Below are 115343 nucleotides of genomic sequence, written 5' to 3'. Positions count from 1 at the left end.
GTTCACAGACGTGATCGTAGCCCCGCAACACTCACGCACCATGCCAAACAGTGGTGATGTTGCAGAACTCCCTGATTCCGTGCCCGGACAGCTCACGCCCGTACCCGGACCGCTTCACACCGCCGAACGGGAACGCCGGATGGGACGCCGTCATGCCGTTGAAGAACACCCCACCGGCCTCCAGATCCCGTACGAACCGGTCGACCTCGTCCTCGTCCCGCGTCCACACGTTCGAACTCAGCCCGAACGGCGAATCGTTCGCGATCAGCACGGCCTCGTCCAGGTCGGCCGCCCGGTAGAGCGTGGCGACCGGCCCGAACGCCTCCTCGCGGTGGATCCGCATCTCGCGGGTGATGCCGGCGAGGATCGTCGGCGCGTAGTACCAGCCCGGCCCGTCCGGCCGTTCGCCACCGCACAGCACCTGCGCACCGTCGCGCACCGCGTCGTCGACCAGTTCCTCCAGATCACGCCGCCCCTGCTCGCTGGAGAGCGGCCCGACCTCCGTGTCGTCGGCCATGGGGTCGCCGACCTTCAGCGCCTTCATGCCCTCGGCGAACCGCTCGGCGAAGGCGTCGTAGACGTCCGTGTGCACGATGAACCGCTTCGCGGCGATGCAGGACTGCCCGGTGTTCTGCACCCGTGCGGTCACCGCGACCTTCGCGGCCCGGTCGATGTCGGCGGAGGGCATGACGACGAACGGGTCGCTGCCGCCCAGCTCCAGCACCGTCTTCTTGATCATCTCCCCGGCGGTGGAAGCGACCGCGCGGCCCGCGGGCTCGCTGCCGGTGAGGGTGGCGGCCTTGACCCGCTCGTCGCGCAGGATCTCGTCGACCGCGGCGGAGCCGATCAGCAGGGTCTGGAAGGTGCCCTCGGTGAAGCCCGCCCGGTGGAAGAGGTCCTCCAGGTAGAGGGCGGTCTGCGGGACGTTCGAGGCGTGCTTGAGCAGGCCCACGTTGCCCGCCATCAGCGCGGGAGCGGCGAACCGGACCACCTGCCACAGCGGGAAGTTCCACGGCATCACCGCAAGCACCGGCCCGAGCGGGCGGTAGCGCACCCGGACGCGTGAGGCTCCGGAGTCCTTCACGTCGGCATCGGCCGGCTCCTCGTCGGCGAGCAGTTCCTCGGCGTGGTCGGCGTACCAGCGCATCGCCTTGGCGCACTTCGCCGCCTCGGCCCGGGCCTGCTGGACCGGCTTGCCCATCTCGGTGGTCATCACGCGGGCGATGTCCTGCTGGTCCTCTTCGAGAAGGTCGGCGGCCCGGTGCAGCAGCCGGGCGCGCTCGTCGAAGGTCGTCGTCCGGTACGTGCGGAACGTGGCCTGCGCGAGCTGGAGCCGGCGCTCGATCTCCTGCTCGTCCATGGCCTCGTACGTCTTGAGCGTCTCGCCGTTCGCCGGGTTCACCGTTGCGATGGGCATGGCTGACCTCCCTCGGAGCGGGCTGTGTATCGACCTTCCCGCGCGGCGGAGGGGACCGCAACGCGGGAGCGTCTCCTCAGGCCGAGTGCTCCGCGAGCCGGTCGAGAAACGCCGCCTGGGCCTTGACGATCACCGCGCGGGCCCGGTCGAGGCCGAACCACGCCACCCGGTCCAGTTCGGGGAACTCCTGGAGCTCGCCGGAGCGCGGGGGCCACTCCATCCGGAACGTGCCGGGCACGATAGCCGCCGGGTCGAGATCCGCCCGGACCGCCCAGGCCGTGACGATCTTGCCGTTGGTCTGCCGGACCTCGCCGAGGTCGATTGCCTCGCCGTCGGGCGGGGGCAGCCCCAGCTCCTCCCGGAACTCTCGCCGGGCGGCCTCCCAGGCGGGCTCGTCCGGCTCGTACTCGCCCTTGGGGACGGTCCACGCTCCGGTGTCGCGCCGGGCGAAGAACGGTCCGCCCATGTGTCCTAGCAGGACTTCGAGGCCGTCGTCCGTGGTGCGGAAGAGCAGCAGACCCGCACTGCGCTTCACGGCTTCACCTCCGGATGGGCGGCCAGCAGCGTCTCGACCGTGTCGGCGTCCTCCGGGCGCTTGTCCTCCCGGTAGCGGACCACCCGGGCGAAGCGGAGGGTCACGCCGGCCGGGTAGCGGGTGGAGCGCTGCAGCCCGTCGTAGGCGATCTCGACGACGAGTTCCGGGCGGACGGTCACCACGAAGTCGTCGGAATCGACGGCGAGCTGCTGGAGGCGTTCGGTCTGCCAGGTGAGCATCGCGTCGGTCATGCCCTTGAACGTCTTGCCGAGCATGGCGAGACCGCCGTCGGCGGTGCGGGCGCCCAGGTGGAGGTTGGAGAGCTTGCCGGTTCGGCGGCCGTGGCCCCACTCGGCGGCCAGGACGACCAGGTCGAGGGTGTGGACGGGCTTGATCTTCAGCCAGGAGGCGCCGCGCCGCCCCGCGCTGTAGGAGGCGTCGAGCGCCTTGGCGACGACGCCCTCGTGGCCGCGCTTCAGGGTCCCGGCGAGGAACTCCTCCGCCGCGGGCGTGTCGTCCGGTCCGGACACCAGCGTGCGCCGCACCCGCATCGGCTCGGGCACCAGGCGGGCCAGCTCGGCGTGCCGCTCGGCGAAGGGCAGGTCGAGCAGGTCGTGGCCGTCGACGGACAGCGCGTCGAAGAAGACGGGGGAGACGGGCACCGCGCGGGCAGCCGTAGCCACGTCCGTGCGGGAGCCCACACGGCCGGCGGTCTCCTGGAACGAGCGGGGGCGCCCGCCCTCGTCGAAGGAGATCACCTCGCCGTCCAGGATGAACCGCCCGCCCCGCAACTCCAGAGCGGCGGCCGTCACTTCGGGCAGACGGTCGGTGATGTCGTCGAGGGTGCGGGTGTAGAGCCGCACGGTGTCGCCGTCGCGGTGCACCTGGACCCGGATGCCGTCCAGCTTCTCCTCCACCGCGCAGGCGCCCAGCTTGCCGACCGCCTCGGCCACCGACGAGGCGCTGTGCGCCAGCATCGGCAGCACCGGGCGGCCCACGGTGAGACAGAAGCGGTCGAGAGCGGCGGGGCCGTCCGCGAGCAGCGCCTCGGCCACCGTCTGGAGGGAACCCGCGAGCATCACGGCCCGCCGTACGTCCGCTGAGGGCGCCCCGGTCGCCTGGGCCAGCCCCTCGACCGCCACCGCGTCCAGGGCGCCCTGCCGGACCTCGCCGGTGAGCAGGCCGAGCAGGAACCGCTGCTCGGTCTCGGTGGCCGCGCCCATCAACTCCGCCACCAGCCGCGTCCGTTCCGCCTGGGAGCCAGGGCCGGACACCCTGGCGAGCTCCGCGAGGCGGGCGTCCACGTCCCGCACGGTCAGGCGCGGCTCGGCGGCCGGATCGACCGACTGGCTCAGCACCTTCCAGCCGACGCCGATCCGGCCCTGCGGCAGCCGTCCCGCCAGATACGGGATGACGATGGGCACGTCCTCGGCCTCGGCGTCCCGGAACAGCTCCGCGAGCAGGGCCGTCTTCCGGGACCGCGCCGAGGTGGCGGCGACCTCCTGGGACACTAGGGCCAGCCGGTGCAGCAGCATGCAGCCATGGTGCACCTCAGGCGGGGCCCCTACACCTGGGCGACCGGGTCCGGCGGGCCGTGTCGTCTCGGCACGGGTCAGGCCGGCCGTGCGCCATCGGTTCCCACCGCGCTTCGCCGGCGCGGCCCGAACCGGTTGACGCGCGCGGCGTACGCGGGTTCTCCTGCTGCGATGTCCGAACTCCGCATCCGCAGGCCTGACGACGACGGCGCGCTCCGGGACTGGCGGTACGTCCACAACACGGTCATACCCACCCACCATCTGTCGACGGGCGACGTGCGCGACCGCGCGGAGCGCCATCACCTCGAAGTCGCGTACCTCGGGGACGCGCTCGTGGGCTGCAGCACCGTACGCCCACCGGCGGACGACACCGCGACGGCCACGGTGATCGCCCGCGTGCTCGGCCCCCATCGAAGGCGGGGATTCGGCGGGCAGCTCTATGAGCGAGGGCTGGACCGGGCACGGGCGTCGGGAGCCAAGGCGATCGAAACGGTGGTCCTGGCCACGAACGAGGACGGGCTGCGGTTCGCCCGCAAGCACGGCTTCGTCGAGATCGAGCGGTACGTGCTGCCGGGCGACACCGTGCCCTACGTCGATCTGCGTCTCTCCTGACCCGAGCAGGCCGGGGCGCCACGCCCCGGCCCGGTGAGCGTCGAGTGGCTACGCCGGGCTCTGCCCCCGCACTGCCGCGTCGAGGTCCGTCATCAGCAGGTCCCCGACGATCGCGGACGCCGCCCGGTACCCGCCGCTCGCCGCGTGCACGACCTGCTCGGCGAAACCGACGGCGTTGCCCGCGGCCCACACGCCGGGCACGGTGGTCAGGCCGGTCGCGTCGACCACCGGGTACGCGCCGAACGGCGTCTCGTGCAGCTCGGCGCCGAGCCGTTCCAGCAGGCCGGTCTGCGGTACGGCCCGCGGGGCGGTGAAGAGCACCGAGCGGGCGTGCGTCGTACCGTCCGCGAGCCGGATGCCGGTGAGCCGGTCGTCCTCCGTCACCAGCTCCGCGACCTCCCCGGGCACCACGTCCACCCCGGCCGCGGCGAGCCGGCGCAGATCCTCGTCGGACAGTTCCTGTTCCGCGACGGTGTGCAGGAAGAACCGCACGTCCTTCGACCACTGGGACACCATCAGCGCCTGGTGCACGCTCGCCGGGCTCGTGGCCAGCACCCCGAACGGCTGGTCGCGCACTTCCCAGCCGTGGCAGAAGGGGCAGTGCAGAACGTCCCGGCCGAACCGCTCGGCGACCCCGGGGACGGCGGCCAGATCGTCCTTCAGACCGGTGGCGACCACCAGCCGCCGGGCCCGCACGGCACGGCCGCCCGCCAGAACCACGGTGAAGTGATCGCCCTTCTCCACCTCCACCACCCGGTCCCGGGCGAGCTCCACGCCGTAGCGCGCGATCTCCTCCCGGCCGACGGCCAGGAACTCGGCGGGCGGCATGCCGTCTCGGGACAGGTAGCCCTGCATGTGCGCCGCGGGCGCGTTGCGCGGCTCTCCCGCGTCGACCACCAGCGTGCGATGCCGGGCCCGCCCCAGCACCAGCGCGGCGGACAGGCCTGCCGCGCCTCCGCCGATGACGACCACCGCGTACTTCTCGGTCATGTGACCACCTCCGCTGCCGAGCGTCGCCCCGGGCCTGCGGGATTGACAAACAAGGTTGCCGAAACTGCAATACGGCCATGACGACGGACGAGGTACTCGCGGGCGTGGGCCCCCGGCTGCGGCAGATGCGCAAGGAACGGGAGGTGACCCTGGCGGCGCTCTCCGAGACCACCGGGATCTCCGTCAGCACCCTCTCGCGGCTGGAGTCCGGCCTGCGTAAACCCAGTCTGGAACTGCTGCTGCCGATCGCGCGCGCCCACCAGGTGGCGCTGGACGAGCTGGTCGGCGCCCCGTCGGCCGGAGATCCGCGCGTGCGGTCCAAGCCGATCGTGATGGGCGGCCGCACCCACTGGCCGCTCACCCGCCAGCCCGGCGGCCTGCAGGCCTACAAGGTCCTCGAACCGAAGCGCAGGCAGGAGCCCGATCCCCGGACGCACGAGGGCTACGAGTGGCTGTACGTGCTGTCCGGGAAGCTGCGCCTGGTGCTGGGCCAGCACGACGTGGTGCTCACGGCGGGAGAGGCCGCCGAGTTCGACACGCGGGTGCCGCACTGGTTCGGGTCGACGGGGGAGGGGCCGGTGGAGTTCCTCAGCCTGTTCGGGCCGCAGGGCGAGCGGATGCATGTGCGGGCGCGGCCGAAAGGCGCATGACGTACGGGAAGTCTCCGGGCGGACTTTGCCGGGGACGGTTCCCTAGTCGGCAAGCGACCGCTTAGTATGCGAACCGACCCCGGACAGACGCAGCAGTCCCCCGTGGAGGCCCCGCATGCAGGCATGGCAAGTGCACGAGAACGGCGAACCGGGCGAGGTGATGCGGCTCCAGGACGTGGAGCCGCCCACCCCCGGTGACGGCCAGGTCCTGCTGAAGGTGCGTGCGGCCAACATCAACTTCCCGGACGCCCTGCTCTGCCGTGGCCACTACCAGGTCAGGCCGCCGCTGCCGTTCACCCCGGGCGTGGAGATCTGCGGCGAGACCCAGGACGGCCGCCGGGTGATCGTCAACCCGGCACTGCCGCACGGCGGCTTCGCCGAGTACGCCGTCGCGGACGCCGGCGCGCTGCTGCCCGCGCCGGACGCCCTGGACGACGCCGAGGCCGCGGCCCTGCACATCGGCTACCAGACCGGCTGGTTCGGTCTGCACCGCCGGGCCGGTCTGGAGGCCGGCGAGACCCTGCTCGTCCACGCTGCCGCCGGAGGGGTCGGCAGCGCGGCCGTGCAGCTCGGGAAGGCCGCCGGCGCCACCGTCATCGGTGTCGTCGGCGGCTCCGCGAAGGCGGCCGTCGCGCGCGAGCTGGGCTGTGACGTCGTGATCGACCGGCGCTCCGAGGACGTCGTCGCCGCCGTCAAGGAGGCCACCGGCGGCCGGGGCGCCGACGTGATCTACGACCCCGTCGGCGGCGAGGCCTACACCCAGTCCGCCAAGGCCGTCGCCTTCGAGGGACGCATTGTGGTCGTCGGCTTCGCCAGCGGCACGATCCCGAACCCGGGTCTGAACCACGCCCTGGTGAAGAACTACTCGATCCTCGGCCTGCACTGGGGCCTGTACAACACCAAGAATCCCAAGCTGGTCCAGCACTGCCACGAGCAGCTCACCGGCCTGGCCGCGCGGGGCGCGATCAAGCCGCTGGTGAGCGAGCGCGTGCCGCTCGGCGGCGCGGCAGGCGCCGTGCAGAAGGTGGCGGACGGTCTGACCACCGGCAGGATCGCGGTCGTCATGGAGGAGGCAGCATGACCGGCGTCGAAGAACTGCGCAGCCGCACCCGGGAGTTGCTGGCCGCACACCCGCCGGCCTCCACCGACCGCCTGGACTTCCTGCGGGCCCGCTTCGACGCCGGACTCGCCTGGGTGCACTATCCGGAGGGCCTCGGCGGACTCGGCGCTCCCCGCTCCCTCCAGGCCGTCGTGGACGCCGAACTGGAGGGAGCCGGGGCGCCCGACAACGACCCGCGGCGCATCGGCATCGGCCTAGGCATGGCCGCTCCGACGATCCTCCAGTACGGCACCGAGGAGCAGAAGCGGCGGTTCCTCAGGCCGCTGTGGACAGGTGAGGAGGTCTGGTGCCAGCTGTTCAGCGAGCCGGGCGCCGGATCCGACCTCGCCGCCCTGGGCACCCGGGCCGTGCGCGAGGACGGGAGCCCCTCCGGCTCGAGCGCGGCCGGGGGCGGAGGAGACTGGATCGTCAACGGGCAGAAGGTGTGGACGTCCAGCGCCCATGTGGCCCGCTGGGCGATCCTCATCGCCCGCACCGACCCGGACGTGCCCAAGCACCGGGGCATCACCTACTTCGTGTGCGACATGACCGACCCGGGCGTCGAGGTGCGGCCGCTGCGGCAGGTCACCGGCGAGGCCGAGTTCAACGAGGTGTTCCTCACCGGCGTCCGCATCCCCGACGCGCACCGCCTCGGCGAGGTCGGCGACGGCTGGAGGGTCGCCCAGACCACGCTCAACAACGAGCGCGTGGCCATCGGCGGCATGCGGCTGCCCCGCGAGGGCGGCATGATCGGCCCGATCTCGAAGACCTGGCGCGAGCGGCCCGAACTGCGCACCCACGACCTGCACCAGCGGCTGCTGAAGCTGTGGGTGGAGTCCGAGGTCTCCCGCCTCACCGCCGAGCGGCTGCGCCAGCAGCTCGTCGCGGGCCAGCCCGGGCCCGAGGGCGCCGGCATGAAGCTGGCCTTCGCCCGCCTCAACCAGGAGATCAGCGGCCTGGAGGTGGAACTCCTCGGCGCAGAGGGCCTGCTGTACGACGACTGGACCATGCGGCGCCCGGAGCTGGTCGACTTCACCGGCCGCGAAGCGGGCTACCGCTACCTGCGCTCCAAGGGCAACAGCATCGAGGGCGGGACCAGCGAGGTCCTGCTGAACATCGTCGCCGAGCGCGTCCTGGGCCTGCCCCCCGAGCCGCGCACCGACAAGGACGTCGCCTGGAAGGACCTCGCCCGATGAGCGACCTGTTGTACTCGGAAGAGGAAGACGCGCTGCGCGCCGCCGTCCGCGCCCTGCTCACCGACCACTGCGACGCCCCCGGCGTCATCGCCCGCACCGAGTCGGGCACCCCGCACCACCTGGCCCTGTGGAAGGCGCTCACCGACGGCATGGGCCTCGCCGGCCTGCTGGTGCCCGAGGAACTGGACGGCCAGGGCGCCACGCACCGCGAAGCCGCCGTCGTACTGGAGGAACTGGGACGCGCGGTCGCGCCCGTGCCGTACCTGACGAGCGCGGTCGTCGCCACCGAGGCCCTGCTGGCCTGCGGCACCGACGACCTCCTGCGCGACCTCGCGACCGGGACTGCGATCGGCGCCCTCGCGGTCGCCCTCGACGTCGCACCGGGTGCCGCATACCGGGTCGTCCGGCACGAGGGCGGGCTGCTGCACGGCGAACTGACCGGCATCGCGGACGCGGCCGTGGCCGACGTGCTGCTCGTGCCGGCCGACGACGGCGGGCTGTACGCCGTCGACGCCACCACCGCGACCGTCACGCCGCAGACCTCCCTGGACCTGACCCGGCCGCTCGCGACGGTCACCCTCGACGGGGTGCGGGGCCGGCTGCTGGGCGACGCAGAACCCGCCGTACGTCGAGCCCTGCGCGCCGGCGCCGGGCTGCTCGCCTCCGAGCAGTGCGGACTGGCCGAGTGGACGCTGACGGAGACCGTCCGCTACCTGAAGGAACGCAAGCAGTTCAACCGGCCCGTCGGCGGCTTCCAGGCGATCAAGCACCGGCTGGCCCAGCTGTGGCTGGAGGTCGTCAACACCCGCGCGGCCGCCCGCAACGCCGCCGACGCCCTGGCGAACGGCGACGACGCGGACGTAGCCGTCACCGTCGCCCAGGCCTACGCGGCACCCGTGGCCGTGCACGCCGCCGAGGAAGCCCTGCAACTGCACGGCGGCATCGGCATGACGTGGGAGCACCCCGTGCATCTGTACCTCAAGCGCGCCAAGGCCGACTCGATCGCCTACGGCACGCCGGGCGCCCACCGGGAGGCGCTGGCCGCACTGGCCGACCTCCAGGCCCCCTGACACCCATTCGGCCAATACCGCTGCACGGCCGGGAATCACCGGAAGGCCCGTCCCACCAGGGGCGGGCCTTTCCGCGTGCCCGGACCGGTGAAGTGAACGCGTGACGGCGGTCCGGCCAACTCCGTTACCGAGCCTGCTCCTTGAGCTGGCGGGAGCCCATACTCGCAGGGTTCCCGTACGGCATCTCCAGGGAGGCAGAGCATGGCCCTCACCACCCGTCGCACGGCCCTCACCACCCTCGGCGCAGCCCTCGCGGGCTCGATCGCCCTCCCCGCCGCCCCCGCACCGGCCGGCGAACGCCCCCACAGGCCCCGCCCGTTGTGGCACGCCCATGCCCACAACGACTACGAGCACCCGCGCCCGCTGTTCGACGCCCTCGACCACCGCTTCGGCAGCGTCGAAGCCGACATCTACCTCGTGGGCGACCAGCTCCTCGTCGCCCACGACCCGGAGGACCTCGACCCCTCCCGCACTCTGGAGTCCCTCTACCTCGACCCGCTCGCCGCCCGCGTCCGCGCCCACAGCGGCACGGTGTACCGGGGTCACCGCGGCTCACTGAATCTGCTCATCGACATCAAGACCGAGGGCTCGTCGACCTACCTCGAACTCGACCGCCACCTCAAGCGCCACCGCCACCTGTTCACGACGTACGCCCACGGCCGCGTCCGCCGCGGCCCGGTCACCGCCGTGATCTCCGGCGACCGCGCGGCCCGCGCGCCCATGGAGGCCCAGAGCGTCCGGCGCGCCTTCTACGACGGCCGCCTCGCCGACCTCGGCAGCCGCGCACCGGCCTCCCTCATCCCGCTGATCAGCGACAACTGGACGCTCAACTTCACCTGGCGGGGTGTCGGCGCCTTCCCGGCCGCCGAGCGGCAGAAGCTGCGGGACATCACCAGGACAGCCCACAAGCGGGGGCGGAAGGTGCGGTTCTGGGCGACCCCGGACCTGGCCGGCCCCGCCCGCGACGCGCTCTGGGGCGAACTGCTCGCCGCAGGCGTCGACCACCTCAACACCGACGACCTCGCCGGACTGGAGGCGTTCCTCGACGCCCGGCGGGCTGTCTAGGTGCAGGAGGACACCACACGTTCGGCGGACAGCTCAGCCGCCCGGACGAACCCTCCGCTACGCCACACTTGCGGCCGAACGCCGTGAACAGGACATGGCGGCGTGGCGGAGGAGTTGACGATGGCCATTTCCATCTCTGTGGTGCTGCTGCTCGTGATCCTTGCGGTGATCTTCCTGCGCAACGGCGGGCTGAAGGTCTCCCACGCGCTGGTCTGCCTGCTGCTCGGCTTCTACCTGGCCGGCACCAGCATCGCGCCCACCATCCACAGCGGCATCACGGCGACGGCCGAGATCGTCAGCGGCCTGCGGCCCTGACGTCACCCCGAGAACACGCCGATACCGTTCGGGACGGGGCGTTCGGCGCCGCCGCTGGGGTGGTTGCGCACGGAGACCGCGCTCGCGCCCGGCTGCCGCGCGACCAGGGTCGACGACCCGCCGCCGTCCAGGCTGAAGGCGTCCTCGGCGCCCAGCTTCCGCAGAGTGCCGGCGACTTCGGCGATCGTCAGGCCGCTGCGGTAGGCGGCGGCACCGTCCAGCGCGAGCAGCAGCACGCGCCGCCCGCCGTCGGCGATCCCCACGGCGGTACGGACGGCCGACGTCGTGTTGTCGAGCCCCGGCAGCGGCTGACCGCCGGAGAGCACCGGGTAGCCGCCGACGGCGAGCTGGTAGGCGACGCCGTCCCCGGCCGCCACGAGACCGTGATCGACCTCGACCGGTTCACCGGTGGAGAACTTGCGCAGCTGCTGGGCGCCCGCCTCCCGGCCGACCAGCACGGTGGTTCCCGCGGCGATGGGGCCGCTGCCCGGGGTGTCGGCGGCCGAGACGACCACGCCGTCGCGGACCGTCACCTCATAGGTGTCGGTGCTGCACGGAGCGGCACGGTCGGTGTCCGTGCCACACGTGGCGCGCACCCGGGAGACGCTGCCCCACTCGGAGGTGAACGCACCGACCGAACCCACCGGCAGCGCGTACTGATTGAGCCCGCCGAGAGGCAGCTGCGCCTCGGCCGTACTGACCGACCCCTTCAGCGTCAGCCGGTCCAGCCGCGCCCGCCCGTCGGTGCCGACGCCGAACACGTCCTCGGTGGTCGTGCCGGGCGGCAGCGCCGGCCCGAAACGCTGACCGTTCGGCACGGCCGCCTTGAGCGTCCGCCCGGCCGCGATCGCCGGACCCACACTCGCGCCGGTCGCCTCGACACCCGGGTGCTGCGTCTCGGTGATGTTGAAGAAGTCACCGTTGACACCGGCCACCGCGCCCTGGCTGTTCGCCATCGCCGAGACCCGCCCCCGTGCGGCCACCGCCCCCGGGTACAGCAGATCGACCCGTACCTGCGGGTTGCCCAGGTCGACCCTCAGCACGTGTGCGTGCGTCACCCCCTTGGCCGCCGTGATGTCGAACTCCTCGTACGTCACGCCCGGTGCGACCCGCACGCCCTTCTGGACGGCGCCGGCCGGAGCCGCCCCCGCCAGGGCCGCACCGGTCAGCGCGCCGAATGCAGTGAGGAACGCCAGTACCGCTCTGCCCGCACCGCGTCGCCCGCGACGACCTGCCACCGTGCCCCCTGATGCCTCGTCAACTGTCGGGACCCTCAGGGGCAGTGCACCAGACCACGGGGGCCGACAAGGCGGCTGAGCGCCCCCTACGCGGGAACGGCTGAAAAATCGCACCCCTCTGGGTGCTTCAGTTGTCGCCCGTCCCGGTGGCGTACGGCGTCCAGTGCGCGGGCGTGTGGTCGATCGGCAGACCGGGGCGCCAGGCGGTGAGGGCCTGTGCGCTGCACACGAACAGCTGCTCCGGCAGCCGGTCCAGGGCGAACCAGCGCCAGCGGCCCACGCTCTCCCCGGGCTGGTCCGACGGCTCCCCCTGCCAGCCGGTGACCAGGGCGGGCACGGTCACGCGGACGACACCGCCCGCGTCGTCCAGGAGCGTCCCGAGCAGCCGGACGTCCTCGGGCCGCGCCGCGAGGCCCGTCTCCTCGCCGAGCTCCCGTACGACCGTCTCCTGCAACGACTCGCCGGGCTCCACCGTCCCGCCCGGCAATTCCCACGTCCCGCGCCGGTGGCGGCCCAGAAGCAGCCCGCGCGGCCCGTACAGGACGGCACCCACCCCTATCGCGGCGTGCGCCGGCGGCGCCTTGTCGACGACGCGCGGCCGGGAGGAGACCCGGACGGGCCGGGTCACCCGGAAGAGCCGGTAGGAGGCCCTGTTGCCCTCCTCCGGCGTGTCGAGGACGTCGATCCCCTCCACGCGGAGCCCGTACTCGGTGAGCAGCGCAGTCCAGACCTCCGGCGCGAGCACCCACATGTGCACGGTGACCTCAGTGCCACCCGCCAGCCGCAGGATCTCGGGCCGGGCGGCGACCCGGTCCGACGGTCCGTCACCCCGGCTGTTGCTGTGCAGCACCGTGAAGCAGAGCCTGCCACCCGGCCTCAGCGCCCCGGCGAGGGCGGGCAGCAACCGGTGTGGATCGACGTACGGGACGGCGTTGACGGAGTAGACGACGTCGTACGGCTCGGCCGCCCGCAGATGCTCCACGGCGTCGCCGAGGACCAGCCGCAGCCCGGGCAGTGAGCCGTAGCGGGCCCGGGCCCGCTCGTACTGCCCGGCCGAGGCGTCGACCGCGTCCACCAGCGCGCCGTGAGCCCGGACCAGGTGAGCGGCGTGCCGTGCCGTACCGCAGCCGAGGTCCAGCACCCGCCGGCCCGTCAGTTCCCCGAGCACCTCGCTCCCCGGCCCGCCGCCCTCGAACCCCCAGTCGATGCCCGCCGCTTCGGGCAGCACCGTGCCCCGTCGCAGATGGTGCTCCCCGTACGCGTCCCAGGCCTCGGCGTTGACCGACTCCGGTTCGTGGCCCAAGGTTCAGCCTCCCGCCACGGCGTCTCGCGGAAGCACCGTGACCCGTCGGAAGTTGCACCCGGCCGGCCACGGCCCGTCGTCATCGGCGGGGGGCGCCTGGTGGGCCTTGAGGGCGATGCTCACCAGGCTCAGCAGCAGGTCGATGTCCGCCTCGCAGTCGAGGTGGATCGTCGCCCAGCCCGAGCCGGGCAGCAGGTGGATCGCGCTCGACCCGGCGAGGTCGGCATGGATGCGCTGGATGGCCCGGCGAGTGAGGTGGAGGTCCACGTCCCGTGAGGAGTGGAAGTGAACGATCTCGTCACGGACGGAACGGAGCGCCTTTCCGGTACCGCAACTCGCCGGGCCCGCCATGAGGTCGGGCCAGGCCTGCAGGCGCTCCATGGCGCGCTGGGCCAGAGTCATGCCCCCATCGTCGCCTGCTCGCCGGTCCGCAACCAGGGGTTGAGCGATTCGTAACCGGGACGTGAGGTGGATCGCAGTGCTTCCGACCTGCCGCTCAGGCGGACTTGACGAGTCTGAGGTAGCGCTTCCAGTCCCAGTGCCGGCCCGGGTCGGTGTGGTCGCTGCCCGGTACCTCGTGATGGCCGATGATGTGCCCCCGGTTCCTCGGGATGCCGTGCCTCTCGCAGATCGACGCGGTGAGCCGGGCCGACCGCTCGTACATGGCGTCGGTGAAGTACCCGGGCCTGTCCACCCAGCCTTCGTGCTCGATGCCGATGCTGCGGGTGTTGTAGTCCCAGTTGCCCGAGTGCCAGGCGATGTCGGAATCACGCACGCACTGCGCGACATGCCCGTCGGAGGAGCGCACCACGTAGTGCGCGGACACCTTCGTCCTGGGGTTCCGGAAGACGGACAGCGTGCCGGAGTAGGTCGTCTGCGCCACGTGGATGATCACGTAGTGCAGTGGGTGAGCGCGGGGGCGGTTGGACGGGGTGTAGTTCCTGCGGCTCGCCGGGTGCCACGCCGCTCCGGGGTGGTCGACGGCCTGGGGACGGGCATCGGCCCGGGTGCCGGAGAGCAGGACGGCGGGGACGGCGGTGAGGGCGGCGCCCGCGAGGATGCCTCGCCTGCTGGGAAAGGGGGTTGTCCGTTCCGTGTTCCGTTCCGCGTCCACATTCCGTTCCGCGGTCCGTTCCACATTCCGTTCCATGTTCAGTTCCATGGGTGTGTGCCTTCCGGGCTCGGCGGGAGGGTGTTTCGTGCTCGACTGCGCGGAGCGGCGGCGTTGCGGTCGCGGCCCGCGCGATCAAGTTACGACGCCTGCCGGCCGGTCAGGAGGACGCGGCACAAAACGGTGGACGGGGTCGCGACTGTGGACAACTCCCTCACCCGGGCGGGTGATTGAGAGTGGAAGGTTGGGGACGGAGGAGACCGAACCGGCCTCGGTCGGCTGTGGGCGACGGCCCGTTCAGGCCTGCCCGGCGACGGCCACCGGATCGTCCAGCACGGCCCGGACCACCGAGTGCGCGGCCCCGAGCAGCGGGCCCTCGGGCCCCAGCGGGGACACGGTCACCGGGCAGACCGGACCTGCCGTACGCCGCGCCAGCTCGTCACGCAGCGAGGGCAGCAGCCAGGGCGCCAGGCCGGACAGTTCCCCGCCCAGGACCACGCTCTCCGGGTCGAGCAGGTTGACCGCCCCGGTCAGGGCCACACCGAGCGCCGTACCCGCGTCGCGCAGGGCACGGCGCACGTTCTCGTCGCCCTGCGCGGCGCGGCCCGCGAGCAGCCCGACCCGGTCTTCGCCGGGTTCCAGGCCGGCCGCACGCAGCACGGCCTCCTCACCCGCGTACTGCTCCAGACAGCCCCGGCCGCCGCAGGCGCACTCCGGCCCGTCCGGCCGGACGGGCACGTGACCCAGCTCGCCCGCGAAACCGCGGGTTCCGCGCAGCAGCCCGCCGTCCACCACGACCGCCGCACCGATACCGATCTCCGCCGAGACGTGCAGGAAGTCGCGGGGCGTCTCCTCACCCAGCCAGAGTTCGGCGAGGGCACCGAAGTTGGCCTCGTTGTCCACCGTCAGCGGGAGGCCGGCCGGCAGCAGGGTCCCGAGGTCCGTGTCGTGCCAGCCGAGGTTCGGGGCGCGTACGACGGTACGGCCGTCGCGCGCCACCAGGCCCGGCACGGCCACGGCGAGTCCGGCCGGCCACAGGCCCTCACCCTCCGCCTCGGCGACGACCTGCCGGATCAGCTCGGTGAGTTCCGCGAGCACGGGCTGGGGGGAGCGGTCGCGGTTCGCTCCCTGCCGTATCGCCCGCGCCCGGGTCGTGCCACGCAGGTCGACGGCGCAGACCGCGAGGTGGTCGACGCCGACCTCCGCGCCGATGCCCGCCGGGCCGCGTCCGCTGACGGCGAGCGCTGAACCGGGCCGGCCCACCCGGCCGGGCCGCTCGGGCCCCAGTTCTTCGAGGAGCCCCGAGCGGATGAGCTCGTCGACGAGGGTCGAGACCGCCGCCCGGGTCAGGCCGATCCGCGAGGCGACGGCGGCCCGGGACAGTGGCCCCTGCGCGCGGACGGCGTGCAGGACACGGGCGAGGTTGCGGCGGCGCATGCCCTGCTGGGTGTCGGGCAGCGCGCGTCCCGGTCCGGAGGGGCGGGCCTCGTGCAGCGGTGCGGTCATGCCTGACGCCAGTCCTCAGTGGGTGTCCGTGGGTCGCTCCAGCAGCGGAGCCGCGTCGGAGAGTACCCCGGCGATCCTGGCCAGCGTCTCCTCGTCCCGATCGACGGAGTCGAGCACCGGCCCGGCCGCGGTGTCCCAGCGTCGGGCGACCGCCGCCGGGTCCTCCCCGGTGAGCAGCCCGGCCGCCTGCGCGGCGGCACCGAGCGCGACCAGCTCCCTGGCTTCGGGCACCTGCACGGGACGCCCCGACAGCCGCCGCACGGTCTCCTGCCAGGCGGCGCCCCGGGCCCCGCCGCCGATCAGCAGCAGTGGCTCCGAGGGGTCGGCGTCCTCGTCGAGGACCAGGTCGAGCGCGCCGAGCAGGGAGTGCACGGCACCGTCATAGGCTGCCTGGAGCAACTGCCCGGCGGTCGTGTCGTGCCGCAGGCCGTGCAGCAGGCCGGAGGCGTTGGGCAGGTTCGGGGTGCGTTCGCCGTCCAGGTAGGGCAGGAGCGTCACGGCCGTGCCGGGCTCCACGGCCTCGCGGTCCAGGCCCAGCAGCGCCGCGACACGGTCGACGGCGAGCGTGCAGTTCAGGGTGCAGGCCAGCGGCAGCCAGTCGCCGCGGGCGTCGGCGAAGCCCGCCACCGTGCCGCTCGGATCGGCGGGCCGGTGCCGCGACACGGCGTACACCGTGCCCGAGGTGCCGAGGCTCATCACCGGCACGCCCGGCCGCACACCGATGCCCAGCGCGGCGGCGGCGTTGTCGCCCGTGCCGGGCGCGACCAGGGTGCCCCGGGAGAACGGCAGGTCATGCCCGTCCCGCACCGTACCCGCCACCTCGCCGGGCCGGACCACGCGCGGCAGCAGGGCCGGGTCGAGCCCCACGTGCGCGAGGATCTCCTCGTCGTACGCTTCCGTGCCGGAGGCCCACCAGCCCGTACCGGAGACGTCGCCGCGGTCGGTCGTGCCCTGTCCGGTGAGCCGTTCGGTGAGGTAGTCGTGGGGGAGGCGCACGGCCTTCGTGGCACGCACCGCCTCCGGCTCGTGCTCGGCCAGCCACGCCCACTTCGTGACCGTGAACGAGGCTGCGGGCACACTTCCGGTGCGGTCGGCCCAGAACTTCGCGCCGCCCAGCTCCTCGGTCAGCCGGCGGGCCTGCGGAGCCGAACGCACATCGTTCCACAGCAGGGCCGGCCGCACCGGCTCGCCCCGGGCGTCCAGGGTGACGAGGCCGTGTTGCTGCCCGCCGACCGACACGGCGGCGGCCTCGTGCGCCGCGTCACCGCACTGGCGCAGGGCTTCGCAGAGCGCGTCCCACCACTGGCGTGGATCGGTCTCGCGCCCCGCCCCCGAGGAGACCGTGTGCGGCGCCTGGCCGCTCGCCACCACCCGGCCGGTGGATGCGTCGACCACCAGCGCCTTGGTGGACTGGGTGGACGAGTCCACACCGACGACGAGCGGACCCTCGGCTGCTGACATCGGGCTTCTCCCTTCTGCTCGCGGCACGTGTCTCCGTTCGGAGGCACCTTGTCTCTTCCCAGAGACGTGCTCGCATACTAATTTGTAAACCGGCATGACGAAATAGCCTCAGCGAGCAAGGAGCCGCGGCATGAGCTACCAGCCCACCCCCGAGGACAGGTTCACCTTCGGCCTGTGGACCGTCGGCTGGCAGGGACGCGATCCCTTCGGCGACGCCACGCGGCGTGCCCTCGACCCCGTCGAGACGGTGCAGCGCCTGGCCGAGCTGGGCGCCCACGGCGTGACCTTCCACGACGACGACCTGATCCCGTTCGGCTCGGGCGACACCGAGCGCGAGGCGCACATCAAGCGCTTCCGGCAGGCGCTGGACGCCACGGGCATGAAGGTCCCGATGGCCACCACCAACCTCTTCACGCACCCGGTCTTCAAGGACGGCGCGTTCACCGCCAACGACCGCGACGTGCGCCGCTACGCCCTGCGCAAGACCATCCGCAACATCGACCTCGCCGTCGAGCTCGGTGCCGAGGTGTACGTGGCGTGGGGCGGCCGTGAGGGGGCCGAGTCCGGCGCCGCCAAGGACGTCCGCGTGGCCTTGGACCGGATGAAGGAGGCCTTCGACCTACTGGGCGAGTACGTCACCTCCCAGGGCTACGACCTGCGCTTCGCCATCGAGCCCAAGCCCAACGAGCCGCGCGGCGACATCCTGCTGCCGACCGTCGGCCACGCCCTCGCGTTCATCGAGCGCCTGGAGCGGCCGGAGATGTACGGCGTCAACCCCGAGGTCGGGCACGAGCAGATGGCCGGGCTGAACTTCCCGCACGGCATCGCGCAGGCGCTGTGGGCGGGCAAGCTGTTCCACATCGACCTCAACGGTCAGTCCGGCATCAAGTACGACCAGGACCTGCGCTTCGGCGCCGGTGACCTGCGCGCCGCGTTCTGGCTGGTCGACCTGCTGGAGTCGGCCGGCTACAGCGGTCCGCGCCACTTCGACTTCAAGCCGCCGCGCACCGAGGACCTGGACGGCGTGTGGGCCTCGGCGGCCGGCTGCATGCGCAACTACCTCATCCTCAAGGAGCGCGCCGCCGCCTTCCGCGCCGACCCGGAGGTCCAGGAAGCCCTGCGCGCGGCCCGTCTCGACGAGCTGGCCCAGCCCACCGCCGCGGACGGCCTCCAGGCACTGCTCGCCGACCCGTCGGCGTTCGAGGCGTTCGACGTGGAGGCGGCTGCCGCGCGCGGCATGGCCTTCGAGCACCTGGACCAGCTGGCGATGGACCATCTGCTGGGGGCACGTGGCTGATCCACGAGCGCGTGAAGGCCCGGTGGTCGGGTTCCCTGCGCGCTTGCGGGTCCGGCGGCCGGGTCCCCACGTATGCGGGTCCGGCGGCCGGTGTCAGTCGGCCGACGGGCCCGTCATGCCGCGGAACCGTGCGATCCACGCCATGAGTCCGTATCAGCTTCCGTGCGCCCCTCCCGGTGTGAGCGGTACGCGGCGACTCTGGTCGGTATGGCCCTGCCGCCCGTACCGCCGCATCCGCCCCGGCCTCCCCGGCGCCGGAGTCCGCTGCTGATCCTGCTCGCCGTGCTCGTGGCCGTCGCAGCCGTGTCCCTGGTAGTGCTGATGGCCTCGGGCAGGGGCGACTCGCCGGACGCCGAGCCGTCCAACGGGAGCACGAGCGGCTCTCCGGAACCGTCCTTCGGTGTTCCCTCCGACCTGTCGACCGGGCTGCCGAGCCGGCTGCCGTCGGGCTTCCCGTCTCGGCTCCCGAGCGATCTGCCCAGCGATCTGCCCAGCGATCTGCCGAGCGGCTTCGAATCGCTCCTGCCGTCCCTGGACGTCGGCGAGTTGGTGCCGTGACGCCCGGGCGCCGTCGAGCCAGTGCCTGACGCCCGGGCGTCGTGCGGGTGCCCGATGCGTGGGCGTTGCTGGGCGGGTGCCCGATGCGTGGGCGTCGCTGAGCGGGTGCCCGATGCCCGGGCGCCGCTGAGCGGGTGCTCGATGCCCGGGTGTGGCTGAGCCTGCCCGCGCTGGGACGCGGCGGGGCTAGTGCCCGGACGCCTCCTGCGCGCCGAAGCCGGAGGCCACGCCGTCAGCCGGGCCCGGGGCGACGAACACCACCATGTCCGTCTCCTCACCCGGCAGGGGTTCGGGCTCCTGCCATCCGGCCCGGCGGTAGAAGGCCAGGGCGTCCGGGGCGCCGTTCCAGGTCATCAGCCAGGCCCGGCCGCCGGGTGCGCCGGAGCTGAGAGCGGACAGCAACCGCCGCCCGAGACCCGTACCGCGGGCCCGGGAGCGCACGCCCAGTTCGTCGATCTCGAAGCAGCCCACGAGGAGCTCGTTCACCCGCTCGGCACCGAGCCGCCGGGTCACCTTTCCGTAGGCGCGGTCGGTTCGGAAGGGCGCCTGGGTTGTCCAGCCCGTGGCGAAACCGTCCACGCCGCCGTCCTCCGACAGTGCCAGTACCGCCCGGAAACCCGGACGGCGCACGTCCGCCGCCAGCCGCTCACGGAACTCCACCCGGGTCTCCTCGGCGTCCCGGGGCTCCCAGGGCGGTGCCGTGAAGACCTCGGCGTACGCCTCGGTGAGCTCGTCGTCGACGGTGAGGACGTCCGGTCCGTACCACGTGAGTGTCACAGGGAGTCCCCTTCCGCGGGGGCGAGTTCCATCGACGCCGGGCCCGTCACGGAGGCCAGGGCCGTCGCCGGATCCTGGGCGGGGCCTGCCGCGGGCAGCCAGCGGCCGTGTTCCTCGCGGTAGGGCCACCAGCGGCCGTCCCGGCCGAGACGCAGCTGGACCGGCGCGCCGGCGAGCGTCCACCGGTTGCCCCGCTGCCGCAGCTCCGGCCGTTCGACGGTGTCCCAGGCCGACTCCAGGGCGGCACGCGCGCGTGCGAGGGTCTCCCCCTCCACACGCCACTCCTCGTCGAGAACGGAGAGTGCCGCCGTCCCGCCGTGACGCCAGGCGCGCACGGCCGTCGCCAGCTCCTCCCGCCCCCGCCCCGACCCGTCGGCGAGCCGGTCGTTCATCTCCCGGCCGGGGGCGCCCGCAGCCAGCCGCACGGCGTCCTGCGCCGCGGTCAACTCCTCGTGAGCGGTACCCCGGAGGGCCTCCGCGAGCAGGCGGTGGGCCCCTACGGCCGTCCGCGCGGCCAGGAACTCCAGCGCGGCCGGGTCGATGCCGGGAGCTGGGGGCGTCTCGGTGTCCAGGGACGGCGGAAGACCGGGTTCACCGGGGAGCCCGGGCAGATCCGGGAGCGGCGGCAGGATGTCACCGGTGGCGTACGCCTCGGCCGCGTCCACGCCCTCCGGCCCCGAGGAGATCGCCGCGGAGGCCCCGCTGCGCGCCTGCAGGTCCTCCAGCAGGGCGGTTTCGTCGCGTCCGCGCATCAGCAGCAGCACGAACGGGTCCTGGTCAAGCAGCCGTGCCACCTGGTAGCAGAGGGCCGCCGTGTGTCCGCAGTGGTCCCAGGCCTCGCAGTCGCACTCCGGCTCCAGGTCGCCCAGGCCCGGCAGCAGTTCGACGCCCGCGTCGGCCGCGTCCTCGACCAGGTGCGGTGGCATCTCCCGGTCCAGCAGCGCCGCCACATGACCGGCCCGTTCCGCCGTCATGTCCAGGAAGCGGTCCCACTGCTCGGGCGAGAGCTCCTCCAGCAGCACGTCGGCCCGGTGCGCCGAACCGTCGCGGTCCTGGACGACGGCTGTCAGCCGCCCCGGACGCACCGATACCGACCCGACAGCGCCCGCGCGGGCAAGCCGGCGGCCCGTTTTGAGCTGTGCCGAGTCCAGCGCCGTGCCCTCCAGGGCCTTCAGCCAGGCCTGGCCCCACCAGGTCTGCGCGAAGCCCCGCCCGTGCGCGGGTGGCAACGCGGCGAAGGTGCGTTCCAAGTCGCCATCCTGCCGAGTCATCACAGGCCCCCTCGTAGTTCGACCAGATCCGCCAGTTCCGCGTCGGTCAGTTCCGTGAGCGCAGTCTCGCCGGCGCCCAGGACCGCGTCCGCCAGTGCCCGCTTGCGCAGCAGCAGTTCGGCGATGCGGTCCTCGATCGTTCCCTCCGCGACGATCCGGTGCACCTGCACGGGCCGAGTCTGGCCGATGCGGTAGGCGCGGTCGGTCGCCTGCGCCTCGACGGCCGGGTTCCACCAGCGGTCGTAGTGCACGACATGCTCGGCCCGGGTGAGGTTCAGCCCCGTGCCCGCCGCCTTCAACGACAACAGGAACACCGGCACCTCGCCGTCCTGGAAGCGCCGCACCATGGCCTCGCGCTCGGCGACGGGAGTCCCCCCGTGCAGGAACTGCGACGGTGTGCCGCGGGCGGCGAGGTGCCGTTCGAGGAGGCGGCCCATCTGCACGTACTGCGTGAACACGAGCACGCCCGCCCGCTCGGCGAGGATCGTGCCGAGCAGCTCGTCCAGCAGCTCCAGCTTCCCGGAGCGTCCGGAGATCACCGGCCGCTCCTCCTTGAGGTACTGCGCCGGGTGGTTGCAGATCTGCTTGAGACCGGTCAGCAGCTTCACGATCAGGCCCCGCCGGGCCATGCTGCCGGCGCCGGAGATCTCCGCGAGCGCCTCACGTACCACGGCTTCGTACAGCGCCGTCTGCTCCTCGGTGAGCGACACGGCGTGATCGGTCTCCGTCTTCGGCGGCAGCTCGGGCGCGATCCCCGGGTCCGACTTGCGGCGGCGCAGCAGGAACGGCCGTACGAGCCGGGCCAGCCGGTCGGCCGCGGCCGGGTCCTGACCGCCCTCGACGGCTTCCGCGTACCGACTGCGGAAGGTGCCGAGCCGGCCCAGCAGCCCCGGGGTCGTCCAGTCGAGGATCGCCCACAGCTCCGACAGGTTGTTCTCCACCGGGGTGCCGGTGAGCGCCACGCGCGCGCGTGCGCCGATGGAACGCAGCTCCCGGGCGGTCGAGGAGTAAGGGTTCTTCACATGCTGGGCCTCGTCCGCCACGAGCATGCCCCACGGCACACCGGCGAGCCGGGGCGCGTCCAGGCGCATCGTGCCGTACGTGGTGAGCACGAACTCCCCGTCCGCCAGGTCGTTCAGACCGCGCCGCGCCCCGTGGAAGCGCCGCACGGGTGTGCCGGGCGCGAACCGTTCGATCTCCCGCTGCCAGTTGCCCATCAGGGACGTCGGGCAGACCACCAGGGTCGGTCCGGCGGACCCGGCGTCGGTTTGCCGGTGCAGGTGCAGGGCGATCAGGGTGATCGTCTTGCCGAGCCCCATGTCGTCGGCGAGACAGCAGCCCAGGCCCAGCGATGTCATACCGGCGAGCCAGTTCAGGCCTCGCCGCTGGTAGTCCCGCAGAGTGGCGTCGAGAGCGGGCGGCTGCTCCACGGGCCGCTGCGCCTCCGGGTCCGCCAGCCGCTCCCGGAGAGCCGCGAGCCACCCGGTGGGCCGCACCTCGACCCGGCGGCCGTCCACCTCCGCCCAGCCGGTCAGGGCCGCGCCCAGGGCGTCCACGGGCGTCACCTTGCGGTCCTGCCGGGAGCCGGCCTGGCGCGCCTCCTGCGGGTCGATCAGGACCCACTGGTCGCGCAGCCGTACCACCGGGCGCTTGGCCTCGGCCAGGCGGTCCAGCTCCTCACGGTCCAGCGGCCTGTCACCCAGAGCGAACGACCACGTGAAGGCGAGCAGTGCGTCGGCGGACAGGAACGACGGCATGGCCGCGAAGGCCGTACCGGATTCCGGGTCGCCGTCGGAAGGCCCCACGTCCGCGCGCGTGCTGAGCCCACGGGACAGTCCCTTCGGCCAGTGCACGTCGACCCCGGCCGCGCTCAGCGCGAGGGCGCCCGCTCCGAGCAGCTCGGTGACCTCGTCGTCGGCCAGGTCGGCCGCGTCCGGCACGGTCGCCGACAGCAGGGGGGTGAGCGGGGCCCAGGCCCGGGCCGCACGGCGCAGGGCGAGCAGTGCGTCCATCCGCGCCCGGGGACCGAAGGCCTCGCCCCCGGTGCCGGCCCAGACGTCCGCGGCGTCCGCGACGAGCGCCGGATCGCTGACGCTGTGCACCTGGAGCACGGCCCGGAACGTCACGGCCGTGCCGTCGTCCGCCGCGTCCGTCAAACCGTCCGCCTCGATCCGCAGCGACAGCCGCACGCCCGCGTCGTGGCCCGCCGCGACATCGGCGGCCCAGGCGCGCTGCTCGGGCAGCCGAACCGGCTCCGGCGACGCGTAGGCGGGGCCGCCCGTCACCAGCGGCGCGGCGGGGGAGCGGGGCAGAGTGTCGGCGACCGCGTCGAGGAAGGCGCGCACGAGTTGCTCCGGGTCGGGCAGCCGCAGCGGCCCGGCACCTGCCAGGGGCGCGGCGTGCGCCTCGGGCGGCATCGCGGCGGCGAGGCGGCGCAGGTCCTCGATGTCCTCGGCGCTCAGCGGACCCGCGCGCCAGGCGTCGTGGTCGCCTGTGGACAGTCCGGGCAGCAGCAGTCCGCGCGCCACGAGGCGCAGGGCGTGCAGGGCCGCCGCGCCCCAGAAGACGGTGGAGCGGTGGCCCGGCCCGCCGGCACGCGCGCGCGTGAGGACGGGCAGGGCTGTGCGCACCGGCACCAGGACTGCGGGCACGCTTGCTTCCCCGACCCCGCCGTCATGCGGCACGACGACGGTCAGATCCGCGACGGACGAGGAGGCCGCCACCGGAGGGGCGGCGCCGTCGGACCGCCAGAAGGCGACACTCCCGGTGCGTGCGGGGTCGCCGGGCATGAACACGGAATGGCAGAGGAGCAGTTCCGAGACGTCGGAGGAGGGTGCCGGGGGAGTCGGATGCTCGGCTATGGCTGATTCCTCAAATTTGACTAGTGGACGGAGTCGCCGAGAGTACAGCACTTCTGGCACGCATGGGTATGGCTGGGCTGTGAACTGGGTCACCATAGAGGTCTCAGGGGTGCGTCAGGGGCGCACCTCAGGGATGTCTCAGGGTCGCGGTCCGGAACCGCCGTGAACGCGGGTCCGTTTTCGAGACAGAGAGCGGCACTGGCCGCGAAGGAGGCGACAGTCATGTCGAAGAACGCCAAGATCGCCGTGGGCGGCGTGGCGGTCGGGCTCATCCTGCTGATCTGGCTGCCCTGGTGGGCATCGCTCCTGATCATCCTGGGAGTCCCGGCCGCCGCGTACCTCACGCTGGACCCATCGCAGCGGCGCAGGCTGCGCCGCGCCACCCGCAAGGAGCTCGGACGCTGAGGAGCTGACCCGGCGGGCGCCAGGCCCGCACCGCAGCGGCCCTGCCGAACCGGCTCAGCCTGGCCGAACGAGCCCAGCCCCTCCGAACCGGCTCGGCCCCTCCGAACCGGCTCAGTACGGCCGAACCGGCTCAGTACGCCCGAACCGGCTCAGTTCGGCCGTACGGCCATCTTGTCCAGTGCCTCGAGGAGACCCGGCAGTTCCGGCCCCCGGCCCACCGGCAGGACCTCGCCGGGTTCCTCGTCGAGCAGCACGAATGCGATGTCGTCGGTCCTGGCGACGAGCGACCAGCCCGGACCGTCGGCCCGCAGGGTCCGGGCGTCGCCCGGCGCGAAGGAAGACCGGACCCGGCCCAGCGGCGGCGGCGAGTCGATATAGGTGCGTACCTCCGCGAGCACGCGCCGGATGCCGCTGTGGCCTCCCTTCTGCCCGTTCTCCCCGCGTTCGTCGGAGCCGTCGGTCGCACCGCCCCCGTCGGAGGCCGTTCCCGTGGCGGCCCCCGTCGGGAACTCCGCGTCGTCGATCTGCTCCCGCCACGTCGCCCACTGCAGCGCGATCTCGTCGGCGCCCAGGCGCCGCTGGGCGGGGCCCCAGACGCTGGTGTCCGGCGGGGCCAGCGGCGGCCGGTCGTCGGCCTCCGGGTCCGGATCGTGCGGCGCGGGCACCCCGGGTGCCGCGACGGCGACCGCGAGAGGCCAGCCGGGCAGGGCCGCGACGACCGTGCGCTCGTCGGGCGACAGCTCGTACTCCATGCCGCAGTCCCAGGACGCGATAGCGACGGCCACCAGTGAGACGTCGTCGATGGCCACCGTCCACCGGGCGCCCTCACTGTCCTGGCCGAGGACCAGGCCGTACCCGTCGGCGAGGGGTGCGAGGCCGAGTGCCGCGCATGCCTCCGGGTAGTCGTCGCCCAGCACGCTCGGGAACTTCGCCGGCGTCAGCAGCACCGCCGTCAGCACATAGAGCGCATCGTCCTCGGCGGCGACGGCTTCCTCGTCCGTCCCGGCCATCCCAGCCTCCCCATCGGTTCGTCCACCGGCGCGCACCCTAGTGCGCCCGCAAGCCCCTTGTCACGGCCTCGCGTGCGCACGCGGACCTGCAGTTTTCCGGCGGACGGGGCGAATCGGCCCTGCGTGCGGCGCGCGTCACGCCGCCGGCAGCCCCAGCAAGTCGCGGGCCACGGTCTCCGGCGACTCGCCGCGTTCCCGGGCGAGCGCGATCACGGCGCGGCAGGCCAGCTCGTTCACGCCGAACGACAGAGCCTCCGGTGACACCCATCCGGCCGCCTCGTCGGCCCGCTCCTGCTCGTCCTCCGCGCAGGCCGTGACATAGGTCGCCGCGGCCTCGAAAAGATTGTGCGGACGCTTGTCCTCACCGGCCTTCGGCTCCGTGTGCAACGCATCAGCGACCCTTCCCCCGGCTTTGCGGAACCTGCCCCACATGCTGACCACCTTCCCCCTGCGCGCCTACCGTGCTTGGTCATTCATCTCCTGGCCACCAACGTAGAGTTGGAGAACCTGTGGCAGAAGGGGGACGGCAAGGTGAAGCGCTTCTCGCGGCTCGAACGGATCCGTCGGATGGACCCGTACGAGGAGGCTACCGAGATCTACCGGCTCAGTGTGGCGTACGAGTTTCCCTGGGACTTCACACGCGCCCTGGAGCTGGCCCTGTACCGCACCTACGCCGTCCCGAGCATCGGCCGGCTGCTGGCGCGCACGGCTGAGCTCACGGACCGGACGCAGAAGCGCTACGACGACACCTCGCTGCTCCTGGACGCCATCGTCGAGCACGGCTTCGGCAGCGACAAGGGCAGGACCGCGGTCCGCCGCATCAATCAGATGCACCGCAGCTACGACATCAGCGACGACGACATGCGCTACGTGCTGTGCACCTTCGTCGTGATGCCCAAGCGGTGGATCGACGCCTACGGCTGGCGCAGGATGTCACGCCACGAGACCGTCGCGAGCGCCGTCCACTACCGCACCCTGGGCCGGCACATGGGGATCAAGGACGTCCCCGAGACCTACGAGGAGTTCGAGACCTGCCTCGACACCTACGAGGCATCCCACTTCGCCTGGAACGAGGACGCCCGGCGCGTCTCGGACGCCACACTCGACCTGATCGCCTCCTGGTACCCCGGCCCGCTCGCACCCCTGCTGCGCACCACCACCCTCGCGCTCCTGGACGACTCGCTGCTGCACGCCTTTCGCTACACCCCGCCGAGTGCCGCCACGCGCGCATGGGTGCGTCGAGCGGTGCGGCTGCGGGGCCGCGCCGTCCGCCTGCTGCCGCCCCGGCGCACCCCGCACTTCGCCCGCCAGAACCGGGAGATCAAGGGCTACCCGTACGGCTACCGGATCGCCGACCTGGGCACCCGCCCGGTCCCGGGCGTCCGGGGCTGCCCCGTGCGGCACGCGGGTGCGGACACCGACGGCGGTTGACGCGGCGCCTCAGTCCTCCCGCACGGCGAGCGCCAGGAAGCGGGAGTCCTCGTCGACGTACGACGTCAGGCGCCACCCGGAACCCGCCAGCAGCGGACGGAGGTTGGGCTCGGCGCGCAGGTCGTCCGGGGTGATCGAGCGGCCGTGGCGGGCTGCGAGAGCCGCCCTGCCGATCGGGTGGAACAGCGCCAGCACACCACCCGGGCGTACCACGCGCGCCAGCTCCCGAAGGTTCTCGGCCGGGCTTTCGAGGTGCGAGATGAGACCCGCCCCGAACACGGCGTCCAGCGACCGCGAGCGCAGGGGCAGCGCGGCGACATCCGTGAGCAGCAACTGCCCGTCGCGGTCCCGGCCGGCCCGTACGGCCTCCCGCAGCATGGCGGGCGTGATGTCTGCCCCGAGGACCACGCCCGAGGCCCCCACGGCGGCTCGCAGCGGCGGCAGGGCGCGACCGGTGCCGCACCCCGCGTCGAGCACCCGGTCGCCCGCCCGCAGTCCGAGCTCGACGACCGCGCCGGCGTAGGCGGGACCGTCATCCGGAAACCGGCTGTCCCAGCCGGCGGCGCGGGCGGTGAAGAACTCCTGAACACGCGTCTGCTCGTCGCTCATGTCCTGCATGATTCCGCACCGGCACGGCTGACGCCTCAACGGCAGGGAGGACACCGCGACACGAGGCCGACGCCTCACCGGCAGGGAGGACACCGCGACACGAGGCCGACGCCTCACCGGCAGGGAGGACACCGCAGCGGTACGGATTGCGACTCAACGATACCGATGGCGTCTCACCAGGACGGATCACGTCTCACCGGCACCGATGACGTCTCACCGGCGGGCGGATTCACGTCTCACCGGTACGGATGACGCCTCACCGGCGCGGATTCACGTCTCACCGGTACGGATGACGTCTCAGCGCACACGTTCGAGCGTGACCCGATCGTTCCGGTGCATCCTTGGGTCATATTCCAACACCTTTCGAAATGCGCCCCGTTCGCGCGCCCCTGCCGGGTCTAACGTCCCGGGGCCATGGGACACCTGGACCACGCAGCCCTGGGGTGGCTGACCCCCGCACTGTCGTACGTGATGGCCTGCATAGGCGCCGCGCTCGGTCTGCGCTGCACCGTCCGAGCGCTCGCCACCACCGGGCGCTCGCGCCGCAACTGGCTCGTCACCGCCGCCTCGGCCATCGGCACGGGCATCTGGACCATGCACTTCGTGGCGATGCTCGGCTTCGGCGTCTCCGGTACCGACATCCGCTACGACGTGCCACTCACCCTGCTGAGCCTGCTCGTCGCCATGGTCGTCGTCTGCGCGGGCGTCTTCGCCGTCGGTTACGGCAGGGACCGCGGCCGGGCCCTGCTCGTCGGCGGACTCACCACCGGCCTCGGCGTCGCCAGCATGCACTACCTGGGCATGGCGGCCGTCCGGCTGCACGGCGACGTGACGTACGACCCGCTGCTCGTCGGACTGTCCGTCCTGATCGCCGTCGTCGCGGCGACGGCGGCCCTGTGGGCGGCCCTCAACATCAAGTCGCCCGTGGCGGTCACCATCGCCTCCCTGATCATGGGTGCGGCCGTCAGCAGCATGCACTACACCGGAATGTTCGCGGTGGGCGTGCGCGTCACGCCCTCCGCGGAGGTCCTGCCCGGGGCCACGGCGATGCAGTTCATCTTCCCCCTCGCCGTCGGCCTCGGCTCCTATCTCTTCCTGACCTCGGCCTTCGTCGCGCTGTCGCCGACGGCGGGAGAACGTGCGGCGTCCGCTTCGGCCCAGCGGCCGGTGCAGGGCGCCGCCCCCTAGCCGCGCAGGTGGCCACCGGCCGCGGTGACGGCCCGGGAGGTGCGGTGCGCGGATCCGCGGAGCACCCGCGGTCCGGCGAACGGCGCACCCGGCGGTCAGGAAGCCGCCGGTCGTGAGGGCCGGTGGTCAGGGCCGGTCCAGCGGCCCAGGTTGCGCGCCTGACGGCGGCTCGAACGGCTCCCCAGCCGGCCCGTTGTGAGCCTGATCTGTGCTCCGCGCCCGACGACGCTCCTGAGGCGCCCTCACACGACAGTGCGCCGCCCCGCCCAGCCGCCGGCCCGCACCCCCGATCCACTCCGAGCGAGGAGTCCATGCGAACACCCCGTAGGACCTCCACAGCCGGCGCCGAGGCGCCGCCCCCTCTCGCGCGCGGTCGCCGTGCGCATGCCGGACCACCCGCCGACGAGGACCCCGACACACCCTCGGGCGCCGCACCGGACGCGGCACCCCCGCGCGCGGAGCGCTGGCACATACGCCCCCGCACCGTCCGAGCCAAGATCGTCTGCCTGCTGATGGTGCCGGTCGTCTCCCTCCTGGCCCTGTGGGCCTACGCCACCGTCACCACCGCCCAGGACGTCTCCCGGCTACGGCAGGTCCAGCGCGTGGACGCCACGGTCCGCGCCCCCGTTTCCGCGGCCGTCGCCGCCCTCCAGGCCGAACGCGCGGCCGCCGTACGCCACGCCACCGACCCGTCCGCCGTCCGGACGGGAGAACTGGACGAACTAGCCCGGCGCACCGACCGGGCCGTCGCGAAACTGCGGCTCGGCAAGAACACCACCGTCGCCGACAGCGGGGACCTGCCCGCCGGAGTCGCCCAGCGGCTGAAGGCGTTCGTCGCCGGTGCCGAGCGACTGCCGCCACTGCGCACCGCGGTGCAGGACCGGCGCGCGGGCTGGGCCGAGACGTACGACCGCTACACCCGGACCATCTCGGCCGCCTTCGGCGTCGGCGGCGCCCTCACCGGCATCCGGGATGCCGACCTCGGCTCCGACGCGCGCGTGCTGCTCGAATTCGCCCGCGCGGGCGAGGCACTGGCACAGGAGGACGCGGTGCTGGCGAGTGCCCGCCTGGACGGCACCCTGTCCGGGGAGCGGCTCCGGCTCTTCACCGGCGCCGTCGACCTGCGCCGGACGCTCACCGAGTCGGCCGTCGCGGACCTGAGCGGCACCGAGCGCTCCGCATGGGACGCCCTCGCCGACAGCAGCGCCTACACCGGCCTGCGCGACGCCGAGACCGGGGTCCTCGCCGGCGAGCCGGGCGCCAGGGCGGTCGACGCGGCACCCGAGAGCACCTGGAACACGGCCCACGCGCGCGTGCAGAACGGCATGCGCGTCATCGAGGACGACGCGGCACGCGGGGTCGCCGAACGGGCCGACCCGTTCACCCGGGGGCTGCTCACCCCGGCCGGCGCCGCCGTGCTGCTCGGCCTCGCCGCCGTCGCCGCCTCGCTCGTCATCTCCGTACGCATCGGACGCGGCCTCGTGGTGGAACTGGTCAGTCTGCGCAACGGTGCCCTGGAGATCGCCCGGCGCAAACTCCCCGACGCCATGCGGAAACTGCGCGCGGGCGAGGAGATCGACATCCGCGCCGAGGCTCCGTCGGGAGCGCCCGCGGAGGACGAGACAGGGCAGGTCGCCGAGGCCCTCGGCACCGTGCACCGCGCCGCGCTGCGGGCCGCCGTGGAACGCGCCGAACTCGCCAGCGGCATCTCCGGCGTCTTCGTCAACCTCGCCCGGCGCAGCCAGATCCTCGTCCACCGGCAGCTGGCCCTCCTCGACAGCATGGAACGCCGCTCGGACGACCCGAACGAGCTGAGCGACCTCTTCCGTCTCGACCACCTCACCACCCGCATGCGGCGCCACGCGGAGAGCCTGATCATCCTCTCCGGAGCCGCCCCGGGCCGGGCCTGGCGCATGCCGGTCTCCCTGACGAACGTGGTCCGCGCGGCCGTCTCCGAAGTGGAGGACTACGCGCGCGTGGAGGTACGGCAACTCCCCGAGGCAGCCGTCGCCGGCGCGGCCGTCGCCGACCTCACGCACCTCCTGGCCGAGATCATCGAGAACGCCGCCCAGTTCTCCCCGCCCCACACGCGCGTGCGCGTCACCGGAGAACCCGTCGGCAACGGCTACGCCGTCGAGGTCGAGGACCGCGGCCTCGGCATGGGCAAGGAGACCCTCGCCGAAGCCAACCGCCGCATCGCCCAGTCCGAGGCGCTCGACCTGTTCGACAGTGACCGGCTCGGCCTGTTCGTGGTCAGCAGGCTCGCCGCCCGGCACGACGTCAAGGTCCACCTGAGGACCTCCCCGTACGGCGGCACCACCGCGGTCGTCCTGCTGCCCACCGCCCTGCTCCACACCGTCGCGGGGCAACCAGCTCCCGAAGTGGCGGAACCCGCGCGGCAGCCCGGGCCTCGCGCCTACGCGCGCGTGCCCGATGACATCCCCCTCCAGGACGCCGTCCCGGCCCAGGCCGACCGGCGTGCCCTCGTGGCCCCCGTACCGGCCGCCGCGGAGCCCGAGGCCCTGCTGCACCACGCGGACAGCTCGCGTCATGCGGACAATCCGCGTCACCAGGAGGCCCCGAGCCAGACCCCACCCCCAGGAGTCGCCACCTTGCGACTGCACCGCCCACCGCAGCAGCCCGAAGACTCCGACAACCTCCCGCGCCGCGTACGACAGGCCAGTCTCGCTCCCCAACTGCGCGAGGAGCGTCCCGAGGAGCAGCCGTCGACGTCCTCTCCCCGGGACGACGAGCGCACCCCCGAAGTCGTACGGGACCGCATGACGGCCTACCGCTCCGGATGGGCGCGCGGCGGCGGCAGGCAACCCGGTCGCGGTGCCACCCCCGGCCCCGTGACGGGCAGCGACAGCAGCGAAGGAGACCCCGCATGATCCAGGATCCGAGCACAGAGTCCGCCCGGCGCTCAGGTGAACTCGACTGGCTGCTGGACGATCTGGTGCTCCGCGTGAGCGACATCCGGCACGCCGTCGTGCTGTCCAACGACGGCCTCGCCGTGGGCGCATCGACCGGTCTGCGCCGTGAGGACGCCGAGCACCTCGCCGCCGTCGCCTCAGGCTTCCACAGCCTCGCCAAGGGAGCGGGGCGGCACTTCGGCGCCGGAGGGGTCCGCCAGACCATGGTGGAGATGGACGAGGGCTTCCTGTTCGTGGCCGCCGCGGGCGACGGCTCCTGCCTCGCCCTCCTCACCGCCGTCACCGCCGACATCGGCCTCGTGGCCTACGAGATGGCCCGTCTGGTCAAACGCGTCGGCGAGCACCTCGGCACCGCGCCCCGCATGGCCGCGCAGCCCCCCGCCGCAGGATGAACCGGGAGAACGGTCCGCGCCCATGACCGAGGACATGACGGGCACTCCGCGCGAGCAGGGCAGCCAGTGGTACGACAACGAGGCCGGCCCGCTCGTCCGCCCCTACGCCATGACGGGCGGACGCACCCGGCCCGGTCCCACCGGCGTTCGCTTCGACCTGATCGCCCTGGTCACTCTGGACCCGAACGCACCCGGAATGGACGACGCCCCGCTCGGCCCGGAACACCGCAACCTCCTCGACCTGTGCCGCCCGGAAACCCAGTCGGTCGCCGAACTCGCCGCCGGCGCGGACCTGCCCGTCGGCGTGGTCAGGGTCCTCCTCGGCGATCTGCTGGAACTCGGCTGCGTCACCGTCAGCCGCCCCGTACCACCGGCGCAACTGCCCGACGAACGCATCCTGCGCGAGGTGATCGAGGGCTTGAGAGCGCTGTAGCCCGGCCCACCGACCCACCCACGACCGACGGACCGCCCCCAACCCACACCCCCAGCGCCCACGCACTCACCCACGAACAGAACCCAACGAACACCACCCACGCACGCACTCACCACACCCGGCACTCCTGAGAGAAGTGATCAATGGTCTCCGAGCACTCCGACGCCCCGGGCGGCGACAGCGCCGCACTGGCGCTGAAGATTCTGGTCGCCGGCGGATTCGGCGTGGGCAAGACCACCCTGGTGGGCGCCGTCAGCGAGATCCGGCCGTTGCGCACCGAGGAACTCCTCAGCGAAGCAGGCCAGTCGGTGGACGACACCGACGGCGTGGACCACAAGACCACCACGACAGTCGCCATGGATTTCGGGCGCATCACCATCCGGTCCGGCCTGTCCCTGTACCTGTTCGGAACGCCGGGCCAGGACCGGTTCTGGTTCCTCTGGGACGAGTTGTCGCAAGGGGCGCTCGGCGCGGTCGTCCTCGCGGACACCCGCCGCCTGGAGGACTGCTTCCCCGCGGTCGACTACTTCGAGCACCGGCGCATCCCCTTCGTCGTGGCGGTCAACTGCTTCACGGGCGCCCGGCGGCACGGCGCCCCGGACGTCTCGCGCGCCCTCGACCTCGACAGGGGTACGCCCGTGGTGCTGTGCGACGCCCGCGACCGCGACTCGGGGAAGGAGGTGCTGATCCGGCTCGTCGAGTACGCCGGGCGGATGCACACCGCCCGGCTGCTCGACTCGGTCGGCTGACCGGAGACCAGGGGCTCAGCGGCGGTCAGTCGGCGACGTCCCGCTCCGCCAGCACCCTGTCGAGGGTGACACGGACGAGGAGTTCACCGGGCACGCCGTTGCGCGCACCGAACTCCTCGGCGCGCTCCTCGCCCATGTACCGGGCACCGATCAGGGTGGCCCAGTGCCGGATCTCGTCGAGGTCTTCCGAGACACTGGCACGGCCCCGCAGCACCACGAACGAGTACGGCGGCCTGTCGTCGTCCACGCACAGGGCGACCCGGCCGTCCCGGAGGATGCTGCGCCCCTTCACGCTGTCCTTGCCGGTGTTGAACACCACCTCGTCCCCGTCCAGCAGGAACCAGATCGGGGTCACGTGCGGGCTGCCGTCCGCTCGGACCGTGGACAGCTTCGCTGTGCGGGTGCCGTGGGAAACGAACTCTCGCCATTGCGCGTCGGTCATCTTCTCTGCCATGGCTCCCATCCTCCTTGCCCCGGCCGCGGTCGTGGGTAAGGCTGAGATGGAGATCCTCCGGTCAGGAGGGGAATCACACGGGGAGAAAACGGGGAGATCGGAAGATGGCGCAGAACCAGGGACTCGACTGGCTGCTGGACGACTTGACCGCACGCGTCCACGAAGTGCGGCACGCACTGGTCCTGTCCAACGACGGCCTGGTGACCGGCGCGAGCACCGGACTGCGCCGCGAGGATGCCGAGCACCTCGCGGCCGTGTCGTCCGGGCTGCACAGCCTGGCCAAGGGCTCCGGACGGCACTTCGGCGCGGGCAGCGTACGCCAGACGATGATCGAGTTCGACGACGCGGTGCTCTTCGTCACCGCAGCCGGAACGGGCAGTTGTCTGTGCGTACTCAGCGGAGCGGAGGCCGACATCGGCCAGATCGCCTACGAGATGACACTGCTGGTCAACAGGGTCGGCGAGCACCTCGACGTGGACGCACGCCAGCCCGAACCAAAACCGATCACGGACCTCTGACCTGCACCTTCGTCCTCCCCGTGGAGTTATCCACAGGCTCGCCACGAGATACGCCGAACCGGCTACGGTTTTTTCACGGCGATCGCACAGGGCGATCGCACACGGCGTGAGCCGCTGACTCCACGGGGGAGACCGACCATGTCACGCACCGGCACGACACCCGACCGCCTCACCTGCGCCCCGAGCCGGGCCGCCCGCGAACTGGACGTGAAGCGGAGCGAGTTCGACCTCGCGGTGAACCTGGGGCTCATCCGGACCGTTCCCGACGAAGGAGGCGGGGACCGACGCGTCGCCCGGGCCGAGATCGACCGGCTGCGCTCGGGAGAGGGATTTCCGGACATCCTGCGCGAGCGCGTCGCGACCGTCGGCACCACCGAGGGAGCCCGGCTCATGGACGCGGCACCCACCAGGTTCACGAGCCTGGCACGTTATGGTCTGCTCGTCCCGGTGACCTTCTACCTCAACCGCTATCGGACCGTCGTGTGGCTGTATCTGGCCGAAGAGCTACGGCAGTTCGCGGCCGAGAAGAGCAACGCCCGGCTGCTGACCGCGCACCGCACGCCCATCGAGATCCGCGAAGGCTTGAAGGCCGGAATGGACCGGCGGCCCCGCAACTGGCGGGGGCGTCACGTCGGATTCCTGACGCGGGAGGCGGAGGACGACCCCTGGGCACGCGCGGCAGCGGTCGCCTGCCTCCTCGCCCCGGCCGACGTGGCGGAGGTCATCCAGGATCCCCACGAGCGTGCCCGCCTGGCCCACTGCCGCCCACGGCTCCCGGCGCACGGCGCCCGGGGTTCAGCCACCGCCGAACTGGCGGAGAAGCTGATGACGGCGAGTGAGCCGGACGAGGTGGCCTGGTTCCGCACGGACCTGGCCCACACGATGGAGGAGGCCCGACGACGGCACCCCGTGGCGCAAGGGCTCCCGCCGACACCGCTGACCGGACCCCCTCCGCTCGCTCCGGCTCCGGCCCCGGCTCCGCTCGCTCCGGCCCCGGCTCGGATGGCGGAGCGGCCCGCACCCTCGGAGCCCGCTCCTCCCCACGGCCTGCTCAGCTGGCTCCGCCGCAGAGGCCGACGGCCGGCCGGATGACCCCCGCGCCATGGCATCACCGCTGGTCGGCCCGCTGACCGATGAGTTTCCGGATGCGCCCGGGTCTTCCCCTGAGGAGACTGTCCCCGGGAGGCGATCATGTTCGGTACGACGAAGGCGTTCAGCGGGTTCTCGGTGGACGACATCGAGGCGGCCAGGGCGTTCTACGCAGACACGCTCGGGCTCCGCGTGTCGGAGGAGAACGGGATGCTGATCCTGCACCTCGCGGGTGACCGGGACACCCTGGTCTACCCCAAACCGGACCACACCCCGGCCACCTTCACCATCCTCAACTTTCCGGTCGACGACATCGAGGCCGCGGTCGACGAGCTGGCCGGGAAAGGGGTGCGCTTCGAGCGCTACGACCACCTAAAGACGGACGACAAGGGCATCTTCCGCGGCGGCGGCCCGCTGATCGCCTGGTTCACCGACCCCGCGGGGAACGTGCTGTCCGTCCTCCAGGAAACCTGACCCACCGGCCGTGCCCGAGCTCCCCGATGTCGAGGGCTTCCGACAGGTGCTCGAGTCCTGCGCGAAGGGACGCGTCATCCGGCGCGTCGATGTGCGGGACGCGGGTGTCCTGCACGGGGTCGACGCCCGGCGACTGCGGGACGCGCTGGAAGGGAGGCGGTTCGGCGCTCCGCAGCGACACGGCAAGTGGCTGCTGGCCCGCACCGGCGGCCCCACCCTCGTACTGCACTTCGGCATGACGGGGCGGCTGGTGTGCGGGCAGGCCGATGACACCGTCGAGCCGCACGACCGCGTTCTGTTCACCCTGGGCGGCACTCGGCAGCTGCGCTTTCGTGACCAGCGCAAGCTGCAGGGACTCTGGCTGGCCCACGACGAGTCCGACGTGGAGCGGCTGCTGCGGCGGCAGGGGCCCGACGCCTTGGCGGTGGGCCGTGAGGAGTTCGAGGAGGTGCTGTCGTCGCGCCGCGGGCATCTGAAGACGGTCCTCACCGACCAGTCCGTCCTCGCTGGCCTCGGCAATCTGCTCGCCGACGAGATCCTGTGGCGGGCCCGGCTTCGCCCCGACCGGGGGGCGCGTGACCTGACGCCGGAGGACCGACGTCGTCTGTTCAGTGAGATGCGGCGCACCCTGCGCTCCTCCGTCACCGCCGGGTGCGTACCCCCGCGTGCCACCTGGCTCACCGGTCACCGGGACGACCGGGACCCGGGGTGCCCGCGGTGCGGCACCGGCCTGCGCAGATCCCGTATGGCCGGCCGGGGCACGGTCTGGTGCCCCCGGTGTCAGCCGGACGGGTGACGGGTCGAACTGTTCGGACCGGCCGGACGACCAGGCCACCCGCCGGCCCACCCGTCGGCCCACCCCGCCGGGCCTTCCGGTGGCCCGGACGGCCCGGTCGCAGGACGGCCCGTTCGCAGGGCCTCCCGGCGGCTCAGTCGTCCGGAGTCAGGACGGCCGGTGCCCCGGCCAGGATGCCGCCGTCCACGATGAACTCACTGCCCGTCGAGAAGGTCGCGTCCATGACGATGAAGAGGACCATGCGGGCGACCTCCTCGGGCTCCCCGAACCGGGGGATGGGCTGCCCCGCCGTGTAGGCGTCACCGAAACCGGCCGTCATCCGGGTGCGGATGGCACCGGGATGGACGGAGCAGACCCGTACCCCGTCGGGTGCCAGCTCCAGCGCGGCGGCCTTGGTCAGTCCGCGCAACCCCCACTTGCTGGCCGCGTACGCGCCGACACCGGCGTAGGCGGTCAGCCCTGCGAGAGAGGACATGTTGACGATGACGCCGCCCCCGGCCCGGCGCAGTGACGGTGCGACCGCGCGCATGCCCAGCCAGGCACCCGTGAGGTTGACGTCGACGACCCGCCGGAAGGACGCGGGGCTCTGCTTCTCCATCGGGCCCCAGTCGATGATGCCCGCGATGTTGGCGAGGACCGAGACCGGGCCCAGCTCCTGTTCTGTGCCGGCCAGCGTCCGCCGCCACTCGTCCTCGCTGGTCACGTCCAGGTGCACGAAGCGAGCCGGGCCCCCGAGATCAGCGGCGAGCTTCGTCCCCTCGGCGTCCCGGACGTCGGCGACCACGACGGAGGCACCCTCGGCCGCCAGGGCCCGCGCCACCGCACTTCCGATGCCTCCGGCCCCTCCGGTGACGATCGCCACCCGCTCGCCGAGACGTCCCATGGTGGATCTCCTTCGCTCAGGGTGCCGCCGCGGTCTCGCGTTCCTCGTCCGGCGCCACCAGCGACTGCGTGAACGGAATCCGCGCCAGCGCGATAACCCCCGCGGCGATCAGCGCGACGCCGAACAGCTGCGGCAGCAGCCACCACCCGGAGCGGATGGTCTCCTCGTACAGGATGATGCCGAGGGCGAGGCTCACCAGAGCGTCGCCGAGGGTGAGTGCGGGCTGGGAGGCGACCAGCGGACCGGCCTGCATGGCGTTCTCCAGCAGGAACAAGGCGCACACGCCGGTGGTGGCGAAGGCGTAGGTCTGCCAGGCGGTGAGAAAGCCCACCAGGCCCTGATCGTCGAGGATGTGGGTGGCGGCCTTCATCAGCGCAGCGGTCACCGCGTAGCTGATCGCCGTCGCGGCGCCCAGGCAGGCCGCCCGGGCCCGGCCCTCCGGGCGCCGGAGGGCGGCGAGAGCCAGGGCGACGACCGCCCCCGCGCAGACGGCGAGCGCGGGAATCCAGCGGTCCAGCGCCACATGCGTGCGGTTGCCGGCGGGGGCGGCGGCGGCGAGCGCGATCGCCAGACCTGCCACCACCACGGTCACGGCCAGCCAGCCCATGCCCGGCAGGTGCCGGTGCATCAGCAGCGAGGCCACGATGAGGGTGAGCGGCAGCTCCAGCACGAACAAAGGCTGCACGATCGTCAGCGGACCGGTGGCCAGCGCCAGTGCCTGGCAGACGGCGGCGCCGATCACGGCGAGGATGCCGGCGAGCCAGACGGGCCGGCGCAGCAGATCGACGATCAGCCCGGCCCGCAGCCCCTGGGACGCCGGCACGGTGAGCGCCGCCTTGCGTTGCAGCACGGTCGCCACGGCGTTGCTGAAGGCCGCGCAGATCGCGAACACGACGGGGAGCACGGTGTGCAGCGTGGCCACCTCCCGGATCGGCGGGCGTGTGACGCCGGCAGTGCCTGCTCCTGCCATGGTCGCCGGATCCGGCCGGGGGCGCGATCGGAGCCCTGGCGCACCGGGCCCGGTCGTCGCCCCGGCCGTCGGGCAGGCCGGGTCAGCCCAGCTTCCGGAAGAGCCCCTCCTGCACCACGGACACGACCAGCCGGCCCTCACGGTCGTAGATCCGGCCCCTGGCCAGGCCGCGGCCGCCGACGGCGATCGGTGACTCCTGGTCGTAGAGGAGCCAGTCGTCCGCGCGGAAGGGACGGTGGAACCACATCGCGTGGTCGAGCGACGCCATGTCGAAGCCGCGCGGGCCCCACAACGGCTCGACGGGGATGCGGACGGCGTCCAGGAGGGTCATGTCGCTGGCGTAGGTGAGGGCGCAGGTGTGCACGAGCGGGTCGTCGCCGAGCGGCCCGACCGCGCGCATCCACACGGCGCTGCGCGGCTCGGCGTCCCGGACCTCCTCGGCGGTCCAGCGCAGGCGGTCCACGTAACGGATGTCGAAGGGCTGGCGGCGGGCCATCCGCTCCAGCTGCTCGGGCAGCGCGCCCAGGTGCTCCCGGATCTCGTCCGTGACGGTGGGCAGGGACTCCGGGTCAGGGACCTTGCGGGCGGGCGGCAGCTGGTGCTCGAAGTCGCCCTCCTCCGGCTTGTGGAAGGAGGCGGTGAGATTGAAGATCGTGCGGCCCTGCTGCACGGCCGTGACCCGGCGGGTGGTGAACGACCGTCCGTCGCGCACATGCTCGACCTGGTACACGATCGGCACGCCCGGCCGGCCCGGGCGCAGGAAGTACGCGTGCAGGGAGTGCACGGGACGGTCGCCCTCGGTGGTGCGGCCGGCGGCGACCAGGGCCTGCCCGGCCACCTGCCCGCCGAAGACCCGCTGCAGGGACTCCTGCGGACTGCGGCCGCGGAAGATGTTGACCTCGATCTGCTCCAGGTCGAGCAGGTCGACGAGCCTCTCGGCCGGGTTGGTCGTCATGGGTGGGATTCTCCTGTGCTCGCTGCTGCCCAGCCCGTCACAGCTGGCCGACGTCGGTGACGCGGACGATCGCGCGGCCCTCCGCGTCCGAGGCCGTGAGGTCGACCTCCGCGCTGATGCCCCAGTCGTGGTCGCCGTTCGGGTCGTGGAAGATCTGCCGGACCCGCCACAGGGCGTTCTCCGGCTCCTCCTCGATGAGCAGCAGCTTGGGGCCGCGGGCGTCGGGGCCGGTGCCGAGATCGTCGTACTCGTCCCAGTACTTGTCCATCGCCTCGCCCCACGCGTCGGCGTCCCAGCCGGACTCCCCGTCCATGTCGCCCAGTTCGCCGACGTGGTCGAGGGCGGCCAGTTCCACGCGGCGGAACATGGCGTTGCGGACCAGGACGCGGAAGGCACGGGAGTTGGCGGTGACCGGTTTGACCTCGTCCGCCTTCTCCTGGGCCTCCTCGGCGGTCATCTCCGCCGGATTGGCCAGCTGCTCCCACTCGTCCAGCAGGCTGGAGTCGACCTGGCGCACCATCTCGCCCAGCCAGGCGATCAGATCCTGGAGGTCCTCGGACTTGAGGTCGTCCGGGACGGTGTGGTCCAGGGCCTTGTAGGCGCTGGCGAGATAGCGCAGCACGATGCCCTCGGTGCGCGCCAGTTCGTAGTGGGACACCAACTCGGTGAAGGACATCGCGCGTTCGTACATGTCGCGGATGACCGACTTCGGCGACAGCGGATGGTCGCCGACCCAGGGGTGGCTCTTGCGGTACGTGTCGTACGCGTGGAAGAGCAGCTCCTCCAGGGGCTTCGGGTACGTGATGTCCTGGAGGCGCTCCATGCGCTCCTCGTACTCCACGCCGTCGGCCTTCATCGCGGCGACGGCCTCGCCGCGCGCCTTGTTCTGCTGGGCGGCGAGGATCTGCCGGGGGTCGTCCAGCGTGGACTCCACGACGGACACCATGTCGAGCGCGTACGACGGCGACTCGGGGTCGAGCAGTTCGAAAGCGGCGAGCGCGAACGTGGACAGCGGCTGGTTGAGCGCGAAGTCCTGCTGGAGGTCGACGGTGAGGCGGACGACGCGGCCGGTGGCGTCCGGCTCGTCGAGTTTCTCGATGATGCCGCCGTCCAGCAGCGAACGGTAGATCGCGATGGCCCGGCGGATGTGCCGCAACTGCTGTTTGCGGGGCTCGTGATTGTCCTCCAGCAGCCGGCGCATCGCCTGGAAGGCGTTGCCGGGGCGGGCGATCACCGACAGCAGCATGGTGTGCGTCACCCGGAACCGGGACGTCAGCGGCTCCGGCTCGGAGTCGATGAGCTTGTCGAAGGTCTGCTCCGACCAGGCGACGAAGCCCTCCGGGGCCTTCTTACGGACGACCTTGCGGCGCTTCTTCGGGTCGTCACCCGCCTTGGCGAGGGCCTTCTCGTTCTCGACGACGTGCTCGGGCGCCTGCGCGACGACGAAGCCCTCCGTGTCGTACCCGGCCCGTCCGGCCCGGCCCGCGATCTGGTGGAACTCCCGGGCGCGCAGAGTGCGTACACGGGTGCCGTCGTACTTGGTGAGGGCCGTGAACAGCACGGTGCGGATGGGGACGTTGACGCCCACGCCGAGTGTGTCGGTGCCGCAGATGACCTTCAGCAGACCGGCCTGCGCGAGCTTCTCGACCAGACGCCGGTACTTGGGGAGCATGCCGGCGTGGTGGACACCGATGCCGTGCCGGACGTAACGGGAGAGGTTGCGGCCGAACTTGGTGGTGAAGCGGAAGTTGCCGATCAGCTCGGCGATCTGCTCCTTCTCCGCCTTCGAGCACATGTTGATGCTCATCAGCGCCTGCGCCCGCTCCACGGCCTGCGCCTGCGTGAAGTGAACGATGTAGACGGGCGCCTGCCGGGCCGCCAGCAGGTCGGTGAGCGTCTCGGTGAGCGGGGTGTAGCGGTACTCGTAGGAGAGCGGCACCGGTCGGGTCGCCGAGCGGACCACCGCGGTCGGGCGGTTCGTGCGGCGGGCGAGGTCCCTCTCGAAGAAGGAGACGTCGCCGAGCGTCGCCGACATCAGCACGAACTGCGCCTGCGGCAGCTCCAGGATCGGGATCTGCCAGGCCCAGCCGCGGTCGCCCTCCGCGTAGAAGTGGAACTCGTCCATCACGACCTGGCCGACGTCCGCGTCCTTGCCGTCGCGCAGCGCGATCGACGCCAGTACCTCGGCGGTGCAGCAGATCACGGGGGCGTCGGCGTTCACGGAGGCGTCGCCGGTGAGCATGCCGACGTTCTCCGTGCCGAAGATCTTGCACAGCTCGAAGAACTTCTCCGACACCAGCGCCTTGATCGGGGCGGTGTAGAAGGTGACCTCGTCCCGGGCCAGGGCCGCGAAGTGCGCGCCGGCCGCGATCATGCTCTTGCCGGAACCGGTGGGCGTCGACACGATCACGTTCGCCCCGGAGACCACCTCGATCAGCGCCTCCTCCTGGTGGGAGTAGAGCGTGAGCCCCCGCTCGCCGGCCCACGACTCGAAGGCTTCGTACAGGGCGTCGGGGTCGGCGGTCCGCGGCAGCTGATCGATGAGGGTCACGCCCCCATCTTGCCTGGCCCGATGCCCGATGCGGGAATCGGCTGCGGGGCCGAAGATCACGAACGCTACGCTGGGGCGCCGGCGGGACGTCAGCACGCCCGGTCAACTGGACAGCGGCACACGATGAATGGGGCGGCGAGCGGCCATGATGGGACCAGCACACTCACTGTCGGGAGCCGCCGCCTGGCTCGGCGTCGGCGCGGCCGCCGCGGCGGCCGGGCACACGATGCCCTGGCCGGTCCTCCTCGTAGGCGCCCTGATCTGCGCCGGAGCCGCACTGGCCCCGGACCTCGACCACAAGGCGGCAACCATCTCCCGGTCCTTCGGACCGGTGTCGCGCTGGCTGTGCGAGATCGTCGACAAGCTGTCCTACGCCGTCTACAAGGCCACCAAGAAGCAGGGCGACCCGCGCCGCTCCGGCGGTCACCGCACCCTCACGCACACCTGGCTGTGGGCGGTGCTGATCGGGGCGGGCACCTCGGTGGTGGCGATCACCAGCGACCGCTGGGGCGTGCTGGCGATCCTCTTCGTGCACATGGTCCTGGCCATCGAGGGCCTGCTGTGGCGGGCGACGCGCGGCTCCAGCAGTGAGGTCCTGGTGTGGCTGCTGGCCGCGACCACCGCGTGGATCCTCGCGGGCGTACTGGACAAGCCCGGAAACGGTGCGGACTGGCTGTTCACGGCGCCGGGCCAGGAGTACCTGTGGCTCGGGCTGCCGGTGGTGCTGGGTGCGATCGTGCACGACATCGGGGACGCGCTCACGGTGTCCGGCTGCCCGATCCTGTGGCCCATACCGGTGGGGCGCAAGCGCTGGTATCCGATCGGGCCGCCGAAGGTCATGCGGTTCCGGGCGGGCAGCTGGGTGGAGCTCAAGGTGCTGATGCCGGTGTTCATGCTGCTCGGCGGAGTGGGGTGCGCGGCCGCGCTCAACGTCATCTGAGCGCAGCCGGTGCCGGGAGGTTCCTCAGCCGCCGCCGTAGCGCCGCTCGAACGCGGCGACCCGGCCCTCCGAGTCCACCGTGCGGGCCTTGCCCGTGTAGAAGGGATGGCTCTCCGAGGAGATCTCCACGTCGACGACCGGGTAGGTCTCGCCGTCGTCCCACTCGATGGTCTGGTCGCTGGTCGCGGTGGACCGGGTGAGGAACGCGTACCCTGCGGCGCGGTCGCGGAAGACGACGGGCTGGTAGTCGGGGTGCTTGTCCTGCTGCATGAGTGCTCCTCGAACGGCTCGGGACGGTGCTGCGATCAGCCGGACAGGGTGTCCTCGTCGACGATGTGCACGGCGGCCTCCTCGGCCGACGCCGCGGCGCCGTCGATGCCCACGTCCATGGCGACCAGTGCCTCCTCCTCGTCCTCGTGGGCGCCCTCGTCGGGTGCCACGAGCCGGCCGGAGCGCGCGGCGCCGACCTCGTTGTCCAGGAGTTCCCCGTCGGTGCCGTCACAGTCCCCGAGGCCGTCACCGTCCGGGGCGGCGGCCTCCGGCAGTTCCTCGGAGAGCCGCTGGTCCAGCGTCTCGCCCCGCTGCCGCTCGGCCGCGGTCACGCCGAGGTGTTCGACGGCCCAGGGCCGCTCGGGAGGGGACCAGCCCCGGTCCAGGGGATCGTCGACGCCGTCGTTCTCCAGGGTGTCCTCGGCGTCGAGCAGCCCCGTGTCCTCCCTCTGATCGTCTTGGTCCGGCTGGTAGACGTCGTCTCCCCAACCGTGGGAGCTGTTCACGGGTACCTCCAGGGGGTGGGACGGGCCCGTGTTACGGGGCCCGAGCCGGGCCGCCGCCGCACGGAGCACTGACGCCGCCCGAACCGCTGGTTTCCCGGGCGTCCCCCGAGCCGGTGCCTGATTCCAGCCTTCCACCCGGGCTCGGGACCGCGCAACGCCAAGGACGCGGCGGCCCTCGGAGCGAGCGCCCCCGGGCCCGCCCCGACGCCCGGGCCCGCGGCTCACCCGTGCCACGACCTCCACAGCGCGGCATACGCCCCGTCCGCGGCGACCAGCTCCTCGTGGCTGCCGAGCTCGCTGATCCTGCCGTTCTCGACGACGGCGATGACGTCCGCGTCGTGGGCGGTGTGCAGACGGTGGGCGATGGCGACGACGGTGCGGCCGTCGAGGACCCGGGCCAGGGACCGCTCCAGGTTGCGGGCCGCGCGCGGGTCGAGCAGCGATGTCGCCTCGTCCAGGACCAGCGTGTGCGGGTCCGCCAGCACCAGGCGCGCCAGCGCGATCTGCTGGGCCTGGGCCGGGGTGAGCGCCAGACCGCCCGAGCCGACCTCGGTGTCCAGGCCGTCCTCCAGCGTCCCGGCCCAGCCGTCCGCGTCGACCGCGCCCAGTGCCGCCCACAGCTCGGCGTCCTCTGCACCGGTCCGCGCGAGCCGGAGGTTGTCGCGGAGGGAGCCCACGAAGACGTGGTGCTCCTGGTTGACCAGGGCCACATGGGAGCGGACGCGCTCGGCGGGCATCCGGGACAGCTCGGCGCTGCCCAGGGTGATCCGGCCGTCCCGGGGCGCGTAGATCCCGGCGAGCAGCCGGCCCAGCGTGGACTTTCCCGCGCCCGAGGGGCCGACCAGGGCCAGCCGGGTGCCGGGGGGGACCTCCAGGGACACCTTGCGCAGGACGTCCACGCCCTCCAGGTAGCCGAAGTGCACCCGGTCGGCGTGCACGTGCCGCCCCTCGGGGGTCACCGAGGGGTCCCCGGCGTCCGGCTCGATGTCCCGGACTCCGACGAGACGGGCCAGCGACACCTGGGCCACCTGCAGTTCGTCGTACCAGCGCAGGATCATGCCCACCGGGTCGACCAGCATCTGGGCGATCAGGGCGCCCGTCGTCAGCTGGCCGACGTCGATCCACCCGTGCAGGGCGAACACGCCGCCGATCATCAGGACCGAGGCGAGCACGGTCACGTGGGTGGTGTTGATGACCGGGAAGAGCACCGACCGCAGCCAGAGCGTGTACCGCTCCCAGGCCGTCCACTCGCGGATCCGGCGCTCCGACAGGGCGACACGGCGCTCGCCGAGGCGGTGGGCCTCGACGGTGCGCCCGGCGTCCACGGTCTCGGCGAGCGCGGCGGCGACGGCGGCGTACCCGGCCGACTCCGAGCGGTAGGCCGAGGCGGCCCGCCGGAAGTACCAGCGGCAGCCGACGATCAGCAGCGGCAGGGCCACGAGTACGGCGAGCGCCAGCGGCGGCGCCGTGATCACCAGCCCGCCCATCAGCAGGACCACCCACACCACGCCGATCGACAACTGCGGAACGGCCTCGCGCATCGCGTTGCCCAGCCGGTCGATGTCGGTCGTGATGCGCGACAGCAGGTCGCCGGTCCCGGCCCGCTCCAGCACCCCGGGCGGCAGCCCGACCGACCGGACGAGGAAGTCCTCGCGCAGGTCGGCCAGCATCCGCTCGCCCAGCATCGCGCCGCGCAGGCGCACCTGACGGACGAAGACGGCCTGGACGGCCAGCGCGGCCACGAAGAGCCCGGCCGTGAGTTCCAGCCGCAGGTCCCGCGCCCCGTCGGACACCCGCTCCACCAGTCCGCCCAGCAGCCAGGGACCGGCCATCGAGGCGAGCACGGCGGCCGTGTTGACGGCGACCAGCAGCAGGAACGCCCGCCGGTGCCGGCGCAGCAGTTCGGCCACGTAGGCGCGGACGGTCTCGGAGGCGCCGACCGGCAGGGTGTTCGCCGTCGTCGGGGCCGCCGGGTCGTACGCCGGTGGCGCTACGCCGATCATGCCTTCTCCTCGATTTCTTCCAGTTCCTGCAGGACGTCGCTCAGGGCGACGGAACCGTTCAGCGCGGCCTCGTCGTCCGTCTCGCGCGTGACCACCGCCCGGTAGCGGGGATCGGTGCGCACCAGCTCACGGTGGGCGCCGACCGCCACGGCCTCGCCGTCGTGCAGGAACACGACGCGGTCGGCGCGGTCCAGCAGCAGCGGGGAGGAGGTGAACACCACGGTCGTGCGCCCGTCGCGCAACTCCCGCACACCTTGCGCGATCCGGGCCTCGGTGTGCGAGTCGACGGCCGAGGTCGGCTCGTCCAGGACGAGCGCCTCCGGGTCCGTGATCAGCGACCGGGCCAGGGCGAGCCGCTGGCGCTGGCCGCCGGACAGGGACCGGCCCCGTTCGGTGATCCGGGCGTCCATCGGGTCGGTCGCGTCCAGCGAGCCCTGCACCAGCGCCGCCAGCACGTCCTCGCACTGCGCGGCCGCCAGTGCCTCATGCGGCCGGACGGAGCCCGACGCGGGTACGTCGAGCAGCTCGCGCAGCGTGCCGGACAGCAGCACAGGGTCCTTGTCCTGGACGAGGACGGCCGTACGGGCGCTGTCCAGCGGGAGTTCGTCGAGCGGCACACCGCCCAGCAGTACCGAGGCGCCCTCCTGGGACGGGTGTCCGCCCAGCCGTTCCGCCAGCAGGCCCGCCGCGTCCGGGTCGCCGCACACCACGGCCGTCAGCCGCCCGGTGGGCGCGAGCAGCCCGGTGTCCGGGTCGTAGAGGTCGCCTGACGGAACCTCGGCCGCGCGCGATCCCGCGGTGTCGGTGGGCCGCTGAAGCGACAGCACTCCCGTGGCCCGCTTGGCGGAGGGCCGGGAGAAGGAGTACGCCATGGCGATCTCCTCGAAGTGCCGCAGCGGATAGGTGAGGACCATGACCGAGCTGTAGACGGTGACCAGTTCGCCGACGGTGATCCGGCCCTCGCGCGCCAGCCGCACGCCGTACCAGACGACGGCCACGAGCAGCAGCCCCGGCAGCAGGACCTGGATTGCGGAGATCAGGGACCACATGCGGGCGCTGCGCACGGCCGCGTGGCGGACCTCCTGGGAGGCGCTGCGGTAGCGGTCGAGGAACAGCTCCTCGCCGCCGATGCCGCGCAGCACACGCAGGCCGGCGACGGTGTCCGAGGCGAGTTCGGTGGCGCGTCCGGCCTTCTCGCGCTGGGTGTCGGCGCGCCGGGTGGCGCGGGGGAGCAGCGGCAGCACGGCGAGCGCCAGTGCCGGGAGCCCCACCGCGACGACCACGCCGAGCGCCGGCTGGTAGACCAGCAGGCCGACGCAGACCAGGACGACGGTGACCACGGCCGCGGTGAAGCGGGACAGGGCTTCGACGAACCAGCCGATCTTCTCCACGTCGCCCGTGGAAACCGCGACCACCTCGCCGGCCGCGACGCGTCGGGTCAGCGCCGAGCCCAGATGGGCGGCCTTGCGGGCGAGCAGTTGCTGGACGCGGGCGGCGGCCGTGATCCAGTTGGTGATCGCGGTGCGGTGCAGGAAGGTGTCGCCGACCGCGTTGCCGACGCAGGCGAGCGCCAGCAGCCCGCCCGCCAGGGCGAGCCGGGTTCCGGAGCGGTCCACGACGGCCTGGACGGCGACGCCGACGCAGAACGGCAGCGCGGCGACGGAGGTGAAGTGCAGCAGCCCCCAGGCCAGCGACTTGAGCTGACCGCCCAGCTGATTGCGGAAGAGCCACCACAGGAATCGGGGACCCGAACGCGCGTCGGGCGCACCCGGGTCGGGGTACGGAAGGTCTTGAATCTGCATGACGTCCCAGTGGCTCGTGTCAGGGGGATGGGGGGGTGGGGTCCGGCCGAAGGCAGCAAACCGTGACAGGTTCGCCTCACCGCGTGGCCGGAGGCAACAGGTTTTCCGCTTACCGAACGGAACCGGCCGAAAGGGCGGGGAACAGGGCTGTCCCGCGGGCGGGTTGCGCATTGCACAGGCGGCCGGGGCCCCGTAGAACACCGCTCATGAAGAGACGGATCGTCATGTCCATGCTTGCCGGAGCGACTCTCCTGGTGGGCACCCTCCTCGGCACCGCACCCGCGGGCGCTGCGGACGTCCCGGCCCCGGCGGGCGGCGTCCCCGCCGAGTTCGGCACCGACTGGCACGACCCGGTCACGGCCGCCCCGCCCGTGGCGAGGCCGTCCGGCAGGTCCTGTGAAGTCACCGTCGCTCAGGCGCGGTTCCGGGACTTCACTCCGTATCGCGGCACCTACGCTCCGCCCGGCGGCTGCGGCGACCGCTGGAGCAAGGTGGTGCTGCGGCTGGACGGCGAAGTCAAGGGGCGCCAGTACGACCGGCTCGGCTACCTGCACGTCGGCGGGGTCGAGATCTTCCGCACGTCGACGCCGCAGCCGTCGCCGGACGGCATCGAGTGGTCCGTGGAGAAGGACGTCACGCGCTACAGCGACACCTTCCGCACGAACCGGGACGTCGAGATGCTCATCGGGAACGTCGTCGACGACACCTACACGGGCGTCCTCGACGTCAAGGTCACGCTGACCTTCTATCAGGGCCGCCCCGACGGGAAGAGCCCCGACCGGGTCCTCACGCTCGACGGCGACTCGTCCCTGACCACCCCTCGCAACAGCGAGCGGATCGTCGCCGAGGTGTACGCGACCGGCTCCGGCGGCGGCTGCGAGGAGTACTGGTACCTGACCGTGCCCGAGCGGGCTCCGTACTCCTGCAAGGCCGGTGAAGGACCCTACCGGGAGGTGCAGATCAGCGTGGACGGACGGCTCGCCGGCATCGCCGCACCGTTCCCGACCGTGTGGACCGGAGGCTGGTCCAACCCGTTCCTCTGGTACGTGATCCCGGGCCCGCGCGCCTTCGACATCCAGCCGATCACCTACGACCTCACCCCCTTCGCCGGGATCCTCAACGACGGCCGCCCGCACCGGGTCGAGGTCTCGGTCGCCGGTGTGCCCGAGGGGCGGGCCGGCTGGAGCACGCCCGTCAACATCCTCGTCTGGCAGGACGAGCGGCGCGAGCGGGTCACCGGGAAGCTCACCGTGCACCGGGCCGGTGACCTGACCAACTCATCGCTCTACAAGCCCGGTTCGGAGCACCGGGTCGGCACGGAGGGCGCACACCGGCTGACCGTCGGTGGTTACGTCGACACGTCGCACGGCCGCGTCCGGACCACGGTCGGCCGCTCGCTCGCCCACGATTCCACGCACCGCTGGAACGATGGCGAGACGTCCGACGCTCTCGAAGCGACCTGGAGCGACGACGAGTCGGTGACCGTCGACGGCCGGACCACGCTGACCCGTCGGGTCTACGCGATGGACGGCACGACCACCCTCGGCGCGGGAGACCGGCTGCGCACTGTGCTGACCCTCGGCGATCGCGCCACCGTCGTCGGCACGCACGACGGGCGCCGCACCGCGTGGTCACGGCTCGACAACTCGTATACGGGTGACGCGACCTACACCGCGAACGTGCCGCGCGACCAGCGCCACGCGGTCGGCACCACGAGCGCCCGCCACCGGCTGTACGGCTCCGGCGGCTGCTACGACCGGACGCTGACCACCGTGCAGGGAGTGCTCACGGGAGACCGCAGCCGGTGCTGAGGGGAGGGATGCGGCGCATGTGACGTGCATCACTTATGACAGTTTTACCTGGCCGAAACGTTGCGGTCTTGTGCGCGATCACGTCAGCCTCCAGTGTGTCGGAATCGGAATTCGCATTCCGCATCACAGAAGTCCCCTCCGGCTTCTGTGCGTCCCGTCCCCCTAGGAGGCTTCGTGCCGCCGTCCGTCCCGTCCGTCCCGCGACGCGTCGCACGCACTCTACGCACCTCACTCTTCGCGCAGGTTCTCTGCGCGCTCGTCCTCGGAATCGTCGTCGGAAAGCTGTGGCCGGAAACGGCCACGGCTCTCCAGCCGCTCGGCGACGGTTTCACCCGGCTCATCAAGACGGTGATCTCGCCGCTGGTGTTCTGCGTGGTCGTCGTCGGCATTGCCAAGGCGGGTGACCTGAAGGCCTTCGGCCGGATCGGGGTCAAGGCCCTCGTCTGGTTCGAGATCGCCTCCACGGCCGCCCTCGTCATAGGGCTCCTCGCCGCCAATGTCGTCGGCCCGGGCAGGGGCATGAACGTCGACCCCGCCTCGCTGGACACCGCGGCGGTGGACGAGACGACGGGCGGTGGGCATCTGCCCACGACGACCGAGTTCGTCCTGAACGCGCTTCCGCAGAGTTTCATCGGCTCCTTCGCCGAGAACGAGCTTCTTCAGGTCCTCATCCTGGCCTGCCTGGTGGGCGCCGCCCTGCTGCATCTCGGGCATACCAAGGTCCCGAAGATCCTGCCCGCGATCGAGCAGGCCCAGGAGATCATCTTCGCGGTCGTCGGCTTCATCATGCGGCTGGCCCCGATCGCGGTGTTCGGCGCGATGGCCCACCTGGTCGGCAACTACGGCCTGGGCGTGATGAGGACGTACGCGGAGCTCATCGTGCTCTGCTACGCGGCGGCGGCGCTGTTCATCGCGCTGCTGGCCGTCGCCCTGAAGGCCGTGACCGGCCTCAGTCTGTGGAAGTTCCTGCGCTACATCCGCGAGGAGATGCTGCTCGCGCTCGGTACCGCGTCCACGGAGTCGGTCATGCCGCGTGTGATGCAGAAGCTGCGCCGGGCCGGGGCCCGCGACGACGCCGTGGGGCTGGTGCTCCCCACCGGCTACTCCTTCAACCTCGACGGCGCCTCGCTCTACCTGTCCATCGGCACGCTGTTCATCGCCCAGGCCGTCGGTGTGGACCTGAGCCTCGGCCAGCAGGTCACCGTCGTCCTGGTGCTGATGCTGACCAGCAAGGGCATGGCGGGCATCCCCGGTTCGGCGTTCCTCGCCCTGTCCGCGACCGCCTCCTCCCTGGGGGCGATCCCCGCCGGGGCCGTCGCGCTGCTGCTCGGCGTGGACCGCATCATGGACTCGATGCGCGTCGTCACCAACCTGCTCGGCAACTGCGTCGCCGTCTTCGCGGTGTCCCGCTGGGAGGGTGCCCTGGACATCGACCGGGCCAGGAGAACGCTCGACGGGGAGGACACCTTCCCGCCGGAGGATGGCAGTGCCGAGGACCGCGACGGCGACGAGCGCGTAGCCGTCGAGGCCGGCAGCGAGGCCCTGGCTCCGGGCATCCCGGCCCAGAAGCCCAAGGACCTCAAGGCGTCCAAGGAGCCCGCCCCCGACGCCGGTTGAGGAAAGCGGCAGCGGGCCGCGGCCACCGCTCGGCAAGACGGGCGGGCGGCCGCAACCCGCTTTCGTGTTCCGGCCGGTCGGCAGGCCTGTATCGGCGTCCCGTCGACCGGCTTGTGGCGGTCGGCAGGCCTGTATCGGCGTCCCGTCGATCGGCTTGTGGCGGTCGGCAGGCCTGTATCGGCGTCCCGTCGATCGGCTTGTGGCGGTCGGCAGGCCTGTATCGGCGTCCCGTCGACCGGCTTGCGGCGGTCAGCAGGGTTGCACCGGCGCCCCGTCGATCAGCGTGTTCAGCAGCCCCCCGAGTGCTTCCCGCTGATCCCCCGTCAGCGGCGCGAGGATCTCCTCCGCCGCCGACCTGCGCGCCGCCCGCAGCTCGCGCAGTGCGCCCCGGCCGTCGTCCGTGAGCTCGATGCGGATCACCCGCCGGTTCGCCGGGTCCGGGACGCGGCGCACCTTGCCACTCGCCTCCAGGCCGTCGACCAGCGTCGTCACGGCCCGCGGCACCACCTCCAGGCGCTCGGCGAGGTCGGCCATGCGCGGCGGCGAGCCCCAGTGCGCCAGCGTGCGCAGCAGCCGGGACTGGGCGGGGGTGATGCCCAGCTCACGCTGCTCCAGATGGCGCTTCTGGATGCGGTGCACCCGGCGGGTGAGCCGCAGCAACTGCTCGGCGAGAAGGCCGTCGGAGTCGGGCGTGGTCATGCGGGAACAATATCAGGATGCAGTTCATTGTGAGCATAGGTAACAATGAGCTGTGATCCGATCCGCCGCATCCCTCGTAGGAGCCCATGCATCCCGACCGTGAAGCCTCCTGGACCCCGCCGGACGACTCCAAGGAGCAGCCCCGGCAGGTCCGCCGCATCCTCGGCCTCTTCCGCCCCTACCGGGGCCGTCTCGCGATCGTCGGGCTGCTGGTCGCCGCCGCGTCGCTGGTCTCGGTCGCGACGCCCTTCCTGCTGAAGGAGATCCTCGACGTCGCGATCCCCCAGGGGCGCACGGGCCTGCTCGGCCTGCTCGCCCTCGGCATGATCCTCAGTGCCGTCCTCACCAGCGTCTTCGGGGTTCTCCAGACGCTGATCTCCACGACGGTCGGTCAGCGCGTCATGCACGACCTGCGCACCGCCGTCTACGGCCGGCTCCAGCGCATGTCCCTCGCCTTCTTCACCCGCACGCGCACGGGCGAGGTGCAGTCCCGCATCGCCAACGACATCGGCGGTATGCAGGCGACCGTGACCTCCACCGCGACCTCCCTGGTCTCCAACGTCACCAGCGTGGTCGCCACGATCGTCGCGATGATCGCCCTCGACTGGCGCCTGACGGTCGTCTCGCTGGTGTTGCTGCCGGTGTTCGTGTGGATCAGCCGCCGGGTCGGCGACGAACGCCGGAAGATCACCACCCAGCGCCAGAAGCAGATGGCCGCCATGGCCGCCACCGTCACCGAGTCGCTCTCCGTCAGCGGCATCCTGCTCGGCCGCACGATGGGCCGCTCCGACTCGCTGACCAAGTCCTTCTCCGGCGAGTCCGAGGAGCTCGTCGGCCTGGAGGTGCGGTCGAACATGGCCGGGCGCTGGCGCATGGCCGTCATCACCATCGTCATGGCCGCCCTGCCCGCCGTCATCTACTGGACCGCGGGCATGGCCCTCCAGTTCGGCGGCCCCGAGGTCTCCATCGGCACGATCGTCGCCTTCGTCTCGCTCCAGCAGGGCCTGTTCCGCCCGGCCGTGAGCCTGCTGTCGACCGGTGTGCAGATCCAGAGCTCGCTCGCCCTCTTCCAGCGCATCTTCGAGTACCTCGACCTGCCGGTCGACATCACGGAGCGCCCCGATCCGGTCCGCCTCGACCGGATCAAGGGCGAGGTCCGCTTCGACAACGTCTCCTTCGGCTACGGCGGCAAGGACGGTCCGGTCCTCGACGGCATCGACCTCACCGTCCCGGCCGGCGGCAGCCTCGCGATCGTCGGCCCCACCGGCGCCGGCAAGTCGACCCTCGGCTATCTGGTGCCCCGGCTCTACGACGTGACCGGCGGCAGCGTCACCCTCGACGGGGTCGACGTCCGCGACCTCGACTTCGACACTCTGGCCCGCGCGGTCGGCGTCGTCTCGCAGGAGACGTACCTCTTCCACGCCTCGGTCGCCGACAACCTGCGCTTCGCCAAGCCCGACGCCACCGAAGAGGAACTGCACCAGGCGGCGAAGGCGGCGCAGATCCACGACCACATCGCGGCCCTGCCCGACGGCTACGACACCGTCGTCGGCGAGCGCGGCCACCGCTTCTCCGGCGGCGAGAAGCAGCGCCTGGCCATCGCCCGCACCATCCTGCGCGACCCGCCGGTCCTCATCCTCGACGAGGCCACCAGCGCGCTGGACACCCGGACCGAAGCCGCCGTCCAGGACGCCATCGACGCCCTGTCGGCCGACCGCACCACCCTCACCATCGCCCACCGGCTGTCCACCGTGCGCGGCGCCGACCAGATCGTGGTCCTCGACTCGGGCCGAGCGGTCGAACGCGGCACGCACGAGAAGCTTCTGGAGGAGGGGGGCCGGTACGCGGCGCTCGTACGCCGGGACGCCCAACTGGAACCGACAAGATGAAAATATGCCGGGTTTATGACGATATACGGGTTACCGTGCCCGCATGCAGAAGAACACTCCGCCACGGAGCACGATTCGACTGACGCGCCGGGGCCGCATCGCCCTCGTCGCGACCGGAGCCGTCGTGGTCGGGACCGCCGTGGCGGTGCCGCTGCTGACCCTGGGGACCGAGGAGGAGAGCCGGCCCACCACCCTGGCCGTCCCCGAGGGCTGGCGCGCGAGCCAGGTCTACGCGGCCGTCGACAAGGCCCTCGCCCTGCCCGCCGGCAGCACGAAGAAGTCCCTGGACAAGGCCGCGCTGAAACTGCCGAACGACGCCGAGGGCAACCCGGAGGGCTATCTCTTCCCGGCCACCTATCCGCTCCAGGAGAAGACCACGCCGGACAAGCTCCTCGCGCTGATGGTCGACACGGCCAACGACAGGTTCAACGGCGCTCCCATCGCCGCCGGGGCGCAGCGCAACGCCATGAACGTGTACCAGGCCGTCACCATCGCCAGCATCGTCCAGGCGGAGGCGGCCACCAAGGCCGACATGGGCAAGGTGGCCCGGGTCATCTTCAACCGCCTCGAACGCGGCATGCCGCTGCAGATGGACTCGACCATCAACTACGCCCTGGGCCGCTCCACCCTCCGCACGACGGAGAACGACACCCGGATCGACAGTCCCTACAACTCGTACCAGCGCATGGGCCTGCCGCCCACGCCCATCGACAACCCCGGCGAGGAGGCGATGCGCGCGGCCGTCAACCCGACTCCGGGCGACTGGCTGTACTTCGTCACGGTCCGCCCGGGCGACACCCGCTTCACGGCGGACTACCAGCAACACCAGCGCAACGTCGCGGAGTTCAACGCGCAGAGGAAGAAGAGCGGGGCGCAGGCGGCCGGATGAGGACCCGGTGACCCCCGTCCCGCGTCACCCGCCGCATCCGGTCGGGGGCCCGGTGACCCCCGTCCCGCGTCACCCGCCGCATCCGGTCGGGAGCCCGCTGCACCCGCCCTGCGTCACACCGTCACGCCGCGTCCGGGTGGGGGCCCGTCGGGGCCCGCCCTCAGTCACGCCACCGCCGGCTCCCGCTCCAGCAGCCGCCTGATGTCCCGTACGGCCGCGCGGCCGGCCCGGTTGGCTCCGATGGTGCTGGCCGACGGGCCGTAGCCGACGAGATGGACGCGGGGGTCCACGGCCGCGTGCGTGCCTTCCATGCGGATGCCGCCGCCGGGGGAGCGCAGCCGGAGCGGGGCGAGGTGGTCGATGGCGGCGCGGAAGCCGGTGGCCCAGAGAATGACATCGGCGTCGATGTGGCGGCCGTCGGTCCAGTCGACCCCCGTGGGCGTGATGCGGTCGAACATCGGCTGCCGGTCGAGCACTCCGTCCTCGATGCCCTGCCGGATCGCGTCGTTGAGCGGCAGGCCGGTGACCGACACGACACTGCGGGGCGGCAGACCCTGCCGTACCCGTTCCTCCACCAGCGCGACCGCGGCGCGGCCCGCGCCCTCGTCGAAGGGACCCTCGCGGAAGACCGGCGGGCGCCGTGTCACCCAGGTGGTGGCCGCCGCGTACGAGGCGATCTCCAGCAGGTGCTGGGTGCCCGAGGCGCCGCCGCCCACCACCACGACCCGCTGCCCGGCGAACTCCTCGGGCCCTGGATACTGCGCGGTGTGCAACTGCCGCCCCCGGAAGGTCTCCTGGCCCGGATAGCGGGGCCAGAACGGCCGGTCCCACGTGCCGGTCGCGTTGATCAGCGCCCGCGTCGACCAGACGCCGTCCGAGGTCTCCACGAGCAGCCGCCCACCGGGCCCCTCGCGCACGGCCCGTACGTCCACCGGGCGCCTGACCCGCAGGTCGAAGGTCCGCTCGTAGCGGTCGAAGTACGCGCCGATCACCTGGGCGGACGGCCGCGCAGGGTCCGCGTCCGTGAGCTCCATGCCAGGCAGGGCGTGCATCCCGTGCACCTTGCCGTACGTCAGCGACGGCCACCGGAACTGCCAGGCGCCGCCGGGTGCGGGGGAGTGGTCCAGCACGACGAAGCCGCGGTCCGGTTCGAAACCGGATCGCCGCAGGTGATACGCGGCGGCCAGCCCGGCCTGCCCCGCGCCGATGACGACCACCTCGACCTCGCGTGTGTTGTTCACGCTTCTACCAACCGGGGCGGGTCCCTGGATCTTCCCGACAGGGCGGCTCGCGCGCGGCACCGAACGAGTGGACTCCTCCCTTGGGGGCCTCGAGGCGGCCCCCGCCGCCGATGCGGATGGTGATGTCCCTCGCGCCGGCACGCGACACCTCCGGGCCGGGCGAGGGCTTCCGGTGCTCCACCACCAACCTCGTCCTGCTCGCGCGTGCGTCAGGATGGGGGCATGTCAGATGTCTTCACCACCCGAGTTCTGAACCTCAGCACCGGCGCCGCGGAGAGGGTCCTCGACATCACCGGCGACTGCGAGTCCTTCCTGCGCGAGGCGGCGGCCGGCCGCGACGGCCTGCTCAACGTCTTCGTCCCGCACGCGACGGCCGGCATCGCCGTGCTGGAGACCGGCGCCGGCAGCGACGACGACCTCCTGGCCGCGCTGCACACCCTGCTGCCCGCCGACGACCGCTGGCAGCACCGGCACGGCAGTCCCGGTCACGGCCGTGACCACGTCCTGCCCGCCCTCGTCCCGCCGCACGCGACCCTGCCGGTGCTGGGCGGTCGGCTGGAGCTGGGCACCTGGCAATCGGTGTGCCTGGTGGACACAAACAAGGACAATCCGGAACGTAAGGTGCGCCTGAGTTTCCTGGGGTGAGCGCGGTCATGGTCCCGGTCCGACGGCTGTCGGGCCACGGCCGTGGCCCCCTTTTGACGGCCGTGGGTCCTGCATGGCCCTGGTGTGCCGTGACGGCCGCCCGTAATGCCCGTATCCTCATCAATGCCAGATTCTCTTTTCCGAGCAGCGGATTGTCGCGGGCGCAAGTGAGGCGAAGCGTGGTTCGGTCCGGCGAGGAACCCAGGCCGGCGGGGCGTGCGACGGACGGCACGGGGCCCGCCAGCCTCCGCGAGCTGTTCCTCCAGGGCGAGCCGGTCGAGACGGGCGTGCGGACGTCGATCCTGAACTCGTGGCAGCGCTGCCGGTCCCTGGGCCTGTCACCGGACACGCTCGACCTGCCCTACCGGGAGGACTTCGACCCGGGCGGCCGTATCGTCCGGGCAGCCACGCCCGTCCTCGACCGGCTGCAGGCCACGTTCGCCGGCAGCCAGGTCAACATCTCCGTCGCCGACGCGAACGGGACGGTACTGCTGCGCCGCTTCGGGAATCCGTCGATGGCCAGGAGCCTCCCGGCCATCCAGGTCGTCCCGGGGTTCGTGTTCGCCGAGCAGGTCGCCGGCACCAACGGCATCGGACTGGCCCTGGCGGAGCGGCAGCTCATCCGCGTCTACGGCGCCGAGCACTTCGCGGAGCGCTCCCAGCAGAGCGCCTGCGTCGCGCTGCCCGTCCGTGATCCGCTCAGCGGGCGCATCGAGGGAGTCCTGTGCCTCGGCTATCCACGCGGCTTCGAGAGGCCCTCACTGGGCGTCGCGATCCGCAGGGCGGCCGAGGGCATCGAACGGCGGCTGCTGGGGCAGAGCTCCGCGCGCGAGCGCGCCCTGCTGCGGACCTACCTGGCCGCCGGGGCCGGGACCGCCGGTCTTCACCGCGGTGTGGCGCTGGACGCGCTGGCGAACGAGTTCCACCCCCGCGACCAGGCGATTCTCCGGGAGAAGGCGGCCGAGTTGATCTCCGGTTCGCAGCGGGGAGCCGCCGAGGTGACCCTGCCCGACGGGCAGCGCGTGACGCTCGTGAGTCGACCGGTGACGAGTGGCTCCGGTGTGCAGGGCATCGCCATCGAGGCCGTGCTGCCCGGCTCCCCGGCGGGCGAGCCGCTCGTCATACCGCACCAGACGGACGAGCCCGCCGGTCTCACCGCCCCCGTCGTCCCGCTCTCCGCGGTCCGCCAGGCGCTCACCCTGCCGTCCTCGCACCTCGCCGCGCCCTCCGGCCAGCTCGTCACGACCGACGGAGACGGCGGAACGGCGAGGCCCGGCGGGACGGCCGCAACCGCGGGCGACCGGAGCGCCCCCGCGCCGGCCGTGGCCGACCGGAGCCCCTCCGGGCTCGACGTGGCCGACCGGAGAACGCCCGCGCCCGCCGTAACCGACCGGAGCACCCCCGCGCCAGCCGCAGCCGCAGCCGCAGCCGCAGCCGGCGACGGCGACCGCGACCGCGACCGAAGTACGGGCGAGTCCGTCAACGCCGGCAGCGACCGCAGTCTCGGCCAAACCGCGGCGGCCGTTCCGGACGGCGGAGGGCGCGGTGGCGCCGAGTCCGGCGAGGTTCCCGAGGGCGGGGACGGACCGAGTGCCGCCGGAGAGCATTCCGAAGCGGCGTTCCCGGCCCGGGGACTGGTGATGCTGGGAGAGCCGCAGGTCGGGGCCTACGCCCTGGCCGCGCGCCGCCGCCTGGAGCTGCTGTCCGAGGCCAGCACGCGCATCGGCACCACCCTGGACGTGCGCCGCACGGCCGAGGAGCTGGCCGAGACCGCGGTCCCCGGACTGGCCGACTTCGTCACCATCGACCTGCCCGACGCCGTACTGCGCGGCGAGGAGTCCGCAGATCCCATCGCCGACCTGCGCCGCACGGTCGTCCACGGCATCCACGAGGGCATGCCCTTCACACCCCCGGGCAAGCGCGTCGACTTCGGCCCGACCACGCCCCAGCTGCGCTGCCTCAGCGGCGGCGAGGCCGTGCTGGAACCGGACCTCGCAGCCGCCGCGGGCTGGCTCGCCCAGGACCCCGAGCACACCGCGGGTCTGCTGGCACACGTCCACTCCCTCATCGCGGTACCGCTGCTCGCCCGCGGTGTCGTCCTGGGCGTCGCCTCCTTCTACCGCGGGGGCAGCCCCTTCGGGGACGACGACCGCTCCCTGGCCCAGGAGCTCGCCTCCCGCGCCGCCCTGTCCATCGACAACGCCCGGCGCTACACCCACGAGCGCACCATGGTCCTGGCCCTCCAGCGCCGGCTCCTCCCGCACGGCCTGCCCGACCAGGACGCCGTCGAGGTCGCCCACCGCTACCTGCCCGCCGAGTCCGACGTGGGCGGCGACTGGTACGACGTCATCCCGTTGTCCGGTGCCCGCGTAGGCCTCCTCGTCGGCGACGTCGTCGGCCACGGCATGCTCTCCGCGGCCACCATGGGCAGGCTGCGCACCGCCGCCCGCAGTTTCGCCGAGCTGGACTTCCCGCCCGACGAGGTCCTCACCCACCTGGACAACCTGGTGGGCCGCCTGGACCGGGAGGACCCCGACGGCAAGGGCGCCGGCGTCATCGGCGCGACCTGCCTCTACGCCGTCTACGACCCGACCACGCAGCGGTGCCTGATGGCCCGGGCCGGTCACCCGCCGCCCGCGCTCGTCCACCCCGACGGCACCGTGATCTACCCCGACCTGCCCGCCGGACCCCCGCTCGGCCTCGGTGGCCTGCCCTTCGACGCCGTCGAGGTCGACCTTCCCGAGGGCAGTCAGCTGGTCCTGTACACCGACGGGCTCATCGAGGACCGGAACCGCGACGTCGACGCGGTCCTGGAGCAGTTGCGCGAGGCCCTGGCCCATCCCGAGCGCGCCCCCGAGGAGACCTGCCAGGCGGTCCTGGACACCGTGGCTCCCGCGCACCCTCACGACGACATCGCCCTGCTCGTCGCCCGCGTCCATGCCCTGGACCCCGGCCGGATCGCCACCTGGGAGTTCTCCGCCGACCCGGCCCGCGTCGGTGAGGTCAGGGCGTCCGCCACGCGGTGGCTGTCCGACCGGGGACTCGACGAGACGGGGTTCGCCGCGGAGCTGATCCTCAGCGAGCTGATCACCAACGCCATCCGCCACGGAGCCGCGCCGATCCGGGTGCGGCTGCTCTACGGCAAGACCCTGATCTGCGAGGTCTCCGACGCGAGCAACACCGCACCGCATCTGCGCCGGGCTGCCAGTACGGACGAGGGCGGACGCGGTCTGTTCCTCGTCGCACAGCTCTCGCAGAGCTGGGGCACCCGCTACCTGCCCGAGGGCAAGGTGATCTGGGCAGAATGCGATCTCGACGCGGCGTAGCACCGCCTCCCGCGGTGTGACGCGGCCACCGGCCGGGTTCGGCTGCAGGCCGGTCCCGTGCCGACCGCGCCGGAGGTCACGCCCCGTCGGAGGCGCAGCGGTCCGAAAAATGCCCGAAATGCTGTAATTTGATCGAGTGCGCGACGCTCCCGACACGCCCCCGGAGACGGCTTCACCCTTCGGGCCGGAACCCCTGGTCCGGATCCGCGGACTCAGCAAGCGGTTCGGCGGCACCGTCGCGCTGGCCGGGGCCGACCTCGACGTCCGTCCCGGCAGCGTCCTCGCCCTGCTCGGGCCCAACGGCGCCGGGAAGTCCACGCTCATCAAGATCCTCGCCGGAGTCCATCACGCCGATGCGGGGCAGATCACCGTCGCCGGGGACCCCCTCGGCAGCCCCACCGCCACCCGGAGCATGTCCTTCATCCACCAGGACCTGGGTCTCGTGGAGTGGATGACGGTCGCCGAGAACATCGCCCTGACCACCGGGTACGGGCGCCGGGCCGGGCTCATCTCCTGGCGGCGCACCCGTGCCCGATGTGTCGAAGCCCTGGGGATCGTCGCCGCCCACCTCGATCCGGACACGCCGGTCTCCGGCCTCGCACCGGCCGACCGCTCGCTGGTCGCGATCGCCCGGGCCCTGGCGGCACGCGCGCGGCTCATCGTCCTCGACGAGCCGACCGCCCGCCTGCCCGCCGCGGACTGCGCCCGGCTCTTCCGCGTCCTGCACGATCTGCGCGACCGCGGGCACGCCGTGCTCTACGTCAGCCACCGCCTGGACGAGGTGTACCGGGTCGCCGGCCACTTCGCCGTCCTGCGGGACGGTCGCGTCGTCAGCCACGGCCGGCTCGCCGGTCACAGCCCCGCGCGGCTGGTCCGCGACATCGTCGGCGAGGCGGACGAACCGGCCGTCCACCGCCCTGCCAGGACTCCGGCCGGCACGGCGCCCGTCCTGGCCCTCGACGGCGTGCGCACCGCCCGGGCCGGACCCGTCCGTTTCGAGCTCGCGGCCGGGGAGGTCCTCGGTCTGGTCGGCCTCTCCGGCGCCGGGCACATGGACCTGGGCCGCGCCCTCGCCGGCGCCCTGCCTCTCCTGGACGGGCGGGTCCTGCTGAACGGGCGGCCGTACCGGCCCCGTACGGTCGCGCAGGCCGTCGCCCTCGGGGTCGGCCTGGTGCCGGGCGACCGGCTGCGGGAGGGCTGCCTCGCCGAGCTGACCGTACGGGAGAACCTCCTGGCGAACCCCCGGGCGGGAGGCCTGCCCGCACCGCGGTGGATCGGCCCGCGCGGTGAACGCGCCCGGGCCGCCGCCCTGATCGAACGGTTCTCGGTGCGACCCCGCGACAGCGAGCGCCCCATCGCCACGCTGTCCGGCGGGAACCAGCAGAAGGTCATGATCGGCCGCTGGCTGCGGACGGACCTGCGGCTGCTGATTCTGGAGGAGCCGACCGCGAGCGTCGACGTCGGCGCCAAGGCCGCGATCCACCGCCTGCTGCACGAGGCGCTGGAGGCGGGCCTCGCCGTGCTGCTGCTGTCCACCGACTTCGAGGAGGTGGCGACCGTGTGCCGGCGCACGCTGGTCTTCGTGCGCGGAACGGTGACGGCCGAACTGAGCGGCCCCGCCCTCACCGTCGCCGGACTGACCCGGGCGGCCTCGGCCATGCCCCCGTCCGAGGCCGGTCACCCGTGACGCCGCCCCGGCCGCGCCGCCGCCCCGGTGGACACCACATCGGCGCCTACGGCCTGCTCGCCCTCACCGCCCTGCTCTACCTGGTCTTCTCCCTCGCCCTGCCGGACACCTTCCCCACGCTGGACACCGTCGACTCGATCCTGTCCAACCAGTCGATCCCGGCCGTCCTCGCGCTCGCCGCCATGGTGCCCATCGTCACCGGCGCGTTCGACCTCTCCATCGGCTACGGCCTCGGCCTGGCCCATGTGATGGTGCTCCAGCTCGTCGTGAACGCGGGGTGGCCCTGGCCGCTCGCCTGCCTCGCCGTGCTCGCCGGAGGGCTGGTGGTGGGCGTCGTCAACGGCGTCATCGTCGAGTTCGGCCGGATCGACTCCTTCATCGCCACCCTCGGCACGGGCAGCATGATGTACGCCGTGACCGGCTGGATCACCGACGGCGGCCGGATCGTCCCCGGCCCGCAGGGCCTGCCGCCCGCGTTCACCGACCTCTACGACTCCTCGTTCCTCGGCCTCCCGGTCCCCGCCTTCTACGTGCTCGCCCTCGCGGCCGTCCTCTGGCTGGTGCTGGAGCGGCTGCCGCTGGGCCGGTACCTGTACGTCGTCGGGTCGAACCCGCGCGCGGCCGGCCTCGTGGGCATCCCGACCCGCAGGTACACGGTCTACGCGTTCGCCGCCTCGGGCCTGATCGTCGGTTTCGCCGGTGTGCTGCTCGCCGCCCAGCAGCAGATCGGCAACCCGAGCGTGGGCCTCGACTACCTGCTGCCCGCCTTCGTCGGCGCCCTCCTCGGTTCCACGGCGATCAAGCCCGGCCGGCCCAACGCCCTCGGCACCGTCGTCGCCGTCGCGGTCCTCGCCGTCGGCCTCACCGGCATCGCCCAGCTGGGCGCCGAGTTCTGGACGGTCCCGCTGTTCAACGGCGGGACCCTGCTCATCGCCGTGGGCCTGGCCGGATACGCGGCCCGCCGCCGGATGCGCGGCGGCGCGGCCCGCGACGCACCCGCCGCTCCGCCCCCGTCCTCCACGGCGGGCGCGGACGGCACGGCCCCGCCCTGACCCCTCTCGGCACGCCCCGCCGCGTCGATCCCCTCACTGGAGTTCCCGTGCACCGCACCCGCAAGGCCGCCCCAGCCGTCCGCACCGCGCGGCTCGCCTCCTGCGCCCTGCTGGCCGCGGCCGCCGCCCTCACCGGCTGCGAACGCGGTTCCTCCGACGGCGCGGACGAGACCGCGACGGGCCCGAGCGGCTGCCCCACCGTCCAGGCCCGGGCCCGGGAAGCCGTCACCCGGGCCGAGCGGACCGACATCCCCTGGGGAGGGCCCACGGGCGGCCCCGAGGCCGTGTCCGGCAAAAGCCTGGTCTTCGTCGCCCAGACCATGACCAATCCCGGTGTCGCGGGCGCGGCGAACGGGGTGCGCGACGCCGCGCGGGCCATCGGCTGGAACGTCCGGGTGATCGACGGCGGCGGTACCCCGGCCGGCATCCAGGCGGCCATGAGCGAAGCCGTCGCCCTGCGGCCCTCGGGCATCGTCATCGGCGGGTTCGACCCCGACTCGACGGCCCAGCAGGCCGCCCGGGCCAATGCGCAGCGCATCCCGCTCATCGGCTGGCACGCGGTCCCCGACCCCGGCCCGAGTCGGCAGCCCGACCTCTTCACCAACGTCACCACCCGCGTCCAGGACGTCGCCCGCATCAGTGCGCAGTGGATCATCTCCGACTCGAACGGCCGCGCCGGGGTGGTGCTCATCACCGACGCGTCGATCCCCTTCGCGCGCAACAAGTCCGACCTGATCCGCGAGGAGCTGACGAGCTGCCAGGGGGTGCGGCTGCTCTCGGTGGAGAACATCCCGATCCCCGACGCCAGCACCCGCACCCCCCGGGAGATCTCCTCCCTGCTCTCCCGCTTCCAGGACCGCTGGACCCACTCCGTGGCCATCAACGACCTGTACTTCGCCGACGCCGCCCCCGCCTTCCGGGCCGCCGGCGAGAAGGGCTCCGGGCCTCCCTTCAACATCGGGGCCGGCGACGGCGACCCGTCCGCCTTCCAGCGCGTCAACAGCAGGCAGTACCAGGCCGCCACCGTGCCCGAGCCGCTGTCCCTGCAGGGCTGGCAGATCGTCGACGAGTTCAACCGCGCCTTCTCCGGCCGTCCCGACAGCGGGTACGTCGCCCCCGTGCACATCGCCACGGCCGGCAACAGCGAGGGCGCCACCAGCTGGGACCCCTCGGGCTACCGCGAGGCCTACCGGAAGATCTGGGGAAGATGACGGCCTGCCGCGTGCCGATCCCTTCACGGAACATGCACGGAACCTCAGAATCCCTTTAACTTTCAAGGGCTACTGTCGCGTCAGTCGAGTGGCCGTCGGGGGCCGATCCGAGCGGGGCCCGTCCGCGGCGGCCCTCGCACCCCCCACCAGGCACAGGAGATCCGGTTGTGTACGACGGCGACGTAGTGGTGATCGGCGGCGGCTACGCCGGTGTCCGGCTGGCCAGACGGCTGGACGGCACGGCCCGGGTCACTCTGGTGGACCGCAAGGAGGTCTTCTTCCACCGCATCGCCTCCTTGCGCGCAGGAGTGCGCCCCGAGTGGACGCACACTCCGTTCATCCCCTACGACCGACTGTTGCGCCACGGCCGGGTGGCCACCGGCAAGGCCGTACGCATCGACACCACCGAGCGGCAGGTCGTCCTCGCCACCGGCGAGCGGCTGCCGTACGACGTGGTCGTGATCGCCACCGGCGCCGACTACCCCGAGCCGGCCCGCTTCACCGGCACCACGACCGAGGAAGCGGCCAAGTCCTTCGCCGAGCACCAGCGCAACATCGCCACGGCCGAACACGTCCTGGTCGTCGGTGGTGGCCCCGGCGGCGTCGAACTCAGTGCCGAGATCCGCCTCGCCCGCCCGGACGCCCGGGTCACCCTCGCCCACTCCGGGCCCGCCCTGCTCGACTCCACGGGCAGTGCCCGCCCGGGACGCAAGGCCCTGGCCTGGCTGGAGTCCCACGACGTGGAGGTGCGGCTCGACTCGTTCATGTCTCCCGGCAACGACTTCGGCACCTACCGCGACGCCCGCGGCACCGTCCTCGACGCCGACCTGTCCTTCTGGGCGACCGGCACCACCCCCAACACGCTCTGGCTGCGCCTGGCCGGCCACGGCGACTGGCTCAACGGAGCCGGGCGCGTGAAGGTCGACCGGACGCTCCGGGTCGAAGGCCGGCTGGACGTGTTCGCCGTCGGCGACGTGAACGACGTCAGCGAACTCAAGATCACCCCCGCCGCCCTCGCCCAGGCGGACATCGCCGCCCACAACATCCGCTCCTACCTGCAGAGTTCAGGCAAGCACCGCAAGGAACCGCGCTTCTACCGACCGATCCAGCGCACCCCGCTCATCGTGCCCTTCGGCCCCGCCCACGGCCTGACCGTCCTGCCCGTGCCGGGCGGCGAGTCCGCCGTCCTCGGCAGCCGCACCACCACCCTGGCCAAGGCGAAGAGCCTCATGACGCCCTACATACGCCGTCAACTCGGTTACACGGCGGCCTGACCCGCGGCTCGGCCGCTCCCACCGCCCCACCCCCGTCGTTACCCGCGAGTTCGCACTGGGGTAGGGTCCCCACCGTTTCCGGCTACCGACTGATGGTGCGCCGGTACAGGGCGTGTCGGAGGGTGGCAAGAGATGGAATCCCAGCGGGGTGACGGCGGATCCGTGGACCTGGACGGCACGAGCCTGGAGACGCTCGCTCCCGAACCGCTGCTGACCAGGGACTACGAGGTGCGTCCCGCGCTCGTGTACGAGCGGCTGCGCCGGCAGCACGGCCCGGTCGCGCCGGTCGATCTTCTGGGGGTGCCGGCCTGGCTGGTGCTCGGCTACCGCGAGTCGCTCCAGGTGCTCCAGGACGACGAAGGCTGGCCCAAGGGTCTGGAGAACTGGCGGGCCCGCACCGAGGGCAGGGTGCCGTCCGACTGGCCGCTCGGGCCCTCCCTGGAGGTCAACCACATCCTGATCCAGGGCGGCCCCGGCTACCGGCCGCTGCGCACCGCGTGGGACGTCGCCCTCAAACCCTTCCAGGACCCCCGCCACCCGCAGGCCAAGCGTCTGAAGGCCGCCGTCACGGCCTACGCCGACGAACTGATCACCCTCGTCGGGCAGGGCGGCGCGACCGGCGGGGCGGACCTGTCCGCGCAGTTCTCCCGGCCGCTGCCGCTGATGGTGGCCAGCCACCTGCTGGGCTTCCCCGGTTCACAGGGCGACGACGCGCTGATGGACATGTGGCGGGTGCTCGACGCCGGCCCGGACGCCGAGGCCGCACTGGAACGCCTGCTGGCGACGCTGGCCGAACTGGGCGCGCTGAAGCTGGAGAAGCCGGGTGACGACTTCCCCTCGTACCTGCTGGCCGCCCACCCGGACCTGTCGCTCGACCAGCTCGCCCGCGAACTGTTCATGCTGCTGGGCATGACCTCCGACCACGTCGGCATCCTCATCTCCAACACCGTCGTGGAGGTCATCTCGGGCGAGGGCAGCGTGCGCGCCAGCCTGTCCGCCGGCATGGTCAGGGAGAGCATGAACCGGGTGGTCATGCGCAAGCCGCCCCTGGTCAACTTCGTCCCTCGCTTCGCGGCCCGGGACACCCCGCTCGGCAACTACACCATCCGGGCCGGTGACCCCGTGTGGGTCTCCCCGGGCGCCGCCCACGCCGACCCGCTCTTCGCCGACCACGTCGCCTCGGGCACCACCATCAGCACCCGGGCCCACCTGTCCTGGGGAGCCGGACCACGCCAGTGCCCGGCGCGGGAGCTCGCCTCGGCCGTCGCGGCGGCCGGTGTGGGGCGCCTGTTCGAGCGGTTCGACCACCTCGGCCTCGCCCTGCCCGCCGACCAACTGCCGTGGCGTTCCTCGCCGTTCATGCGAGGCCTGCGCTCCCTGCCGGTGCGGTACGAACTCGCCTCCGCGCCGCCCCCGCGGCCGCGGGCGGACGCCCCCGCACCGGGTGTGGCCGAGGAGGTCCTGCCGGACCCGGCCGCGCGGCAGCGCTCCTCGCTGTGGCGCTATCTGACGGGCCTCATCCGCGGCGGCCGCTGATCCGGAAGGACCGAGTCGAACGCCCATTCCGCATCGGCGTTCCTCACGGTCCCGGGATGACGCTTTCACACCGCACACGTGACAAAAGGTGCTGGTCCGCAGGGCGCCCGTGCTGCGATGCTCGTGACAGATCCCGGGACAGGGCGCGAGGGCCCGCGGGGGCCGGGCAGGTACACCTCGATGACCTGCCCGGCCGTTCTTCTGCCAGGGCGCGGGACGGAGCGGGACGGGGGCGGAACCGGGCGTGGGAAGGGGTGCGGGGCTCACACCCAGCCCGACTCCGTGGCGATCCGGACCGCGTCGATCCGACTGCGGCCGCCCGTCTTCCGGGTGATCGCCGACAGATGGTTGCGAACCGTCGCGGCGGACAGGCACAGCCGCTCGGCGACCTCCCGCGTGGGCGTACCGTCGGCGGTCAGCCGCAGGACCTCCACCTCGCGCGGGGTCAGCGGGTTCGCACCCGCGTCCAGCGCGGCCAGCGCGAACTCGGGGTCGACGAACCGCTGTCCCCTCACCAGCTTGCGGACGCCGTGGACCAGCCGGTCCGGCGGGGCGTTGGTGCTGATGACACCGGCGGCGTGCAGATCGAGCATGCGACGCAGCCGCTCGGGTGTCGTCGAGGCCATCATCAGCAGCATCCGGCACTCCGGCAGCCGCGCCCGCAGCTCGCCCCGGACGGCGACCTCCTCGCCCTCCCTGGAGTCCACGCCGATCACCGCCACGTCCGGACGGCACTCAAGGGCACGCGCGACCACGTCACCGTTGCCGTCGGCCTCGGCGACGACCTCGATGTCGTCCTCCCGCGACAGCAGAGCGGCGAACGCTCCCCGCACGAGACGGGTCCGCTCGACGAGAAGAACGCGGATCACTGTCGCTCCCTCTCAGCCGTACGGGGCCACTGGGCCACCTTGATCGGATTATCGCCGCACCGCGCGGATATTTCAGTTCGAGCCGCACCGCAACCGACGGCCCTGCTCGAGCCGCTGCCGCAGGCCGAGGGTGATCGAGTGGTGAGCCCTGGGAGCCGGGCGTACCGTCGAACGGTGGACACCGCAGGCAGCAGCCCGCAGCCGGCTTCGCCACAGGCGACCACCACCAGGGAATCCGGTGGTGGCGGCAATGCGATGGCGCTGCTGGTCATCGCCTCGTGCCAGTTGATGGTGGTCCTCGACATCACCATCGTGAACATCGCGCTGCCGCACATCCAGAGTTCACTGGATTTCTCCACCACGAGCCTGTCCTGGGTGGTGAACGCCTATACCCTCACCTTCGGTGGTCTGCTGCTGCTCGGAGGCCGGGCCGGAGACATCCTCGGCCGGCGGCGCGTCTTCATCTTCGGCGTGCTGCTCTTCGTGTTCGCGTCCCTGCTCGGCGGATTCGCCCAGAACGCCGGCCAACTCCTCGGCGCCCGCGCCCTGCAGGGCGTCGGTGGCGCCATCGCCTCCCCGACCGCCCTCGCTCTGATCAGCACCACCTTCCGCGAGGGACCGGAACGCAACCGCGCCTTCGGGGTCTTCGCCGCGGTCTCGGCCGGTGGCGGCGCGATCGGCCTGCTCGCCGGCGGCATGCTGGTGGAGTGGCTGAACTGGCGGTGGGTGCTGTTCGTCAACGTGCCCATCGGACTGCTCATCGTGCTCGCCACACCGCGTTACATCAAGGAGTCCGAACGCCACCCGGGGCGCTTCGACGTCACCGGCGCGCTCACCTCCACCGCGGGCATGGTGCTGCTCGTCTACGGCTTCATCAGAGCCGCGCAGGACGGTTGGCGGGACCCGCTCACCCTCGCCTCGTTCGCCGGAGCGGTCGTCCTCCTGGTGGCCTTCATCCTGATCGAGCGTCGTTCGAAACAACCCATCACGCCGCTGCACATGTTCGCCGACCGCAACCGCGCGGGCACCTACGGCATCATGCTGTGCCTGGCCGCCGCCATCTTCGGCATGTTCTTCTTCCTCACGCTCTTCGTGCAGAACGTGCTCGGATACAGTCCGCTCGCGGCCGGACTGGCCTTCCTGCCCGTCAGCGCGGTCATCGCCGTCGGCGCCGGACTCGCCTCGCGGTTCCTGCCCGTCTACGGGCCCAAACCGTTCATGGTGATGGGCGCGATCCTGGCGGCGGCGGGCCTGGCCTGGCTGACCCTCACCGACGTCCACTCCACCTACGCGGGCAGCGTCCTCGGACCGATGCTCGTCTTCAGCCTGGGCATGGGCATGGAGTTCGTGTCACTGACCCTCATGGCGCTGTCCAACGTGCCCACGCCGGAGACCGGCGCGGCCTCCGGACTCCTCAACGCCACCCAGCAGGTCGGCGGTTCCCTCGGACTGTCCATCCTGGTCACGATGTACGGAACGGCCAGCACCAACGAGGCGGACCAGCAGGTCCCGGCCTTCCTGCAACAGGCGACCCCGGCCGAGCGCATCCGGTTCGAACGCACCGGCCAACTGCCCAAACCCTGGTCCGACGAGATCCTCACCGCCGGTGTCTCGGCCGCCTTCATCATGGCGGCGATCTTCACCGCCGTGGCCGCGCTGATCGCCCTGCTCGTCATCCAGGTCCGGCCCTCGGACCTCGAACGTCTCAAGGGCGGAGCGGGCCCCGGCCCGGTGTGAGGCCCGCTCCCGGAGCCGCTACGCCCCGATCCTCCCTGCGATCACCGGTGCCAGCCGGTCGGCTATGACCCGGTGCCCCCGGTCGTTGGGATGCACCGAGTCCGTCAGATCACCCGACCCCAGCCAGCCGGTCGTGTCCACGAAGGACACCCGCGCGTCACCCCCGGCGACGGCGCCCTTCACCGCGGCCTCGGTCTGCGGGACGAACCGCCCGCGGAACGTCTCCAGTGCGAAGATCCACGCCTGCGGATACGCGGCCCGCACCTTGCGCAGCAGACTGCTGTACGCCGACTGGAACTGCGCCGCACTCACCCCGTGTCCCACGTCGTTGGTGCCGAGGTTGATCACGACCGCGTCGGCCCGGTAGCGGGAGAAGTTCCAGTCGGGCGTCGTCGCGTTCGGGTTGAGCTTGGTGAACTGCCGCTCCAGACCCACGCATCCGTCCGCCGCGGCCACCAGACACGCACCGCCCTGCGCGATCTGAGTGTGCTCGACGCCCAGCCGCTCCCCGATCAGCCAGCCGTACGCGGTGCGGGCGTTCTGCGAGGTCGTCGTGCCCACGGTGATCGAGTCGCCGACGAACTCGACGAGTTTGGCCGGGGCCGGCGGTGCGAACGTCGTCGCGCCACTGTCCAGCACCAGCCCCTGGAAGACCGCGTCGCCCTTGTACGAACCGGCCACCACCTGGTAGTTGACCTGGAGGGTGTGGTTGCCGGGGGAGAGGGCCGAGGGGGTCAGGTTCACCGTGCCCTTGACGTCGTTGAAGAACCTCACCGGGCCGTTGTCGATCCGCGCCCACAGGTCGATGGTGCCCCGCTGCTTCAGCTTGACCGTCCGGCCGGTGAATCCGGCCCGGTAGTACGCGCCGGCCCAGTACGGGGTGTAGGCGGTGCTGGAGCGGGTGTCCCAGCGGCCGACGAACTTGATGTTCGGGTCGCCGGGCTGCCCGGGGGCCGCCGCCTTCACCGTGGCACCGCTGCCGAGCCGGGAGCGCACGACCGGGGCCAGGCGCTCGGCGAACCTGGTGTGACCCGCCTCGTTCGGGTGCCCGTTGCCGTCCTCGTAGTGGGTGCCGTCCGTGAGCCAGCCCGTGGTGTCGACGAAGTGCACCCGCGCGTCACCGGCGCTGTTGCGGGCACCGACGGCGGCCCTGGTCTCGCCGACGTAGCGCTTCTTCAGCGTCTGCACCGCGAAGAGATGCGCCGCGGGGTACTTGGCGCGCACGTCGCGCAGGAAGGTCGTGTAGGCCGACCGGAAGGCGGCGCCCGACACGCCGTGCCCGATGTCGTTGGTGCCGAGGTTGATGACGACGGCGTCGGCACGGTACCGGGAGAAGTCCCAGTTCGCGCCACCCGTGCTCGCCGTCCTGAAGAACTGCCCGCTCAGCCCGGCGCATCCCGACTGCGCGACGAGGCAGTACCCGGAGCGGGCGATCTGCGTGTGCCGCATGCCCAGCCGCTCGCCGGTCTTCCAGGCGTAGGAGTCAAGCGCCAGCCGGTCGGTGAGGGCCCCCGCCGTGATGGAGTCGCCGACGAACTCCACCAGTCCGGCCGGGGCTTCGGCGGCGACGGTCCGGGCCCCCGGGTCCAGGACCAGGCCCTGGAAGACGGTGTCACCGGAACGGTAGGTCAGGCGCAGGGTGTGAGTACCGGGGGACAGCGGCCGGGGAGTGAGGTTCACCGTGCCGCGCACGCCGGCGTGGAAGACGTCGGGGCCGCCGTCGACGCTCGCGTAGAAGTTGACCGCGTTCCTGGCCCTGACCTTGACCGTGGTGCCGGTGAAGCCGGTCTGCAGATAGGCGCCGGTCCAGTGGGGCACCGCGGCGGAGCCCGAGGAGGTGTCCCAGCGCCCGACGTACGCGATGTTGGGATCGGAAACGGAGCCGTCACCCGGCGCGGCCTGCGCGGCAGCGCCGCCGGCCCAGGACAGCAGGCAGGCCATGAGCACGGCCGCGAGCAGGGCCGGCAGGGTACGTCTAGGACAGGTGTGGGGGGAGATCTGCACGGGGTTCCCTTCACGTGGGGGTGGGGTGGGAGCGCTCCCAAAGCAGTCTTCCGAGAGAACCATTGAAACGGTTCAGCGTCAAGAGATCGGTCGAGAAGGGAAGTTGAGGAATCGGTGACCCGTGCCTGCCGGGGTGACTGCCCCGTCGACGGCACCTGACGCCGGCAAGGACACGTTGGGTCACGGACGCGGCCGGGGGAACGTCTCCAGTGCCTCGGCCAGGCCCGCCGCGTCCGTGCCGATCTTGCGGTACACGGACGAGAGCAGCTGGCGCACACCCTCCTCCGTGAGGTGCAACTCCTTGGCGACGACCGCAGGGGTGTGGCACCCCGCCGTCATCTCGGCGGCCTTGCGCTCCTGCGCGGTGAGCGTGTCCGTCTGCGCGTACCGCAGGGGCAACGGGCGCAGTCCCGCCGCGGACAGTACCCGCCTGGCCCGGGCGGCGAGGCCCTCGGCACCGCAGTGCACCGCGCTTTCCAGGCCCTGGTAGAGCCGATCGGCGGCGTCGTGCAGCCGGCCGACGCGAGCCAGCGCGGCGCCGTGACCGACCAGGGCACGGGCCAGTTCGTACGCGGCGGGCGACCGCTGCAGATGGTCGACGGCCTGCGCGTGCAGATCGAGCCCCGCCTCACCTCCCGTCACCTCCGCCTCGGCGTGCAGCGCCTGGCCGATCGCGGATGCCGCGCCGAAGTCCCGGGCCCGCTTCACGGCGTCCTGCGCGTGGCGTACCGCCCGGTCGGGAGCACTGCGGGACAGAGCCCTGGCAAGTCCCAGCTGCCAGGGACACCACGCCGGGTTGCGCCAGTCCCGGCCCTCCAGCCACGCGCCCACGCCGGACAGCAGGGGGACGGCGTCCTCGGGCCGGCCCTCCGCCAGGAGCAGTTCGGCGCTGACGGTGCGCGGATCGGGGTAGATGACGGCGTTCGGGATGACGTCGCCGTAGTGGTACTTGTCGGCGAGCCGCCGGGCCGCCACGACGCGGCCGCGGGCCAGCAGGGTCTGGATCAGGATGCCGATGGCGAACCACTGGGCGGGCACCGCGCCTTCCACCCGGTCGGCGATGCCCAGACCCTCCCGCACCAGGTTCTCGGCCTCGGCCAGGCAGCCGCGGCGATACCGGATGTACCCGGAGAGCGTCTGGCCGAGGGCCAGATGGGAGCCGCGCCAGCCCTTCGACTCGCACTCGGCCATGCCCTTGGCGAACAGTTCCTCAGCACGCCGCGGCTGGTCGCAGTACATGAACACCAGCGCGACCGAGACGGGAACCTCGAAGCCCCGGTTCTCATGGATCCAGCTCAGTCCGCCGCGCAGGGCCTCCTCGGCGTACGTGAGGGCCTTCTGCCGGGGCTCGCCGCGCATCATGGCGTCCCAGGCGCGCAACCCGAGGATGTAGCGCTCCTCCAGACCGCGGCCGGCCAGCCGGTCGGCGAGCCGGGCCAGCGCCCGCGACCGGCCGGACGAGTCAGCCTCGTCGGTGCGGAACGCACTCCACACGAACTGGTCGGCCTGCATCCGCAGCCGGATCCGGGGGTGGGCGCCGGCCCGCCGCGCCTCGTCGGCGGCCACCGTCGCGGCCTCCGCCATCCGGTCGGTGTGGGCCAGCGCCTGGGTCAGCCGGTACACCATCGAGGCACGCAGCTCCGGGTCGATGCCCGGTTCCGCGAGCGCCTCCCGCAGATGCGCCACGGTGGCCGTGGGCTTGATGAGGAAGGTCGCGCAGGCCAGTTCGTGCAGCAGCGCGGCACGCTCCTCCGGCTGCGGCGGCTCCTGCAGGGCCCGGTTCAGCAGCCGCCGGGCCGCTTCCGGGGCGCCGGAGTGCAGGGCTTCACGGGCGGCCTCCCGCAGACAGGCGACAGCCTCGGTGCTGCCCTCGCAGGGCACCTCCAGCAGGTGCCGGGCCGCGGCTGCGCAGCCGAGCCCCGCCGCCCGCACGGCCTCCGCGGCCGAGTTGTGCATGCCCTCCCGCAGGCTCGGCCCGATGGACCGGTAGATCGTGGTGGCGATCAGCGGGTGGAGGAACTCCAGACTCCCGCCGGGCCCCTCGCCGTCGGCCAGGATGCGTGCGGCGCGCAGCTTCTCCGTGGCCTCGGCCGCCGCCGCGCTGCCGACCGCCGCGATACGTGCGGCCAGTTCCGGCGAGATGGCCTGCCCGAGGACGGCCGCGGCGTAGGCGAAGCGGACGGTGGTGGTGCCGAGCCCCTGCAGCCGCTCGACCAGGCCGGGTCCCTTCACCGCGGCGGCCAGGTCGCGCATCGCGGGCAGGTCCTCGCTGGTGCCCCTCAGATTGCGCTCGCCCAGCCGGATGGAGAGTTCGACCGCCTCGAACGGGCTTCCGCCGGTGGCCTCCCAGCATTCCTCGCAGAACGCGTCCTCGGCCTCCTCGCCCACCTCGTCGCGGACGATCCGTGCCACGGCCGTGGCACTGAGCGGCGCCAGGGTGAACGGACGGTTCCCCAGGTCGGCGGAGGGGGTGCTGAACGCGGCCGCCTCAAGGGGCAGTTCGGGCCGGAAGGCGGCGACGATCAGCAACGACAGGTCCACGGCGCGGGGCGCGAACGAGGCCAGCCAGGTCAGTGACTCGACGTCGGCCCAGTGCAGATCGTCCAGCAGCAGCACCACGGGCGACTTCATCACCGCGAGGCGCGTCATCACCCAGTCCAGACCGTCACGCACCCCGGTCGGGTCCGGAACATGGCCGCTCGGCGCGGCGACCAGGCCGAGCGCGGCGGCGACGATGTCGTACCACCCGCCCAGGAACGTACGGAGCTCCTGCTCGTCCATCGACGCCAGCGAGGGCTGGACGACCTGGCGCACCACGTGGAACGCCAGCTCCTGCTCCTTGTCACCGCCCCTGCCCGACAGCACGGTGAACCCCTGCGCCCGGGCGCGGGCCCGGGCCTCGGTCAGCAGAGCCGTCTTGCCCATCCCTCCGGGCCCGGTGAAGGCGACGAGCCCTCCGCGTGGCGCCTGGGGCACGCCGTCGACGGTGTCCCGCAGGGCGTTCAACGCCGAGTCGAGCGCCCGGAGCTCCTTGCGGCGCTCGAGCAACGGCCGTGATTCGGGCGTGGGTTGCCGCGGCTCGTTCGCCATGTGCCGTACCGCTTCCTGTCGTCGGCCATCGAGTGGCAGCGCGAGCGTACGCCTCCCGATGGCCACCGTTCCGGATTCTGGAACGAGCACGACGAAGAAGGGTGAATGACCTGCTAAAGCCGCGTGAAGTGCGGGTTCCGCGGGTACCGTGGCTCGAATGGGCACTCGCCCCGCCGCCTGGCGAAGCGCTCCCTCACCGCAGGGCCGGGGCCCCGGCGTCCGCGTAGCGCGGCACGGTGCGGGACCAGTAGTAGCAGCCGCGGATCCAGCCGGCCATCCCTTCCACGTAGCCGACGCCCGAAGGGCTCAACTCCGGTTCGATCTCTGCGTAGACCCTTTCGAACTCGCGGATCGTGTGGTTGATCTGCTGGATGGCCAGGGTGACGGCCACCGGCAGGGGGCACTGGTGGGCCCGCTGGTAGGCGAGGGCAAGGTTGATCACGCCGCCGGACCGCTGCTCCTTGACTGCGGAGAAGAGGTCGGGGATCCACACCGCCGCGTCGGCCGACAGCCGGCTCAGGTGCCGCATGAGCGGGTGATGGAGTTCCCCGGAGGTCAGCTCGCACGGCTGGGCGGCCTCGCACAGCGGGTAGAAGGGCTCGACTCCCGCGGTGAGGGACCGTATCGAGGTGCACAGCCCGGACCGCAGAGGGGAGGGATGGGTCTGGGCCACCGCCTCGTACAGCAGTCCGTGCACGTACTCACGGCTCTTCCAGGCCCAGCGCGCGGCCTGGGCCGGAGTGCACCGGTCCCGGACCTGCCGGTAGAGGTCGGACAGGGCCGCTCCCAGCGGAGTACCGGGCGGTGCGCCGTCCCGCAGGATCGCGATGCTCTCGCACAGCATGGGCAGCAACTGGCCCGGCCGGTGCCGGCCAACCTCCTCGGCACGGTCGTCGTAGACGAACTGGTAGGCGATCTGGCGGGCGACGAGCTCCAGAACGCCGGGATCCGCGTCGGGGCTGTTGTAGGACGCCAGCTCTGCCGGACGGGTATGGGAGATCATGGCCGGGACCCCGGGCTCCTCGCTCAGCCCGGTCGCGCGCAGCCACTGGTCGACACCTGCCGCGGCCGCCGCTTCGTGAGGACTGCGCCGGAACGGGAACGGCATGTAGAGGTGAGCGTCGATCAGCTCCCCCAAGGTGGTCGCGGGCATCACGTCCCGGGCGACGGCCGCCCTTTCCTCATGCGTGGTGGACACCGTTGTCACCGTCCCTCCGGGTCTTCTCCGGCCCGGACGCCGCCGTCGGGGAACCGGGCGCGAGGGCCACGGCGTGCGGCGCGGTGCCGCCCGGCGCGTCCGTACGCGCTGTGCAGATCATCGTCAGCGACCTCGGTCCCAGCGTCGCCCCGGGGCGCGGGGGCGCGACGCGCCCGGCCGGATGCCGTAGCCGCCAGCGACCGGCGACGGTCGCGAGGGCCACCGTCATCTCGGCCATGGAGAACAGGTCGCCGATGCACTTGCGGCTGCCCGCGGCGAACGGGATCAGCGCCCCGTGCGGACCGGCGGCGGTCTCGCCCGCCAGCCACCGCTCGGGCAGGAACCGGTCGGGCTCGGGGAACGACGCGGGGTCGTGGTGCAGGAGGTAGGGGCTGTAGAGGACCGTGGTCCCACGCGGCAGCGGCTGTCCGGCCAGCTCCGTCTCCCGGGTCGTGACCCGCGTGAAGAGCCAGCCGGGCGGGGAGTGGCGCAGCGTCTCGGTGAGGACGGACCGGGTGTAGACCAGGCGCGGCAGGTCGTCGACGTCCGGTAACCGGCCGGCGAGGACGATGTCGACCTCGGCGTGCAGCCGCCGCTCCACCTCCGGGTGCCGGGCCAGCAGGCTGAAGGCGGAGGCCAGGCACATCGAGGGGCTTTCGGAACCGGTGAGCAGGAGGGACACCAACTGGTCGTGCACCTCCCGTTCGCTGACCGGGATGCCGCCGTCCTCGGCCTCGGCGGCGGCCAGCAGGAGCCCCAGCAGGTCGTCGCGCGGGGTGCCCCGGCGGCGCTCTGCGACGGCATCGTCGATGAGTACGCGCACTCGCTCCACCGCACGCCGGTAGCGGCGGTTCGCGGGCGTGGGAAGACGGAACAGGGCGTCGACCGGGACCACCGTGCGCACGAACAGGCCGCGGACGATGGCGGCGAGGCAGTGCCGCACCTCGTCGGCCGCGGCGGGGGAGAGCGAGTCGGACAGCAGGAGCCGGCTGATCAGACGGGTCGTCAGGCCCAGCGTGGCCGCGCTGACATCGATGCGCTGCCCACTGCGCCAGTCACGGCAGAGCGACTCGGCCTCCTCGGCCATCGCGTCCGTCTGCGCGGCGACGCCGGCGGGGCGGAAGGTGGGCTGCAGCAGTCGGCGCTGGCGCCGGTGCTGCGCATGGGGGCAGGTCACGACGCCGTCGCCCATCAGCGCCCGCAGCCTCTCGTACTGCGGACCGCCCTTGTCGAACGTGCGGGTGTCCCGGAGCATCCGGTGCACCAGTTCCGGGTGACACACCATCCAGGCTCGCTGAGGGCCCAGGCGTATCTCCACGAGATCGCCCTGCGCGGGAAGAGAATTCAGAAATTCCAGCGGCCGACGGAACAAGGCGATACCGTGGCCGATGGATGGGAATATGCCTGGAGCAGTACCAACCGTCCATGCCTGTTCCGGTTCAGGAACGCAGCCGTTCATCGAATACCACCTGCTTCAGTCGACCAGGGAAAACGGTGACGTTTCACCGACGTGGCGCTTGCACCATGTCCTGCCCAGTCCAAGCCTCCCGCCGACTTGGCGAACCCTTTCTCCGAGGGGGCGCACAGGTGCACAGGGAAGGCGCTGGGGGAATCACTTCCGATGCACGCCCCGAACGGATGGTCTTCTTCCGTCACTCGGGTTTCCGAGGCCTTCCAACGTCTTTTCCGTGTATCCGAATCCGGAGAAGAACGCCGTTGGTTGGAGGGGCGTCCCGTCCGACGAGCGGACGGGACGCCTCTCCCGGCCCCCGCGGTCAGGTGCGGCGGTAACTCTCGGGCGGCGCCAGGTACCCGCCCGCCGACCCGGCCGTCTCGATCACGATCTGGTCGACCGCCATCCCCGGATCCACCATGAACACCCGCAGCACATGCTCACCGGGCGCGGACACCGTCACGCGGGCCGTCAGCTTCTCGACGCCCTCCTCCACGTTGCGGGCCCACGCGTCGCCCCGGTTGCCGGTGGCGACCGCCTGGCCGGACAGGACCGTCGGCGACTGGTCGTCGAGGCCGACCGCGAGGCGCCGCTTGCCGCGCTCGTCCAGGGAGGGCAACCGGAACACCGTCACCGGGAAGGTGCCGGCCGTGGTGAAACGGACCCGGTACCGCAGCTCCGGTGAGCGGGCGGCGAGGTCCTCGGTGACCGGCTGTGCCGTCGTCGGTACCGCCTCGACGGCGGCCGTACGGCGGCCCAGTCCGCGGACGATCCGCCACCGCGCCCCACCACGCGGCACCTCGCGGTCGAAGTGCGCGGCGTCGATCGACACATAGCCGTGGGCCTCGACGAAGCCGCGGGCCCGCCGGCGCGCCCGCTCCCCGTCGTCGGCCACGAGCAGCGGCACCTCGATGCTCCGGCCGGCACCGGTGAAGGTCAGCGTCGGGCGGTGGGTGCCCTGCGGCACCCGCGGCCAGTCGATCTCGGCCCACACCCGGACCTGGTCGGTGAGTTCCCCTCCCGCCGAGCTCAGCCGGATCCATGGGGCGCTCGGCTCGACCCGCCACTCCAGCGGGAGGAAACCGGTGTTGAACACGTCAACGAAGCGGCGGTCCCGGGTGTAGGAGGAGAACGACAGCGGGCGTCCGGCGCCCGTCTCGTTGCCCTCGGCGGCCAGGCCCAGGCCCGACGTCTCCTGCCGGGGGATCCTGGTCACGGCCGGGCGGCCCGGCGCCTTCGGGATCTCGGAGGGGTAGGGGTTGACGATCCCGTCCCATTTCCCGCCCGCGATCACGGTGTTGTAGCGACGGGTGATCGCCTGCTCCTCGGCGTGAGCCGCCTCGGCGAGGTCCGCGAAGCGGTTGGTGCCCGCGCCGCGGCCCTGCCGGACGGCGAGCGCGTTGCGGTCCGCCCAGTAGTACTTCAGGTTCATCAAGTACGCCCCGTGAACGGGGTATTCGACCAGCTGGAAGTAGGCGTCCCGGTAGGCCTCGGGCAGCTTCGCGCCCAGCCGCCGCGCACGGTCCAGCAACTGCTCGTAGTCCGTCATGCGCCGGCCCGCCTCGTCGCCGTGGTGCACCGTCGAGAAGACCGCCTTGTCGATGAACTCCGGGCGCCGCTGCGCCGCCAGGCGGTAGTACTCGGTGCGGATCGCGGCGATCTCCGAGCCGTACCTCCGGCCGAACTGGCGCCCGGCCCACTCCACGAGGAAGTCCTCGACGTCGCCGGGGCCCCAGCGGTCCACGTCCCACGCCATGTCCAGGCAGAAGGACAGACCCGTCTCGATCGACTTGAGGTCACCCACGTTGAAGATCCACATGCGGTCCACCTGGTGCTCGTGGACCCGGCGCAGCTCCTGCCACACCTTGCTCAACTGGGTGGTGTCCAGCCACAGATAGCTCCGGGGGCGTCCCCAGTAGGAGAGGTGGTAGTAGATGCCGTTGCCGCCGGGGCGGCGGCGCTCGGACTCGTCCGGGAGCTGGCGCATGTTGCCGTGGTTGTCGTCCGGCCAGATCAGCGTCACGTCGTCGGGAACCTCGACGCCCGCGTTGTACAGCTCCAGGACCTCCTTGTACGGGATGAAGATCTGCGGCTCGGCCGCCGGGCCGACCTCCTCGGCCAGGATGCGGCGCTGGTCGGCGATGATGTCGTTCATCACCACGACCTTCTCCGGGATGGTGGTGGCGTGCCTGGTCTCCAGCGCGGAGTCGTGCAGACCACGCATGCCGATCGTCCAGCTGCTCTCGTAGGCGGCGTTCTGGCGGGCCCGGGCCCGCCAGTAGTCGGAGATGACGGCCGGGTTCACCGTGTAGTCGTAGAGCGGCAGTGTGCCGTCGGGGTTACGGTGCTCCTCGGCCCACGGCTGCCACTCGTGGACGCCGTTGCGCAGCATGGCCTCGGGGTGGCTGGAGCCCACCACGATGCCGTAGCGGTCGGCCAGTTCGGGGTTCTCGCGGTGCTTGTTGAAGAAGTCGGAGTAGGGGTGCATCGCGGGCCAGAGGTAGTTGGCCTTGAGGCGGAGCAGCAGCTCGAAGACCCGCTCGTAGGTTCTGGGGCCGATGTGCTTGTCCGGCTCCTGGGTGCGGTGGGACCAGGTGGTGAGGTTCTGCTCGTCGTTGATGAAGACGCCCCGGTAACGGACGGCGGGTTCCCGGCGGACGAGGGGGCCCGCCGGGACCGTCACCGTTTCGCGGCGGACCACGGGGACGTCGGCCCACCAGTACCAGGGCGAGACGCCGATGCGTTCCGAGGTGTCGTAGACGCCGTAGACCGTGCCGCGGCGGTCGCTTCCGGCGATGACCAGGGCGCGCCCCACACCGGGCAGTGGGCGGTCCACGACCTGGGTGACGGACGCCTCCCAGCGGCCCTTCACCCTTGAGACGTCCAGGCGTCGCTGTCCGATGAGCCGGTCGATCACCGGGCTCGCGCCGATCGTGCCCACCAGGACCAGGAGTTCGGCGCGCGGCGGCACGGTGTGCAGCAGCCTCGGTCGCACTCCGCCGACGCGCTCCACATCGGCCTGGAGGTCACCGGCCGCGCGGATGACGGCAGGGTCGTCCGCCGCGTCCACGTACACGTCCACGGCGGTGCCGTCCCGGAGCAGGGGGAAGTCGGGGCGGCGGACCGAGGGGGCGGCCGCGGCGGCGGTCACGGGAAGCAGGGGAGCGGCGCCGGCGGCTGCCATCCCCCGTAAGAAGGACTTGCGGGTCACGAAGGGGAACGACGGTCTCTGCGGCACTGGACACTGCCTTTCCGCGCCGGCTCCGCGGCGGTTCCTCGTACGGGCCGTCGGCGGGGCTGCGCGCACTGGGGATTGGCATGGGCAGGCTAGAAAGCGCTTACCGATGCACCCTAGGCGAGGCTGTGCGAGGGCGTCCAGACGGGGGCGGTGGGTCCATTGGTGCACTGCGGCCGCCACGGGAGTCGCCGCCGACGACGCGCCGCGCGGCGGCACTTGACGGGACGGACCCTGTCGCGCAGCCCGGCGGTGATCGGTAGGCGGCTCCTGCCTCGCCCCCCATGGGGCGGAACTTGCCTGGACGACGTCCGGGCCCGGGCAGCCTCCCTCGCGATCCGGCCGGACGCCTTGGCCGCCGAGTTCCGGGACCGGGTCGAGGCGAACAAGCTGGTGCAGCGCGCTCTGTACGCCCGCTGGGACGCGCACCCGGGCGAGGGCCCCACCGAGCGCCCTGACCTGGCCGGGGAAGTCCGGCCGGCCCTGGACAGCGTCACCACCGGGCTGCCGGCCGCGCTGCGGGACACGGAGCGCATCCGGACCTTGCCGACGTGCGGCCCGCGCCTGGCCGCCGCAGTCGGCTGGTGCCGCGTACACCCACCGGCTCGACGCCCTGCATTGGGAGGGGCTGGGCCGGGCACTGCCGTCGGTGTGCGCCGCCCCCTGACAAGCCCCCGTCGTTCAGGAAGAACCGCCGGCCTCGACGAGACGGGCCAGGTTCGCCAGCGCCATGCGCGTGCCCGTCTCGTTGTCGGCGGCGGGCACCGCGTCGGGGATGCCCTCGTGGACCATGAGGACGTCGGTGCCGCCGCCCCGCGCGTCGGTCAGCGTGGTCGTCAGCGTCATGGCGCCGCGCAACGCGGGATCGGAGGCCTCGAACTCCAGCACCTCGACCACCTGCTCGTCCGGCACCAGCCGCGCGAAGTGACCATGGTAGGTGTCGGTGTGCGCGGCCGACTTCCCCGAGGCGTCCGGAGCCTCATAGGTGAGCGAGACACGGAAACCGCCGCCCTCGCGGGCGTCGAACTCGTGCACCTCGCCGCTCATCCCGTCCGGTACCCGCCAGCGCGCGATCGCCTGGGCACTCACCAGCGCCCGGTACACGGCGGCACGGGGAGCGTCGACATGGCCGGAGACCCGGGACGTGTACATGGCCCCACCCTAGGGCCTGTACTCCGCCCCGTTCGGCAAGGGCGGTTCCGAGTCCAGGCGGCGCAGTTCCTCGTCGGTGAGGAGGCGGGAGCGCAGCAGGAAGCGGACGCCCTCCGGAGCCTCCAGCGAGAACCCGCTGCCCCGGCCGGGCACGACATCGACGGTCAGATGGGTGTGCGACCAGTACGTGAACTGGTCCGCGCTCATCCAGAACGGGGTGTCCCCGGCCACGTGCCCCAGCAGGACGTCCGAGGCGCCGACCCGGAACTCACCGCGCGGGTAGCACATCGGAGCGCTGCCGTCGCAACAGCCGCCGGACTGGTGGAACATCACCGGCCCGTGCGTCCCGGTCAGCCGCCGCAGCAGTTCCTCCGCGGCGGGGGCCAGTTCGACGCGCCCAGTGCGTACGGTCATGTGTTCCTCCTGGCGGTGACGGCGGGGTCGGGAACCGGTCCGTATCGCGAGTCGTCCAGTATCCGCCCGAGGACGGGCGGGGGCCACAGGGCGGGAGGGGCAGTGTCCGCTCGCGCGGGCGCCGGCCGGAACCGGAGTGCCGCCCGACCCTCACGTGGACGAGGCCGCGGTACGGCCGCCGACCGGGACGTGCAGGGGCCCGAGACGGCCCCCGCACTCCCGAGCCGAGCCGTTGCTTCGCCGCGACGGGCATTTCCCCTGCCGCTCCGCCCCGCTGAGGCCACGCCGGCTACAGCAGGTCGCGGGGGACCTTCTCGTTCCAGGTGCGGGAGAAGACCCGGCGGTCGGCCTCGTAGGCGTCGAGGGTCGCGTCGACGAAGAAGTCCGTCTCGTCGCACGTGAGCCGGGTGCTGGTGACCACCCGCGCGTCCCAGTCGTCCCGTTGGAACCGCATGGTCCACGTGGTCTCGCCGCCGACCGAGGTGAAGTCGTCTGCGACCGCCGTGTAGCGCTCGTGGGCGCGGCGGCCGGCCTCCAGGCCGATGTCCTCGAAGCGGACCGTGCCCCGGTCCTTGACGATGTCCAGCTCGGAGTGGTAGCCGATCAGGTCCCGCTTGACCTCCCAGCGCTCCTCCGGGGGCGTCACCTGGGTCATGGCGAGCGGGGCGGTGCCCTCGGGTTCTCCGAAGGGGGACGACGGCACCTCGTCGGGCTCGTCCACGGGCCGCACCGGCAGGGTGAGCGTGCTGGAGTGCTCGTGGACGCCGAGCCGGGCCGGCTTGGGCGCCGGCCAGGCCAGCGGCCAGTACGACGTCGACAGGGACAGCCGGATGCGGTGGCCCGGCGGGAACGCCTGCGCCACGCCGTTCAGCGGGATGGTGGCCCGGTAGCGCCGGCCCGGCTCCAACGGCTCGGGCGACTCCGTGCTGTCACGGCGGGTCAGGTTCAGAATGCCGTAGGAGACGCGGGTCGCGGCGCCGTCGGGGCTCACGTCGGACAGCCGCGCGGCCACCAGGGCGACCGGCTCGCTGACCGTCAGGTCGAGCTCCACGCTCGGTGAGCCGAGGATCTCCACCGGCTCGGTCAGCGGCTCGCTGTCGAAGACGAGCGAGCCGCCGTCCTCCTCCCGCTGGTCGTAGGGCAGGTCCGGGGGAGCGTTGTAGGAGGCCCACTTGCCCGCGAACTGGCCGACCGACAGCGGCGAGCGCACCGTCATCGCCTCACCGCCCTCGGAGGGCGCCGCCGAGGCGTCCTGCGCGGGCCCGATCGTGTGCCGGCTGAGCGGGTGCGTGAGGGGCCGGATGTGCGGCGACGGCCAGTCCGGCTCGCCGACCCAGCGACCCGGCCGCTCCTCGTAGGACGTGGAGGGCGGCACGCTGTCCTGCATCCACGCCAGCAGCATGGGGCCTTCCATGACGCCGTTGTCGACGCCCTTGAGCCAGTGGTCCCACCACCGCACGAGTTCCTGGAGGTAGCCGATCGCCGGGCCGGGCTCCCCGAGGTGGGGGAACTTGTGCGACCAGGGTCCGATCAGCCCCTTGCGGGGCACGTCCAGGTTCCCGAGCAGCCGGGTCACGGCGTTGGAGTAGCCGTCCGCCCAGCCGCTGGAGGCCAGGACCGGGCAGCGCACGCTCGTGTAGTCCTCGCACACCGAGGCGTGCCGCCAGTAGTCGTCGCGCCGCTGGTGACGCAGCCACTCCAGCACCCAGGGCTCGGTGTTCTCCAGCCGCTCGTGCCACATCCCGCGCCAGCGGTCGCCGACCACGGCCGGGTCGGGCGGGCAGGTGCCGTAGGCGAACATGGTGCCCGCCTCGGCCAGGTTGTCCGACAGCAGGGCGCCGCCCATGTAGTGCATGTCGTCGGCGTGCCGGTCGTCGGTGAACGAGGCGATGGCGATGGCCTTCAGACCCGGCGGCTGCCGGGCCGCCACCTGGAGCGCCGCGAACGCGCCCCAGGAGATGCCCATCATGCCCGTGCCGCCGTCGCACCAGGGCTGTTCGGCCAGCCAGGCCAGGATCTCCTCGGCGTCCGCCTGCTCCCGTTCCAGGTACTCGTCGCGCAGCACGCCCTCCGAGTCGCCGGTGCCGCGCAGGTCGACGCGGACACACGCGTAGCCGTGCCCGGCGAGGTACGGGTGGTGGATCGAGTCCCGTACGGCCGTCAGATCGCGCTTGCGGTACGGGATGTACTCCAGCACCGCCGGCACCGGCTCCTGGTCCGAGGAGGTGGGGCGCCAGATGTGCGCGGAGAGCCGGATCCCGTCGGACATCGGGATCGTGACGTGCTCCTCCTCCTTCGTCTCGTACGGCAGGTTGGTCACATAACGCATGGAACCGTGCTCCTCACTGGTGCGCGGCGTCGGCCTCGGCCGGGGCGTCCTCGAAGGCCAGGCCCAGGGCGGCCACGCAGTGGTCGAACTTCTCCCGCAGCTCCGCCTCGTCCGCGCCGCCGGTGTAGATGTGCGCCAGCTCGTAGCTGTAGCTGTCCTGTCCCGGGAGCTCGGAGAGCCTGTCGCCCCGCTCGGGGATCACCTCGATGCGGACGCCCGGGGTCTCCCGCTCGATGCGCGCGATCTCCTCGGGGCCCGGCACCCGGCTCACCACACCGTCGGTGAACCAGCGGTGGTACCACTTCGCCGCCATCGCGTACGGGCCCTCGCGGTGCGGCATGTGCGGGTCCTCGCCGAGGGCGAGGCTGATCATGCAGTGGTGGTTGGGTACGCCGTCGACGTACTGGAACAGCTCCGCGTGCGACTGGGAGTGCCGCGGGTTGATCTCCAGCAGGTTGATCTCCTGGGTCCGCGGGTCGTAGAAGTACTCGATGCTGAAGGTGGCCGAGTCCATCCCGATCTGCCGCATCACGCGCTCGCTGACGTCGTGGAGCCGGGCGATCACCGGCGGCGGCAGCGTCGAGGGGTACTGGTGGCGCAGGAAGCAGGGGGAGTCCGGGTACTGGATGGAGTCCAGGACCCCGTAGACCGTCACCTCTCCCTGGTGCACATAGCCCTCGACGGCGACCTGGACGCCGGACATCGCCTCCTCGGCGAGGCACACCCGGCCGCCGACGCCGTCCATCTCCGGGGGCAGGTCGATGCGCTCCAGGATGTGCTCGAAGGGGCGGCCGATCCGGGAGATGCCCTCGCGGATCTCGGAGACGGCCTTGCCGAACTCCTCTTCGTCATCAACTCCGAAGGCGAGTTCCGAGGAGTACGAGAGGGCGGGCTTGAGCCACATCGGGAAGGTCACCCCCTTCGGGGGACGTGGCGGCTCGGCGGACAGGTCGACCTGGCCGAAACGCGGATGCCGGTCGGTGGCCTTCTGCTGCTCCAGCCGGCTCCAGTACTTGTGCTCGCACTTGACCACCGACTCCAGGCTGGTGCTGCGGGTGCCGTAGCGTTCGCTCAGCATCGGGACGAGGGTGCTGACCGGGAAGTCCCAGTAGCCGACGATCGCGTCGATGCTGCCGTCGAACGCGTCGAGCACGCCCTGGGCCTTGTCGAGCAGCGTGGGCAGGTGCACCTCGCCCAACTGGAGCTCCTCGATCGTCAGCAGCTGGTGAAATCGCAGCCGTTCGGCTCCCGGGACCTGTTGAAGCGTGGGCAGATTCGCCTCGTCGAGTCCGATCACGAAGACGTTCTTCACCGTCTCGTCAGACACGGCTCTCCTTCCGACGGCGTACGGCCCGAAGGCCGACTTGCAAGATCGTTGGAGTACCCGTCGTGCCTGCCGGCATTCCGGTCCGGGCATCGCGCCCGTTCCGGGCGCCGCGCCGCCGCGCGTCCACGGCGCCGGGGACATGCCCGCCGCCGTTCTGGGAACGCGGGCCGGGCAAGGACGGCGCGGCCGGTGAAGCGGGCCGCGCCGTGGACGACACCGGCGAAGGGAAAGTCGTGCAGCCCGAGCAGGAAAGGCCCGCACCCCAGGTCGTGTCCGAGCCGGACCCGCCCTACGACTCCGACAAGCAGCAGCGGCCCGGCCTTGAGGCCGAGATGCGCACCAAGCCGCGCTACCGGGCGAGCCGTTACCGGGCTAGCGGGAAGCTGGAGGGGAAGACCGCGCTGATCACCGGCGGCGACTCCGGCATAGGACGGGCCGTGGCGCTGCTGTACGCACGCGAGGGCGCCGACGTCGCCGTCGTCCATCTGCCCGAGGAGCAGGTGGACGCGGAGCGGGTGCGCGCCGAGGTGGAGGAGCAGGGCAGGCGCTGTCTGCTGCTGCCCGGCGACCTCACCGACCCGGAGTTCTGCCGTGCGGCCGTCGAACGGACGGCGGCGGAACTCGGCGGGCTGAACATCCTCGTGAGCAACGCCGCCTACCTCAACAGCAAACTGGAACTGGAGCAGTTGACCGCGGAGGACTTCGACCTGACGTTCAAGACGAACGTCTACGCGTACTTCCACCTGCTCATGGCGGCCCTGCCCCATCTGCAGCCCGGCGACGCGGTCATCGCCACCGCCACCGAGGAGGCCCTCAAGGGCAGCACGACGATGATCGACTACGCGGCGTCCAAGGCCGCGCTGATCACCCTGACCAAGTCCGTCGCCGTTCACCTGGCCAAGCGGGGCGTGCGCGCCAACGTGGTCGCGCCGGGCCCCACGTGGACACCCCTCAACGAGGCCGATCCGCACATGCCGCCGGAAGGACTCGCCCACATCGGCAGCGAGGCCCCGCTGGAACGCGCGGCCCAGCCCGAGGAGATCGCGCCCACGTACGTCTACCTCGCCTCCGACGCCGACTCCAGCTACACCGTCGGCGAGGTCATCGCGGTGACCGGCGGCATCGTCGACACGCGGTAGCCGGGCTCACTTCCCGGCGTTCCCGGCGGGCAGGGGCTGTTCGGCCCAGATGGTCTTGCCCGTGGCCGTCTGGCGGCTGCCCCACCGCTCGGCGAGCTGGGCGACGAGCAGCAGTCCCCGCCCGCCCTCGTCGAAGACCCGGGCCCGGCGCAGGTGCGGCGCGGTGTTGCTGCCGTCGGACACCTCGCAGATGAGGGTCGAGTCGCGGATCAGCCTCAGCTCGATGGGGGCGCCGCCGTACCGCAGCGCGTTGGTGACCAGCTCGCTGACGATCAGCTCGGTCGCGAACTCCGCCTCCGCCAGACGCCATTCGGCCAGCTGCGCGCCCGCCATCCTGCGGGCCCGAGCCACGGCCGAGGGTTCCGGCGGCAGCTGCCAGGTGCGGACCTTCGCGGCGTCGAGTACGGCCGTCCGCGCCAGCATCAGCACGATGTCGTCCTCGGGCCGGCCGGTCAGCACCGTGCGGAGCACCCGGTCGCAGGTCTCGTCGAGCGTGCCCTGGGGGCTGCTCAGCGCCCGGCGCAGCAGGCCGATCCCGACCTCGATGTCGTGGTCGGGCGCCTCGATCAGGCCATTGGTGTAGAGGGCGAGCAGGCTGTTCTCCTCCAGTTGCACCTCGAAGGCCTCGAACGGCAGACCGCCCAGACCCAGCGGCGGCCCGGCCGGCAGATCCAGGAAGCTCACGCCGCCCCCGGGGGTGACCAGGGCGGGCGCCGGATGCCCGGCGCGAGCCATGGTGCAGCGCCGGGTCACCGGGTCGTACACCGCGTACAGGCAGGTGGCGCCGACCTGCCCCGACGCCTCCTGCTCGCCGCGCACCTCCGGGCCCTCCTCACGGTCCAGCCGGATGACGAGGTCGTCCAGCTGGGTGAGCAGCTCGTCGGGTGCGAGATCGACGTCCGCGAGCGTCCGTACGGCCGTCCGCAGCCGGCCCATCGTGGCCGACGCCTGGATGCCGTGGCCCACCACGTCGCCCACCACCAGCGCCACCCGGGCGCCGGACAGCGGGATCACGTCGAACCAGTCGCCCCCGATGTCCGCGCCGGCCCCGGTCGGCAGATAGCGGTAGGCGATGTCCATAGCGGCCAGCTCCGGAGGCCGCTCGGGAAGCAGGCTGCGCTGGAGCGCCAGCGCCGTGCGGCGTTCCCGGGTGTACCGGCGGGCGTTGTCCACGCTCACCGCCGCCCGGGCGACGATCTCCTCCGCGAGCAGCAGGTCGTCCTCGCTGAACCACTCGGGCGTGCGGTGCCGGAGGAAGTGCACCAGGCCCAGCGTCACACCCCGGGCGCGCAGCGGCACCATCATCACCGAGTGGATCAGGTGCCGGGACACGGTCTCGGCGCGGGCGGGGGATGACCGGAGCCATTCCCGCAGTTCCGGGTCCCCGGGCCGGTGCCGGACGCCCCGGCCGGCGTTCAGGGTCCGCATCGGCAGCGTCCCCACCGGGTAGCGGATCGTCCCGCCCGAGGCGACCACCGACTCCGGGCAGCCCTGGAGCACCGACAGCTGCGCGGTGCGCCGCACGGTGACGGGCGTGTCCGGCGGCAGCGGCCCCGGCTCGTCGCCCAGGGCGACGGACTCCAGCAGATCCACGGTGACGAAGTCGGCGAACCCCCCGGTCACGGCCACCTCGGCCATCTCCTCGGCCGTCCGGGTCACGTCCAGGGTGCTGCCGATCCGCAGACTGGCCTCGTTGAGCACCGCGAGGCGGCGGCGGGCCCAGTACTGCTCCGTGGTGTCGAACACGGTCGCCGATATGCCGTGGACCGCACCGGTCTCGTCCTTCAGCGGCGACACGAACATGGACCAGGCGTGCGGCCGGGTCTGGCCCGGGGCCTTGCCGTGCTCCTCATGGAAGATCATCTCGCCGGTGCGCAGGACCTCGCGCTGGAGGCGGTCGTACTCGTCGAAGGGCGGGTTCGGCTCGATCTCCCACAGGGTCAGGCCCTTCATGTCCTCCTCGGACCTGCCCATGACCTCGGTCATGATGTCGTTGGCTGCCACCAGCCGGGCATCGAGGTCGTAGACCGCCACCGGCACGGGGAGCTGGGCGAGCGTGAGGTCCCACAGCGGCAGGGTTCCCTGCTCGGCCGGGGCCGCCGTGTACGCCGGCACGGTGCCGGTCACGAGCCACAGCCGTCCGCCCTCGGCGTCCGCCAGCGGGGTCCCCTGCAGCCGGACGACGACGCGGTCGCCGTCCCGGTGCCGGAGCGCCACCTCGCCGGCCCAGCGCCGGCCTTCGGCCGCGTGCCGCCGCGTGGACTCCGGGAGCCGGGCGGCGAGCAGGTCGGTGGCGGGCTTGCCCAGGAGTTCGGCGGGTTCGTAGCCGAGCAGACGGCGAGCGCCGTCGCTCCACACCATGATCGCCGCGTCGGCGTCGACGACGACCACCAGGTCCTCCGGTACGCGTCCCTCCACGGTGCCTCCGGCTGTGCCGCCCCTGCTGTTCACGATTCTCTGCACCGATTGTCCCGCTACCGACTTGCTGAGGCTCGTCTGCCGAGACGCGCTGCGGTGACCAGCGCGAACGCCAGGACCGTGCGGATCCCGTGCTCGACCCCGGCGGGAGAGCCGTCAGCCGGCCAGGCGTTCCGCCAGCAGGAACCCGCCGATGACGATCATCATCGCGCCGGAGACACGGGTCACCGCCCGGGCCGCGGCGGGCCTGGTCCTCAGAACCGTGCGGGCCAGGACTCCGACGGTGAGGTAGACCACGGCGCAGGCGGTCATGTGCAGCGAGCCGAGCAGGCCGGTCTGGCCGGCGACCGGCCACGCCCCCGCGGGATCGATGAACTGCGGGAACAGGGAGAAGTAGAGCAGCAGCGCCTTGGGGTTCAGCCCGCTGATGCCGATTCCCCTGAGCATGACCCGCAGCCTGGAGGTGCCTTCGGGGCCCACGTCCTCCCCGGCGGCCGGCAAGACGGCCGGCTGTCGGAGCACGCCCCAGCCGAGCCACACCAGGTAGCCGGCCCCCGCCATGGTCAGCACGGTGAGCAGCGTCGCCGAGCTCGCCACGATCACCACCAGGCCCGCCACGGCGAGCAGGGTGTAGCCCGCGTATCCGGCGATCAGCCCGGCGACCGCCGGCACGACCGACCGGTCCCGAAGGCCTGCCGTGATCGCGTAGGCCCAGTCCGCGCCGGGGGTGAAAACCAGCAGCAGATCCACTGCCAGGAAGGCCGCCAGCGTGGTCGTGTCCATCGATCGTTCCCTCTCACATGCGGTGGTGCGAGAGGAAGGTTAGGTCGGATCGATGCGAAGGTGTTCCCGAATTTCCTCCTTGATCGCGTCTTCTGAGGCAGAATCTTCTCCATGGATGCCCTGGACCGGAAAATTCTCACCGAGCTGCAGCTGGACGGCCGTCTCACGGTCACCGAGCTGGCCGCGCGGGTGAAGCTGAGCGTCTCGCCCTGCCACCGCAGGCTGCGCGACCTCGAACGGGAGGGTGCGATCCGGGGGTATCGCGCGGTGGTGGACCCCTCCGCCGTGGGCCTCGACTTCGAGGCGCTGGTCTTCGTCACCATGCGCCTGGAGGACGCCGACACGGTCTCCGCGTTCGAAGAGGCGGTGGCCGCCGTCCCGCACGTGCTCCAGGCCCAGCGGCTGTTCGGTGACCCCGACTACCTCCTGCGCGTCGCCGCCACCGACCTGACCGCCTTCCAGCAGCTCTACGACCAGCGGCTCGCCCGGCTCCCCGGCGTCCAGCGCCTCAACTCCACCCTCGTCATGAAGCACGTCGTGGACGACCGCCCGCTGCCCGAGTGAGCGGCCCCGCGCAGGCGGCGGGGCCTCAGCCGCCGAGCCCTTCGGTGAACCCCGGCGGCGGCGTGCGTCGGCGGTCGAGCCGTCTTGCGGACGGGGCGGGCGTGGTGCGTCGGCGGTCGAGCCGTCTTGCGGACCGCGCGGGCGGCGCGCCTCAGCCTCCGAGCCCCCCGGCGAACGGCATCGACCGCCACTGCTCGACGGCCGGCTTGAGCGCGTCCACCAGCAGGGGCAGCTGCGGCGCGAGCGCGAGGCAGGCCACCGCGCGGGACATGCCCACCGCGTTGACGACCCGCAGCACGTCCTTGTCCAGCCGGCGCAGACCCAACCGCCCGGCCGCCGCGTCGTAAGCGGCCTCGCACTCAGGGCCGAGGGCCGCCAGGTCCCACTCGACCGGTCCGAGCGTGGTCAGTTCGAAGTCGGAGTACAGGGGGCCGTCCGGGCCGGCGACGATGTTGGCCGCCGGGGCGTCCCCGTGGACCGGCTGCACCCCGATGCCGGGGAACACCGCCTCGAACCCCGCCCGTGAGGCGACGACCGGCTCCAGGACATCCCACTCGCGCCGCGCCCGGTCGAGATCGGAGGGCTCCAGGAGATCGGGGCGCGCTTCGAGCACGGCAAGCCCATCGGTGACGAACCGGGGTTCCGCCGCCGAGAGGAACGGCAGCTCACCCGGGTAGGAGCGCAGCGCGACGTGCAGGTCGGCGACCAGGCCCGCCTGGCGCACGAAGTCGGGCTCGGCGCTCTGGTCCAGCTCGACGAACTGCCAGAACGTCATCGAGAACCCGTCCCGCAGCACGGGCTCCCGCGGCACGAGCGGACTCGGCGGGATCACCGGGTGCCCCTGATCCGCGAGCCATCCCGCCACGGCCAGCTCCTGCCGCTGCCGGGCGGCCTGGGAGCCGGCGTCGGCGTACGACGGCAGGACGGTCGGCACCCTGACCACAACGGGTGACGGAGCCAGGTGCACCACGACGGAGAACACGTCGTAGATGACCCGCGCGTCGGCCACGTCGAGCCCCAGATCACGCCCCGCGGCGACGGCCGCCGCGAGGGCACGGGAGGTGCGGGCGGACATCTGATCAGGTGTCATGAACCCTTCCATGCGGAGAGCGTACTGCCCTGCCGACTCGAAATGGCCGCCGCGGACGACTGCCTGCTGAACGGCAGATCTTCCATGGACGGGGACGCCTGCTCCTGACTGACGACGAGGGATAGACTCCTGCGCCGGAGGGGATCACGGGGTGAGTGAAAGGGACTTGGCGGCGGCCGCAGCTCCCGGTCGTCGGCTGCGCCGAGCGTTGCCGCACAGCAGGCGCGGCCGATTGTCGCTGATATCCGCGTTGGTGCTCGTGCTTGCGGGCACCGGGCTCGGCACGTGGGCGGCGGACACCTGGCCGTGGCCGAAGGACCGCTACTGCTGGGGGGCGTGGCAGGAAGACAGCGGCCCGGGCTTCCTCGGCGACGAGGCCCTCGACGACGACGGGTCACGCACCGGCAAGCAGACGGCGCCCACCCGCGAGCACCCGACCGGCAGGTGCGACGTCACCATCACCGGCGAGCACAAGAGCAGTTACGACGGCGACAAGGTCTCCACCGACCAGCAGGTGTCCGTGGAGTACGGCCCGGTCCCCAAGGCCGCGGAAGCCCGGCTCGCGATGGTCCATGACGATTTCCTGGGCGGCGACATGGTCCCGCTCCCGGACGGTCTGCCGGGTACGGTGAACGGGCGCGGTGGCTTGCTGGTGCTTCCCGAGTCCTGCGACACACAGGACGGCCGACCGACCGTCGTCACGATGCACGCGTCCGGCACGTACACCAGCGGCCCCTCGTACATCCGGAACGACCCGGCCGATCTGGGCGGCGCCCGTCAGGCGGCGGAGCTGCTCGTCGCGGCGGCCAACCGCGGCATGGAGACGGCCGGTTGCGCGCCGGACGAGCCCATGAGGGTCAGCTCACCCGTCTACGACCTGCCGGGCGGCCGGGAGCGCGTCTTCAGCACCTCTGACGACGTCTGCGGCATCCGCGGCCTGCATCTCGGCACGGAGGACATCGAGTACCAGACCGGCGTCGTCACCCGCGACCTGCAGACGTGCAGCGTCCGTAACGACCGCGACGGTCTGCCGTATCTGCAGCTGGCGATGGTCGCGCGGCCCCGGCTGGCCGCGGTGTTCGACGGCATCGCGGGCGAACGCCCCGCGGCCCGCGGCTGGCGCGGCACGGGCACCACCGGCGAGAAGCACGCGATCGTACGAGCCGACTGCGCCGGCCGGCCCACCGTCTTTCTGATGGGCGCCTCCACCGACCTCGGCCACCTCGCCGCCTTCGCGAACGCAGCCGCCGCCCGTCTGCGCTGCGCCCCCATCGCCCCCGAGGGAGCCGCCCGGTGAGCAGCACCGCGGACGAGCCGAACCGATGTGAGCCGCCCCTGTCCGCCGAGCCGGAGCCGCTCAGCGAGCGGCGTCTGAGCCGCTGGCACTGGCGCAGGCTGCTGCGTGGCCGGGTCCGGCCGCCGCTGGCCGCTGGTCTTGCCGGGGTACTGCTCGGCGCCGGCGGCATGGCCTGGCAGACGCAGGCCGGGCCGTTCGCGCCGGATGAGGTGTGCTGGGGCGCGCTGTCCCGCGACGACCTCGCCCTGACCTTCCGCGAGCCCGAGGACGTCAAGGTGGTCGAGGCGCCCGTGCTGCACAGCGGGCGTTCCCTGGACGGCCCTGTCGGCAGTTGCCAGTTGACGAACAGCGACGGCGACGGATGGGCGCTCACCGCCCGGGTGCACCAGTTGGACGACCGGACCGGCGACGACGGCAAGTGGGCTGACGAGTTCCTCTCCGCCCGTCTCACCCCGCTCGGCGGCGGCCTGTTGGGCATGGCCTCGGACAACCGCGCCTGGCTCGCCATCCCGGACGGCTGTCTGGGCCGCCCGAGCGACTTCGACGGGCCGACCGTCGTCGACATCGCCCAGGGCCGCTGGATCACCGACATGGAGCCGCGAACCGAACAGCGGGACGGGATGGCCCGCATGGTCGTGAAGCTCGTCAACAAGGTCAGCGCGGACCTCGGCTGCGCCGGCACGATCGCCGATCCGGTTGAACGCCTCCCGAAGGCCGCCCACTACACCCGCACGGAGAAGCCGGACGCGCTCTGCGGCATCAAAGGGCTGACCCTGGGCAAGAAGCGCAAGCAGTACCACGACCCCATGATCACTGACGGACACGGCCCGGTGCGCACCTGCGACCGCGACATCACCGGCTCGCAGCCGAAGCAGCGACTGATGACCGTCGAGGACCCGCGGCTGGCCGCGATCTTCATCAGGATGGCCCTGAAAGAGGGCGACCAAGTGCGCTCCGCCGCCGGCTACGGCGGCCTCGGCCCCAATCTCGGTGTCTTCCAGGCCCGTTGTCAGACGGGCGCGACGGTGTTCCTCGTACAGGCCAACGAGAGTGGGAAGGCCGCGGACGTGCGTACCCTCTTCCCTCGATACGTCGAGGCCGAGGCCGCCCGCCTCGGCTGCGGCCCGCTGAAACTGAGACTGCCACGGCAGTAGCGGCTGCGAGGTGGCGCAGCCGGTGCGATGGATTCTGCCGGCGATCATCAGACGGACGATGCGCTGAGCCAACGATTGATCCCGTCGGCAACGACCCGTAGATGTCAGTGGTGCGGGCCATACTCGTGCCGCGGCGCCGCCCGGCACCGCAGGGCGAGGGGAGCGGCATGGCTGAGGTACTGGTGTTCCACCACGGGCACGGGTTGACCGACGGCGTCCGTGAGTTCGCCGAGCAACTGCGCAGGGCCGGACACACCATCCATGTCCCGGACCTGTTCGAGGGGCAGGTATTCGACAGTCTCGAGGAGGGCATGGGTTACGCCGAGGATGTCGGGTTCGGCACGCTCGTCGAGCGTGGAACCGCCGCCGCCGAGGAGCTCCCTGCGGAACTCGTCTACGTCGGGTTCTCGCTCGGCGTCCTGCCCGCGCAGAAGCTGGCCCAGACTCGCCCCGGCGCAAAGGGTGCGCTGCTGCTGGAGGCATGCGTCCCGGTCGCGGAGTTCGGCGACACCTGGCCCCACGATGTCCCGGTCCAGGTCCACGGCATGGACGCGGATCCGTTCTTCGCCGGGGAGGGCGACGTGGACGCCGCCCGCGCGCTCGTCGAAACGGCGGCGGATGCCGAGCTGTTCCTCTATCCCGGCGACAGACACCTGTTCACCGACAGTAGCCTGCCGCCCTACGACGAGCAGGCCGCCGCGCAGGTCTCTCATCGAGTGCTGGACTTCCTCGACCGCGGCAGATAGCCCGGCATCGCGCGACAACTACCAAGGCCAGGGCTGCCCGCACCAACCTGCACTGGTGAGGCCGACGCGTCGTCGACCCAGGCGTGCTGTCCCGGCACGCGTGTGACACGCGGCCTACGGGATATCACCCCGCGAGTGGCGCAGCCGCGGCCTGTCCGGCGCGGGGACGACGGGCGCGGCCGAGCGGGAACGTCCCGGCGAGGCGGATCGTTGCCCATGAGTTCACTCACCTCCGAGTTCGCCCGTATCGCCGACCCAGGGAGCATCGTGCCCGAGACCAAGCCCGACCCGTCCACCGTCCTCCCCGCACTCCCGGCCCTGAGCGCGCAGGCCGAGCGGCTGATCGAGCTGGGGGTGCACGAGATCGCCGGGCTGTCCGCCGAGGAGATCCGCACATGCGCCGCGACGGGCGAAGCCGGGGCCGACGGCCAGGGTGCCCTGCTGGCCGTGCACCCGGACCGGGCCCCCGCCTCGGCCCTCACGCCGCTGCTCAGCCGTGACGGCAAGCCGGGCTTCGTCGTCGTCGACATGCCCGACGTCGACGAGTTCGCCCCCTGCGCCCTGGAACTGCCCGACGCCCCGCTCTACCTCGTCCACGGCATCGACCGCGGCGACCACATGGCCAACTGGTCCCCGGACGAAGCACTGCCCGCCCTCACCAAGGAGGACCGCACCCCGCTGGTGCTCACCGAGGGCATCCACTGGGTGCTCCAGCAGCCCGAGGCCCTGGAGCGCAACCTCTGCTTCATGACCATCGGTTCCCGGCTGCGCAAACCCAACGGCACCTTCGACGCCCGCACCCCGGCCATCTGGATCAGCAACGGCACCGGCCGGGACGGCCGCGAGCGCCGCAACGCGCCCAAGGTCGGCTGGTGCTGGTGGAACAACCGGCACACCTGGCTGGGCTTCGCCTCCACGACGGGCCGCAGGGGCTGAGGCCCGTCACCGCACGAACCGGGTGAGTGGCGCCGGCCGCCCCGTGCTCAGTCCGCCGGAGCGGCACCCCGGGCCGGAGCGCCCGTACCGCCCCGCAGCGCCTGGTACACGGACCACACCACGGCCACCAGCGGTACGGCCACCACCGCACCGATCACCCCCGCCGCCACCGCCCCGCCGACCACCGCCAGGGCGACCACCACCGGGTGCAGCCGCACGGCCCAGCTCATCACGATGGGGTGCAGGAGGTGGCCCTCGATCTGGCCGATGACCACGATCAGGGCCACCACCACCAGGGCGATGAGCGGCCCCTTCGACGCCAGGGCGACGACGGCGGCGACCGCCAGGGCGATGGGCGAGCCGATCAGCGGGATGAACGCCGCCAGGAACTCCAGCAGGGCCAACGGCACGGCCAGCGGCACCCCGAGGGCGAACAGCGCGATGCCCACGAGGACCGCGTTGGTCGCCGCCACCAGCAGGATGCCGTGCGTGTAACCGGTGAAGGTCCGCCAGGCCGCACCGGCCCCGACCGCGAACCGCTGCCGGGCCCGGTCGGGGAGCTGGTCGCACAGCCACTGCCACTGCTTCTCGCCGGAGTGCGTGAAGAAGACCGCGCAGAACAGGGCAAGCGCGAGCACGGTCAGCACCTCGACCAGCCGGCTCGCGCCGCTGACCGCCGTACTGATGATGGTGGAGCGGTGGTCCGACAGGAGCTTGCCGATCCGGGACTGGAGATCGTCGAAGGCGTCGGCGGGCAGCCGGAAGGGCGGTTCCTCCAGCCGTCGCTCGATCCGGTCGATCCCGGCCACGAACTCCTTCTCCAGCCCGGTCCGCTGGTCCGCCACGGTCTCACCCACCAGGGCCAGTGCCCCGAGGACGAGGACCATGCCGCCGATGAGCGCGGCGGCGACCGCGAGCGGCCGGGGCATGAACTGGGCCAGCAGACCGGCCACCGGGCGGAGCACGGCGGTGATCACGAGACCGAGGAAGACGGCGACGGCGATCCGGTGGAACTGCCCGAGCACGGAGAAGGCGACCCGGACGACGATGCCGACCGCGATGAGCCGCCACGCGTACGCGGCGGCTGTCCGCAGCCCGCCCGGTACGCGCGACCCGGCATCGTTCAGGCGCGGCAGCGCCGAGACGGGTGGATCGGGGGGCGTCGACATCTCATGCCCGTACCACCCTGGGGCCGTCGAACCATGGGGCGAGCCCGGAATTCCCCCGAAGGCCGGTACGGGCCGGCGGAGGGGCCCGTCGGGAGCCCGACGCGATCGTGCCGGAGTTCGCGGCGCGGTGGTGCCGGAGTTCGCGGCGCGGTGGTGCCGGAGTTCGCGACGCGATCGTGCCGGCGTTCGTGACGCGATGGTGCCGGCGTTCGTGACGCGACCGTCCGGAGTCCGGACGGCCGCAGGGGTGTCAGCGCACGGGGAAGCCGAAGGAGTACCCCTGCTCCTTCAGCCACGGCAGGAGCTCCCGCAGGGCGGCGACGGTCTGCGAGCGGTCTCCGCCCGCGTCGTGGAAGAGGAGGGTCGGGCCGTTGGAGATCTCGTTCTTGACGGTTGCGACGATGGCGTTCGTGCCGGGGCGCTCGAAGTCCTTGGAGTCGATGTTCCAGCCCAGCGGGCGCATGCCGCGGGACACGGCGAGGTGACGGCTGGAGGGGGTGAAGGCCCCTCCGGGAGCCCGGTAGTACAGGGGGCGCACACCTCCGGAGGCCTCGGTGATCATGCGCTCGGCGTCCCTGATCTGCTCCGACTGGTAGGCCTTGGACTTGTGATCCATGGTGACGTCGTGCGAGACCGTGTGGTCGCAGAGCCGGTGCCCGGCCGCCACGACCGCCTTGACCAGGCCGGGGTGGGCGCGAGCCTGTGTGCCCACCATGCAGAAGGTGGCCTTGACACCGTTGTCCCGTAGCAGCTCCAGCACTTGAGGTGTCCAGACGGGATCCGGTCCGTCGTCGATGGTGATGTTGACGCCGCGTGCGCCTGCGTCCGAGGCATGCACGATGCCCGCCCGCACGGGCGCGGCCCTCCGGTCCTGGGACGGGGCGGGAGGAGCCGCGACGCCCCGGTCGGATCCTCCCGCGCCGGGACCGACCTGCGCGTTCCAGAACGAGGTCAGGCCGGCCACCGCGGTCACCCCGAGCGCCGCTGCCAGCACTTTGGCGTACCATCCCCGTCCGCCGCTTCCCACCATGTCTTCTGTTCCTTCGCCGTCGCCGTGGAGCCCGTCCATAGGGCAAGAGGGCGGACGGCGGCCGGCGGATCCGTCTGTTACCGATCACGGACAATCCCGCTGCTCGGTGGTATCCCTGCGGCCTGGGCGACCCGGTGGTTCGCGCAGGCAGGCGACGGCCGACCCGCCCGCCCGGCCCGGTGAACCACCACGAGTCGGACGATGCCGTTCGGCCAGTCGGACATTGTTCGAAACCTCTTGACGCTGGCCCGGGTGCCGACTGAAACTCTCGCAACACACTTCACCTGCGTGTAACGGCAGGCCCACGGCAAGCACATGCCGTCGCCTCGTCGGCTCCTCCTTTTCGTACCGCTGCCTTGTCCGTCATCAGCCATGCCTCAGCAGGGAACCTTGACATGACGCACGTCGCACGACTTCGCAGCCGCGCGAGACGCCGGGCGGGCCATCTCGCCGGACTGACCGCCGCGTCGATGCTGCTCACTCTCGCCGGACCCGCCGTCTCCGCACAGGCCGCCCCGGCGGCCCCCGCGGCCGAAGCCGCGGACATCACCGACGGCCTGGCCCTGTGGTACAAGCTCGACGCCGGCTCCGGCGGTACCGTGACCGACGCCTCCGGCAACGGCCGCAACGGCACGGTCAGCGGCGCCGCCGACTGGTCGGCCTCCGGGCAGGGGCTCGCCTTCAACGGGTCGGACACCTACATCAAGGTGCCGGACGACGTCATGAAGGGCATGGACGCGATCACCGTCTCCATGGACGTACTGATCGACCCCGCCCAGAGCACGCCCTACTTCCTCTACGGCTTCGGCAACACCAGCGCGGGCAGCGGCAACGGTTACCTGTTCACCACCGGCAACTCCTTCCGCACCTCCGTCGCGACGGGCAACTGGTCGACCGAGCAGACCACCAAGCCCTCCGACTCCCACAACCTGACCCGCGGCGTGTGGAAACACATCACCTACGCCCAGACCGGCTCCACGGGCGTGCTCTACGAGGACGGTGTCGAGGTCGCCCGCAACACCTCCGTCACCACCACGCCCGGCGCCATCGGCTCCGGCACCACCAAGGCCAACTACATCGGCAAGTCCGTCTACGACGGCGACAAGCTCTTCAAGGGCCGGGTACGCGACTTCCGGGTGTACGACCGGGCACTGGACGGCTCCGAGGCCGAGCAGCTCTCCCTCCCCGTCGCCACGCAGGGCGTCGCCGACGACAAGGACGCCCTCAGCCTCGGTGACACCAGTGGCGTCACCGCCGACCTGGACCTGCCGAAGACCGGCCCGGCCGGCGGTTCCGCCATCAGCTGGGACAGCGACAACCCGTCCGTCGTCTCGGACACCGGCAAGGTGACCCGCCCCGAGGCCGGCTCACCGGACGGCCGCGCCACCCTCACGGCGACCCTCAAGAAGGGCACCGTGACCGGCACCAAGACCTTCGACGTCACGGTCCGGCCCGCACTCGACGACGCGGCCGCCGTCCGGCAGGCAGCCGAAGCGCTCACGGTCCACAACCTCGACGACGCCCGCGGCAACCTCACCCTGCCCAGGAACGGTGCCCTCGGCACGGCCGTCACCTGGTCCTCCGCGAAGCCGGACGTCGTCTCCGCCGGCGGCGAGGTCCACCGCCCCGCGCACGGCGACGGCGCCACCACCGTCGAGCTGACCGCCACCGTCACCAAGGGCGAGGCCCGGGCGACCCGCGTCATGACGGCCAAGGTGCCCGAACTGCCCGCCGACGCCGCCCTCAAGGGCTACATGTTCAGCTACTTCACCGGCGAGGGCACCTCCGACGGCGAACAGCTCTACGCCGCCCTCAGCAAGGGCAACGACCCGCTGCACTGGCGCGAGCTGAACGACGGCAAGCCGGTCCTCACCTCCACGCTCGGCGAGAAGGGCCTGCGCGACCCGTTCATCATCCGCTCCCCGGAGGGCGACAAGTTCTACCAGATCGCCACCGACCTCAGGATCTACGGCAACGGCGACTGGGACGCCTCCCAGCGCACCGGCAGCAAATCCATCATGGTCTGGGAGTCCACCGACCTGGTCCACTGGACGAACCAGCGCCTGGTCAGGGTCTCACCCGACAGCGCCGGCAACACCTGGGCGCCGGAGGCCTTCTACGACGCCGAGCGCGGCGAGTACGTCGTCTTCTGGGCGTCGAAGCTGTACGACAACGCCGACCACTCCGGCGACACGTACAACCGCATGATGTACGCCACCACCCGCGACTTCCACACCTTCAGCGAGCCCAAGGTCTGGATCGACCGCGGCTACTCGGTCATCGACTCCACGATGATCCGGCACGACGGCACCTACCACCGGCTGTCCAAGGACGAGCGGAACAACAGCTCCTCCACCCCCAACAGCAAGTTCATCTTCCAGGAGAAGAGCGACTCGATCCTCGACCCGTCCTGGACCCCCGTCGCCGAGGGCATCGGCAAGGGCGCGATGAACGCCGCCGAGGGCCCGCTGGTGTTCAAGTCCAACACCGAGGAGAAGTGGTACGCGTTCCTCGACGAGTTCGGCGGCCGCGGCTACATCCCCTTCGAGACGACGGACCTCGACTCCGGGACCTGGACCCCCTCCACCGGTTACGACCTGCCGTCCAAGCCCCGCCACGGTACCGTCCTGCCGGTCACCCAGGCCGAGTACGACCGGCTGCTGCGCGCCTACCAGCCCGACCAGATCGTGAAGAGCGTCGAGGACGTCTCCGTGAAGACCGGCATCGGCCAGGCACCGGTGCTGCCGGCCACGGTGATCGCCGAATACGCCGACGGCGTCAAGCGGCCCGTCTCCGTCGACTGGGAGGACGTCCCGGCGTCGAAGTACGCCCAGGCCGGCACCTTCACCGTCACCGGCAGCCTGCCCGGCGGCGCCGCGATCCCGGTCCGGGCCGAGGTCACCGTGTCGAACGAGACGCCGGACGTCCCGGCGGACCTGCTGCTGCACTACGACTTCGACGAGACCGGCGGCGGCATCGCCCGTGACTCCAGCGGGCACGGCCACCACGGCACCTATGTGCGGACCCCCGAGTTCGGCACCGGGGTCGAGGGCGGCTCGTTCAAGATGTCCGGCGACCCGTCCAGCTCGCCGTACGTGAAGATCCCGAACGGTGTGCTGAAGAACGCCGGCAGCGTGACGGTGTCGACGTACGCCAAGTGGAAGGGCGGCAGCAGCTTCCAGTGGCTGTTCGGGCTCGGGCCCGACAGTGACAAGTACCTGTTCGCCACCCCCTCCAACGGCGGCTCCAGCCTCTACTCGGCCATCACGAAGGCCAGTTGGTCGGCGGAGTCGAAGCTGACGGCCGGTTCGCAGCTCACGCCCGGCCAGTGGCGGCACGTCACGGTGACGCTGGACGGCGCCACCGGCACGATGGTCCTGTACGCCGACGGCGTCGAGGCCGCCCGCACGACGACCACCGTCAAACCGTCCGAGCTGTACGACGCGGCCAAGGACCACAGCGGCTACATCGGCCGGTCCCTGTACGCGGCCGACCCGTACTTCGGCGGCGAGGTCGACGACTTCCGCGTCTACGACCGGGCCCTCACGGGCACCGAGGTCATGCGGCTCAGCGGCAACACCGCGGGCATCGCCAAGGCGACGCACCCGGCGCTCAAGGTGGACGCGCTCGTCGACAACGCGGGCGGCACGGTCACCCTGCCGATGAAGGCGGGCACGGACCTCACCGCGCTGGCACCGCGGTTCACGCTCGCCGAGGGAGCGACGATCACTCCCGCCTCCGGCAGCGTGCGCGACTTCACCCGGCCGGTGACGTACGAGGTCACCGGGTCGGACGGCAAGAAGCGCACCTGGAAGGTCTCGGCACTGATCATGAAGACCCCGGTCCTGCCGGGCCTGAACGCCGACCCGAACATCGTGCGCTTCGGCGACACCTTCTACATCTACCCGACGACCGACGGCTTCGAGGGCTGGAGCGGCACACAGTTCAAGGCCTGGTCCTCCACCGACCTGGTCCACTGGAAGGACCACGGCGTCATCCTCGACCTGGGGCCGGACGTCGCCTGGGCGGACAGCAGGGCCTGGGCGCCCGCGATGACGGAGAAGGACGGGAAGTACTACTTCTACTTCTGCGCCGACGCGAACATCGGCGTCGCGGTGTCCGACTCGCCCACCGGGCCGTTCAAGGACGCCCTGGGCAAACCACTGCTGAAGGCCGGTGACTTCCGCGGCCAGATGATCGACCCGGCGGTCTTCACCGACGACGACGGACAGCAGTACCTCTACTGGGGCAACGGCCGTGCCTACGTCGTCCCACTGGGCGACGACATGACCTCCATCGACACCTCGCAGGTCAAGGACATCACCCCGAGCGGCTACAACGAGGGCACCTTCGTCATCAAGCGCAAGGGCACCTACTACTTCACGTGGTCGGAGAACGACACCCGGGACGAGAACTACCGCGTCGCCTACGCGACCGGCCCCTCGCCCACCGGCCCGTGGACCAAGCAGGGCGTCATCCTGGAGAAGGACCTGTCCCTGGGCATCAAGGGCCCGGGCCACCACTCCGTCGTCCAGGTCCCGAACACCGACGACTGGTACATCGCCTACCACCGCTTCGCCATCCCCGGCGGAGACGGAACCCACCGCGAAACCACCATCGACAAGCTGGAGTTCGGTTCCGACGGCCTGATCCGGAAGGTCGTTCCGACTCTCGGTGGCATCGACCCGGTCACCGTCGTCCACGCCGGGCCGGACGCCGCCGGTGCCGAGGGCGAGGCGATCACGCTCGCTGGCACGGTCTCCGGCGCCGGCACCCCCAACTGGACCGTCCAGGACGGCGCCCCGTGCACCGTCAAGGACCCCGCGGCGGCCCGCACCACCCTCACCTGCACCGACGACGGCACCTTCCAGGCCACCCTCACCGGCGGGCGCGGCAGCGACACCGCGACCGTCAAGGTCTCCAACGCCGCCCCGTCGATCACCTCCGCCAAGGGCCCCGGTTCGCCCCTCGCGGTGGGCAGGGCCGCCGTCGTCACCGCGTCCTTCGACGACCCGGGCACGAGCGACCGCCACACCTGCACGGTCGACTGGAAGGACGGCAGCCGGCCGACGACCGGCACGGTCACCGACTCCGGCTGCCGCGCCGCACACGTCTACGACGACGCGGGCATCCACCGCCCGGTCGTCACGGTCACCGACGACGACAAGGGCACGGACAGCACGACGCTCGCCGAGCTGATCGTCTACGACGGTGCGGCTGGGCCCGCCGTCGGCGCCGGCACGATCACCTCGCCGGCCGGTGCCTACCCGGCCGGGCCGGGGCTGACCGGAAAGGCGGCGTTCACCCTGGGCGCCCAGTACCGCAAGGGCGTCGCCGTCCCCACCGGCAAGGCCACGTTCGTCTTCGGCTCCGCCCGGCTGGCCTTCCGCTCGACCGGTTCCGACTGGCTCGTGGTGGACGGCTCCCGGGCCGTCTACCAGGGCACGGGCACGGTGGGCGGCAAGGGCGGCTACGCCTTCAGGGTCACCGCCACCGACGGCCCGGACACCTTCCGCATCAGGATCTGGAAGAAGTCCACCGGCGACGTCCTCTACGACAACAGGACCGGCGCCGGCACGAAGGGCGTCATCACCATAGGAAAGCACCGCAGCTAGGCCGGTCCTCCCTACCGGCAGGGGCGCCTGACCAGGACGTGTGTGTCCTGGTCAGGCGCCCTCCTGTCTTCCGGCGTCACGGCGACTCCCCTGAGGGCGCGGGCAGGGGGACGCCGAGGGCGACCGGTGTGCCGAAGTCCGGTGTGCCGTCGGCGTTCCAGGTGATCTTCTGTGCCCGAGCGGAGCGGTTCATGTCGCAGCCGCCGCCCGCCGAGTCGTTGGCGTGGTAGACCATCCAGTCCTCGGTGCCGTCGCACGACTTGAAGAAGCCGTTGTGGCCGGGGCCGTACACGCCGTTGGCGTCGGACCTCTGGAAGACCGGGTTCGGTGACTCGACCCAGGAGGAGGAGCTCAGCGGGTCACCGCCGTTGTAGGTGAGCATGCCCAGCTTGTAGTCGGGCGTGGAGCAGTGGCTCGCCGAGTAGACGATGAAGGTCTTGCCGCCCCGCTGGAGCACCTCGGCGCCCTCGTTGACCGCGCCGCCCACCGTCTCCCAGCTGTAGGTCGGTGTGGACAGCACACGCCGGGTGCCACTCGCGGTCCACGGGTTCGACAGCGGCCGGATGAACATCGGCTGCGAGCCGTTGTAGAAGGTGCCCAGCAGGTAGAGCTTGCCGTTGAGCCGCAGGATGCCCGGGTCCAGCTCCCAGGTGTTGTCCTGGGCCGGGTCGAGCAGGTCGGCCTTGAAGGTGTAGGGCCCCATCGGGTCCGTACCGGCGCTCTCGAGCACATGGATGCGCTGGGTGCCCAGGTCGAAGGGCTCCCGTCCGGCCGTGTGGTAGAAGTACCAGCGCTTGCCGTCGGGCCCGTCGAGCAGATGGTGGAGTACTCCACCGGCTCGGTCGGCATCGGCGCCACCGCGCCCCTGTGGGGCACTCTCGCCCGGCGCTGCGTGGAGGGCCGCTTCGGCGGCGCCGGCACCGGGCGGCGGTACTCCCTGCTCGGCGACGCGGAGCTGGACGAGGGGGCCATCTGGGAGGCGATCCAGGACCCGATGGTGCCGGACCTGGGTGAGGCCGTGTGGATCGTCGTCCATGCCGTTGCCGGGGCAGACGCTGATGGGACCGCTCTCGAAGCCGGGCCTGACCTGATCGTGCCCCCGATATGTCGGGCAGCGGGGCGATTGTCGTGACGGTTGATGCCATGCACAATGCACGGGACCGCCCAGCGGCGTGCGCGAGGGCGGACCTGAGGAGGACATGCCGTGGTGACCGTCTGGTGGTTGCCCATGGCAGCGCTCGGTGGTGCGTGTGCCGGTGTCCTGCTGACGTACATACGGATGCGCCGGACCGCCGCGGCCCGGGTGGTGGAGCTGGCTCAGCTGGAGCACGTGGTGGAACGCCGGGCGGAGCAGGTGGCCGCGCTCAGCCATGAGTTGCGTACGCCGCTCAGCATGATCAAGGGCGCGGTGGATCTGCTGCGGGAAGGGGCTCCGGGCCCGCTGACGTCGGCGCAGGAGCGCCTGCTGCAGGTCGCTGCCCATCAGTCGACGCAGGTCACCTCGCTGTGCGAGAGCCTGCTGATTCAGGCGAAGATCGAGGCGGGCCTGTTCACACCGCGAATGGAGAAGGTGGACGTGTCGGTCGTGGCACGGGACGTCGTCACCGCGATGCGGCCGCTGTGCGCTCAGCGCGAGCAGCGGATCAGCCTGGACGTGCCGCAGGTGATGCCGCGGATCCCCGCGGACCCGATGCTGCTGACCCAGGCGCTGACGAACCTGCTGTCGAACGCGAGCCGGTTCACCACCAAAGGCGGCAGCATCGATGTCCGGGTCGCGCTCATCGACACCGGCGTCGCGGTGTACGTCACCGATGACGGCGCAGGCATGACGCGCGCCGAGCGCCGTCGCCTGTTCCACCGCTTCGCCACCGGGCGGCCCCTGGCAGACGGGACCGGTCTCGGTCTCGTGATCACGAAGACGGTGGTGGAGCTGCACGGGGGCGAGATCATGGTGCACACCGAGTCGACCCGCGGGACGACGTTCCTGCTGACCCTGCCCGACGCGTCATGACGGCGGAGGCACCGACTGCGGCGGGGCCGACCGCGTTGGTGGTCGACGACGAGCCACAGATGACGATCATCATCGAGTTCGCCCTGCAGACGCAGGGGTTCACGGTGCTCACCGCACATGACGGCGCGACCGCGCTGAATCTGCTGAGGACCCGCACCGTCGACCTGGTCGTGCTGGACGTGATGATGCCGGCGATGGACGGGCTGACCCTGTGCGAGCGGATCAGGGCCCGGTCGGACGTGCCGGTCATGCTGCTCACCGCGCTGTCCCAGCACGACGACGTCATCGCCGGTCTGGAACACGGCGCCGACGACTACGTGACCAAGCCGTTCCACCCGCGTGAGGTGGCGCTGCGTGCCCAGGCTCTGGTGCGCCGTCACCGCCGGGGCAGCGGCGCCGCGGTCCGCGTCGGCGGGCTGGTGATCGACCCGGTGGCGCAGTCGGCGACGCTGGGCGGGCGCCGGTTGGACCTGCCGTTCACGGAATTCAAGCTGCTGAGTCACCTGGCCTCCCGGCGAGGTGTGCCGCAGTCCTGGCAGGACCTCCTGCGGGAGGTGTGGGGCACCGCCGACCTGCTGGGTGGACGGGACGTGGTCAAGTCCACGGTGTACCGGCTGCGGTCGCGGCTGGCGGGGGTTCCGGGCGGCGCGGCGTACATCCGCACGTTGCGCGGGGTCGGCTACCTGGTGCCGGACCTCCCGGTGGACGCCGAGGAGAGCGGTCCGGCCGAGGAGCCGGGCGGGCCGCCCGTCGGGTGACGGCGCTGTCACCGGGGATCACTCCGCCGTCACCGGCGCCCCGTTCACGTGCTCCTAATCTGGCCGAAACATCGCTCGGCCGAGCCGGTTCCGGCTCGCATACGCGGAGGTCAACGTCGTGACAAAGGGAAGACGGTCGCGCCACGGCGCGACACTGACGATGGCGCTGGCGGCTGTGGTCGTCGCGGCCGCAAGCGGATGCGCGCGCGAGGCCGGTGAGGTCAGCGCCGACCAGGACGGCGGCGTGGTGCACGTCGCCTGTGGTGCGACCGAGGAGTGGTGCGCCGCCACCGCGGAGCAGTTCACCAAGACCACCGGAGTGAAGGCGGACTTCGTCCGCCTCTCCAGCGGCGAGGCGCTGGCCAGGATCCAGGCCGGCAAGGGCAACGCCGAGTTCGACGTCTGGTACGGCGGGCCCGCCGACGGGTACGCCGCCGCGGGCGAGCAGGACCTGCTGGAGCGCTATGTGTCGAAGAACGCGAGCGCCATCCCCGCCCAGTACAAGGACGCCTCAGGGCTGTGGACCGGCGTCTACGTCGGCGCGCTGGGCTTCTGCAGCAACGGCAAGCTGCTGAAGGAGAAGGGCCTCGCCGCCCCGGAATCCTGGGCCGACCTGCTGGATCCGGAGCTGAAGAAGGACATCGGCATCGCGCACCCGTCCACGTCGGGCACCGCGTACACGGCCTTGTGGACGCAGGTGCAGTTGGCCGGCGGGGACGAGGACAAGGCGCTGAAGTACATGCGGGGGCTCCACCCGAACGTGTTGCAGTACACCAAGTCCGGCTCGGCGCCGTCGCAGATGACGGCGCGTGGCGAGGTCGCCGTCGGCGTCATCTTCTCCCACGACTGCATAGCCACCCAGGAGGCCGGCTTCCCCGACCTCCAGGTGACCTTCCCGTCCGAGGGCACGGGCTACGAGACCGGCGGCGTCGCACTGATCAAGGGCGCGAAGAACCCCACCAGCGCCAAGAAGTTCGTCGACTGGGCGCTGACCCCCGAGGCGCAGGAGATCGGCCCCCGCGTGAAGGCGTACCAGTTCCCGACCAACCCGGCCACCGAGGTGTCGGACAAGGTCGTCGACCTGGACACCATCAAGCTGGTGAACTACGACGCGGAGGAGGCCGGAGCGGCCAAGGCGGCGCTGACCAAGCGGTTCGACGAAGAAGTCGCGCAGGCGCCGAAGTCATGACCACGATGCTCTCCGGCCGCGAGCCGGCCACCTTGCCCGAGGTGGCGGCTCCGCGGCGGCGCCGCCGGGCCGACCTGGGCGTCCGAGTCCTGATCGCCGTCGTCACGCTGCTGGTGGTGATCGGCGCGGTCGTGCCGCTGGTCGCGGTGCTCGCCACCGCCTTCGCCCCCGACGCGCTGCCCCGCTACGCGGAGTTCTTCACGTCATGGGTCGACCTCGCCGTCCTGCGCAACACCCTGGTGCTCGGCGCGCTCGTCGGCTTCTGCGGTACGGCGCTCGGCTTCCTGTTCGCGTTCGTCCAGGCCAGGCTCGACGTGCCGGGGAAGAAGGTCCTGCACGTCATCGCCCTGATCCCGATCGTGAGCCCGCCCTTCGCGATCGCCACGGCCACGGTCGTGCTGTACGGCCGGCGCGGCGTCATCAGCAACGGCGTGTTCGGTGTGGAATACGACATCTACGGCCTGGACGGGCTGGTGTTCGTCCTGTCCCTGTCGCTGTTCCCCGTGGCGTACCTGGGGCTGCTCGGCATGCTGCGGGGGCTGGACCCGGCGCTGGAGGAGGCGGCCATGAACATGGGCGCCTCCCGGTGGCGGATCCTGCGCACGGTGATCCTGCCGTTGGTGGCGCCCGGTCTGGTCGCGCCTTTCCTGCTCCTGTTCGTGGAGGCGATCGCCGACCTGGCCAACCCCCTGGTGCTCGGCGGTGACTACACCGTCCTCGCCGGCCGCGCCTATCTGGCGGTCACCGGCGAGTACGACATCACCGGCGCCGCGGTCTACTGCGTGATCCTGCTGGTGCCGTCGCTGGCGATCTACTTCGGGCAGCGGCGCTGGATGAACCGCAAGGTGCGCACTACCATCACCGGCCGCCCGTCCGGCAGCGTCCACCTGATCACCGGCTGGGCACGGTGGCCGGTCTACGCGCTGGCGCTGCTGGCCGCCGCGGTGATTCTGAGCCTCTACGGCACGGTGATCGTCGGCTCCATGACCCGGGTGTTCGGGGTCGACAACACCTTCACGCTCGACTACCTCAAGGAGGTCGTTGCCGGGGTCGGGGTCGATGCGGTGCTGGACACGCTCAGGTTCGCCGCCATCGCCACGCCCGTCGCCGGTCTCGTGGGTCTGGCCGTCGCCTGGCTGGTCGTGCGGCACCTGGACCGCACGGCCTGGCTGCTCGACCTCGGCGGCACGCTGGGCGTCGCCGTGCCCGGCACCGTCCTGGGCATCGGCTTCGTGCTGGCCTACCGCCCGGACCGGTGGATCGGCCCGGTGCACGCGTTCCCCAGCCTGGTGGGAGGCAGCGCCGTCGCCGGTGGTGCGGTCGCCATCGTCCTGGCCTACATCGTGCGCAGCGTCCCGGCGGGCCAGCGCACCGCGGTGGGCTCGCTCACGCAACTGCACCCATACATCGAGCAGGCGTCGACGGACCTCGGGGCGAGTCCGCTGCAGACCTTCCGCCGGGTGACCCTTCCACTGATCCGGCCCGCGCTGCTCACCGGGCTGAGCTACAGCTTCGCCCGCAGCATGACCTCCGTCTCAACGATCGTCCTGCTGGTCACGCCCGAGACGAAGATCATTACGTCCCAGGTCCTCAGCGCCGCCGGCACGGGCCGGTACGGCGTCGCCTTCGCCTACTGCACCGTACTGACCGCACTGGTACTGACAGGCTTCGGACTCATTCGCGTCCTCGTCGGCACCGGGGCCGCTCTGCAGCGCACCGCCACCTCCGAAAGGCAGAAGTCATGACCGCCGCCGCGCCCGAACTCACCACCGCGCCACCGCGCGAGGCCGACAGCGGACACCTGCGGCTCGACGCTCTGACCAAGCGGTTCACCGGCCGCTCCGGCATCGTGACCGCCGTGGACAGTGTCTCGCTCGACGTCGAGCCGGGGGAGTTCATCACCCTGCTCGGCCCGTCCGGTTGCGGCAAGACCACCACCCTGCGCATGGTGGCCGGCTTCGAGGAGTCCTCCAGCGGCAGCATCCTCCTCGACGGCAAGGCCATCGACGACATGCCGGCGCAGCGCAGGCCCATGGCGATGGTGTTCCAGAGCTACGCGCTGTTCCCGCACATGACCGTGGCCGAGAACATCGCCTACGGGATGCGGCTGCAGCGGCGTACCCGCGACGACATCGCAACCAGCATGAGGATGGCCGTCACCAGCATGAATCTGGTCGGCTTGGAGGACCGCAGCCCGCACGAGCTGTCCGGCGGCCAGCAGCAGCGGGTCGCGCTCGCCCGCGCCCTGGTGGTGCAGCCGAAGGTACTGCTCTTCGATGAGCCGCTGTCCAACCTGGACGCCAAGCTGCGGGACGCGATGCGGGCGGAGATCCGGCGCATCCAGAAGATGTTCGGCATCACCAGCATCTATGTCACCCACGACCAGGACGAGGCGATGAGCATGTCCGACCGGATCGTGGTCATGAACAAGGGCAAGGTGGAGCAGGCCGCGGCACCGGGCGAGATCTACGCCCGGCCGGCCAGCGTGTTCGTGGCCGACTTCATCGGCCGGGCGAACTTCCTGGAGGTGGTACCCGAGCATGCCGGGGACGGCAGGGCCACCGTGACCGCGCTCGGCCGACAGTTCACCGTCGCCGCGCACCCCAAGGTCACCGCCGGCGGCACCGGCGCGTACCTGATGGTGCGCCCGGAAACGGCCCGGCTCTCCGCGATCACCGACGCCGGCACCGGCGTCGGAGTGGTGCTGCGCTCCACGTTCCACGGTCCTACGATCGACTACGAGGTGGAGACGACCGTCGGCACCATCACGGTCACCGAGCCGGGCGTCGATCCACGGGGAGCGCTGGCCGAGGGCACCAACGTCGAGGTCTCCTTCGACCCGGACCGGGCCTACCTGCTCACCCAGGACTAGCCTCCGTGTTGCGCTCGCAGCGGTGTCCAGAACAGCCCCTGTTCACGGACAACGGGAGGAGTGGACGGTCCATGGCTTCGTGGTCCTGCCACCGAGCCACAGACGGCGGGGCCTTCCGGTCCGTCCGAATCCTGCCTGGCCTCTGCAGCGCACGCGTGGTCGAGCGTCGTCAGGTCGGCCGGTCAGCGCAGGAGTCTGCGGATGATGGTGGTGGCGGCGCTGATGTCGGTGGGCTGCCCGGTGAGGAGCTCGCGGTAGTAGAAGGACTCGGCGACCCGGACGACGGCGTAGGCGAGGGTCGGGGCGTCGATGTCGTCGGGTTCGCCGATCTCGGACTGGATGAGCCGGCTGACGGTCTCGACTATGCGGTCCTGGATGACGCCGTCGCGCGAGGTCATCACCCGTAGCGCGGTGTCGGGGTGCTCGGCGACGAACCGACGCATGGCCGGCAGTTGTGCGCTGGTGGACAGCATGGCGTGAACGAGGTCGGCGACCTTGTCGGCACCTTGCCCGCGACTCCGGGGGTAGATCTGGGCGAACTCGGTTGTGGCGATCGCCCAGATCGCCTCGCCGATCAGGCGGTCGCGGTCGCCGTAGCGCCGGTAGAGGGTGGCGCGTCCGATGCCTGCCTCGGCAGCCAGCGCCCGTGCGTCGATCCAGCCGTCCCGCAGGAACATCGCGACCGCAGCGCGCAGCACCGGCTCGTCCGGGGGCAGCGGAGGCGGAGCCTCTTGCATCTGAGACATCATCGTCCTAGTGTCTCACTACATGCGCCGAGACACATGCGTATCAGTGTCTCATTCTTGGAGGGGGCTGCCCGTGGCCACAGCGAGGCGGACCATACCGTTCGCGATCTACGTCGTGATGTTCGCGGCCCTCGCACTGCAGAGCGACCTCACGGGGTTCATGGTCTGCAACCTGCTTGTGCAACTGGCCGTCTTCGTCGTGGGTGCGTGTCTGCCGGCCCACCGCACCGGGTTCATGTCCTATGTGGATGTGGCCTGGCCGTGGGGCCTGGCACTGATCGGGGTGCAGGTCCTGGCGTTCGGCGGCCTGGATTCGCCTGCGGCTGTCGTGACTGCGGCGATCTACCTGCTGATGGGCGTGCGTATGGGCGCCTGGGCGCTGCGGTTCATGGTGTTCAAGCGGTTGCCCGGCGAGTTGCCGCGGTACCAGTACCAGCGGATGCGCTGGGAGCGAGACGGGTTCCGCAACGAGAAGGTGTCGCTCCAGGTCGAGATCATGGTCCAGTGCGGCGCCAACATCGCCGTGCTCGCGGTCCCGGCCGCGCTCGCCACCGTGCGCCCGGCCGGCCTCGATGCCGTGAGTGTCGCGGCGATCGCGCTGTGGGCAGTGTTCTGGGTCTTCGAATCGGTGGCGGACCTGCAGAAGGCCCGATTCACCGACCGCACCCGACGAGACGGTGTGCGCCGCACCTGCGACATCGGGCTGTGGCGCTACAGCCGCCATCCCAACTACTTCGGTCAGTGGATGCAGTGGAACAGTCTCATCCTGTTGTCGCTGCCCGTGCTGATCGACCGCCGGCCACACCACCACATCGTCTTCGGCCTGCTCACCGCCCTTGCCCTGGCCTGGATCTCCTGGACCACGTACCACATGCTCGTGCACTACACGGGCGCCGTGCCTGCCGAGCATTTCAGCCGGCAGCGACGCCCCGACTACATCCGCTATCAGCGCGTCACCAACCGGTTCTTCCCCGGGCCTCGACGGACCACTCATCAGTGAGCCCCTCGAGTGCCCCCACGGCAGAGCGCCGAGCCGGGCGCCGTACGCCGGGCGCGCCGGCGTCGTCGCGGGCCACGTTCGTCAGGTCTCCGTGCCCCATGTGGCCGGCCTGCCCCCGACACCCCCGGTCACGGAGGGAGAGCCGGGAAGCAGCGGCGGGAACTCCCTTGGACGCCATACGGGTTGCCTGGAGCGCAACGATGCCTCCGGGCAACCCGACTTCAGGCTCTAGAAGAACCCAAGTTTCTTCGGGCTGTATGAAACCAAAACGTTCTTCGTCTGCTGGTGGTACAGGCGGTGTAAGCCGTTGACCAGCACGAATGGCGGCCACAGAGAAGGTCGGACGGAGGCTGGCCCGCATATGGTCCGGATCTTGGTCGCCGGTGTCGTCACGAGGGCCCATCCCTGCTTTCGTGCCCGTGCTGGAGCAATTCCTGGGCAGTTCGGCCAGCCTGTCTCCGGCCACGGTCACGCGGCTGACCCAGCAGTGGCAGGCCGACCACGCCGCGGTCGTGGACCGCGACTTCGCAGAGGTCGACTACGTATATGGGTGGGCCGACGGCATCCACCTCAATGTCCGCCTGGAGGAAGTCAAAGCCTGCGTACTCGTCCTCGTCGGCGTATGGGCCGACGGCAGTGAGGAACTGGTCGCGTTCAAGGACGGCTACCGCGAGTCGGGCGAGTCCTGGACCTGCTGCGCGACTGCGCCCGCCCGGGGATGCGTACCCCGGTCCTGGTTCGGTGACGGGGCTCCTGGTTTCGGGAAGGCCCTGGCCGAGGTCTTCCCCGCCACCCGGCATCAAAGGTGCTGGGTTCACAAGACGGCCAACGTGCTCAACGCTCTGCCGAAGTCGGGCCCAGCCCGGCGCTCACAAGGCGCAACACGGCAAACAAGACCAATTCACGTGTCGGCAGTCTGTGTGTGCTCGTCCACGCTGATGACGTTGCGATCCTCGGTCCCCTGGAAGGCGACCGCAGCGGCAGAAAGTAGATACGGGTGGTGCCCTTGCGGTTGTTTCGATCCTCGGTCGCCCAAAGGGGCGGCCGCCAGCAAGCCCGTGACCGCGATGCTCACCGCCACCTTCTGGTTGCGATCCTCGGCCACTCGGAAGGGTGACCGCCAACATGGCCCGGCCGATTTCGTGCGGCTGCAGCATGCGGTTGCGACCCTCGGTCGCCCCGGAGGGCGACCGACAATAGCACGGTTAGCGCCAACCGCCCGTCTTGGGGGGGCACCGCCACGAAAAGCCAAGCGCAAAACGCGTTCGCACGCCTCGCCGTTGCGATCCTCTGACACATAGAGAGCGACCATCAAATCCTTGGCAGCCTTCGACGCCGCGTCGATTGCCGCCTCGTTGCGATCCTGGGTCCCCTCAGGGGGCGACCGCCACGGCTTCGCCTTCGACTGCTTTGCCACGTTGGCTATGCTGCGATCGTGGGCCGTCCCGAAGAGCGACTCTCCAGCTGGTCATTCAGGTTGCCCAGGGTCTGGACGATGTTGCGATTCTCGGTCGCCCGCGAGGGCCGACCGCCTGCACCCGAGCGATGATTATGCGATCGCCCTTGGGCACGTTGCGATCCTCGGTCACTCCGAAGGGCGAACGCAAGCGCGATGGGCCGGGTCATGGCAGCCGTGGCCGCGGCGTTGCGATCCTCAGCTGTCCCGTGAGGACGACCGCCTGGTCTCGATGTCGTCGAGGGCGGAGGGCTCGTAGTTGCGATTCTGGACCACCCAGAAACGGCCGCCAAGCTGGCTTCGGCGGCCAGGACGTTGTCGAGCTGTCGTTGCGACTCTCGGCCGTCCCGGAGAGCGAACCGCCGATGGTGCTCGAGCTCCTCCTCAACCCGTAAAGCAGGTTGCGACCCTCGGCCGCTCCAGAGAGCGACCGCCAGTTTGTCGTTCGTGAGCGAGTGCAGCGGCGGCAGATGCGATCTACCGTCGCCCCGGAGAGCGACCGACACCGTCGATCTGGCCGACTGGACTGGCAAGCTGACGACGCTACGATCCTCGTTGACCTTGAAGAGAGACTGCCGCACTGGGGGTTGAGGGGCGAGTTGGACCGTGGCCTTGTCGCTTCGACACCCCTGGGAGCGATCGTCAGGCGCCACGTATGCCACCACTACCAGGTCAGTTGGCTCGTTGCGATCCTCGGTCGCTTCCAAGAACGACCGCAAGGGGTCTGTTTCCAGGAGGGCGACCGCGAGGTCCGAGCGATCATGACGGAACCCTCGCGTCGGGTTGCGACCCTCGGCCGTGCCCGAGGGTGACCGCCAGGGACCCGTTGAGGAACTCATCACCGATTACTTCCGGTACGTTGCGATCCACGGCCACCCCGGAGGGCGGCGGCCAGCAAGCCCCGCTGGGGGCCCAGACCTGATTAGCGTCACGTTGCGATTCTCGGTCGCCCCGGAGGGCAACCGCCAGGGCAAAGAGGGCATTGCCCAGGTCTTCCGATTGTGTGCCGTTGCGATTCTCGGCCGCACTGAGGGCGACCGCCGGCGTTGCGCCTTGTCATCGCCGCTCAACCCATTGCGATCTTCGATCGCCCTGGAGAGCGACCGCTAGGTAGTGCGGATTGGAGCTGTGGAGCCCCACGGTGTGTTGCGATCCTCGGTCAGCTCGAAGGGCGACCGCAAGCTTGCTGTTCTGCCTCGGAACATTCACCGCAACCGCGTTGCGATTCTCGGCCGACCGCCCTGAGCGGCGACCGTCAGATCGGTGTAAGCACCCGTCGTCAGGTCCGGCTCCTGTTGCGATCCCCGGTCATCCCGAGGGGCGACCGCCATGTGGACGGCCGGTCAAGGTTCTTGACAGGCCGTCGTCGCGATCCTCGGGCGCCCTGGAGAGCGACCGCCAGGTGTCGTCAGGATTGATGGCGTAGAACCAGGTGACGTTGCGATTCACGGTCGCCTCGAAGGGCGACCGCCAGATCGGCGTGCGCACCCGTCGTCAGGACCGGCTACTGTTGCGATTCTCGCTCACTTCGTAGGGCTACCGTCAGTGGTCCTCGAGCTCCTCCTCAAGCCCGTACAGCAGGCTGCGACCCTTGGTGGTTCCGAAGCGACTGCCAGCCAGAACGCGACGTGCAGCCCCTCGGATTGCCAATTCTCGTTGCGGCCCTGGGTCATCCCGCAGGACGACCGCACTGTAGGAGCCCGCCGTAACGTTCAGCGACGACCAGCCATGGCGGTCCTCGGTCGCCTCGAAGGGCGGACCGAGGACCGCAACTCTCAGCAGAATGGGAACCGCGCGCCGTACTTGTTGACGTTGCGATCCTTGGCCGCCTCTTGAGGGCGACCGCCACCGGCGCGGATGCCGTTCCCGATGATCGACACCACCACGTTGCGATGCTCGACCGCCCCGAAGTGCGACGGCCAACGGTTGGACGACTTCGGCCGTCAGCCCGGCGCGGAGTTGCGATCCTAGTCCGTCCCGCAAGGCGACGGCCACGTCCAAGATGCAGGCATGGGCGTGGGATTTGGAGATATTGCGACCCTCGGCCGCCCTGAAGGGTGCCCGCCACGCCGACCGCGTTTGCCGTCTGCCCGAGGTCTAGATCATTGAGATCCTCGGCCGCTCCCGGATGGTGACCGCCACCGACTTGTGCAGGTCCGTCGCGACGGAGACGGCGTGGTTGCGATCGTCGGCTGCCCCGGAGGGGCCCGCCACGGCAGTGTGGTGGTTCAGCACTGTGTACACCGGCCCGTTAGATTCTCGGTCGCCCCGAAGGGCGACCGCCACCTGAGCAGTGTTTCGCGGTGTTTTGGGTTAGGGGGCGTTGCGATCCTCGTCGCCCTGGGGCGACTGCGGGACTCTCCTAAGAGATCGTCTCATTTGGCGAGTCGGCGGTAGCAGATGAGGGTGCAGGCGATGCTGGTGAAGGCCAGGAAGTGCTCGGCTTTTCGTTCGTAG

The 115343-nt window shown here is 71.7% G+C and carries 92 protein-coding genes and 3 pseudogenes (1 of these 95 running past the window's edge); 48 read left to right on the top strand and 47 right to left on the bottom strand.

All coding sequences use genetic code 11. The features are described 5' to 3' along the window. The 4 genes from ACFY9S_RS25110 to ACFY9S_RS25095 form a co-directional block, all read right to left on the bottom strand. Window positions 1–6, bottom strand: the 5' portion of a protein-coding gene (locus ACFY9S_RS25110) for a DUF6213 family protein (RefSeq protein WP_033307522.1). The gene continues 231 nt to the left of window position 1, outside the view; only the first 6 of its 237 coding nucleotides appear in the window; the start codon lies at window positions 4–6; its stop codon lies off the left edge, out of view. 25 nt (window positions 7–31) lie between these two features. Further along, window positions 32–1417, bottom strand: a complete 1386-nt coding sequence (locus tag ACFY9S_RS25105; RefSeq protein ID WP_391132131.1) for an NADP-dependent succinic semialdehyde dehydrogenase — start codon at window positions 1415–1417, stop codon at window positions 32–34. Window positions 1418–1493: 76 nt separating this feature from the next. After that, entirely contained in the window at window positions 1494–1952 is a 459-nt protein-coding gene (locus ACFY9S_RS25100) for an NUDIX domain-containing protein (protein WP_102912330.1), read from the bottom strand. Beyond that, a complete protein-coding gene (locus ACFY9S_RS25095) occupies window positions 1949–3487 on the bottom strand; it encodes an ATP-dependent DNA ligase (protein WP_391132128.1) in 1539 nt (512 codons plus the stop codon). The genes ACFY9S_RS25100 and ACFY9S_RS25095 overlap by 4 nt, the downstream gene beginning before the upstream one ends. A 171-nt stretch (window positions 3488–3658) precedes the next feature. Between ACFY9S_RS25095 and ACFY9S_RS25090 the strand changes: the two genes are divergently transcribed. Then, window positions 3659–4099, top strand: a complete 441-nt coding sequence (locus ACFY9S_RS25090; protein WP_391132126.1) for a GNAT family N-acetyltransferase — start codon at window positions 3659–3661, stop codon at window positions 4097–4099. 48 nt (window positions 4100–4147) lie between these two features. Here the strand turns inward: ACFY9S_RS25090 and ACFY9S_RS25085 are convergent, their stop codons facing one another. Further along, a complete protein-coding gene (locus tag ACFY9S_RS25085; RefSeq protein WP_391132124.1) occupies window positions 4148–5089 on the bottom strand; it encodes an FAD-dependent oxidoreductase in 942 nt (313 codons plus the stop codon). Between the two features lie 77 nt (window positions 5090–5166). Here ACFY9S_RS25085 and ACFY9S_RS25080 point away from each other — a divergent pair, with 77 nt between their 5' ends. The 6 genes from ACFY9S_RS25080 (at window position 5167) to ACFY9S_RS25055 (ending at window position 10484) form a co-directional block, all read left to right on the top strand. Continuing rightward, window positions 5167–5739, top strand: coding sequence for a cupin domain-containing protein (locus tag ACFY9S_RS25080; protein WP_391132122.1), 573 nt, complete (start codon window positions 5167–5169; stop codon window positions 5737–5739). Between the two features lie 115 nt (window positions 5740–5854). Beyond that, complete coding sequence (locus ACFY9S_RS25075) at window positions 5855–6820, top strand: zinc-binding dehydrogenase (protein WP_391132120.1); 966 nt, start codon at window positions 5855–5857, stop codon at window positions 6818–6820. Beyond that, the gene (locus ACFY9S_RS25070; protein ID WP_391132118.1) at window positions 6817–8034 is read left to right on the top strand and encodes an acyl-CoA dehydrogenase family protein; all 1218 of its coding nucleotides are present in this window, start codon (window positions 6817–6819) and stop codon (window positions 8032–8034) included. Before ACFY9S_RS25075 ends, ACFY9S_RS25070 begins: the two co-directional genes overlap by 4 nt. Further along, window positions 8031–9104, top strand: coding sequence for an acyl-CoA dehydrogenase family protein (locus ACFY9S_RS25065; protein ID WP_391132116.1), 1074 nt, complete (start codon window positions 8031–8033; stop codon window positions 9102–9104). Before ACFY9S_RS25070 ends, ACFY9S_RS25065 begins: the two co-directional genes overlap by 4 nt. A 201-nt stretch (window positions 9105–9305) precedes the next feature. Then, entirely contained in the window at window positions 9306–10169 is an 864-nt protein-coding gene (locus ACFY9S_RS25060) for a phosphatidylinositol-specific phospholipase C/glycerophosphodiester phosphodiesterase family protein (protein WP_391132115.1), read from the top strand. A gap of 120 nt (window positions 10170–10289) precedes the next feature. Beyond that, entirely contained in the window at window positions 10290–10484 is a 195-nt protein-coding gene (locus ACFY9S_RS25055; protein ID WP_102912059.1) for a hypothetical protein, read from the top strand. 2 nt (window positions 10485–10486) lie between these two features. Here the strand turns inward: ACFY9S_RS25055 and ACFY9S_RS25050 are convergent, their stop codons facing one another. The 6 genes from ACFY9S_RS25050 to xylB all read right to left on the bottom strand — a co-directional run bounded on the left by ACFY9S_RS25050 (window position 10487) and on the right by xylB (window position 17103). Continuing rightward, window positions 10487–11722 (bottom strand): phosphodiester glycosidase family protein, encoded by a 1236-nt coding sequence (locus ACFY9S_RS25050; protein WP_391132112.1) that lies wholly within the window; start codon window positions 11720–11722, stop codon window positions 10487–10489. A gap of 127 nt (window positions 11723–11849) precedes the next feature. After that, the gene (locus tag ACFY9S_RS25045; RefSeq protein ID WP_391132110.1) at window positions 11850–13025 is read right to left on the bottom strand and encodes an NUDIX domain-containing protein; all 1176 of its coding nucleotides are present in this window, start codon (window positions 13023–13025) and stop codon (window positions 11850–11852) included. A 3-nt stretch (window positions 13026–13028) separates the two neighbouring features. Next, window positions 13029–13427 (bottom strand): luciferase family protein, encoded by a 399-nt coding sequence (locus tag ACFY9S_RS25040; protein WP_391132109.1) that lies wholly within the window; start codon window positions 13425–13427, stop codon window positions 13029–13031. A gap of 94 nt (window positions 13428–13521) precedes the next feature. Beyond that, window positions 13522–14175 (bottom strand): N-acetylmuramoyl-L-alanine amidase, encoded by a 654-nt coding sequence (locus ACFY9S_RS25035; protein ID WP_391132107.1) that lies wholly within the window; start codon window positions 14173–14175, stop codon window positions 13522–13524. Window positions 14176–14433: 258 nt separating this feature from the next. Further along, window positions 14434–15642: an ROK family protein gene (locus tag ACFY9S_RS25030; RefSeq protein ID WP_391132105.1), complete on the bottom strand. Its 1209-nt coding sequence runs from the start codon at window positions 15640–15642 to the stop codon at window positions 14434–14436. A gap of 15 nt (window positions 15643–15657) precedes the next feature. Beyond that, on the bottom strand, window positions 15658–17103 hold the full coding sequence (xylB, locus tag ACFY9S_RS25025; protein WP_391132103.1) for a xylulokinase: 1446 nt from the start codon (window positions 17101–17103) through the stop codon (window positions 15658–15660). Between the two features lie 130 nt (window positions 17104–17233). Between xylB and xylA the strand changes: the two genes are divergently transcribed. Next, window positions 17234–18400: a xylose isomerase gene (gene xylA, locus ACFY9S_RS25020; RefSeq protein ID WP_102912053.1), complete on the top strand. Its 1167-nt coding sequence runs from the start codon at window positions 17234–17236 to the stop codon at window positions 18398–18400. Window positions 18401–18607: 207 nt separating this feature from the next. Continuing rightward, entirely contained in the window at window positions 18608–18958 is a 351-nt protein-coding gene (locus ACFY9S_RS25015) for a hypothetical protein (protein ID WP_391132101.1), read from the top strand. 186 nt (window positions 18959–19144) lie between these two features. Here the strand turns inward: ACFY9S_RS25015 and ACFY9S_RS25010 are convergent, their stop codons facing one another. Genes ACFY9S_RS25010 through ACFY9S_RS25000 form a run of 3 tightly spaced genes read right to left on the bottom strand, consistent with a single transcriptional unit; the run spans window position 19145 to window position 23795 of the window. Continuing rightward, the gene (locus ACFY9S_RS25010) at window positions 19145–19735 is read right to left on the bottom strand and encodes a GNAT family N-acetyltransferase (RefSeq protein WP_391132099.1); all 591 of its coding nucleotides are present in this window, start codon (window positions 19733–19735) and stop codon (window positions 19145–19147) included. Beyond that, window positions 19732–21006: an SWF or SNF family helicase gene (locus tag ACFY9S_RS25005; protein WP_391132097.1), complete on the bottom strand. Its 1275-nt coding sequence runs from the start codon at window positions 21004–21006 to the stop codon at window positions 19732–19734. Before ACFY9S_RS25005 ends, ACFY9S_RS25010 begins: the two co-directional genes overlap by 4 nt. Continuing rightward, window positions 21006–23795: an SNF2-related protein gene (locus ACFY9S_RS25000; RefSeq protein WP_391132095.1), complete on the bottom strand. Its 2790-nt coding sequence runs from the start codon at window positions 23793–23795 to the stop codon at window positions 21006–21008. The genes ACFY9S_RS25005 and ACFY9S_RS25000 overlap by 1 nt, the downstream gene beginning before the upstream one ends. A gap of 294 nt (window positions 23796–24089) precedes the next feature. Here ACFY9S_RS25000 and ACFY9S_RS24995 point away from each other — a divergent pair, with 294 nt between their 5' ends. Next, a complete protein-coding gene (locus tag ACFY9S_RS24995; RefSeq protein WP_102911672.1) occupies window positions 24090–24272 on the top strand; it encodes a hypothetical protein in 183 nt (60 codons plus the stop codon). 149 nt (window positions 24273–24421) lie between these two features. Here ACFY9S_RS24995 and ACFY9S_RS24990 read toward each other — a convergent pair whose 3' ends face one another. Both ACFY9S_RS24990 and ACFY9S_RS24985 read right to left on the bottom strand, forming a co-directional pair. Then, a complete protein-coding gene (locus ACFY9S_RS24990) occupies window positions 24422–25282 on the bottom strand; it encodes a hypothetical protein (RefSeq protein ID WP_391132093.1) in 861 nt (286 codons plus the stop codon). 135 nt (window positions 25283–25417) lie between these two features. Further along, window positions 25418–25714, bottom strand: coding sequence for a hypothetical protein (locus ACFY9S_RS24985; protein ID WP_391132091.1), 297 nt, complete (start codon window positions 25712–25714; stop codon window positions 25418–25420). A gap of 99 nt (window positions 25715–25813) precedes the next feature. On the opposite strand from ACFY9S_RS24985, the gene ACFY9S_RS24980 reads away from it, so the two are divergent. Further along, window positions 25814–26713: an oxygenase MpaB family protein gene (locus ACFY9S_RS24980; protein ID WP_391132410.1), complete on the top strand. Its 900-nt coding sequence runs from the start codon at window positions 25814–25816 to the stop codon at window positions 26711–26713. 9 nt (window positions 26714–26722) lie between these two features. On the opposite strand, the gene ACFY9S_RS24975 is transcribed toward ACFY9S_RS24980, so the two are convergent. Then, on the bottom strand, window positions 26723–27322 hold the full coding sequence (locus tag ACFY9S_RS24975; protein ID WP_391132089.1) for a methyltransferase domain-containing protein: 600 nt from the start codon (window positions 27320–27322) through the stop codon (window positions 26723–26725). Window positions 27323–27736: 414 nt separating this feature from the next. On the opposite strand from ACFY9S_RS24975, the gene ACFY9S_RS24970 reads away from it, so the two are divergent. The 5 genes from ACFY9S_RS24970 to ACFY9S_RS24950 all read left to right on the top strand — a co-directional run bounded on the left by ACFY9S_RS24970 (window position 27737) and on the right by ACFY9S_RS24950 (window position 33017). Further along, window positions 27737–28510: an MHYT domain-containing protein gene (locus ACFY9S_RS24970; RefSeq protein ID WP_102911669.1), complete on the top strand. Its 774-nt coding sequence runs from the start codon at window positions 27737–27739 to the stop codon at window positions 28508–28510. 311 nt (window positions 28511–28821) lie between these two features. Continuing rightward, window positions 28822–31401 carry a nitrate- and nitrite sensing domain-containing protein gene (locus ACFY9S_RS24965; RefSeq protein WP_391132088.1) on the top strand — a complete coding sequence of 860 codons (2580 nt, stop codon included), beginning with the start codon at window positions 28822–28824 and terminating at the stop codon, window positions 31399–31401. After that, window positions 31398–31835, top strand: coding sequence for a roadblock/LC7 domain-containing protein (locus tag ACFY9S_RS24960; RefSeq protein WP_102911667.1), 438 nt, complete (start codon window positions 31398–31400; stop codon window positions 31833–31835). The genes ACFY9S_RS24965 and ACFY9S_RS24960 overlap by 4 nt, the downstream gene beginning before the upstream one ends. A gap of 22 nt (window positions 31836–31857) precedes the next feature. Next, on the top strand, window positions 31858–32268 hold the full coding sequence (locus ACFY9S_RS24955; protein ID WP_391132086.1) for a DUF742 domain-containing protein: 411 nt from the start codon (window positions 31858–31860) through the stop codon (window positions 32266–32268). A gap of 143 nt (window positions 32269–32411) precedes the next feature. Then, window positions 32412–33017: an ATP/GTP-binding protein gene (locus ACFY9S_RS24950; RefSeq protein ID WP_391132084.1), complete on the top strand. Its 606-nt coding sequence runs from the start codon at window positions 32412–32414 to the stop codon at window positions 33015–33017. Window positions 33018–33042: 25 nt separating this feature from the next. Here the strand turns inward: ACFY9S_RS24950 and ACFY9S_RS24945 are convergent, their stop codons facing one another. Further along, window positions 33043–33471 (bottom strand): TIGR03618 family F420-dependent PPOX class oxidoreductase, encoded by a 429-nt coding sequence (locus ACFY9S_RS24945; RefSeq protein WP_391132082.1) that lies wholly within the window; start codon window positions 33469–33471, stop codon window positions 33043–33045. Window positions 33472–33575: 104 nt separating this feature from the next. Here ACFY9S_RS24945 and ACFY9S_RS24940 point away from each other — a divergent pair, with 104 nt between their 5' ends. From ACFY9S_RS24940 to ACFY9S_RS24925, 4 genes are all read left to right on the top strand, one after another. Next, window positions 33576–33989: a roadblock/LC7 domain-containing protein gene (locus ACFY9S_RS24940; protein WP_391132080.1), complete on the top strand. Its 414-nt coding sequence runs from the start codon at window positions 33576–33578 to the stop codon at window positions 33987–33989. A gap of 138 nt (window positions 33990–34127) precedes the next feature. Then, window positions 34128–35081, top strand: a complete 954-nt coding sequence (locus tag ACFY9S_RS24935; protein WP_391132078.1) for a DUF6397 family protein — start codon at window positions 34128–34130, stop codon at window positions 35079–35081. A gap of 99 nt (window positions 35082–35180) precedes the next feature. Then, window positions 35181–35552, top strand: coding sequence for a VOC family protein (locus tag ACFY9S_RS24930; RefSeq protein ID WP_184562648.1), 372 nt, complete (start codon window positions 35181–35183; stop codon window positions 35550–35552). A 10-nt stretch (window positions 35553–35562) separates the two neighbouring features. Next, on the top strand, window positions 35563–36348 hold the full coding sequence (locus tag ACFY9S_RS24925) for a DNA-formamidopyrimidine glycosylase family protein (protein WP_391132076.1): 786 nt from the start codon (window positions 35563–35565) through the stop codon (window positions 36346–36348). A 133-nt stretch (window positions 36349–36481) separates the two neighbouring features. On the opposite strand, the gene ACFY9S_RS24920 is transcribed toward ACFY9S_RS24925, so the two are convergent. From ACFY9S_RS24920 to ACFY9S_RS24905, 4 genes are all read right to left on the bottom strand, one after another. Next, window positions 36482–37231 (bottom strand): SDR family oxidoreductase, encoded by a 750-nt coding sequence (locus tag ACFY9S_RS24920; RefSeq protein ID WP_391132074.1) that lies wholly within the window; start codon window positions 37229–37231, stop codon window positions 36482–36484. Window positions 37232–37247: 16 nt separating this feature from the next. After that, window positions 37248–38144 (bottom strand): DMT family transporter, encoded by an 897-nt coding sequence (locus ACFY9S_RS24915; RefSeq protein ID WP_391132409.1) that lies wholly within the window; start codon window positions 38142–38144, stop codon window positions 37248–37250. A 139-nt stretch (window positions 38145–38283) separates the two neighbouring features. Next, window positions 38284–39156, bottom strand: a complete 873-nt coding sequence (locus ACFY9S_RS24910) for an acyl-CoA thioesterase domain-containing protein (protein WP_391132072.1) — start codon at window positions 39154–39156, stop codon at window positions 38284–38286. Between the two features lie 37 nt (window positions 39157–39193). Continuing rightward, on the bottom strand, window positions 39194–41707 hold the full coding sequence (locus ACFY9S_RS24905) for a DUF3516 domain-containing protein (protein ID WP_391132071.1): 2514 nt from the start codon (window positions 41705–41707) through the stop codon (window positions 39194–39196). Window positions 41708–41852: 145 nt separating this feature from the next. Between ACFY9S_RS24905 and ACFY9S_RS24900 the strand changes: the two genes are divergently transcribed. After that, complete coding sequence (locus ACFY9S_RS24900; protein WP_391132069.1) at window positions 41853–42647, top strand: metal-dependent hydrolase; 795 nt, start codon at window positions 41853–41855, stop codon at window positions 42645–42647. A gap of 24 nt (window positions 42648–42671) precedes the next feature. Here ACFY9S_RS24900 and ACFY9S_RS24895 read toward each other — a convergent pair whose 3' ends face one another. The 4 genes from ACFY9S_RS24895 to ACFY9S_RS24880 form a co-directional block, all read right to left on the bottom strand. Further along, the gene (locus tag ACFY9S_RS24895; protein WP_107457370.1) at window positions 42672–42917 is read right to left on the bottom strand and encodes a type B 50S ribosomal protein L31; all 246 of its coding nucleotides are present in this window, start codon (window positions 42915–42917) and stop codon (window positions 42672–42674) included. A 35-nt stretch (window positions 42918–42952) separates the two neighbouring features. Next, entirely contained in the window at window positions 42953–43423 is a 471-nt protein-coding gene (locus ACFY9S_RS24890) for a DUF5709 domain-containing protein (RefSeq protein WP_391132067.1), read from the bottom strand. 221 nt (window positions 43424–43644) lie between these two features. Next, complete coding sequence (locus tag ACFY9S_RS24885; protein WP_391132065.1) at window positions 43645–45426, bottom strand: ABC transporter transmembrane domain-containing protein; 1782 nt, start codon at window positions 45424–45426, stop codon at window positions 43645–43647. Further along, the gene (locus ACFY9S_RS24880; protein WP_391132063.1) at window positions 45423–47228 is read right to left on the bottom strand and encodes an ABC transporter transmembrane domain-containing protein; all 1806 of its coding nucleotides are present in this window, start codon (window positions 47226–47228) and stop codon (window positions 45423–45425) included. Before ACFY9S_RS24880 ends, ACFY9S_RS24885 begins: the two co-directional genes overlap by 4 nt. A gap of 206 nt (window positions 47229–47434) precedes the next feature. On the opposite strand from ACFY9S_RS24880, the gene ACFY9S_RS24875 reads away from it, so the two are divergent. Both ACFY9S_RS24875 and ACFY9S_RS24870 read left to right on the top strand, forming a co-directional pair. Beyond that, window positions 47435–49039 carry a peptide-N4-asparagine amidase gene (locus ACFY9S_RS24875; protein WP_391132061.1) on the top strand — a complete coding sequence of 535 codons (1605 nt, stop codon included), beginning with the start codon at window positions 47435–47437 and terminating at the stop codon, window positions 49037–49039. Between the two features lie 174 nt (window positions 49040–49213). Continuing rightward, the gene (locus tag ACFY9S_RS24870; protein WP_391132059.1) at window positions 49214–50656 is read left to right on the top strand and encodes a cation:dicarboxylate symporter family transporter; all 1443 of its coding nucleotides are present in this window, start codon (window positions 49214–49216) and stop codon (window positions 50654–50656) included. A 249-nt stretch (window positions 50657–50905) separates the two neighbouring features. Here the strand turns inward: ACFY9S_RS24870 and ACFY9S_RS24865 are convergent, their stop codons facing one another. Beyond that, window positions 50906–51355, bottom strand: coding sequence for a MarR family winged helix-turn-helix transcriptional regulator (locus ACFY9S_RS24865; protein WP_102908415.1), 450 nt, complete (start codon window positions 51353–51355; stop codon window positions 50906–50908). A gap of 86 nt (window positions 51356–51441) precedes the next feature. Between ACFY9S_RS24865 and ACFY9S_RS24860 the strand changes: the two genes are divergently transcribed. Next, entirely contained in the window at window positions 51442–53244 is a 1803-nt protein-coding gene (locus tag ACFY9S_RS24860) for an ABC transporter transmembrane domain-containing protein (RefSeq protein ID WP_391132057.1), read from the top strand. A gap of 43 nt (window positions 53245–53287) precedes the next feature. Beyond that, window positions 53288–54133, top strand: coding sequence for an endolytic transglycosylase MltG (mltG, locus tag ACFY9S_RS24855; protein WP_391132055.1), 846 nt, complete (start codon window positions 53288–53290; stop codon window positions 54131–54133). A 164-nt stretch (window positions 54134–54297) separates the two neighbouring features. Here mltG and ACFY9S_RS24850 read toward each other — a convergent pair whose 3' ends face one another. Beyond that, entirely contained in the window at window positions 54298–55374 is a 1077-nt protein-coding gene (locus ACFY9S_RS24850; RefSeq protein WP_391132053.1) for an NAD(P)-binding domain-containing protein, read from the bottom strand. 222 nt (window positions 55375–55596) lie between these two features. On the opposite strand from ACFY9S_RS24850, the gene ACFY9S_RS24845 reads away from it, so the two are divergent. The 7 genes from ACFY9S_RS24845 to ACFY9S_RS24815 all read left to right on the top strand — a co-directional run bounded on the left by ACFY9S_RS24845 (window position 55597) and on the right by ACFY9S_RS24815 (window position 66105). Next, the gene (locus tag ACFY9S_RS24845; RefSeq protein ID WP_062925484.1) at window positions 55597–56019 is read left to right on the top strand and encodes a YjbQ family protein; all 423 of its coding nucleotides are present in this window, start codon (window positions 55597–55599) and stop codon (window positions 56017–56019) included. Between the two features lie 179 nt (window positions 56020–56198). Further along, window positions 56199–59345 (top strand): SpoIIE family protein phosphatase, encoded by a 3147-nt coding sequence (locus ACFY9S_RS24840; protein ID WP_391132051.1) that lies wholly within the window; start codon window positions 56199–56201, stop codon window positions 59343–59345. 136 nt (window positions 59346–59481) lie between these two features. Further along, window positions 59482–61032 (top strand): ATP-binding cassette domain-containing protein, encoded by a 1551-nt coding sequence (locus tag ACFY9S_RS24835; RefSeq protein ID WP_391132049.1) that lies wholly within the window; start codon window positions 59482–59484, stop codon window positions 61030–61032. Beyond that, entirely contained in the window at window positions 61029–62084 is a 1056-nt protein-coding gene (locus tag ACFY9S_RS24830) for an ABC transporter permease (protein WP_391132047.1), read from the top strand. Before ACFY9S_RS24835 ends, ACFY9S_RS24830 begins: the two co-directional genes overlap by 4 nt. Before the next feature lie 47 nt (window positions 62085–62131). Beyond that, window positions 62132–63295: a substrate-binding domain-containing protein gene (locus ACFY9S_RS24825; RefSeq protein WP_391132046.1), complete on the top strand. Its 1164-nt coding sequence runs from the start codon at window positions 62132–62134 to the stop codon at window positions 63293–63295. Window positions 63296–63462: 167 nt separating this feature from the next. Next, the gene (locus tag ACFY9S_RS24820; RefSeq protein ID WP_391132044.1) at window positions 63463–64569 is read left to right on the top strand and encodes an FAD-dependent oxidoreductase; all 1107 of its coding nucleotides are present in this window, start codon (window positions 63463–63465) and stop codon (window positions 64567–64569) included. Window positions 64570–64701: 132 nt separating this feature from the next. Beyond that, window positions 64702–66105 (top strand): cytochrome P450, encoded by a 1404-nt coding sequence (locus ACFY9S_RS24815; protein ID WP_391132042.1) that lies wholly within the window; start codon window positions 64702–64704, stop codon window positions 66103–66105. A gap of 263 nt (window positions 66106–66368) precedes the next feature. Here the strand turns inward: ACFY9S_RS24815 and ACFY9S_RS24810 are convergent, their stop codons facing one another. Beyond that, window positions 66369–66974: a LuxR C-terminal-related transcriptional regulator gene (locus tag ACFY9S_RS24810; protein WP_391132040.1), complete on the bottom strand. Its 606-nt coding sequence runs from the start codon at window positions 66972–66974 to the stop codon at window positions 66369–66371. Window positions 66975–67229: 255 nt separating this feature from the next. On the opposite strand from ACFY9S_RS24810, the gene ACFY9S_RS24805 reads away from it, so the two are divergent. After that, entirely contained in the window at window positions 67230–68711 is a 1482-nt protein-coding gene (locus ACFY9S_RS24805) for a DHA2 family efflux MFS transporter permease subunit (protein ID WP_391132407.1), read from the top strand. Window positions 68712–68729: 18 nt separating this feature from the next. Here ACFY9S_RS24805 and ACFY9S_RS24800 read toward each other — a convergent pair whose 3' ends face one another. From ACFY9S_RS24800 to ACFY9S_RS24760, 9 genes are all read right to left on the bottom strand, one after another. Next, window positions 68730–70652, bottom strand: coding sequence for a GDSL-type esterase/lipase family protein (locus ACFY9S_RS24800; protein WP_391132405.1), 1923 nt, complete (start codon window positions 70650–70652; stop codon window positions 68730–68732). A gap of 243 nt (window positions 70653–70895) precedes the next feature. Beyond that, window positions 70896–73805 carry an AAA family ATPase gene (locus ACFY9S_RS24795; RefSeq protein ID WP_391132038.1) on the bottom strand — a complete coding sequence of 970 codons (2910 nt, stop codon included), beginning with the start codon at window positions 73803–73805 and terminating at the stop codon, window positions 70896–70898. Between the two features lie 193 nt (window positions 73806–73998). Next, entirely contained in the window at window positions 73999–75003 is a 1005-nt protein-coding gene (locus ACFY9S_RS24790) for a (-)-alpha-amorphene synthase (protein ID WP_391132036.1), read from the bottom strand. Beyond that, window positions 74987–76462 carry a cytochrome P450 gene (locus ACFY9S_RS24785; RefSeq protein ID WP_391132034.1) on the bottom strand — a complete coding sequence of 492 codons (1476 nt, stop codon included), beginning with the start codon at window positions 76460–76462 and terminating at the stop codon, window positions 74987–74989. The genes ACFY9S_RS24790 and ACFY9S_RS24785 overlap by 17 nt, the downstream gene beginning before the upstream one ends. Before the next feature lie 316 nt (window positions 76463–76778). Continuing rightward, entirely contained in the window at window positions 76779–79640 is a 2862-nt protein-coding gene (locus ACFY9S_RS24780) for a glycosyl hydrolase 115 family protein (RefSeq protein ID WP_391132032.1), read from the bottom strand. 732 nt (window positions 79641–80372) lie between these two features. Continuing rightward, window positions 80373–80843, bottom strand: a complete 471-nt coding sequence (locus tag ACFY9S_RS24775) for an SRPBCC domain-containing protein (protein WP_391132031.1) — start codon at window positions 80841–80843, stop codon at window positions 80373–80375. Window positions 80844–80852: 9 nt separating this feature from the next. After that, window positions 80853–81257, bottom strand: coding sequence for a DUF779 domain-containing protein (locus ACFY9S_RS24770; protein ID WP_391132029.1), 405 nt, complete (start codon window positions 81255–81257; stop codon window positions 80853–80855). Window positions 81258–81546: 289 nt separating this feature from the next. Then, window positions 81547–83586: a CocE/NonD family hydrolase gene (locus ACFY9S_RS24765; RefSeq protein ID WP_391132027.1), complete on the bottom strand. Its 2040-nt coding sequence runs from the start codon at window positions 83584–83586 to the stop codon at window positions 81547–81549. A gap of 13 nt (window positions 83587–83599) precedes the next feature. Further along, entirely contained in the window at window positions 83600–84913 is a 1314-nt protein-coding gene (locus ACFY9S_RS24760; RefSeq protein WP_391132026.1) for an ATP-grasp domain-containing protein, read from the bottom strand. Window positions 84914–85146: 233 nt separating this feature from the next. Here ACFY9S_RS24760 and ACFY9S_RS24755 point away from each other — a divergent pair, with 233 nt between their 5' ends. Beyond that, window positions 85147–86052: an SDR family oxidoreductase gene (locus tag ACFY9S_RS24755; protein WP_391132403.1), complete on the top strand. Its 906-nt coding sequence runs from the start codon at window positions 85147–85149 to the stop codon at window positions 86050–86052. Window positions 86053–86058: 6 nt separating this feature from the next. Here ACFY9S_RS24755 and ACFY9S_RS24750 read toward each other — a convergent pair whose 3' ends face one another. Beyond that, entirely contained in the window at window positions 86059–88470 is a 2412-nt protein-coding gene (locus ACFY9S_RS24750; RefSeq protein ID WP_391132024.1) for a SpoIIE family protein phosphatase, read from the bottom strand. Window positions 88471–88626: 156 nt separating this feature from the next. Further along, window positions 88627–89253 (bottom strand): LysE family transporter, encoded by a 627-nt coding sequence (locus ACFY9S_RS24745; RefSeq protein WP_391132022.1) that lies wholly within the window; start codon window positions 89251–89253, stop codon window positions 88627–88629. Window positions 89254–89364: 111 nt separating this feature from the next. On the opposite strand from ACFY9S_RS24745, the gene ACFY9S_RS24740 reads away from it, so the two are divergent. Then, window positions 89365–89817, top strand: coding sequence for an Lrp/AsnC family transcriptional regulator (locus ACFY9S_RS24740; RefSeq protein ID WP_102911256.1), 453 nt, complete (start codon window positions 89365–89367; stop codon window positions 89815–89817). Window positions 89818–89968: 151 nt separating this feature from the next. Here ACFY9S_RS24740 and ACFY9S_RS24735 read toward each other — a convergent pair whose 3' ends face one another. Beyond that, complete coding sequence (locus ACFY9S_RS24735; protein ID WP_391132020.1) at window positions 89969–90907, bottom strand: phosphotransferase; 939 nt, start codon at window positions 90905–90907, stop codon at window positions 89969–89971. Window positions 90908–91160: 253 nt separating this feature from the next. Between ACFY9S_RS24735 and ACFY9S_RS24730 the strand changes: the two genes are divergently transcribed. The 4 genes from ACFY9S_RS24730 (at window position 91161) to ACFY9S_RS24715 (ending at window position 95040) form a co-directional block, all read left to right on the top strand. Beyond that, window positions 91161–92204, top strand: a complete 1044-nt coding sequence (locus tag ACFY9S_RS24730; protein ID WP_391132401.1) for a hypothetical protein — start codon at window positions 91161–91163, stop codon at window positions 92202–92204. Next, on the top strand, window positions 92201–93358 hold the full coding sequence (locus ACFY9S_RS24725; RefSeq protein WP_391132018.1) for a hypothetical protein: 1158 nt from the start codon (window positions 92201–92203) through the stop codon (window positions 93356–93358). Before ACFY9S_RS24730 ends, ACFY9S_RS24725 begins: the two co-directional genes overlap by 4 nt. Window positions 93359–93525: 167 nt before the next feature. Next, window positions 93526–94104 carry a dienelactone hydrolase family protein gene (locus ACFY9S_RS24720; protein ID WP_391132016.1) on the top strand — a complete coding sequence of 193 codons (579 nt, stop codon included), beginning with the start codon at window positions 93526–93528 and terminating at the stop codon, window positions 94102–94104. Between the two features lie 216 nt (window positions 94105–94320). Beyond that, a complete protein-coding gene (locus ACFY9S_RS24715; RefSeq protein ID WP_391132014.1) occupies window positions 94321–95040 on the top strand; it encodes a DUF5701 family protein in 720 nt (239 codons plus the stop codon). 47 nt (window positions 95041–95087) lie between these two features. Here ACFY9S_RS24715 and ACFY9S_RS24710 read toward each other — a convergent pair whose 3' ends face one another. Together ACFY9S_RS24710 and ACFY9S_RS24705 are read right to left on the bottom strand one after the other, a co-directional pair. After that, window positions 95088–96209, bottom strand: a complete 1122-nt coding sequence (locus ACFY9S_RS24710; RefSeq protein WP_391132012.1) for an AI-2E family transporter — start codon at window positions 96207–96209, stop codon at window positions 95088–95090. A 250-nt stretch (window positions 96210–96459) separates the two neighbouring features. Continuing rightward, window positions 96460–97239, bottom strand: a complete 780-nt coding sequence (locus ACFY9S_RS24705; RefSeq protein WP_391132010.1) for a polysaccharide deacetylase family protein — start codon at window positions 97237–97239, stop codon at window positions 96460–96462. A gap of 395 nt (window positions 97240–97634) precedes the next feature. Between ACFY9S_RS24705 and ACFY9S_RS24700 the strand changes: the two genes are divergently transcribed. Next, on the top strand, window positions 97635–102854 hold the full coding sequence (locus ACFY9S_RS24700; protein ID WP_391132008.1) for a family 43 glycosylhydrolase: 5220 nt from the start codon (window positions 97635–97637) through the stop codon (window positions 102852–102854). A 76-nt stretch (window positions 102855–102930) separates the two neighbouring features. On the opposite strand, the pseudogene ACFY9S_RS24695 reads toward ACFY9S_RS24700, so the two are convergent. Beyond that, window positions 102931–103677: pseudogene (locus tag ACFY9S_RS24695) on the bottom strand (family 43 glycosylhydrolase); the annotation flags it as partial. Here ACFY9S_RS24695 and ACFY9S_RS24690 point away from each other — a divergent pair. The 6 genes and pseudogenes from ACFY9S_RS24690 to ACFY9S_RS24665 all read left to right on the top strand — a co-directional run. Continuing rightward, a pseudogene (locus ACFY9S_RS24690) lies at window positions 103675–103884 on the top strand (transketolase); the annotation flags it as partial. The pseudogenes ACFY9S_RS24695 and ACFY9S_RS24690 overlap by 3 nt on opposite strands. Window positions 103885–104058: 174 nt before the next feature. Next, window positions 104059–104865: an ATP-binding protein gene (locus tag ACFY9S_RS24685; RefSeq protein ID WP_391132006.1), complete on the top strand. Its 807-nt coding sequence runs from the start codon at window positions 104059–104061 to the stop codon at window positions 104863–104865. Next, window positions 104862–105623 (top strand): response regulator, encoded by a 762-nt coding sequence (locus tag ACFY9S_RS24680; RefSeq protein ID WP_391132004.1) that lies wholly within the window; start codon window positions 104862–104864, stop codon window positions 105621–105623. Before ACFY9S_RS24685 ends, ACFY9S_RS24680 begins: the two co-directional genes overlap by 4 nt. 118 nt (window positions 105624–105741) lie before the next feature. After that, window positions 105742–106812 (top strand): extracellular solute-binding protein, encoded by a 1071-nt coding sequence (locus ACFY9S_RS24675; RefSeq protein WP_391132002.1) that lies wholly within the window; start codon window positions 105742–105744, stop codon window positions 106810–106812. Continuing rightward, window positions 106809–108557, top strand: coding sequence for an ABC transporter permease subunit (locus ACFY9S_RS24670; protein WP_391132001.1), 1749 nt, complete (start codon window positions 106809–106811; stop codon window positions 108555–108557). The genes ACFY9S_RS24675 and ACFY9S_RS24670 overlap by 4 nt, the downstream gene beginning before the upstream one ends. Next, complete coding sequence (locus ACFY9S_RS24665; protein WP_391131999.1) at window positions 108554–109684, top strand: ATP-binding cassette domain-containing protein; 1131 nt, start codon at window positions 108554–108556, stop codon at window positions 109682–109684. Before ACFY9S_RS24670 ends, ACFY9S_RS24665 begins: the two co-directional genes overlap by 4 nt. Before the next feature lie 182 nt (window positions 109685–109866). On the opposite strand, the gene ACFY9S_RS24660 is transcribed toward ACFY9S_RS24665, so the two are convergent. Further along, window positions 109867–110433 carry a QsdR family transcriptional regulator gene (locus ACFY9S_RS24660; RefSeq protein ID WP_391131997.1) on the bottom strand — a complete coding sequence of 189 codons (567 nt, stop codon included), beginning with the start codon at window positions 110431–110433 and terminating at the stop codon, window positions 109867–109869. A gap of 70 nt (window positions 110434–110503) precedes the next feature. Here ACFY9S_RS24660 and ACFY9S_RS24655 point away from each other — a divergent pair, with 70 nt between their 5' ends. Beyond that, window positions 110504–111430 carry a DUF1295 domain-containing protein gene (locus ACFY9S_RS24655; protein WP_391131995.1) on the top strand — a complete coding sequence of 309 codons (927 nt, stop codon included), beginning with the start codon at window positions 110504–110506 and terminating at the stop codon, window positions 111428–111430. Window positions 111431–111750: 320 nt separating this feature from the next. Then, window positions 111751–112224 (top strand): annotated as a pseudogene (locus ACFY9S_RS24650) (transposase); the annotation flags it as partial. 107 nt (window positions 112225–112331) lie between these two features. On the opposite strand, the gene ACFY9S_RS24645 reads toward ACFY9S_RS24650, so the two are convergent. Both ACFY9S_RS24645 and ACFY9S_RS24640 read right to left on the bottom strand, forming a co-directional pair. Continuing rightward, on the bottom strand, window positions 112332–112535 hold the full coding sequence (locus tag ACFY9S_RS24645; protein ID WP_391132424.1) for a hypothetical protein: 204 nt from the start codon (window positions 112533–112535) through the stop codon (window positions 112332–112334). A 2448-nt stretch (window positions 112536–114983) separates the two neighbouring features. Continuing rightward, a complete protein-coding gene (locus ACFY9S_RS24640; RefSeq protein ID WP_356929320.1) occupies window positions 114984–115130 on the bottom strand; it encodes a hypothetical protein in 147 nt (48 codons plus the stop codon). Window positions 115131–115343 lie beyond the last annotated feature (213 nt).

This window comes from Streptomyces sp. NPDC012474 (assembly GCF_042955185.1).
Lineage (GTDB): Bacteria > Actinomycetota > Actinomycetes > Streptomycetales > Streptomycetaceae > Streptomyces > Streptomyces cahuitamycinicus.
This window is presented reverse-complemented; position numbering and strand designations above follow the sequence as displayed.

Bases quoted from the DNA above. Each gene is read 5' to 3' on its own strand.
- ACFY9S_RS24995 (WP_102911672.1), top strand. From the start codon at position 24,090: ATGTCGAAGAACGCCAAGATCGCCGTGGGCGGCGTGGCGGTCGGGCTC.
- ACFY9S_RS24950 (WP_391132084.1), top strand. From the start codon at position 32,412: ATGGTCTCCGAGCACTCCGACGCCCCGGGCGGCGACAGCGCCGCACTG.
- ACFY9S_RS24775 (WP_391132031.1), bottom strand. From the start codon at position 80,843: ATGTACACGTCCCGGGTCTCCGGCCATGTCGACGCTCCCCGTGCCGCC.
- ACFY9S_RS24900 (WP_391132069.1), top strand. From the start codon at position 41,853: ATGATGGGACCAGCACACTCACTGTCGGGAGCCGCCGCCTGGCTCGGC.
- ACFY9S_RS25000 (WP_391132095.1), bottom strand. From the start codon at position 23,795: ATGCCCGGCGACCCCGCACGCACCGGGAGTGTCGCCTTCTGGCGGTCC.
- ACFY9S_RS24975 (WP_391132089.1), bottom strand. From the start codon at position 27,322: ATGAGCGACGAGCAGACGCGTGTTCAGGAGTTCTTCACCGCCCGCGCC.
- ACFY9S_RS24785 (WP_391132034.1), bottom strand. From the start codon at position 76,462: ATGAACGGCTGCGTTCCTGAACCGGAACAGGCATGGACGGTTGGTACT.
- ACFY9S_RS24935 (WP_391132078.1), top strand. From the start codon at position 34,128: ATGTCACGCACCGGCACGACACCCGACCGCCTCACCTGCGCCCCGAGC.
- mltG (WP_391132055.1), top strand. From the start codon at position 53,288: ATGCAGAAGAACACTCCGCCACGGAGCACGATTCGACTGACGCGCCGG.
- ACFY9S_RS25065 (WP_391132116.1), top strand. From the start codon at position 8,031: ATGAGCGACCTGTTGTACTCGGAAGAGGAAGACGCGCTGCGCGCCGCC.
- ACFY9S_RS24945 (WP_391132082.1), bottom strand. From the start codon at position 33,471: ATGGCAGAGAAGATGACCGACGCGCAATGGCGAGAGTTCGTTTCCCAC.
- ACFY9S_RS24910 (WP_391132072.1), bottom strand. From the start codon at position 39,156: ATGACGACCAACCCGGCCGAGAGGCTCGTCGACCTGCTCGACCTGGAG.
- ACFY9S_RS25040 (WP_391132109.1), bottom strand. From the start codon at position 13,427: ATGACTCTGGCCCAGCGCGCCATGGAGCGCCTGCAGGCCTGGCCCGAC.
- ACFY9S_RS24985 (WP_391132091.1), bottom strand. From the start codon at position 25,714: ATGTGGGGCAGGTTCCGCAAAGCCGGGGGAAGGGTCGCTGATGCGTTG.
- xylB (WP_391132103.1), bottom strand. From the start codon at position 17,103: ATGTCAGCAGCCGAGGGTCCGCTCGTCGTCGGTGTGGACTCGTCCACC.
- ACFY9S_RS24800 (WP_391132405.1), bottom strand. From the start codon at position 70,652: ATGGCCTGCCTGCTGTCCTGGGCCGGCGGCGCTGCCGCGCAGGCCGCG.
- ACFY9S_RS24720 (WP_391132016.1), top strand. From the start codon at position 93,526: ATGGCTGAGGTACTGGTGTTCCACCACGGGCACGGGTTGACCGACGGC.
- ACFY9S_RS24955 (WP_391132086.1), top strand. From the start codon at position 31,858: ATGACCGAGGACATGACGGGCACTCCGCGCGAGCAGGGCAGCCAGTGG.
- ACFY9S_RS25070 (WP_391132118.1), top strand. From the start codon at position 6,817: ATGACCGGCGTCGAAGAACTGCGCAGCCGCACCCGGGAGTTGCTGGCC.
- ACFY9S_RS25015 (WP_391132101.1), top strand. From the start codon at position 18,608: ATGGCCCTGCCGCCCGTACCGCCGCATCCGCCCCGGCCTCCCCGGCGC.
- ACFY9S_RS24745 (WP_391132022.1), bottom strand. From the start codon at position 89,253: ATGGACACGACCACGCTGGCGGCCTTCCTGGCAGTGGATCTGCTGCTG.
- ACFY9S_RS25035 (WP_391132107.1), bottom strand. From the start codon at position 14,175: ATGGAACGGAATGTGGAACGGACCGCGGAACGGAATGTGGACGCGGAA.
- ACFY9S_RS25005 (WP_391132097.1), bottom strand. From the start codon at position 21,006: ATGACTCGGCAGGATGGCGACTTGGAACGCACCTTCGCCGCGTTGCCA.
- ACFY9S_RS24795 (WP_391132038.1), bottom strand. From the start codon at position 73,805: ATGGCGAACGAGCCGCGGCAACCCACGCCCGAATCACGGCCGTTGCTC.
- ACFY9S_RS25055 (WP_102912059.1), top strand. From the start codon at position 10,290: ATGGCCATTTCCATCTCTGTGGTGCTGCTGCTCGTGATCCTTGCGGTG.
- ACFY9S_RS24940 (WP_391132080.1), top strand. From the start codon at position 33,576: ATGGCGCAGAACCAGGGACTCGACTGGCTGCTGGACGACTTGACCGCA.
- ACFY9S_RS24770 (WP_391132029.1), bottom strand. From the start codon at position 81,257: ATGACCGTACGCACTGGGCGCGTCGAACTGGCCCCCGCCGCGGAGGAA.
- ACFY9S_RS24920 (WP_391132074.1), bottom strand. From the start codon at position 37,231: ATGGGACGTCTCGGCGAGCGGGTGGCGATCGTCACCGGAGGGGCCGGA.
- ACFY9S_RS25075 (WP_391132120.1), top strand. From the start codon at position 5,855: ATGCAGGCATGGCAAGTGCACGAGAACGGCGAACCGGGCGAGGTGATG.
- ACFY9S_RS24665 (WP_391131999.1), top strand. From the start codon at position 108,554: ATGACCGCCGCCGCGCCCGAACTCACCACCGCGCCACCGCGCGAGGCC.
- ACFY9S_RS24895 (WP_107457370.1), bottom strand. From the start codon at position 42,917: ATGCAGCAGGACAAGCACCCCGACTACCAGCCCGTCGTCTTCCGCGAC.
- ACFY9S_RS25085 (WP_391132124.1), bottom strand. From the start codon at position 5,089: ATGACCGAGAAGTACGCGGTGGTCGTCATCGGCGGAGGCGCGGCAGGC.
- ACFY9S_RS24740 (WP_102911256.1), top strand. From the start codon at position 89,365: ATGGATGCCCTGGACCGGAAAATTCTCACCGAGCTGCAGCTGGACGGC.
- ACFY9S_RS24970 (WP_102911669.1), top strand. From the start codon at position 27,737: ATGGGACACCTGGACCACGCAGCCCTGGGGTGGCTGACCCCCGCACTG.
- ACFY9S_RS25060 (WP_391132115.1), top strand. From the start codon at position 9,306: ATGGCCCTCACCACCCGTCGCACGGCCCTCACCACCCTCGGCGCAGCC.
- ACFY9S_RS24885 (WP_391132065.1), bottom strand. From the start codon at position 45,426: ATGATCGGCGTAGCGCCACCGGCGTACGACCCGGCGGCCCCGACGACG.
- ACFY9S_RS24845 (WP_062925484.1), top strand. From the start codon at position 55,597: ATGTCAGATGTCTTCACCACCCGAGTTCTGAACCTCAGCACCGGCGCC.
- ACFY9S_RS24860 (WP_391132057.1), top strand. From the start codon at position 51,442: ATGCATCCCGACCGTGAAGCCTCCTGGACCCCGCCGGACGACTCCAAG.
- ACFY9S_RS25095 (WP_391132128.1), bottom strand. From the start codon at position 3,487: ATGCTGCTGCACCGGCTGGCCCTAGTGTCCCAGGAGGTCGCCGCCACC.
- ACFY9S_RS24965 (WP_391132088.1), top strand. From the start codon at position 28,822: ATGCGAACACCCCGTAGGACCTCCACAGCCGGCGCCGAGGCGCCGCCC.
- ACFY9S_RS24680 (WP_391132004.1), top strand. From the start codon at position 104,862: ATGACGGCGGAGGCACCGACTGCGGCGGGGCCGACCGCGTTGGTGGTC.
- ACFY9S_RS24660 (WP_391131997.1), bottom strand. From the start codon at position 110,433: ATGATGTCTCAGATGCAAGAGGCTCCGCCTCCGCTGCCCCCGGACGAG.
- ACFY9S_RS24960 (WP_102911667.1), top strand. From the start codon at position 31,398: ATGATCCAGGATCCGAGCACAGAGTCCGCCCGGCGCTCAGGTGAACTC.
- ACFY9S_RS24735 (WP_391132020.1), bottom strand. From the start codon at position 90,907: ATGACACCTGATCAGATGTCCGCCCGCACCTCCCGTGCCCTCGCGGCG.
- ACFY9S_RS24765 (WP_391132027.1), bottom strand. From the start codon at position 83,586: ATGCGTTATGTGACCAACCTGCCGTACGAGACGAAGGAGGAGGAGCAC.
- ACFY9S_RS25105 (WP_391132131.1), bottom strand. From the start codon at position 1,417: ATGCCCATCGCAACGGTGAACCCGGCGAACGGCGAGACGCTCAAGACG.
- ACFY9S_RS24700 (WP_391132008.1), top strand. From the start codon at position 97,635: ATGACGCACGTCGCACGACTTCGCAGCCGCGCGAGACGCCGGGCGGGC.
- ACFY9S_RS24715 (WP_391132014.1), top strand. From the start codon at position 94,321: ATGAGTTCACTCACCTCCGAGTTCGCCCGTATCGCCGACCCAGGGAGC.
- ACFY9S_RS24815 (WP_391132042.1), top strand. From the start codon at position 64,702: ATGGAATCCCAGCGGGGTGACGGCGGATCCGTGGACCTGGACGGCACG.
- ACFY9S_RS25080 (WP_391132122.1), top strand. From the start codon at position 5,167: ATGACGACGGACGAGGTACTCGCGGGCGTGGGCCCCCGGCTGCGGCAG.
- ACFY9S_RS25030 (WP_391132105.1), bottom strand. From the start codon at position 15,642: ATGACCGCACCGCTGCACGAGGCCCGCCCCTCCGGACCGGGACGCGCG.
- ACFY9S_RS24705 (WP_391132010.1), bottom strand. From the start codon at position 97,239: ATGGTGGGAAGCGGCGGACGGGGATGGTACGCCAAAGTGCTGGCAGCG.
- ACFY9S_RS25090 (WP_391132126.1), top strand. From the start codon at position 3,659: ATGTCCGAACTCCGCATCCGCAGGCCTGACGACGACGGCGCGCTCCGG.
- ACFY9S_RS24930 (WP_184562648.1), top strand. From the start codon at position 35,181: ATGTTCGGTACGACGAAGGCGTTCAGCGGGTTCTCGGTGGACGACATC.
- ACFY9S_RS24880 (WP_391132063.1), bottom strand. From the start codon at position 47,228: ATGCAGATTCAAGACCTTCCGTACCCCGACCCGGGTGCGCCCGACGCG.
- xylA (WP_102912053.1), top strand. From the start codon at position 17,234: ATGAGCTACCAGCCCACCCCCGAGGACAGGTTCACCTTCGGCCTGTGG.
- ACFY9S_RS24710 (WP_391132012.1), bottom strand. From the start codon at position 96,209: ATGTCGACGCCCCCCGATCCACCCGTCTCGGCGCTGCCGCGCCTGAAC.
- ACFY9S_RS24990 (WP_391132093.1), bottom strand. From the start codon at position 25,282: ATGGCCGGGACGGACGAGGAAGCCGTCGCCGCCGAGGACGATGCGCTC.
- ACFY9S_RS24875 (WP_391132061.1), top strand. From the start codon at position 47,435: ATGAAGAGACGGATCGTCATGTCCATGCTTGCCGGAGCGACTCTCCTG.
- ACFY9S_RS24670 (WP_391132001.1), top strand. From the start codon at position 106,809: ATGACCACGATGCTCTCCGGCCGCGAGCCGGCCACCTTGCCCGAGGTG.
- ACFY9S_RS24805 (WP_391132407.1), top strand. From the start codon at position 67,230: ATGGCGCTGCTGGTCATCGCCTCGTGCCAGTTGATGGTGGTCCTCGAC.
- ACFY9S_RS24865 (WP_102908415.1), bottom strand. From the start codon at position 51,355: ATGACCACGCCCGACTCCGACGGCCTTCTCGCCGAGCAGTTGCTGCGG.
- ACFY9S_RS24780 (WP_391132032.1), bottom strand. From the start codon at position 79,640: ATGGCAGCCGCCGGCGCCGCTCCCCTGCTTCCCGTGACCGCCGCCGCG.